The following is a 115,343-nucleotide window of genomic DNA, read 5'->3' as shown; positions in this document are numbered from 1 at the left end:
CGTGATCTACGACAATTTTGCCACCACGCATTTCAAGTTCACACCCGACCTCGTCGGCCGCATCGCACGTATTCCCGGAGTCGTCGCCGTCAAGGGCACCTCCCCCGAAGCCAGCCTCGCCGCAGATCACCTGAAGCAGATGCGTGCCGCCGTACCATCAGGTTTCTCGGTCGGCTATGCCGGTGACTGGAATTCGATGGAGACACTGCTGGCCGGCGGCGATGCCTGGTATTGCGTGGCGGCGGGCCTGTTTCCAAAGAGCTGTCTGGCCATCACCCGCGCAGCGCAGGCCGGAAATGCCGACGAAGCGCGCCGCCTCAACAACGCGATGCAGCCGCTGTGGGATCTGTTCAAGCAATTTTCCAGCCTGCGCGTGATGTATGCGGCTGCGGAGCAGATGGGGCTGACGGATGCGAAACCACCGCGCCCGGTGCTGCCGCTGACGGATGCGGCGCAAGAGAAGGTGGCAAAGGTGCTGAAGGAATTGAAGCTGAGTTAAACTAGCCCGCCGTAGCTGTCGTCCCCGCGAAGGCGGGGACCCATAGCCACGGTCGAACTAATCAAAACGGCAAAGTCGCGACGACAACGTACGAACGGCCTCTTCGGCGTGTATGGATCCCTGCCTTCGCGGGGATGACAGCCAGAAAATATCACGTTTTCTTCGCCGCTTTCTTCTTGGCCACCTTCTTCTTCGCGACCTTCTTCACCACAGGCTTGCCTTCCCGCGGCGGCCCTTCCTTCTCCAGCGCCTCGCGGATCAGCGTAAAGTCCTTCTTCGCCTCGCCGTCCACGGTCGGAAAGTGCAGGTCCAGCTTCTCCAGCGCGTTGACGATGGCCGAGCCGATCACCACGCGCGAGAACCATTTGCGATCCGCCGGCACCACATGCCACGGCGCCTCCTCGCAGGACGTATGCTTGATCAGGTCCTCATAGGCCTCCTGATACTTGTCCCATAGCGCGCGCTCGGCGATATCGGCCGATGAGAACTTCCAGTTCTTGGCCGGCTGCTCGAGACGATCGAGGAAGCGCTCGCGCTGCTCTTCCTTGGAGACGTTGAGAAAGAATTTCAGTACCACGGTGCCATTGCGGGCGAGATATTTCTCGAAGGCGGTGATATCCTCGAAGCGCTCGCGCCAGATATCCTTCGTCACCAGCTCCGCCGGAATTTTCTGCTTGGCGAGAATCTCCGGATGCACACGGACGACAAGACATTCCTCGTAATAGGAGCGATTGAAGATGCCGATACGTCCGCGCTGCGGCAGCGCGATGGTATGGCGCCACATGAAATCGTGATCGAGTTCGTTCGACGACGGCGTCTTGAACGAATGCACCTCGCAGCCCTGCGGATTGATGCCGTCGAACACGCTCTCGATGGCGCTGTCCTTGCCGGCGGCGTCCATGCCCTGGAAGATCAGCAGCAGTGACCAGCGATCCTGCGCATAGAGCTTTTCCTGCAGCTCCTGCAGCCGGCGGCGGTTGGCCTCGATGATCTTCTTCCCGGTTTCCTTGTGCAGCCCGCCGCTGCCATTGGTGTCATGCGCCTTGAGATGAAAAGCCTTCGACCCATCAATCCGATACGGCTCGATATAGGACTTCAACGCGGACACAACTGGCTTGGCAGACATGAGATCGGCAACTCCGGGACACGGGGATTGCAAGCGTAGCGTGCCGATCCCGGCAATACCAGCAGATCACGTCGCTGGCGTCAGCTGCGCTGTCATAAACGCTGTCACAAACAGCGGCATCGTCGGGGTGAAGTCGGCTTCGCTGCGCACCAGATGAATTCCGCTCAGCTCAGGCGATGCCTGACCGGCAAGATTGGCCTCGATGATGCTGCGCAGCGTCTCGCCCGGCTGATCCGCATCGAGAAGACGCATCATCGCTACCGAGAAGTCCGTCACGACGCATGACCAGCCAGCGTCGGCGCGGTAATCGGCTTCCGTCAGACCGAGTTCTTCCTCGACTTCGCGGGTGACACTGCTGGCAATATCGACCACATCGCCGCGCAGGTCGTCCAGGTCAGGCGTGCCCGCCGCAAAATAAATGCGTCCGGCATTGGATGTATGCTGCCCCATCTCGCCGAGCACAAAGGCGCCGTCACTGGCACGCAGCGCGCCCATGCCAAAGCCGTTGAACACATCCGGATCTGGACAACGCCAATCCCGCCACGCCAAGAAGCTCGCAAAATCGGTCTCGAAATATTCCGCGCGAAACTGATCGCCGGTGAAATGCGCATTGCGCGCCAGCAATACGCGCCCATTGAACAGTTGCGGCTTCTCGGCGCGCTTCAGGGCAAAGTGAGCGTCGATCTCGTCCCGCCGCTCACGCGCGAATGGCCACTGCCAATCGCTGCGTGTGAGGTCGAGTTGCGTGACGCGGTGAATGACCGGCGTCATCATGCGCAGACCCTACTTCGCATTCGTCCCCATCGTCTTGCCGAACTGCTCGACATATTTATTCGTATAGGTCTTGCTGACATCGATATTGGCCTTGGCCACCTCAGGCGAGCCTTCGCTGAACACGGCGAGCACGGCGGCGGCGCCCTTCGGATCCATCAGCCCCGTCTCCGAATACATCGGGAGCGTGTTCTTCAGCGCCGCGAGATAGAGCTCCTTGTCCTTGCCGACAATGCCTTCGGGCATCTTCGCCATGATCTCTTCCGGCGTATGGCTGTGGATCCACTTCAGCGTATTCATGATCGCGTTGGTCAGCCCCTGCACTTCTTTCTCATGAGCCTTGACCCAGGCCGTCGTCGAATACAGCGCGCCACCTGGATATTCGCCGGAGAACACCGCCAGCGTGTCCTTCTGCGTGCGGGTATCGCTGAGAATCGTGAGGTCTTTGTGGCTGCCCTGCAGCACGGTGACGGCAGGATCGAGCATCACGGCGGCTTCGATCTGCCCCTGCTCCATCGCCGCCACCGCGGTCGCGCCGAGGCCGACGCCGATCACAGCAGTACCGGCCGGATCGAGACCGTTTTTCTTGAGCTGATACTTCAGGAAGAAGTCTGTCGACGAGCCCGGCGCGCTGACGCCGACTTTCTTGCCTGCGAGATCCTTGATCGACGTAATCTTGCTGGTGTGCTTCGGCGACACCACCAGCACCAGACCGGGATAGCGGTCATAGACCACGAAGCTCTGCAGCTCCTGCTTCTTGGCGGCGAGATTGACGCAATGATCGAAATAGCCGGAGACCACATCGGCGCTGCCGCCGAGCACCGCTTTCAACGCATCGGAGCCGCCCTTGAGATCGACCAGCTCGACGGCGAGACCCGCTTTCTCGTATTCGCCAAGCTGCTTGGCCAGCACGGTCGGCAGATAGCACAGGCACGCCCCGCCGCCGATGGCGATGGTCACTTTGGTTTGCGCTGCAGCGGGATGAACGAGAAACAGCGACAAAAGGCTCGCAAGGAAAAGACGTGCAAGGAATAAACGGTTCAAGCCGGTTTTTATGTTTGTTGTCATTATTTCCTCCGCTGCTATCAGGCGCGGAGGATAGAGGAGCCTCTGCCGGTTGGAAAGCCGGCACTGGTCAACGCACATTCCGCGACATAGCATCCGCGCGGCAAATCATTGTCATCCAGGGGGGACGTTCATGAAGCGCATCACTGCGACACTCTCGATCACCGCAGCCTTCGCCGCGGGTTGTCTCATCACGCATCTCGTGCCCGAGGGCATCACGCCGGCACAGGCTGCGGAAAACATCACCGCCCAGGTCATCCACGTCCCCGAACTCGTCGGCGACGCACTCGGCCCGGCCTCGCCCACCGGCTTCCGCTCCAAGATGTTCATGCAGGCCGACGGCGCGACGATCTCGGTGCAGGACGGCAATGTGGTGAAGCACATGCATCCCAACACCAACGAGATCCAGTACATCCTGGAAGGCACCGGCACTGTGTGGCTCGGCGACAAGGAAGTTCAGGTCAAGGCCGGTGACCTCATCATCATCCCGAAGGGCACGCCCCATGGCGGCACCAAGCCCGACGGCAAGCCGTTCCGCGCCATCGCCATCAAGACCCCGCCGCAGGCGCCGGACGACACCAAGCCGCTGCCGTAAGCCACGGGCTCTGCTTAACCTCGCCCCGCTTGCGGGGAGAGGTCGGATCACAAGCGACAGCGCGTGATCCGGGTGAGGGGGAGCCAGTGTTTCACTCGCTAGCTCCCCCTCACCCGTCTCGAATGACCTTCGGTCATTCGATCCACCCTCTCCCCGCAAGCGGGGCGAGGGAATCGTCTCAGCTCCGCCCTTCGCTCGCCACCGGCTTCCACACCAGCAACCGCTTCTCGACCATCGTCACCAGAATATCGATGGCAATGACAAAGGCCGACAGCACGAACATCCCCGCAAACACGCCGGCGACATCGAACGTGCCTTCCGCCTGCTGGATCACGTAACCCAGCCCCGCCGCGGAGCCGAGATATTCACCGACCACGGCGCCGACGACGGCAAAGCCCACTGCGGTATGCAGCGATGAGAACATCCATGACAGCGCCGACGGCCAGAACACATGGCGCATCAGCTGCCGCTCGCTCATGCCCAGCATGCGACCATTGGCGAGCACCGTCGGCGAGACTTCCTTGACGCCCTGATAGACGTTGAAGAAGACGATGAAGAATACCAGCGTGACGCCGAGCGCCACTTTCGACCAGATGCCGAGCCCGAGCCACAGCGCGAAGATCGGCGCCAGCACCACGCGCGGCAGCGCATTGGCCATCTTCACATAGGGATCGAAGATCGCTGCAAGCCGCGGCTGGCGCGCAAACCAGAAGCCGATCAGCACGCCCAGCGTCGAGCCGATGACAAAGGCCAATACCGACTCAAGTAGCGTGATGCCAAGATGCTTCCAGATAATGCCTGACGCGAACCAGCTAACAATCTGGCTGCCGACATCCCAGGGGTTGGAGAAGAAGAACGGCGGCAGCAGGATGCGGCCGAACACCGGCACGGTGGTGAACAGGTGCCACAGCCCGATGACGACCACGGCGACGAGCACCTGACACAGCAGCAGCACGGGACGCGTCATGACGCGGCTCCCATACCAGCCGACTGCGCATAGCCCTTCATCACTTCGTCCTTCAGCACACTCCAGATCTCGCGATGAAGCGCATGGAAGTCCTTGTCGAGCCGCACTTCGAAAATATCGCGCGGCCGCGGCAACGGCACTTTCCAGTCGCCGATGATGCGCGAGCCCGGCCCTGCCGACATGATGACGACGCGGTCGGCCAGCGCGATCGCCTCTTCGAGATCGTGGGTGACGAACAGCACTGCCTTGCGATCCCTGCTCCACAGATCCAGCAGCAGGTTGCCCATCACCTGCCGGGTCTGTGCGTCAAGCGGCCCGAACGGCTCATCCATCAGCAGGATTTTCGGATTGCGGATCAGCACCTGCGCAAGACCGACGCGCTTGCGCTGGCCGCCCGACAGCATATGCGGATAGCGCCCGGCGAAGGCGCCGAGACCCACCGAGGTCAACCACTCCTGTGCCCGCGCCAGCGCCTCGTCGCGCGCTATCCCCGCGATCTCCAGCCCAATGGCAACATTGTCGAGCGCGGTCTTCCAGGGAAACAGCGCGTCGGCCTGAAACAGGTAGCCCGCCTGCGCGTTCAGTCCGCCCAGCGGCTGACCGAAGATCCGGACAGCACCGGAGGCTGGCGCCAGCAGACCGGCTGCGACATTGAGCAGTGTAGATTTGCCGCAGCCGGTCGGCCCGACAATGGCGACGAACTCGCCATCCGCGACCCGGAGTGTCGCCTTCTCCACCGCCGTATAGATGCGATTGTCGGCAATACCGAACGCCACTGTCGCGTCATCAAGCGCCACCGCCATCGATGCCGCGGCCCCACCTGCCTGCACGCGCGTCCCCCAGAGTGTTTTTGTTCCGGGACTGGCTTAGCGCTGCAGGGTTGATAATTCAACGGTGGGGCCGGGTTGGTGGGCCAGATGCTGCATGATAGCTTTGCAGCGATGATTTCAGAACTCGGTACATCGATGGCGCCCCATCTTCACCCTCCCCTGGAGGGGGAGGGTCGGGCGACGCGAACGATGCGCAGCAGCGGTCGCGTTGTCCGGGGTGGGGTGACATGTTCATCCATGGAGCTTCCCATTCACCCCACCCCGCCACGTGCTTCGCACGTGGCGACCCTCCCCCTCCAGGGGAGGGTAAGCGACGACGCACCGCGTAAGATATCCGGCGCATGAGTCCCCTCATCCGCTTCTCTCGCATCAGCAAGAGCTTCGACGGCGGGGCCATCAAAGCCGTCGATGACGTTTCGCTCGACGTGGCCGAAGGCGAGTTCCTCGCGGTGGTCGGCGGCTCCGGCTCAGGCAAGACCACGCTGATGCGGCTGGCCAACCGGCTGATCGCGCCGGACGCGGGACACATCACCATCGTCGGCGAGGACGTCGCGCAGGTCGATCCCATCGAACTGCGCCGGCGCATCGGCTATGTGTTCCAGAGCGGCGGGTTGTTTCCGCATATGAGCATCGCCGACAATATCGGCATCACGCCGAAACTGCTCGGTACGCCGCCCAAAGAGATCGCCGCGCGCGTCGATGAACTGCTCGATCTCGTGCGCCTCGACCGCAAGCAGCACCGCGATCGCTTTCCGCACGAACTCTCCGGCGGCCAGCGCCAGCGCGTCGGCGTCGCGCGTGCCCTCGCCGCGAAGCCGCGCATCGTGCTGATGGATGAACCGTTCGGCGCGCTCGATCCGCTGACCCGCGATGCGCTTGGCGATGACTACCGCGCGCTGCATCACAAGCTCGGCCTCACCACCATCATGATCACCCATGACATGACGGAGGCGATCCTGCTCGCGGACCGGATCGCGGTGATGCACTCCGGCAAACTGCTCGCGGAGGGCACGCCCACTGAGTTGTCCGAAAGCACCGATCCCTATGTCGGCGAGTTGCTGGGCACACCGCGCCGGCAAGCGGAACGACTTCAGATGCTGCTGCCGAAGGATGGTGCGGCGCCGCAGGACGGTGCGGCATGAGCCTGTTCACCGATCCGCGCTGGAGCGACGCGCTCGGGCATCTGCCGGACTATCTTGGTAGCCACGTGCGCGTCAGTCTCGCCGCGCTGGCGCTCGGCCTCATCATCAGCCTGCCGCTAGCCATCATGGCACGTCAACGGCCGGTGCTGCGCAGCGCGCTGCTCGGCGTCGCCAGCATCGTGCAGACCATTCCGGGTCTGGCATTGCTGGCCTTGTTCTATCCGCTGCTGCTGGCGCTCGCGGCATTGTCGGCGCAGTGGCTCGGCTTCAACTTCTCGGCCTTCGGCTTCCTGCCCGCGGTGCTGGCGCTGGCGCTGTATTCGATGCTGCCGGTGCTGCGCAACACCATCACGGGATTGAACGGCGTCGATCCCGCGCTCACCGAAGCCGCGCAAGGCGTCGGCATGACACCGCGGCAATCGCTGACCATGGTCGAATTGCCGCTGGCATTGCCAGTCATCATGGCCGGCATCCGCACCTCGGCGGTGTGGGTCATCGGCACCGCGACGCTGTCCACGCCGATCGGCCAGACCAGTCTCGGCAACTACATTTTTGCAGGATTGCAGACGCAGAACTGGGTGCTGGTGATCTTCGGCTGCGTCGCCGCTGCAATCCTCGCGCTGGCCGTCGATCAATTGCTGGCGCTGATCGAGACCGGCATCCTCCGGCGCAGCCGCATCCGCACCGCCATCGGCGTGCTCGGTATCGCGGCGCTGGTGCTCGTCACACTCGCGCCGTCATTCGCCCGCTCCGGCACACGCATCGTGGTCGGCGCCAAGACTTTCACCGAACAATATGTGCTGGCCGCGCTGATGTCGCAGCGTCTGCAGGCGGCCAGCCTGCCCGCCACGACGCGGCAGGGTCTCGGCTCCAGCGTGATCTACGATGCGCTGGCCTCCGGCGATATCGATGTCTACATCGATTATTCCGGCACGCTGTGGGCCAACCAGTTTCACCGCAGCGAGATCCTGCCGCGCGAACAACTGCTCACCGAGCTGAAGACGACGCTGGCGAAACAAGGCATCACGCTGTTCGGCGAGCTCGGTTTCGCCAATGCCTATGCGCTGGTGATGCCGCGTACGAAGGCGGAGATGCTGGGGATCAAGACCGCAGCCGATCTCGCGGCGCTGAGCAGTAATATGACCATCGCCGGCGACTACGAATTCTTCTCGCGGCCGGAATGGTCGGGGCTGAAGGCAGCCTATGGCCTGTCGTTCAAGGCCCAGCGCACCATGCAGCCCGATTTCATGTATGCCGCCGTCGCCTCCGGCGAGGTCGATGTCATCGCCGGCTACACCAGCGACGGGCTGATCGCAAGATACGATCTCGTGGTGCTGGACGATCCCAAACACGCCATCCCGCCCTATGACGCGATCATGCTGCTGGCGCCGAAGCGCGCGGGTGACGAGAAGCTGCGCAGCGCATTGGAGCCACTGCTCGGCAAGATCGATCTGCCGCTGATGCGCGAAGCCAATCTCCGCGCCGCAGGGAATGATGCGACGAGTTCGCCGGAAAGTGTGGCCCGGTGGATGTGGGACAGGATAAAAAAGTAGGATGGGTAGAGCGTCTTCGCGAAACCCATCAATGGCGAGCCACGAAAGCGATGGGTTTCGCTGCGCTCTACCCATCCTACGAACTCCGGCGTTACAAATTCTTGATCATCCCCGCATCGATCAGCAGGCGATTGAATCGTCGCGCTTCCGCGCCGTCCTTGCAGGCGTAAAACAGTCCCTTGCAGCGAAGCATGATCTTCTTTTGCTCCTCGAAGGACGGGTCCAGCGGAATGCCCGCGGCCTCCTGAATGACCAGCGGCAGATACGGCCCGTCGATCGTGTCCATCACCGTCGCGCTCTTCACCGGTTCGAAATTGATCGCGTCGATGGCGTAGTAGGTCGCGTAGTAGCGCGGGTCGTAACTCTGCAGCTTCTTGCCGAGGCCCGCTTCATCCATGTTGGGATCGAGAATGCCCGGCGCGAATTCCGGCTGATGATCGCCATAGCGTACGATCAGGAACGGCTGCGCTGGAAACTGCTTCTTCAGCTTCGCGACGAACGCACTATAGTGATCGACGCTCATCGCTTGCCGGCGCAGATATTCATCAACCACCGGCACGTTGCCGGGCGGGCGCCAGCCGGGCGTCATGTCTGGGCGAAATTTGGTCTCCCACGGAAAGTGATTGGCGGCGAGATAGACGAACATGAACAGCGGATTGGTCGGCGGCTGCTCGGCCATCAGGCGCGCTGCTGAATCGTAGAAGAAGCTGTCGGGCTCCACGCCCTTGGCACCAAGATCCTTGGCGTCATAGAAGCGCTCGACGCCGGTGGTGGTCTGGAAGCTGCGCGCGCTCATGAAGGCGCCGAAGGCCGGATAGAGCGAGATAGTGCTGTAGCCACAGCGGCGCAGCGCCAGTGGCAATCCGCGCTCGACGCGGCCCGAAGCGATCCGCGTGACGAAATAGGAGAACGGCCCGAACGAGCGCGACGAGAGTCCGGCCAGTACGTTGTATTCGGTGAACCAGCTTGGCCCGCCATTGCTCTCGGCGAGAAATTTGCGTGCCTTGCCATCCCATGAATTGAAGTGGCTGCCATAGCCTTTCGGCGTCTTCACGCCGGCGGCCTGACGGATGTCGAAGGACGACTCGTCATGCACCATGATGATGTGCGGACGACGTCCCGCCGGATGGCAGGAATCCTCCAGCGGCAACCTCAGCCGCTCGGTGATGACCGCGTCGGACTCCATGAAACCGTAGCTGCTGAAGTCCGACACCGCGGTGACGCCGGAGCGCGCGAATTTCGACAGATAGCCGTCATCGTAATAGCCGCGCCAGGCTTCATCCGGCCACGCCAACGCATATCCCGTCAATGCGGCGAGGCAAGCCGTCAGCGCGGCGAGCGCCGGCAGCCGTCGAATGCGGAACGGATCGAGCCACCACAGCGCATACATCAGCGGCAGCACCACCACGGCAGCGCCGATGGCGGACCAGCGCAGGTTCGGAAAGATCGTGAACAGGAAGGCTGCGGTATCGCGGTCGATCACCATCAGGTCGACGAAGTTCGCGGTCATCTGCACCACGTCGTGCTTCAGCCGCGACAGCAGCACCAAGATGACGACCAGGGTCAGCGACAGCGCTCCCGAAAGCGCGGGACGGCGCAGCAGCGCAATCCAGAACAAGTTGAGAATGGCCCAGGCCAGCACGAAGCCCACCCGTCCCACCAGATCGGTCTCGGTCTGGAACATCACCAGCAGCGCGCCGAAATGCGGCGCTGCCACGGCCAGCAGCCGCCACACGCTGGTCGGTGCAGCGACAGCAGTGGTCGAGACGCTGGGTACTGGATTGAGCGGAGGCGCCATGGCGGCACGCAACACCACCGGCGAGGCCTCGGGCCTGGGCTGGCGACGGCCAGAGGGCGCATGTCGCAGCCGGAAACTGCGATATGTCATTAATTTGTAATGTAATCGTCATGAACGGGCAATGACCTTGGCCTGAACGGGATGGACAGACACCCTGCCCTCACTGCTGCAGCCGGCCGGGTCAGAGATCCTTGATCAGCCCCGCATCGATCAGCCAGCGATTGAACCGGCTCGCTTCGTCGCCGCCCTTGCAGCCATAGAACACGCCCTTGCAGCGAAGCATGATCTTCTTCTGCTCGACAAAGGACGGATCGAGCGGCACGCGTGCGGCCTCCTGCACCATGAGCGGCAGATAGGCTGCATCCAGCACCGGCAACGCCGATGCCAGTTCGGGCCGGTAGTTCAGCGCGTCGATGGCGTAATAGGTCGTATAGTATCTGACATCATGCGTCATGATCCGGTCGGCGCGCTTCGGCTGCGGCAGTTCGGGCTCCAGCAGTTTTTGCGCGATCGCGGGCTGATGGTCGCCGAACCGCACCAGCAGGAACGGCTCGGTCGGATGGTCCTTCTGGAGCTGCGCGACGAAGGCCTTGTAGTCCGCAGCCGTCATCGCCTGGCGGCGGATATACTCATCCACCTCCGCCGTATTGCCCGGCGCCTGCCAGCCGGCCGGCGTCAGGTCGTCGCGATAGGTCGTGGTCCACGGGAAGTGATTGGCGGTGAGATAGACCAGCACGAAGACCGGCTGGTCGGTCTTGCTCTCGCGCGCGATGAGATCCCTGGCCTGATCGAAATAGAACCTGTCGGGCTGCATGTCCTCGCTGACGCCCATCGCCGCCATGTCGATGAAGCCATCGATGCCGGCGCCCTCCTGGAAGCTGCGCGCGCTGAGGAAATTGCCGTAGGTCGGATACAGCGAGAAGGTCTTGTAGCCGCAGCGCTGCAGCGCCTGCGGCAGGCCGCGCGAGATCTTTCCGGCGGCGATACGCGTCACATAGAACTTCAGCGCGCCGAAGGAACGTGCCGACAGGCCGGTGAAGATGTTGAACTCGGTGTACCAGGTCGGCCCGCCGCTGGACTCGGTGATCAGCGCGCGCTGCTGGCCATCGGCAGACTTGAAGTAATCATGATAGCCGGCCGGCACCTTGATGCCGGGCGCCGCCGACACGTCGAATGACGACTCGTCGAGCACCATCACGATATTCGGCCGCTTCACGCCCGGCTCGCAGGTGGTCATCGGCGATGCCTGCGCCGAACTCACGAGGCTCTTGGAATCCGCCTCGATCCATCCGGTCGCCGTCAGATGCGACACCGAGACAACACCGGAGCGCGCCAGATTGGAAATGTGATTGACGCCCTGGAACGGCTCCCATGGCTTTTCGGGATTGGCTGCCGACAGACCGACGATCCCCGCCAGGCAGACGCCCGCGCAGGCCAGCGCACTGCGGCGGCGCAGGCGGAACGGATCGGCGCGCCAGATCAGCCACAGGATCGGCAGCGCGACGGCAGCGGCGATAAGGAGCCAGGTCCGCAGCTGCGGGAAGATCGAATGCAGGAACGAGATCGTGTCACGATCGATGATCAGGAAATCCAGGAAGGTCAGCGTGAGCTGCGTGATCCCGAATTTGAACTGCGACAGCACGATCAGCGTCGTGACCAGCAGCAGCGACAGCACCGCGCTGACCCCCGGCCGCTTGAACAACGCGAGGAACAGGAAGTTCAGCAAACCCCAGGTGAACAGCGCCAGCGTGTTGGCGAACGGGCCATATTCGACCGAGGCGAGAACATAGATCGCGAGCGTATGGATCGCAGCGATCAGCGCCGTGCGCAGCGGCCACTGCCGAACATATTGCCAAACGGCTGCCAATCGCTCCCTGAAGCGGCGGCCGGCTTGCGCCGGGGAGACTGAGATCGGCGACGGCAGCATGACTTGCCTGCGAACACCCGGCAAGAAAACTACCCTGTCTGGCAACGGCCAGCCGGCTCACACCGCGACCGGACCCTGCGGAATGTCACAAAATCGTAATACAGGCGTCATGAACGGACAATGAACCTTTCGACGCAGGCGGTGCCGGTCCGGGCGCCGCCTGCCGTCGTCATCCCTCGCCTACCGCACCGCGGTCGGCGTCTCGCCCTTGATGATCTCACCGAAGCGCTGCCAGCGTTCGCCCTTGAAGCTCATCATCTGGAACTGGTCGATGGGCGAGAAGTCGGTCGGGCTGGTGTTGACGGTCACGCCCGGCAGCAACCCGTCGAGCTGCACGTTCTTGAGGTTGGCGGCCTGCTTCATCAGGTTCTCATGGGTGAGATCGTCGCCGCACTGCTTCAGCGCCTCGACCATGGTCTGGGCGATGCTGTAGCCGGACAGCACGGTGCTCTCCATCGCCTTCCCTTCGGGAATGTATTTCTCGACATAGGCGTAGAATTTCTGCATGCCCGGATCGTCCTTCCATTGCGGGTCGGTTGGATCCTTGGCGAAGGTTGCGGACAAAACGTCCTGCGCATTCTCGAAGCCGGCCGGACGGATCACGCTGCCCACCGACGAACTCGCATTCGGCACGATGTGCAGCGGCTTCCAGCCGAGCTCGGCGACTTTCTTGATCGACTGTGCGGCGAATTTTCCGACAGCAAAGGAGAACAGCGTATCGACGCCGGCGGCCTTCAGCTTGACGATCTGCGAGTCGATGGTCGGCTCGGAAACCTCGTAGCTCGCTTCAGCCACGATCATTGACGCCGCCTTGTCGCCGAAACCTTCCTTCAGTCCCTTCAGATAGTCCTTGCCGAAATCGTCGTTCTGATAGAGCACGCCGATCTTGGCATCCGGCTTCTCCTTCAGAAGATACTTCGCATAGGCCGCAGCCTCGGCGTGATAGCTCGGCAGCCAGCCCATGGTCCATGGAAACTGCTTCGGATCGTTCCAGCGGGTGGCGCCGGTCGCCAGGAAGAGTTGCGGCGTCTTCTTGGCATTGACGTATTTCTGGATCGCGGCATTCGCGGCGGTGCCGACATTGCCGACGATCGCCATCACCTCGTCACTCTCGACCAGCTTGCGGGTCTGCTCCACGGTCTTCGGCGGCGAATAGGCGTCGTCATAGCTGATGAAGACGATCTTGCGGCCGTTGATGCCGCCCTCGTCATTGATCTTCTTGAAATAGGCGGCATAGGACTTGCCGAGAATGCCGTAAGCAGACGCCGGGCCGCTATAGGGCACGGTGTTCCCGATCTTGATTTCGGTATCGCTGGCGCCGGGGCCATATGTCTTCTGCGCCAGTGCCGGGCTCGCGGTCAGTGCAATCGCAGCTGCGAGCGCAGCCATGATGCTGGCGGCCGCTGGCGCGGCCCTGGAAGTCGTCGTGATACGCATTTTCTGTCCTTCTTTTTGCGTTTCCATAAGTGACGGCCGTTGCCGTATGCGATCCGAGCCTTCCCGTTTGTCGGGATTGTTGAACGGCCCGTCAGATGCGTGTGTTCGTCGTGATCAGTCCTTGACGTCGGAGTCTGTGGCGCCCTGCTCGGCCAATGCTCGAACGTCTTCGGCGGCGGTCTGCACGTGGCGATGCACCAGCATTGTGGCTGTCGCTTCGTCGCGCGCTGCGATCGCGGCGACAAAAGCGCGGTGATCAATGAGCGAGCGCTGGCGGATCTCGGCAGAGGCGAAATAGCGGCGCCGCCAGCCCGTGCTCATCAGCATCAGCGGCGTCAGCGTGCGCACCAGCACACGGTTCTGGCTCGCCGCGACAACCGCAAGATGGAATGCGACGTCTTCATCGGCGAGATTGCTGCCATTGGCGACGAGCGCCGCATAGGTGTCGAGCAGCTGATGCAGCTTCTTGAGATCGGCGTCGGTGCGGCGCTGACAGGCCAGCCGGAAAGCCTGCTCCTCACAAAGAATTCTGGCCTCAGTGACATCGCGCGTCACCTGCGCATCGAAGGGCAGGCCAAGGTCGGCCTGCAGCACCAGCGCATCGAGCCCGCTGTCTTCCAGCGCGTTGCGCAGATAGATGCCTGATTTGGGCTTCCGCTCGGTGATGCGCATGGCATCGAGCACCGCCAGCGCCTCGCGGACCGATCCGCGCGTCACCCCGAACCGCTCCGACAGATCCCGCTCCGACGGCAGCCGGTCGCCTTTCGCAAGCCGGTGGTGCCGGACGAATTCAAGCGTCTTCCGAACGGCGTCGGAGGTGTCGGTGCTGACCGCAGTGAGCATAAGCTGACCCTACCAATCTGGTAGGACCAGATCAAGGCAGTTAAATGCGGCTGATGGGCGCGGCAAGACAAGTTCGGCCGTCTTCCCAGTCTTGCGGATGCCATCTCCGCAATATAATACCTATGGTAGCAGCCAGCCAAACCGCCCTCATCGTCATCAGGATAACCTCGCCAATGTTCGTCCCGTCAGGACGCCATGATGCGGGCCTGCGCGATACGCGCACCCGCTCGATCGCTTCGGCCGTATCGCTCGTACTCGCCGCACTCGTCCTTGCCGCGTTCACGGCGCAGGCACAGGCGCGCAGCGCCCCTCCGCCACCTCATGAATGCGCGAGATCCGAAGAGCCGCATTGCGTCGCCATGCGGGCACGCGCGCGCGCCGCCGAACTCGCCCGCCTGCGAGCAAGCATCACCTATCGCATTCTCGGCTCCGTCCAGTATCCGCCGCAGGCAGCCATGGAAGGCGAAGGCGGCATGGCCCTGGTTCATTTTGTGCTCGCGCCGTCCGGCAAGCTGACGAACATCAGGATCATCAGGAGCTCGGGATCTGCAGCGCTCGACCGCGCCGCCCGGCAGGCCGTCCAGCTCGCCAGTCCCATCCCTCTCGGTCCAAACGGCCTTCCGGAAAAGAAACTCGACTTTACGTTGCCAATCGCGTTTCGAAGCAGATAGCGATCGCGACCGTCAGCTCTGGCTCAGTCGCGCGGCCAACGCGCGGACATAGGACAGGCTAACGGAATAATGGCACGCCCGGTGCCGAGTACTGCCGAAAGTCCAGCAGCATGGCTCGTCGTTACGCATCTCTCCTCACGACTCTCTCACTCATTCTCGTTACTTTGCTGCTTGGCCCTCCCGAAGCGAACGCACAGTCCGGACCGGCATCCGACCAGCGCAGCCCGGCCATGACGGAGTGGCGCCGGGGCGTCGATATCAAGATCAATCGCACGGCCCGCAATCTCGGCAGGCTGTCGGTGCGGGGACAGACCGTCGTCGGCTTTCGCGTCGACCGCAGCGGTCGCCTGATCGAGTCAAAGGTTCTCCGCAGCTCCGGGGATACCGAACTCGACGGCGCGTTCCTCGCCGTCGTTCGCGTGGCTGGCCCATTCCCTCCTCTTCCCTCCGGCTATCCGAGCCCGACACTGGCAACTGCGATCACGATGACGTCCGGGCCGCGCAAAGGTGATTTTCACGGCATGAGGCCGCTCAGGCCCTTCCCGGCCGAGTTCTAGAAACCAGCTCGCTTGCGCGACGCCAACCCAAGTTGGCGGCCGACAATGCGATCGAGCCAGCGTCGCGGCAGCAAACCGGCGACGAAGGTCTGGACCGGCTCCGGCGACGCCACCACGCGCAGTTTCGGGCGGGATACGGTCAACGCCTGATGAACCAGCTCGCCGATCCGCTCCGGCGGCAGCCCGTTCTTCGCCAGCTTCATCAGCGTCTCGCGCAGCTTCGTTAGCGCCGGCAGAAACGGCGACGCATCGAAGCGCGCCATATCGATCGCCTCGGCCTTGTCCCAGATCGGCGTGCGCACGGCCCCCGGCGCGATCACCAGCACGTCGATACCGAACAGCATGAATTCGCGCCGCAGGCTCTCGGCCAGCCCCTCCAGTGCGAATTTTGACGCGCTATAGGGCGACAGCAGTGGATTGCCGAACTGGCCGGACACCGAACTCATCATCACGATGCGCCCGGGCGCGCCCGTCATCGCCGGATCGGCGCCGAGCAGCGGCGCGAAGGCCTTGGTGACGATCACCGGCCCCATCACATTGATCTCGATCTGTTGGCGAAACTCATCCGCCGACAGATCGAGCAGCGCGCCAGGCACCGCAACGCCGGCATTGTTGACGAGCCCTGCAAGCGTCTCGCTGTTCAGCGCGGCGCGAACTTGGACAGCGGCGGCCAACACAGCAGCCTCGTCGGTGACATCGAACAGCAGCGGGATGAAGTTCGCGCCGAACTCGGCTTGCAACCGCTCTGTATCAACCTGCCTACGGACACTGCCGAATACGCGAAAACCGCGCGCGAGTAGAAGCTTCGCCGTGGCGTGGCCGATGCCCGTGGAGACGCCGGTGATGACGATGGATCGCATGAAAAGCACCTGAGATGTGATGGCCCGTAAATTCGGCCGGGACCGAGACCGCATCGCCGCGCTCACGGCGAGAGTTACGGATCGTGGCCTCATTGGTTTTTGACGATCGGCACGCTCTTGTCGATCTGCGACAGCAAGCCGCGCAGGCTTGATGCATATTCGAACGGAATCGCTGCTCAGACAGGCTTTGCGATCCCATCAACGAACAGCGTGATGATCGCCTCTGCCATCTGATCCGCCTCGGCATCCGCGACACCCCAGCGTGGAAAATGCCCGTCGATCTTCATGCGGGCAAACCCATAGACCAAGGCACGGCCGGCAATCTTTATCACGCGCAGATCGGAGGAGCGCAGTTGTCCCTGCGCCAGGGCATCCATTAGCAATTGCTCGGTCATGGCGATCAGCTCATCATTGTCCTCGCGTAACGCTTCCGACTGGTCGTGGGAAAAATACTTGCCGCTCGAGATCACTTCGAAATGCGCCGGGTTTGTCATCGCCCAGCGCATATAGGCCATGCCAAAGGCGCGAAACCGCGCCAGCGGATCGTCGGCGAACGTGCCAGCGATGGCCGCGGCGATCGAGACTCGGAAGCGGCGCTGTGCCTCTTCTGCCACCGCGCTCATCAGGTCATTGCGGCTGGGGAAGTGCCGGAACGGCGCTCCCGGCGATACGCCGGCGCGCCGCGCGGCCTCGCGCACGCTGACGGCATCCGCGCCACCTTCCTCGGCCAGTTCAAGCGCCGCCGCAATCAGCACACGGCGCAGATCGCCGTGATGATAGGTCTTCGGCGATGTTGCCGTTCGCCCCTTCGCGGCACGTGGCACGACCGACGGCCGGGCGGCTCGTTTGCGCACAGGCGACTTCGATGCCGATCTGGACGGCGGCGGCTTTGCGGACTTGGACATACGCCAGCATAGCATCACCGGATCGTGAATGTAATCACCGATTACACAATTGACTGGGGAGCCTGCACCGAATGTAACTGGTGATTACATATGGTAACACAGGGGAACGCCATGACACGGGATCGTCGCAACTGGTTCGAAGGCTGGCGGCTGCTCGCCGTACTGACGCTTGTACTGATCGCGCTCAGCGTCTGGATCGCCGGCATGCGCGGCTTCGAGGTCGATGGCATCAGGATGGTGATCCGCTTCACCGCGCGCAGCTCGCTACTATTCTTCTGCCTCGCCTTCGCGGCATCCGCTTTGGCTATGCTCTGGCCCACGTCCGGCATCCACTGGCTGCGGCGCAACCGCCGCTATCTTGGGCTCACTTTCGCGGCGTCTCACGCCATCCACGCTGTCGCTATCATCTGCTTTGCCGCGATGGCGCCGGCTGACTACGCAGCGGCGACGACACCCGCCTCCTACATCTTCGGCGGCATCGGCTATGCCTTCATCATCGCGATGGCTGCAACGTCGCTCGATCGAACGGCAGCGGCGGTCGGTCCGCGCGCATGGCGCATCCTGCACACGACCGGCATCTATTATCTCTGGTTCCAGTTCATGGTGAGCTTCGGCATGCGCATTCCGCAGATGCCGAACTATGTCTGGTTCCTGATGCCGTTGATTGTGGTGATGGCGCTCAGGATCGCTGCGGCGGTGCTGAAACGGCGCCAGGCGCGCATATCAGTGCCTGCAAACTAAAACGGGACCGCGTTGCCGCGGTCCCATCATAGCTGCGCCTAAGCGAGAACGCTTAGTTCTTGGTCTTGTCGACCAGCGCCTTTTCCTTGATCCACGGCATCATGTCGCGGAGCTTGGCGCCCACTTCCTCGATCGGATGCGCGTTGTTGCGCTGGCGGGTTGCCTTGAACGAGGCCTGGTTGACCTTGTTTTCCAGCATCCAGTCGCGGGCGAACTTGCCGGACTGGATGTCGGTCAGCACGCGCTTCATCTCGGCCTTGGTCTCCGAGGTGACGATGCGCGGGCCGGTGACGTATTCGCCGTATTCGGCGGTGTTGGAGATCGAGTAGTTCATGTTGGCGATGCCGCCTTCATAGATCAGGTCGACGATCAGCTTCAGTTCGTGCAGGCACTCGAAGTAGGCCATTTCCGGCGCGTAGCCGGCTTCCACCAGCGTCTCGAAGCCGGCGCGGATCAGCTCGACGGTGCCGCCGCAAAGAACGGCCTGCTCGCCGAACAGATCGGTTTCGCACTCTTCCTTGAACGAGGTCTCGATGATGCCGGCGCGGCCGCCGCCCACTGCCGAAGCGTAGGACAGGCCGAGGTCATGGGCGTTTCCTGAGATATCCTTGTGAACCGCGATCAGGCAGGGCACGCCGCCGCCGCGCTGATATTCCGAACGCACGGTGTGGCCCGGGCCCTTCGGCGCGATCATCAGCACGTCGAGATCTTCGCGCGGATCGAGCAGGTTGAAGTGCACGTTGAGGCCGTGCGCGAAGACGAGCGCAGCGCCCTTCTTCATGTTGTCATGCATGTGGTCGCGATAGATGTCGCCCTGCAATTCGTCGGGGGTGAGCATCATCATCAGGTCGGCCCACTTGGCGGCCTCGGCGACTTCCATCACCTTGAAGCCGGCGGCTTCCGCCTTCTTCGCGGTGGCCGAGCCCTTGCGGAGCGCGATCACGACGTCCTTGACGCCGCTGTCCTTGAGGTTCAGCGCATGGGCATGGCCCTGGCTGCCGTAGCCGACGATGCAGACCTTCTTGCCCTTGATCAGGTTCAGGTCGGCGTCGCGATCGTAATAAACTCGCATGGGTATTTCCTCTCTTCAGCAACTATATTTCAAAGCTGCCCGTTCGAACGGGTCACCACCGCGTGGTGGATGACCATGAATTGCCGCCGGTTTCTAGGGCGACGGGTGCCGCGAGACAAGCCCGCGACGGTGATTTTACGCTGCGCGTCGGGCTCATAGCTCGACCAGCACCGGATACAGCGAGGCCAGCAGCAGCAGCCCCATGACGATATTGAACGCCCTGACCGCGCCAGGCGATTTTACCAGCGATTGCAGCGAGGTGCCGCACAGCACCCAGGTGACGCAGGACACGAACCCGAGCAGCAGCGACAGGGCGACCTGCAGCAGGATGTTCCAGGGATAGTTCGCAATCGCCGCATAGGCGGTGATGGTGCCGATCACCATCACCCAGCCCTTGACGTTGACCCATTGAAACAGCGCTGCGCCGAAAAACGTCATCGGCCGGCGCCGTTCGGCGTCACCCGGGTTGGGTGGACCGGACATCCCGATCGCAAAAGCGAGATAAACGAGATACGCCGCGCCGGCATATTTCAGGATGGTGTGCAGCACCGGATAGGAGGTGAAGACCGCCCCCAATCCGAGGCCCGTGACGGCGACCATGAAGGCAAAGCCGACGGTGACGCCGAAGACATGCGGCAGCGTGCGACGAAAGCCGAAATTGAGCCCCGACGCGAGCAGCATGATGTTGTTCGGGCCGGGCGTGAAGAACATCACGATGGCGAACACGATAAAGGCGAACAAGAGTTGTTGCGACATGACCTCAAACCACCTCGACAAGCGTGGGTGGGCGCTTCGACAGCAGCATCACGGCAATGCCGCAGACGACGACGATCATACCGGCGAGCCGCAGTGATCCAAATTGTTCGCCGAACGTGACGCTCGACGCCGCCGCGCCGATGAACGGCACCAGCAGCGCGAACGGCACAACCTGCGCCGCGGAATAGTCGCGCAGCAGCCGGCCCCAGATCCAGTAACCCAGCGTGGTGCCGACCACCGCGAGAAACAACACACAGGCGAAGGCCTTCAGCGAGACATGCGTGAGCGACTGCCACGTCGTGCTCGCGCCATCGACACCGAACAGCACCACCAGCAGCGGCAGTAGCGCGACGAGACTGATCCACGCGAACAGGTCGAGCATCGGCACGCCCTGCGCGCGCCGCAACAGCAGATTGGAGAATGCAAAGCTCACCGGCGCAGTCATCAGCACCATGAAGGGGAATACGCTGAAGTCATAGCCGACCGTGAAGCAGATCATCAGCAGCCCGCCCATGGCGATGGCGATACCCGCGACCTGCTGCCGCGTCGGCAATTCCCGCAGGAACAGCGCTGCGGCGCCCACCGTGAACAGCGCCTGGCTCTGCACGATCACCGAGGTCAACCCCGCCGGCACGCCATGCGCCATGCCATAGGTCTGCGCCAGGAATTGCGCTACTAGGAGCCAGCTTGTGGCGACGATCAGCAGCCATGACAGCTTCGGCTTCGGCAGGAACAGGCACGGCAGCGCCGTGATGCCGAAGCGCAGCGTGGTGAGCAGCGTCGACGACATCTCGTCGACCGCCATCCGGGTCAGCACGAAGCCGACGCCCCAGATCACGGCCACTGCGACGGCCAGTGCGATGTCGAGAGGTTTCATGACTGCGATGCGCGGAGGCTACATCCCCTCCGGTCCGCGGCTGATGGCGGCGACGCCGGTGCGCGAGATCTCGACAAGGCCAAGCGGCCGCATCAGATCGATGAACTGGTTGATCTTGCCGGTATTGCCGGTGATCTCGAATACGAAGCTCTCGATGGTCGCGTCGATCACGCGGGCGCGGAATGCTTCGGCGAGGCGCAGCGCCTCGACGCGATGCTCGCCGGTGCCGCGCAGCTTGACCATGGCAAGCTCACGCTCGATGGAGCGGCCGGTCAGCGTCATGTCGACGACGCGATGCACCGGAATCATGCGATCGAGCTGATGCTTGATCTGCGTGATCACCATCGGCGTGCCGGTGGTGACAATGGTGATGCGCGAGACATGCTTGTGGCTCTCGGTCTCCGACACCGTGAGACTTTCGATATTGTAGCCGCGGCCGGAGAAAAGACCAATGACGCGCGCGAGCACGCCGGGCTCATTGGCGACGAGCACCGTCAGCGTATGCGTCTCGTTGGGATCGTGACGCTCTTCCATGAAATAGGCGGAGGCAGGCTGTTCCATTGTCGTTCCCTGTCGAAGTCTCGTTTGGCTTTCGCCACGATGTTACATCCCTCATGGTGAGGAGCGCGGCTTCGCGCGTCTCGAACCATGAGCTTGGACACTCATCCTTCGAGACGCCGCACAAGAGTGCGGCTCCTCAGGATGAGGGCTTGTGTTATCTGCATCACACCAGCGCCTTGCCGCCGGCGAAGGCCGCGGCGGTGGCTTCATCATTGGCTTCCAGCGGCAGCAGCATTTCGTTATGTGCCTTGCCGGACGGGATCATCGGGAAGCAGTTCTCCAGCGCGGCAACGCGGCAGTCGAACAGCACCGGCTTCTTCACCTTGATCATTTCCTGCAGTGCGCCGTCGAGATCACCGGGCTTGCTGCACTGGAATCCGACGCCGCCATAGGCCTCAGCCAGCTTGACGAAATCAGGCAGCGCTTCCGAGTACGAATGCGACAGCCGGTTGCCATGCAGCAGCTGCTGCCACTGGCGCACCATGCCCATATACTGGTTGTTCAGGATGAAGATCTTGATCGGCAATTCGTGCTGAACCGCCGCCGACATTTCCTGCATCGTCATCTGCACCGAGGCATCGCCGCCGATATCGATGACCAGCGAGTCCGGATGCGCAACCTGCACGCCCAGCGCCGCCGGCAGGCCGTAGCCCATGGTGCCCAAACCGCCGGACGTCATCCAGCGATGCGGCTCCTCAAAGCCGAAGAACTGCGCCGCCCACATCTGATGCTGGCCGACTTCCGTGGTGATGTAGGTGTCGTGGCCGCGCGTCGCCTCGAATAACCGCTGGATCGCGAATTGCGGCAGGATCACATCGTTATTCGTCTTATAGGCCAGCGAATTGCGCGCGCGCCAGGTGGCGATGGTCTTCCACCAGTCCTTGGTGTCGGGCTTCTTCGCCTCGGATTTGAACACCTGCAGGATATCGCCCAGCACATTGCCGCAATCGCCGATGATCGGCACGTCGACGCGGATGTTCTTGTTGATCGACGACGGATCGATGTCGATATGGATCTTCTTCGAGTTCGGCGAGAACGCATCGGTGCGGCCGGTGATGCGGTCGTCGAAGCGCGCGCCGACGCACAGCATGACGTCGCAGTCATGCATTGCCATGTTGGCTTCATAAGTGCCGTGCATGCCCAGCATGCCCAGCCAGTTCGGGCCGGATGCCGGATAGGCGCCGAGGCCCATCAGCGTCGAGGTGATCGGGAAACCGGTGACCTCGACCAGCTCGCGCAGCAGCTTGGATGCCGCGAGGCCGGAATTGATGACGCCGCCGCCGGAATAGATGATCGGCTTCTTGGCACCCGCCAGCATCGACACCGCCTTGCGGATCGCATTGGCATCACCCTTCACGCGCGGTGCGTAGGAGATGTGAACGTCCGACTTGCGCGGCGGATGATAGGTGCCGGTGGCGAACTGCACGTCCTTCGGAACGTCGACGACGACCGGGCCAGGACGGCCGGTGGTCGCAACATAGAAGGCTTCATGCAGCACCTTGGCGAGATCGTTGACGTCGCGGACCAGCCAGTTGTGCTTGGTGCAGGGCCGCGTGATGCCGACGGTGTCGCATTCCTGGAACGCGTCATTGCCGATCAGATGCGTAGGGACCTGGCCGGTGATGCAGACCAGCGGGATCGAATCCATCAGCGCGTCGGCCAGCGGCGTCACCATATTGGTGGCGCCCGGACCGGACGTCACCAGCACGACGCCCGGCAGGCCGGTCGAGCGCGCATAGCCCTCGGCGGCATGGCCCGCGCCCTGCTCGTGGCGGACCAGAATGTGCTCGACCTCGGACTGCTGAAAGATCTCGTCATAGATCGGCAGCACCGCACCGCCGGGATAGCCGAAGATGTGCTTGACGCCATGATCCGCAAGCGCACGCACGATCATCGCTGCGCCGGTCATCTGATTGGGATCGTGAGGCTTGCTGTCGCTCATGGTTCGCTCCGGATGCGCTCTGCGGCGCGGCTTGGTCTGGATGGTCGCTGGGTTCGGAAAGCTTGAAGTTCAGACAATAAAAAAGGGCCCGTTCAGGACCCTGTGCACACCGCTCGGTTCGTGGGTAGCCGTCAGCTACCCCCGGCGGTGCGCCAGGGTACCACGATAATAAGGAGATTTGTAACTTTGTTGCGCACAGGATCGGTCCGACTTTTCATAACTTGCGCGGAACATAGCCAGCAAACCGGGGATGTCAAGGGAAGTTGCTGTGATCGCGCTGTTTTCGGAGCCTAGCCGGGTCTTTGGCGTTCGGCGAGCGGAAAAAACGGGTGGGGAGCCATGCGAAGAAGGACAGAAGTCTGAAGCGCCGCAGACTCACGGTGTTAATGCCCTGCCCGAGATCATACAGGAATAGTGTTACCTCGAACGGGAGAGCTTGCGCCCAGACCACAGCATCCGAAAGCGAAATTGCTGCTCTCTCGTCGTAGTCATAAGCATCGGGACCCGGGTCGTCCGCCTGGTCAGCGTCTTTGAGAAGATTGTCGTGATAAGTGGGTTCGATAATTGCCGTGATGAGCTTCCATCGGTGCTGTGACTTACGCCGATCGATGATATTTGAGATCACTTGCCTGTCTTCCCTAAAAACCCATAGCGCGGATAAGCGAAGCGCTATCCGCGCTATACCGCAGTCACCAGCGGCGTCGCACGCTCGATCCGCTCCAGTTCTTGTGGGGAGTGCATCGCCTCCCAAAGATCACTGCGGCGCTGCACGTTCAGCCAGAAGTCCGGGCTATTGCCGAAGACGCGTGCGAGAATGAGCGCCGTCGCCGCGGTCACGTTACGGCGATCATTGCACAACTCGTTCACATGCTTGCGCTGAACGCCCATCGCCTTGGCGAGCGCCCCCTGCGTCAGGCCGAGCGGCTGCATGAATTCTTCAACCAGGATTTCTCCGACCGTGGCCGGCTTGCGTTTGGTCATCAGCATGAGTCACCTCACCGGTAGCTGTGATCGTCGAGATAAAGATCCGACGCTTCGCCGCGGCTGCTATCCCAGCGGAAGATCAGCCGCCATTGATTGTTGACGCGGATCGAGTGCAAGCCGCCAAGTTTGCCGCGCAGCTTTTCGAAATGATTGCTCGGCGGTATGCGCAGATCCTGATCGGTCGTCGCATCGTCGATCATCTGCAGCTTGCGAAACAGCCGGCTTTCAAGGTCTGCCGGAATGTTGCGAGAATGGACGTCATCCACGAAGAAGGCCCGTAACCAGTCATCGCGAAACCCGACGATCATTCCGATGCCTCCCAGATGAGTTATTGTACCACCCTATGGGTCAAATGACAAGAGCTCTGGCCAAGCTCACCCCCGCCTCCTCCACCGTCATCCACGCGAACTCCGGCAGTTGATGCCGAAACCACGTGAACTGCCGCTTGGCATAGTGCCGGGTATCGGCGCGGCCGATCTCCGCAGCTTCCTCGCGCGAGATTTCGCCGCGGATATGCCGGATCAGTGCGGGCACGCCATGGGCCTTCATCGCGGGCAACAGCGGATCGAGACCGCGCGCCGCGAGGGCAGCGACTTCGTCCAGCGCGCCCTCGTCCAGCATGCGCCCGAACCGCGCATCGATCCGCGCATAAAGCTCGTCGCGCTCGGGCGCCAGAAACAGCGCGGTCACGCCCTCCGGCGGCAGCAGCGGCGGCAGGCCCTCGCTATGCCAGTCGGTGAGCGAACGTCCGGTCGCTTCCACGACTTCCAGCGCACGGGCGATGCGCGTGCGGTCGCGCAGGTTGAGCCGCGCGGCGGAGACCGGATCGACCAAAGCGAGCTGCGCGTGCAGCGCCGCTGGCCCGTCCCGCTCCAACCGTGCGCGGACATCGTCGCGCACCTCGGCTGCAACAGGCGGCACCGCTGACAGCCCCCGCGTCAGCGCCTTGAAATACAATCCGGAACCGCCGATGAAGATCGGTAGTTTGCCTTGCGTCCGCACCTCGGCAAGCACCCGCGCCGCCTCCTCCACCCAGGCGCCGGCGGAGAAATTCACCGCGGCATCGACCGTGCCATAGAGCCGGTGCGGCGCCTGCGCTTCTTCCTCGACCGTCGGCCGCGCCGTCAGCACGCGCAGGTCGCGATAGACCTGCATGCTGTCGGTATTGATGACCACGCCGTTCTGCGCGCGCGCCACGGCCAGCGCCAGCGCCGACTTGCCGCTGGCGGTCGGCCCTGCGATAAGCAGCGCTCTGTTGTCCGGACTGGAACTCACGTCATGTCTCTCGTTGCGACCCTGATCTGCAACCCCGCCAATCCCGCTCTCGATAGCACGGTGGTCGACGGTCTGCGCGCACTTCTGCCGGGCGACACCGAGGCGCACTGGCTGAGCGACGGCGTCGCCGCCGATATCCTGTTCGCCAGCGACCACAACACGCTCGCACTCGGCGACCGCCTCCGTGCTGCCCGCGGCGACATGCCGATCGACGTTGTCGTGCAGCCTGTCAGCGACCGCCGCAAGAAGCTTTTTCTCGCCGACATGGATTCCACCATGATCGGCCAGGAATGTATCGACGAGCTCGCCGACTTCGCCGGCCTCAAGGCTCATGTGGCTGCGATTACCGAACGCGCCATGCGCGGCGAGATCGAATTCGAGCCGGCACTGCGCGAACGCGTGGCGCTGCTGAAAGACCTGAAAGTCGGCGTTGTCGATGAGGTGCTGGCCTCGCGCATCACGCTGACGCCGGGCGGCCGCGAGCTGGTGCAGACCATGCGCGCCAATGGCGCCTATACCTGCCTCGTCTCCGGCGGCTTCACGCTGTTCACAGCCAAGGTCGCCGAACTCGTCGGCTTCCAGGAAAACCGCGCCAACGTGTTGCATGTCGCGGATGGCAAGCTGACCGGCACGGTGGCCGAGCCGATCCTCGGCAAGGCCGCGAAACTCGCCACACTCGTGGAGCTGCGCGAGTCCTTCGATTTCGACAATCTCGACACCCTGGCTGTCGGCGACGGCGCCAACGATCTCGCCATGATCCAGGAGGCCGGTCTCGGCGTTGCCTACCACGCCAAGCCGGCAGTGGCAGCTGCCGCAGCAGCCCGGATCGATCACGGCGATCTCACGGCGTTGTTGTATGCGCAGGGCTACAAGCGCAGCGAGTTTGTGAGCTAGGCAAAGTCCTAGTTTGGTAACACCGTCTCTTCCTCGTCATTCCGGGGCGCTGAGGACCGCGAAGCGGGCCGGCGCGAACCCGGAATCTCGGTGTGTTTTGCGCTGAACATGCCGAGATTCCGGGGTCGCGTCCAGCAAGTGCCGGCCGCGCCCCGGAATGACGAGTGTGGGTCGGGCGCACAGAGGCACCAAACATTTTTTCCTATCTTCCGTTGACAACATCCCCATCAGGTTTATATTCCCCTCCGTCCTGCCCCACCGAGAGGGGCGATCGCGATCGTCACGTTCGCGGGGTGGGATGCGGTGGACGCCGGAGATGCGGCGTCACGCGGTTTGGGAGGGACGTCTGTCTTCGGGCAGGACGGATCTGCGCCAGCACTGCCACTGGCAAGGAGACGACCGGCCTTGGGATGGAAAGTTGCCCTGGACAGTGTGACGGACGACCAAGTCAAAACGCGTTCGGCTTACTCGCTTGAGGCTCCCTTCCCATCGCCTTGGGACTTTAATTCGCGATCGGAGCGTTCGTCGAGGCAAAGTGCAAGCAACCGAAAAAACACCGCAGGCGGAACGTCGGGCAATCGCTCGGCGCCTCCGAAAGTCCTGATGCACTCTCAATTGCGGAAGACCGCATTCGCATCAGGCCCAAGGGTGCAACGGGCACCCGGCGTTCCGCACGCCCTCTCACAAGAGGGCGGGAATGCAAGAGACGACGGCGCCCCCGCGCCGCAAACAATGGGGGTGATGACGCATGTCTGAAGCACAGTGGCTGTTTGACAATTGAATCTGAATAACGTGACGCGCGAACGCCCAAACCAAACGCCGTCATGCCCGGCGCATGCCGGGTATCCACGCCTTGGCGACATTCACCGCAAGGCGTGGATGGCCGGAACAAGTCCGGCCATGACGTTTGGAGAGAACAGGGCCCCCCTCTCCGCTCGCTACGGTCGGAGGAGGGAGAAGAAAGAGCCACCGTCACTCTTCAGCGTGCAACCCTACTGCACGCTCAGCGCCACAAAGCGCAGCTCGCCTTCGGCATTCGACACCAGCAGCAGCACCGACTTCTTGCCGTCCTTCTTCAAGGCATCGACGCGCTTCTTGACGTCGGCAGCATTGGTGACCGCTTCCTGCGCGACCTCGACGATGACGTCGCCGGCGGCCAGGCGCTTCTCGGCGGCGTCAGAGCCGGCATCGACGCCGGTCACGATGACGCCCTTCACGCTGTCCTTGATCTTGTACTTGGTGCGCAGATCCTTGCTGAGACCGGTAAGGTCGAGGCCCAGCGCCTTCTGCGTCGCCGGCTTCTCCGCTTCCGGCGTGGCCTTGATCGAGGCCTGCACCGGCTTGTCATCCTCGAGACGGCCGAGGGTGACCTGCTTGGTCTCTTCCTTGCCCTTGCGAATGATCAGCACATTGACGGCCTTGCCGACGGCGGTGCCGGCAACGATGCGCGACAGGTCCTTCGGCTCCTTGACATCACGGCCGTCGAACTTGATCACCACATCGCCGGGCTCGAGGCCGGCAGGCTTGGCCGGGCCCTTGTCGTCGACGCCGGCAATCAGCGCGCCGCGCGCCGGCTTGATGTTCAGGCTCTCGGCAATCTCGTCCGTCACCGGCTGGATGCGCACACCGAGCCAGCCGCGGCGGACTTCCTTGTATTCGCGCAGCTGTTCAATGACGCCAACCACGGTCTTCGACGGCACGGCGAAGCCGAGGCCGATGGAGCCGCCGGTGGGCGAGATGATCAGCGTGTTCACGCCGACCACTTCGCCCTCGAGGTTGAACAGCGGACCACCCGAATTGCCGCGATTGATCGAGGCGTCGGTCTGGATGTAGCTGTCATAGGGGCTGTTGTTGCTGATCTCGCGGTTACGCGCCGAGACGATGCCCGCAGTGACGCTGCCGCCGAGCGAGAAAGGATTGCCGATGGCGATCACCCACTCGCCAAGCCGCAGCTTTTCACTGTCGCCGAACTTCACGGCAACCACCGGCTTCACCGGGGTGAACTTCAGCACCGCCAGATCGGTCTTCTTGTCGACGCCGACCAGCTCCGCCTTGATCTTGGTGCCGTCATTCATAATGACGGTGATCTCGTCGGCACCATCGATGACATGGTTGTTCGTGACCACGACACCCGAGGTGTCGATGATGAAACCGGAGCCCAGCGAATTGGTCTTGCGCGGCTGCAGGCCGCCATTCTTGTCGCCGCCGGGGCGCCCGCCGCGGTTCTTGAAGAAGTCGTCGAAGAACTCCTCGAACGGCGAGCCTGGCGGCAGTTGCGGCATTGCCCCGCGGCCACCGCCCTCCCCCTTGTCGCTGTTCTTCGCCTCAACGGTCGAGGTGGTCGAGATATTGACCACGGAATCGATCACCTTCTCGGCAACGTCGGCAATCCCGTCCGGCCCGCGGGCCGAGGCCGGCGCGGAAAATGTGGCGACCGCGGCGCCAAAACAAAGCGCCGTCAGCAGCGGACGCAGGCCGCTATACGGTGCACGGCGCGAAACGGAGCTCAGAGAGGAATGAGCGATGGACATGTCGGAAACGTCTCCAAAAGAGAGTCGGCAAATTTGGCTGAGAGTGCGCCCGAACGGCAACATCGCGCAAGCCTTCGCGCGGGCCATCCGACTGGCCCATCTGGGACGTGGATTGCGGCGGAATGCGGACGTAAACGTGCACGATCGCGTTGATCGGGAAGAGCTTTTTCGGACGCCCGGAGAGATTATGAGCCGCCGCTAGCGCCGGATCGCCCAGATCAGGATCAGGCCGCCAACGGCCGAGACCAGACCGGCAATGCGCAGGATGTTGTCAGGGCTTTGCAGCGCGCTCTTCATCGCGCGGCGCATCCATCCGGGAAATGCCAGGAACAGGATGCCTTCGAATACGAACAGGATTCCGATGCCGATGAGGAAGTCGGCAAACGCTATGGACCTCATCCGACTTCAACTCCCGAACGTTCGCACCCTGGCCGCAGTTTCTTGGCAGTTTTCTTGGCGCTTTTCTGAAAACAAATGAGGCGCGCCACGATGGCGCGCCTCATCCTTTAGATCAGAGTGGCAGCGAACGCAAAACAGGTATCCGCGTAAGCTTAACCAGTGACGCCGTTACTGCGGCTTTGCTGCGGGGGGCTTGCCCGACGGATTGGCGAAGAAGCGGAAGAACTCCGAATCCGGCCGCAGCAGGAAGCGGGTGTCGTTGCTCTTCAATCCGTTCTCGTAAGCCGTCATCGAGCGGTAGAACGCGAAGAACTCCGGATCCTGGCCGTAGGATTCGGCAAACAGACGGTTGCGCTCGCCGTCGCCCGCACCGCGGGTTTGTTCAGCCGTCGAGTTCGCATCGGCGATGATGACCGTTGCTTCACGATCGGCCTTGGAGCGAATCTCCTGCGCCTTCTGGCCACCGCCGGCGCGGAATTCAGCAGCTTCCCGCTGACGCTCGGTCTGCATCCGCTGATACACAGCCTGGCTGTTCGCCTCCGGCAGATCGGCGCGGCGGATACGAACGTCCACGACGGAGATGCCGTAACCGTCGGCTTCCTTGTCAAGCTGCTCGCGGATCTTGTTCATCAGGTTCTCGCGCTCGTCGCGCACGATCTGGATGAAGGTGACCTCGCCGAGCACACGGCGCATGGCCGCGTTGAGCAGCGTGGTGAGCTGGATGTTCGCCGCCTGGATCGAGCCGATGCTCTGATAGAAGCGCAGGGCATTCTTGATCTTGTAGCGAGCGAAGGCATCGACCACCAGACGACGCTGGTCATTGGCGATGATTTCCTGAGCCGGGTTTTCCAGATCGAGGATACGCTTGTCGATCGAGATCACGCTGTCGATGAACGGGATCTTGAAGTTCAGACCGGGTTCGGTGACCACGCGAACGGGCTCGCCGAGTCGGACCACAAGGGCCTGTTCAGTCTGGCGCACCGTATAGATCGAGCCGAAGCCCACGATGACCAGCACCAGCACTACAATCAGTGCAACGATACCTGAGATGCCGGTTTTCATCGGGTGCTCCCGCTCTGCTGAGGCTGACCAGATGGCGCCGGAGGCTGACGCCGCGGCGTCAGTTCATTCAAGGGAAGGTAAGGCACGACGCCTTGCGAAGCACCGGCGCCCTGGCCGCCGTCATAGACCAGCTTCTCGGCACCGCCGAAGATCCGCTCCATGGTTTCGAGATAGATACGCTGACGGGTTACGTCCGGCGCCTTCTTGTACTCGTCATACACTTTGAGGAAGCGCGCGCTCTGGCCCTTGGCTTCGGCGATCGCCTGTTCGCGATAGCCTTCGGCGACCTGCAGGATCTGCGCGGCGCGACCGCGCGCATCTGGCACAACGCGGTTGGTATAGGTCTGGGCTTCGTTCTGCAGACGCTGGGCGTCGGCCTGTGCCGCCTGCACGTCACGGAACGCATCGATCACCTGTGCCGGCGGATCGACCTTCTGCAGCTGGACCTGCTGGATCAGGACGCCGGCGCTATAGCCGTCGAGCGTCTTCTGCATCAGTTCCTGCACCTGGGTTTCGGTGGTGGTGCGTGCGCCGGTGAGGATCGGCTGAATGTTGGCGCGGCCAACAACTTCACGCATCACGCTTTCGGCGACCGCTTTGACGGTGCCTTCGGGGTTCTGGATGTTGAACAGGAAGTTGCCGACACCGTCGGGCTTGATGCGCCACAACACGGTGAAGTCGACATCGACGATGTTCTCGTCGCCGGTCAGCATCAGGCTCTCTTCCGGCACATCGCGGATGGTGCGGCCGCGGCGACCGGTGTCTTCCAGGATCGACATGCCGACCGACAGCGTCGATACGCGCAGCGCCTTCGGCAACAGCACGGTCTCGATCGGATAAGGCAGATGATAGTTCAGGCCGGGCTGCACGGTGCGGACATGCTTGCCAAACCGGAGGACGACACCGAGCTCTTCGGACTGCACGCGGAAGAAACCGGACAGACCCCAGATCACGAGCGCCACGGCGAGCACGAGCGCAATGCCCATGCCGCTGACGAAGCCGCCGGGCAGCATCGACTGCAGACGGTCCTGCCCCTTGCGCAGCAGATCCTCAAGATCAGGCGGCCTCGGTCCGGACGATTGCGGACCAGAACCCCAGGGTCCCTTCGGACCAGAGCCCCATGGGCCTCCGCCTTGATTCTTCCACGGCATTCAACACTCTCCTCTGCGCGGCCGGACATACCGGTCTCGCCACGTCTGCATGGCTTTATAGGGGACGACCCCAGCTCTTACAACGCGGGGTTCTTGATCGCTGGAGCTATGCGCGAGGCTGCGAAAGTCAATGTTAACGGGCGGAAAACGCGGTTAACGGGGCGCTCTCCGGCAATATGTCACATAGGAGAAATCGACGCTGTCCTCGCCCGCCGCCGCATTCCTGACGCGTGCCACTTCTTCCCACACAGTGAGATCGACCGGCGGCATAAAGGTATCGCCGGTCGGCTGCGCGTGAACTTCGGTCACTTCGAGACGGTCGGCGATCCCCATCCATTGGGCATAGATCTCGGCGCCGCCGATCACGGCAATCTCAGTGACCAAACGCCGCAGCGCATCGCCAGTCGCCACCGCGCGCGCATCGGCAAGCGACGTGGTGACGACGGCTCCCGCGGCCTGATAGTCGGCATTGCGCGTGATGACGATATTGGTGCGACCCGGCAGCGGTCGCTTCGGAAACGACTCGAACGTCTTGCGCCCCATCACGATCGGCTTGCCCATCGTCAGCGCCTTGAGCCGCTGCATGTCCGACTTCAGCCGCCATGGCATGGCGTTGCCCTGCCCGATCACGCCGTTCTCGGCTACGGCGTAGATGAGGACGATCTGAGGAACGGGTGTCGTTGTGGTCAAACCGCAACCTCGGCCTTGATGTGCGGATGCGGATCGTAGCCTTCGAGGGTGAAGTCCTCATAGCGGAACGCGAAGATGTCCTTCACATCCGGATTGATCTTCATGACCGGCAGCGTACGTGTCGGCCGCGTCAGTTGCAGTCGCGCCTGATCCAGATGGTTCGAATAGAGATGCGCATCGCCCAGCGTATGGATGAAGTCGCCGGCCTTCAGGCCCGTGACCTGCGCGATCATCATCGTCAGCAGCGCATAGGACGCGATGTTGAAGGGCACACCAAGGAAGACATCTGCCGAGCGCTGATAGAGCTGGCAGGACAGCTTGCCGTTGGCGACGTAGAACTGGAACAGGCAGTGACACGGCGGCAGCGCCATCTTGTCGATCTCGGCGGGATTCCACGCCGTCACGATCAGCCGGCGCGAGTCCGGATTGCGCTTGATCATGTCGATGACATTGGCGATCTGATCGATCGTGCGTCCGTCCGCCGTAGGCCACGAGCGCCACTGCGATCCATAGACCGGACCGAGATCGCCATTGGCGTCCGCCCATTCATCCCAGATCGAGACGCCGTGGTCTTTGAGATATTTGATATTCGTATCGCCTGCCAAAAACCACAGCAGCTCGTGGATGATCGCCTTGAGCGACAGCTTCTTGGTGGTCAGGACGGGGAAGCCATCACTGAGCTTGAAGCGCATCTGATGGCCGAACACCGACAGCGTGCCTGTGCCGGTGCGGTCGTGCTTCTCGGCACCGTCGCTCAGGATTCGCTCTAGCAGGTCGTGATACTGGTTCATGGTCGATCTTGCGGGCTTGTGAGCGGGCGAACTTATCGCCTCGGCCGGTGGTCGGACACGCCGATTCCCGGATTATACCCGAAAAAGTGTGTCCCTGCCCCGCAAACGGCAAGGGCCGGATCCCTTGGGGATCCGGCCCTTGAAATCAACCGGCTAGCCGGTTCCCGATCACATTGCGGGCTTGAGCACCGCCGACCACTTCTCGACTTCGCTCTTCACCAGCGAACCGAGCGCCGCCTGGGTGCGGGCTTCCGGCTTCGGAATGTCCGACCCGAGATCGAGCAGACGCTTCTTGACGTTCTCGTCGTCCAGCGCCTTGGCGGCCGCGGCGTTCAGCTTGGCAGTGATCGCAGCAGGCGTGCCCTTGGGTGCGAAGATCGCGTTCCAGGCCGAGGCCTGATACTTCGGCAGACCGGCTTCGATGGTGGTCGGGACGTCTGGCAGCGACGGGTTACGATCGGGCGTCGCGATGGCATAGGCCTTGATGGTGCCGCCCTTGATCTGCGGAACCGCGTTGACGATCTGGTCGCACATATAATCGACCTGACCACCGACCAGCGCGTTCATCGCCGGACCGGTGCCATTGAACGGCACACCGGTCGGCTTGATATCCAGAACCGAGCTCAGCAATTCGCAGGACGAATACGACACAGAACCGACGCCGGCATGGGCCATGTTCAACTTGTCGCTGTTGGCCTTCACATAGGTGACGAATTCCTTGAGATCCTTCGGCGCGAAATCCTTCTTCGCCAGGATCAGAATTGGCGTGCCAGCCAGCAGCGCGACAGGCTCGAAATCCTTCTCGGGGTGATAAGCGAGCTTCGGATACAGCGGCACCGCCGCAGCATGGGTGCCCATGTGGCCGGTGATGATCGTGTAGCCGTCATTGGCCGCGCGCGCTGCACGCGTCGCGCCGGTCGTGCCACCAGCGCCGACGACGTTCTCGATGATGATCTGCTGGCCGAGCGTCTTCGACATGTCCGCGGCGACGATGCGCGCGATCACGTCGGTGGGGCCACCGGCCGCGAACGGCACGATCATGGTGATGTTGCGCGTCGGGTATTCCTGCGCCTGAACAGTGGTTGCCAGTGCGCCGAAGCCGGCGACGGCCGCCAGGCCACTGATCGCAACTCTGCGATTGAACAGCTTCATTTGGTTTCCTCCGAAAATGTTTTTGCCGCGAAAATAACGACAGTCGCGGGACTGAATACAAGCAAAGGCCCGAAGTCTATTCGACTTCGGGCCGTGGCGTAACGACGCAGATGCGTGGAGAGATTCGTCAGCTCTCGGATTCGACGAAGACTTCGTCGCGCTTCTTTCGCAGTGCGGGAAGCACAGCGAGGATCAGCAGGAACGCCGAGATTGCCATCAGGGTGGCCGACAACGGACGGGTGAAAAACACAGTCGCATCGCCGCGCGAGATCAGCAGTGCACGACGCAGGTTCTCTTCCATCAGCGGACCAAGCACCATGCCGAGCAGCAGCGGCGCCGGTTCGAAGTCATGCTTGATCAGCCAGTAGCCGAGCAAACCGAACACGCCTGCGAGCACCACATCCATCGGTGCGTTGTTCACCGAATAGATGCCGATGCTGCAGAACACCACGATTGACGGGAACATCAGGCGATACGGCACACGAAGCAGCCGAACCCAGATGCCGACCATCGGCAGGTTGATGACGAGCAGCATCAGGTTGCCGATCCACATCGAGGCGATCATGCCCCAGACGAGTTCCGGCTGCTTCTGCATCACCTGCGGGCCCGGCACGATGCCATGGATGGTCATCGCGCCGACCATCAGAGCCATCACCGCATTCGGCGGAATGCCGAGGGTGAGCAGCGGGATGAACGAGGTTTGCGCTGCAGCGTTGTTGGCGCTTTCCGGCGCCGCAACGCCTTCGATCGCTCCACGACCGAAACGCTTCGGATCCTTCGACAGCTTCTTCTCAAGCGTATAGGCCGCGAAGGATGCGATGACCGCGCCGCCGCCCGGCAGAATGCCGAGAATGGAGCCGAGCACCGTGCCGCGCAGAATCGCAGGCGCAGAGTCCTTCAAATCCTTCTTGGTCGGCATCAGGCCCGTGACCTTCTGCTGCACGAGCTGGCGATCTTCCTCGCCGCCCGCATCCAGGTTGCGGATGATTTCCGCAAAGCCGAACAGACCCATGGCGACCGTAGCAAAACCCAGGCCGTCAGCGAGTTCAGGGATGTTGAACGACATGCGCGACGCACCGGTCTCGATGTCCGAGCCAACCATGGACAGCAGCAGACCGAATACGATCATCGCGATCGCCTTCAGCACCGAGCCCTTGGCAAGCACCACGGCAAAGATCAGGCCGAGCACCATCAGCGAGAAGTATTCTGCAGGACCGAACGCAAGCGCGAGCTTGGTGAGCGGCGCGCCGAGCACAGCGATAAGGACCGTCGCAACGCAACCCGCAAAGAACGAGCCGATTGCTGCAATCGCGAGCGCCGGACCGGCACGGCCCTGCTTCGCCATCTGGAAGCCGTCGAGCGCAGTTACGACCGAACCTGCTTCACCCGGAATATTGACCAGGATCGACGTGGTCGAACCGCCATATTGCGCACCGTAATAGATGCCGGCGAGCATGATCAGCGCGCCGACCGGCGGCAGACCGAACGTGATCGGCAGCAACATCGCCACGGTGGCAATGGTACCGATGCCCGGCAGAACGCCGACCAGCGTACCGACCAGCGCACCGATCAGACAGAGAAGAATATTGATCGGAAGCGGGATCGACATTCCGCCGAGGAACGCCGGCGTCCACTGCACGAACTGGAAGACGGTGCTGAAGCCAAGACCGAGATTCGAAAAAAGATCACCCATGACGCCCTCGTTCTTAGCGGATCAGAAATGTCGGCCACATCTGCAACGGCAGACCAAGCGCATACGGGAACAGCAAGGCGCAGAAGCCCGTGAGGCAGGCGCCAACGATGATCGTTTCTTTCCAGCGCGTCTCGGGCGTGCCGAGCGCAGCAATCAGAAAACTCGACATCGCCGCGAAGATCATGCCCATCGGACGAATGCCGACCGCGAAAACCAGAATGGCCAGCGCCACAAAAAACGGACCGCGCCAGTGGAACTTGGAGAGCCCGGGGCCCTCTGTGAAAATGCCGACAACGGTTACGGCTGCACCAAGACCCAGCAGCAGAATGCCGAACATCCGCGGCGCGGTACCTGCTCCGAACGAAAAGCCATGCATGCCCTGCAGATCGCTGGATGCCCACAGAGCAAATGCAGCAATCGCCACCAAAGCAAGGCCGCCGATAAAGTCTTGAGGGCCTTTGACCCAGCTCGGTAAGATGGATTTCTCCGGCGCATGGCTCGGCGCATCACTCATTGGTACGTTCCCCTGTCACGAGCATTTAGCCCAAACAACATCGTTCGGAGACCGCCCAACGGCTCCGTGGTCAAGCTTGCTAGCGATTTTCGTCAGAGAACGCCAGCGAAACCAAGAAGGCCCCCGGCAACTAACAACCATAGCGGGTTAAGCCGCGTGGCAAACGCCAAAACGGCGGCGCTCCCCGTTACCAGAAACGCCGTCCAGGTGGTGTCAGAAGCGAACAGCAGAACCAACCCGCTCGCGCTCATGAGACCTATCGATAAGGGGACCAGCGCGGCCTGTACGATTCCCGGCCATTGCGCGTGGCCCGACCGCGCAAGCAATTGGCTGACAAAATAAGCAAACACGGCCGTCGGCCCGCACATGGCCAGTGTTGCAACCATCGCACCGAGGATGCCAGCGACCTGATAACCGATCAGCGTCACAATGAGAACATTCGGCCCCGGCGACAGCTGCGAGATCGCAAACACATCCGCGAACTGCTTGTCGGACATCCAGTGGTTGACATCGACCGCGAGCCGATGAATTTCGGGAATGGCCGAATTGGCGCCGCCCACGGCAAAAAGCGACATCAGCCCGAACGACCAGGCCAGCATGACAAGCGATCCGGGAGTGGCGTCGTTCATGCTGCCGCCCGCCGTCGCATCAACATGGTCAGGCCGATACTGACGGGAATCGACACCAGAAGAACGGTCGGCAATGGCCATCGCATCACGCCAACGGCGACGAAAACGGCGATCAGGAGCGCCAGGCTGACCGGCTCACGCTTCTTCAGAAGAGGCAGCATCATTCGGAAAATCACCGCGAACAGCAGTCCAACGGCAGCGCATGAGACGCCGGCCAGTGTGCGCCGCAGCGCTTCGATATCCCCAAAGCGTGCATACAGGATCGCCAGAATGGTCACGATGACCACGGGCGGCCCCAGCAATCCCGCAAAGGCTGCAATGGCGCCAGGCACACCGCGAAACCGCGCCCCGAACACCACCGACAGATTGACGATATTCGGCCCCGGCAAGAAATGGCAAAGTGCGAAAGTCTCATTGAATTCCTCGGGCGTCATCCAGCCGTGCTGCTCGACGATCGCCCGGCGCGCCCAAACCAGAACACCACCGAAACCGGCCAGGGACATCTTTGCAAAGGCAAGGAATAGCGTCAGCAGTCCCGGCGGCGATGCCGACGCGAGTTCCGCAATGGGGGCATCAGCCTGTGGTGAACTTGGACGCATGGTCCAGAACTAGGGCCATCCGCCCATCGGGCCAATCGATTTTTGCCTGTTTCCACGCCAATCGGCGGTTGAAATGACCGCCCGGCTGTATCGCGTCCAATTTGCGTCATATATAGAGGGCGCCAGCTTTTCCGGCTGCTGACCTCGGGTCAAGACCGGGATAGAATGGATAGAACAGTATGTGACGCGAGTCGGCCTCCGGCCTCGCCCTCACTCCATATATGGCCATGACCAAGACAAGCGACGGGACCGACCGATGGCAACCGATCATATTCGATACGATGTGCTGGCGCGCGACGCCCTTCGTGGCGTTCTGCGGCGCGTGCTGATCGACGCTGCCGAGCATGGCCTGCCGGGCGAGCACCACTTCTTCATCACCTTCGTTTCAACGGCCGACGGCGTCAAACTGTCGCCGCGCCTGCTGGCCCAGTATCCAGAGGAAATGACGGTGATCCTGCAGCATCAGTTCTGGGATCTCGTGGTCACCGAAGATCGCTTCGAGGTCGGCCTGTCCTTTAACGGCATCCCCGAGCGCCTAGTCGTGCCGTTCAACGCCATCAAGAGTTTCTACGATCCCTCGGTACAGTTCGGCCTGCAGTTCGAAACCGAAACCGCTGTAGAGACCCCGGCTGCCGGCGCGTCGTCCGCAGCCACTGCGGCATCTGCTCTCGCCGCCCCTCCGGCTCCGCCCGCGCCTGCTTCAGAGGAAGAACCGCCAAAATCGGGCGAAGGTGCAGAAGTCGTCCGTTTAGACCGCTTCCGGAAAAAATAATCGCAAGACGTTGTAAGGTGCCGGGGCCGCGTTCGCGCGGCCCCATTCTTATGCGCCGCACCCGCCAGAAGTCTCTGCGGGGAGCGCGGCATCGCAAGGACCGTACCCATGGCCAAATCCTCGAAGACCTCCGCCACCACCCGCACCGAAACCGACAGCTTCGGTCCGATCGAGGTCGCAGCGGATCGCTATTGGGGAGCGCAAACGGAACGGTCGCGACAGAATTTCAAGATCGGTCACGATCGCATGCCGATGCCGATCATTCGCGCGCTCGGCATCGTCAAGCTGGCAGCGGCCGAAACCAATCGCGAACTCAAACTTCTCGAGCCCAAGCTTGCAAAAGCCATTGTGAGCGCAGCGCGCGAAGTCATCGATGGGAAGCTGGATGATCACTTCCCACTAGTCGTCTGGCAAACCGGCTCCGGCACGCAGACCAACATGAATCTCAACGAGGTCATTGCCAATCGTGCGAACGAGCTTCTTGGCGGTGAACGCGGCGCGAAGAAGCCAGTGCATCCCAATGACCATGTCAACATGAGTCAATCGTCCAACGATTCGTTTCCGACTGCGATGCACATTGCGGCAACGCAGGGTATTGTTGAGTACCTCATCCCCGCACTAAGCGAACTACATGCTGCGTTGCGCAAGAAGGAAAAAGCCTTCGCAAAGATCGTGAAGATCGGACGTACGCATACACAAGACGCGACGCCGCTCACGCTCGGGCAGGAGTTTTCAGGCTATGCCGCACAGATCGAAAGCGGCATCAAACGCCTACGAAGCGTCGTGAAGGATCTCTACCCGCTCGCCCAAGGTGGAACTGCAGTCGGGACCGGCCTCAACTCCAAGCCTCGTTTTGCGAAGTTGTTCGCGAAGCACGCAGCAACAATTACCAAGCTGCCTTTCATCACTGCACCGAACAAATTCGAAGCACTCGCATCAAACGACGCCTATGTGTTTGCACACGGTGCGATCAACTCAGTTGCAACTAGTCTATTTAAGATTGCAAACGACATCCGATTGCTCGGATCTGGCCCGCGTTCCGGACTTGGCGAATTGATACTTCCGGAGAACGAGCCTGGCTCATCGATCATGCCTGGAAAGGTAAATCCGACACAATGTGAAGCAATGACAATGGTATGCTGTCAGGTATTCGGTAACCACACGGCAATTACGGTGGCCGGCAGTCAGGGTCACTTCGAGCTCAATGTCTACAAGCCGGTGATGGCCCATTGCATGATGCAGTCCATCCAATTGATGGCGGATGTTGCGCGATCCTTCACAGAGCACTGCATCGACGGCATTCGCGCCGATGAAAAACGAATTCATGAGCTGATGGAACGATCACTGATGCTCGTGACTGCACTCGCACCGAAAATCGGTTACGATAACGCGGCGAAAGTAGCTAAGGTTGCTCATGCAAACGGAACGACATTGAAGGAGGAAGCGCTGCGGCTCGGTTTTGTTAGTGCAGCAGAGTTCGATCTTCTTGTTCAGCCGGCCAAAATGATACATCCTGGGTAAGCAAGAATATTTGCTCACAGCTTGTTGAGAATAACTCCAGAAGGAAATAGTTATAATTCATATCTGCTAAATGGTTAGAATGGTCGCATATCAGACGCGTTTTTCCTTGTGATGCAGCAGAAGGTGATCTGGTTACGTTTCGTAGATGACTTCATTTTTCTGCGGAGCTTGTTTGGAACTACGGAGAATATTTTAGGATGGATACCGAAACCGCATTCACCCTCATCTCGTACAACTACTGGATGGTGAAGACGACGTTTCCCACCCCATCATTTTTTAAAGACAGGAGCGATCATGGGTGACCTGATCAATCTCAATCGCTTCAAGAAGCGCACTGCACGAGAGGAATCGGCAAAACAAGCCGATATAAACCGTGCGCGCTTCGGACGAACTAAGTCAGAACGAACATTGCAAGAGCAGCGCACAGTCCGTGCGAACAACGTGCTGGATCAGCATCACATCGATGGCGAGGACGCATCATGAAATCGCCCGTAGTTAAGAGATCGATCGTTGTTGCGGGTCACAAGACCAGCGTGAGTCTGGAAGAGGCGTTTTGGAACGGCATGAAGGAGATTTCGAATCTTCGCGACATGACGCTTTCTGAGCTGGTTGGTGAGATCGACACAAACCGTCAGCAGGGCAATTTGTCGTCCGCGATTCGGCTGTTCGTGCTCGATTACTTCCGTACACGTGCCGTTCCGCAACAGCGGATGCCGGAGCACAATCTCTCGGCGTAAACACAGCCGACCTTCAGCGAATCGCTTCGCCGCCGGTTGTGTTTGCTGAGTCATCGTCAGAACGTCGGCCGCGCTGAACTCGCGGTCGGCGGTGTCAGTACTAGCGGAGGCGCGGGCCTCGGCCTTGGTGCGCGTGCAGCACCGGGTGCCGGACGAACTTCAATGGGTGCTGGCAGCGGCGCAACCTGCTGACTTGCAACAGGCGGTGTCGCGGGACGAGGCGTAGCAGCCTTCGGTGCAAGACGGCGCGGATCGCGACCGGGAAGAAGCACATCGGAGGGCGCAGAGGCTGTTGGTGGATCGCTCGCAGGCGCCTGCGTGTCGACGGGCAGCGAGGCGGACGGCGGAGGAACGGCAACGGGCACAGCCGCCGGTGGCAACTCACCGCGTTCAAGCGAATCAAGCCGGCGCGTCTCGCGATCGATTGCGCGCACTGCGAGCCAGGATGATAACGCCGCCACATCTAGCGTGCGATCGAGCTTGTCTGGCGTTCCCACCGCGAAGATCTGAACTTCCGGTCGAACGCTCGACGTCCCCGCGCTCGTGCCGGTCAATGTCGCGCGCATATCCACCTGGTCGGCAACGATATCGTAACCTCCTGACACGATGGCACGCCCTCCTTCGCCATCGAGCGTCGTCGCACCAACGCGCAGGCGGCTATCCTTGATACTGAACGGGACCTGCACCGAAGTTACGGACAATGCACCGCCGGTGATCGCCGTATCGACGATCTGACGCAACTTGACGTCATTCGTGGCCTGCCCAGAATCGCTGGCGCGAATGGCAATGTCGAAGGCACGTGGATCGAGGCCATTGATGCGCGCCCCGTCGATCGTCAGCAATCCACTGCCGGACAATGCGCCTTCCAGAGCCGAGACACTGCGCCCCTGACTGGCCAGTGTCATCCGCAGCGATGTTTTGCCCGCGGGCATTGTCAGGGAACGATAGCGCAAATCAGCGCCATCGATTCCGGCGAATTGCACGCGGGCGCCGAGCGCATATCCGCTGATCGATGGCTTCAGATCGACATCGGCCGTGATCTCGCCGCCACCGACAGACCCTTTGATCGTATCGATCGTCAGGGCCTGGCCATCACTCTTCACAGTGCCACTGATGGGACGCAATTCAACACCGCCAGGCAATGTCCCGCGCAGCGCCTGAAAGGCCAACTGCCCGCGCCATCCCTGCAGCACACCATGCCCGAGCGGATCCGTGGCGTCGCGACCTCTCGTGCCCACAGCGAGACCAAAGGCCGGTCCAAGTTCGATCGCATCCATGCCGATCTGACCATCGATGGCTTTCTCGGCACCGAGCGTCAGCGCAATACGGCCGCGCACGCGTGAGCCAGCCAGTGTGCTGTCGATATCCTCCAACGTAACTTTGTCGCCGTTCAATGTGAGCCGCGATGACAGGCTGACATTCTGCGCGGCCGCATCCGACGGCTTGAGAGCGACCAGCGGCGCCAGATTGGCGCGACGTATCGCAAGCGCGAGCGATGCTTTCGGTGATCCCGCCCAAGGTTCTGCACTACCCTGAACATCGGCATCGACATCCGCGCCGGACAGTTTTGCCGTGACGCGCAGCGGCGCGCGCCATTGTCCTTTTGCCGATCCTTCGAAATTCACAACGGCGTCGCTTGCGGCGATCACGTTACTCAGGCCCAACAATGCGAGAAGTTGCCCGCCCTGCCCGACCAATTTAGACTCGAGTGTCACATCGCTGCGCGACAGCTCATTGAGGTCGACGCCACGCATCGCCGCTAGGGGAGCAGATGCGGTCAACGTCGTCGTCCCCTTCACCTGCGCCGCATCGATATCGAATACGGCGCGCGCATTTGTGCGATCGGCGCGTTGTTGATCCTTTGCCAGATCGAGCGACAGTTTGACTCGAACCGCGCCGGGCGTCGCGGTCATGGCGCTGAGCCTCGCCGCAACAGACGGCGCCAGCGGCGTGAGCAAGTTGCTGATCTGACTCATCGATGCGGACGTGGCGTTGAGTGTCAGTCCGCCCGTGGCTTCCATGCGATCGAACGACGCGCGGCCGTCGAGCATCAGGCCGGTGGCTTCACCGACTTTGAAGCGATCGACCGAGATCGTCTTTGGGCTGTAGGCCAGTTGCGCCACGAACGGGCGCATCTCCTGCCCGGCTGACACAGCACGGCCGATATCGAGTGACACCTGCCCTGCATCTGGCCACTCGGCCTGCGGCTCGCCAAGCGATCGGATCAAAGCCACCGCTGCGTCGAGATCGAGCCGGTCGGCCTTCAGGTCGGCATCGAAGCGCGAGCCGCCAGCAGCCGAGGAATACGAATATGCAGCACGACCTTCGATCGTACCCCCGTCGATCTCCGCCTTCAGTGCCTCGATGGCCAAGCGATTGGACACCGAAGTGATATTGCCACGAATGCGTAGCGGCTTCTGATTGCGCAAGCCGACGTCTGTTCGGCCCTTGAGCCATGCAGCAAGCGTATCCGGATCGGACGACTCGACCGCGATGGCCCCCTTGAAGCCACCTGATGCACCTGGCTGTGCTGCGCCGCCGCTCAACGTGACGCGGGTCGCGCCTGGCGCACGAAACTCAAGACGATCGATCGTCCATGTCGCTGGATCACCGCGCAGATCCGCACCGATATTCTGCACAGGCTTTCCGCCGAGCATGATCTGCTCTACGCCGATCTCGATCTGTGTCGCGAAAGGCGCAGACGGAATGCTCGCCAGCAGCCTGCGTAGCACCGGCAACGGTGTGGCGGCATCGTTGGTCGTTTGATCCCTGGAGAGCAGGCGATCGGCATCGAGCTGCTTGGCCGACAGCACCGCATGCAGCAGTGGCGATGTGCCAAAGCGCATGTCAGCAAGACCAGCGAACCTGAAAGCGGTCTCTTCCGCGCCATAGCTGGCTTCAAGCGCTTCCATATGTGCAGCCGCCGGGTCGGCCTTGACCTTGGCGAAGACGCGCCACGGCGTTGACAGTTGATCGCCCGCGCCATTCGCCTTCAGGCCGGCCGGTCTTGCGAGAGTCAGTGCGCCGTCGAAGCGTGGCGTGCGATTGTCGAAGTTGAGCACGCCATCGAGATCGACAGACAAGGGCTTCTCGCCGGGGTCCACAGTAAAACGAACGCGCGTGCCGTTGCCGTCGCCGGTCGGCCCGGAGGACAAACGGAACGGATAGCGCGCGCCCGACAACAGGAAATTGCCATCACCGCGCATGGCGCCGGCCGCCAATGAGCGAACATCGCCGCTGAAGGCGACGTCGTAGAGTTCGAGCGTGCTCTTGCTCGCCGCATCATGGAGCGCGACGCGACCGGTGATATTCAGCCTATCAATCGCCAGCGCGCCAAGATTGAATGGCCCGGTGGAAGCCGGAAGTTCGATACGCCCCTGCGCGTTGAGGCCGAGATCGACCGCAGCGCCGCCGATGGTGAGTTCTGTCGCGCGCCATTCGCCGCGCATCAACGAACTCAGGCTGAATTCCACATCGAGATTGTCTGCACGGATCCTGCCGAGATCGTTGGGACTGCCCACCGTGATCGACTGCAGCCGTAGCGACGGCGCCGGCAGCAGCCGCGCCTCCAGCCCGCCGCTGACGCGAACGGGCGCACCGACCACGCGCGTGGCTTCAGCCTCGAATTGCGGGCGGAACTGATTCCAGTCGACGAAATAGGGCCCGACCAGAGCAGCAACCAGCGCCAGGATAAATGCAATTGCCAGGCCGAGCAGTGTCGTCTGCACCGAATCTCCCCTCAAGCGCTCCGGCAGAATGTCCGCCTGCCTGCCAGGCAAAGTGCATTGCAGCACGTCACTGGGCAATACGCCTTACAGACGTTGCAGGGCCACGCAGAAATACGCGGGAACGCATCTATTTATAGAACCAACTGTGGCGAAGTCACAGCACGCAATACATGGCCAGATCAGCCATCCCTCGCCATCCGCTTGCGGCAAATCGCCCGGCTTCGATCAAGTCGAAGCACCCTGCTCCAGCGGTTTTGCGGCGCCATGGGCGCGGTGCAAACGTCCGGCCACCGCCCTTACCTTGCCCGGCGACGCCATCCAGACCGCGAAGGTCGCGAGGAAGCTGACTGCGATTCCAAGGGCAAATGCAGGCGTATAGGTACCAAAGTGGTCGTGCAGGACACCTGTCACCAAGGGGCCCGCGGCGCCGCCGGCCAGCGCGGCCAGCATGAGCGTGCCGAAAATGCTGCCAAAATGCTCGCCCTGGAAAATCTCGGAAACCACGGCGCCCATGATGGACGTCACGCCATAGCCCAGCAGGCCCTGCGAGATCACCATGACATAGACGAGCGCCAGACTCGGCACGGACTCCAGCGCAATCAGGGAGGCAAAGCAGATTGCGAAACCGACACCGCTGACGGTCCAGATCCATTCGCGGCCGATGCGATCGGACAGATGACCGAGAAATATCTGGCCGGGCACACCGAACAGACTGACCATACCGAGCGCCCAGGCGGCGACACCCGGCGTGAAGCCGATGTCGAGCAGATACTTGGTTTGATGGACCTGAACCGCGTACCAGGCATACAGCCCGCCGAACAGGCCGAGTGCGAGCCACCAGAACCGCGTCGTGCGCACGGCGCGCGCCAGCGTCCAGTCGATACTGGCCCAGACCGGATCGACCACATTGGATATATGCTTCGTCGACGACGTCGGTGCCGGATCGCCATCCGGCAGCAGCCCCATATCCTGCGGGCGTTTGCGCAGCAGCAGGTTGATCGGCACCAGTACAACCAGCACCAGGAGCCCCACGGCGGTGCAGGCGGTGCGCCAGCCGGTCTGCTCGATCATCACCTGCACCCAGGGCAGCACCGTTACGGAACCGATGCCGACGCCGGCGAATGCGAGGCCGACCGCGAGGCCGCGCTTGCGGCTGAACCAGTTCGGCAGAAACAGCGATTGTCCGGAATAGCCGAGGCAGACGCTGCCTGCGCCGACCAGAACGCCGATGGTCAGGTAGAGATGCCACGGCTGCGTCGTCAGCGGCGCCAGCAACAGGCCAGCAGCCATCAGCACGGTGCCAAGTTCCATGACGGCTCGCGGGCCGCCGCGATCCATCAGCCTGCCCATCAGCGGGCTCATGATCGCGGAAATCAGGAAGCCGAATGAAAAGGCACCGGCGGTGACGCCACGGTCCCAGCCGAATTCCTGGAGAATTGGCGGGAAGAACAGCGAGAACGATGTCCGCGCATTGACCCCGATGGCCATGGAAACGAACGTGACGGCGACGATGACCCAACCATAGAAAAACGGTAGCCGCATCGGATGATGCCTTTTTTATTGGACGCATTCTGCGTCAAAGCTTTTTGATTGCACCTTCCGTAACCGAAAAGCGCAATCCATGCTGGTATATAATTATATCTACAACTTTAAACTTTTTAAGAATAGTTAAGCATTGCCGCTGCTGCCTAATTTTCCCGTCCGCATTCGGCCTGACCGGATGCGGCGATCTGGCGTCACGCCTGCGGCAGGATTTTCCCGGGATTGAAGATATTGTCGGGATCGAGCGCCTTCTTGAGCGCCCGCATGGCGTCGAGCGCCTCATTGCCCAGTTCGGCCTGCATATACTTTTGCTTACCTTGCCCGATGCCATGTTCGCCCGTGCAGGTGCCCCCCATCGCCTGCGCCCGTTGAGCGAGGCGGTGCATGAAGTCCTCCGCGCGGGCGACCTCATTGGCATCGTTGCGATCGCAGACCATCGAGCAATGAAAGTTGCCATCGCCGACGTGACCGACGATGGGCGCCAACAGGCCGAGCCGCGCAAGATCCTCTTCCGTCGCAGCGACACATTCCGCGAGTTTGGAAATCGGCACACAGACGTCGGTGGCCGCGACGTCGGAACCCGGCCGCATGCTCTTCACCGACCAGTAGGCATCGTGACGGGCCTGCCAGAGCTTGGTGCGATCTTCCGGCTTCGTCGTCCACGAGAAATCGCCACCGCCGCATTCCAGTGCGATCTCGTGAAAATTTCGCGACTGCTCGGCCACTTCGGCCTCGCTGCCATGGAATTCCAGCAGCAGCAGCGGCGTTTCCGGCAGCGTCAGCTTGGAATAGGAATTACAGGCACGAACCTGCGCCTCGTTCAGCAGCTCGATCCGAGCAACGGGAATGCCGGTCTGAATCGCGAGAATCGTCGCCTGACAGGCACCTGCCACCGTGGCGAACGAACATGACGCGGCAGCCATGGTTTCAGGAATGCCACGCAGCTTGATGGTCAGCTCGCTGATGATGCCCAGCGTGCCCTCGGCGCCGACAAACAGATGCGTCAGGTCATAGCCGGCCGAAGATTTCTTCGCGCGGGTGCCCGTCTTGATGATCTCACCATCGGCGCGCACGACCTTGAGCGCGAGCACGTTGTCGCGCATCGTCCCGTAACGCACCGCGTTAGTGCCGGAGGCGCGCGTCGACGCCATGCCGCCAAGCGACGCATCGGCACCGGGATCGATCGGGAAGAACAGGCCTTGATCGCGCAGATTTTCGTTGAGCGCCTTGCGCGTAACGCCGGGCTGAATCACGCAGTCGAGGTCTTCGCTGTGCACTTCCAGAATCTGGTTCATGTCGCGCATGTCGATGCAAATGCCGCCTGCCGGCGCATTGACCTGACCTTCCAGCGACGTGCCGGTGCCGAATGCGATCACCGGAACTTTGTTCGCTGCACAAATCCGGACCACGTCCTGGATATCCGCGGTCTCCTGCGCGAACACGACGCCATCCGGCGGCTGGTTGGCAAGCCATGTCGTGGTATGGCCATGCTGCTCGCGAACCGCCTGCGACGTCACCAGTCGATTGCCAAAACGCGCCGTCAGCGCTTCAAGCGTCGTGGCCAAGGCCTTCGGCTCCGGTCGTTTCAAATTGTTCGCAATGCTAGCCACAGTAGTCCCTCCGACGCGGCGGGACCGTGGCAAAGGTTGTATAACGGGTCAAGAGACGTGAGAGCGGGACAGGAATTACCGATGACTGAGCCAACCGACGATCTGCTGCAACCCGTCCCTTTCCGGGCGCATGTCATGCAGATCGAACCGCAATGGATCGACTATAATGGCCATCTCAACATGGCCTATTACAACGTGCTGTTCGACCGGGCGATCGACGACCTTTGGCTCAAGATCGGGATCGGTCCCGAATATATGAGGGCGCGCAACAACTCGACCTTCACGGCCGAATGCCATGTTCGCTATGTCAGGGAAATCCATCTCGGTGATCCCGCGCAGGTGTCGATCCTGGTTGTCGCTGCGGACGACAAGCGCATTCACACCTTCAAGGAGTTGCGCCACGCCACCGAGGGATGGCTGTCGGCGACGTCGGAAAACATGACGCTCCACATGGACATGACGGCCCGGAAGGTTGCGCCGTTTCCGCCTGATATCAGCGCCCGCGTGCAGGCGCTGGCCAATGCGCACCGATCCGTAGATCGCCCCGAGGGCATCGGCCGATCGATCGGGATGCCCTCGAAGAAATAACCGTCAGACGCGCGTGCGGCCGCGGACGAGGCCCACAACGGCCGAAATCAGGAACAGGACGAGGGCGATGAAGAAGATCGCCTTGGCGATTTCGATGGAGGCGCCGGCGATACCGCCGAAGCCGAGAACGCCGGCAATAAGAGCGATAACGAGGAAGGTAACAACCCAGCTGAACATGGCACAAACCTCAGTTTTTGGCTTTTGACGCGGCATTCGCCGTCGCGCTTGATGCTGAAACAAGCCGGAGCGAAAACGAAAGTTCCCGACCCACGTACCAGCCAACATCACTGAAACGAGAGCGCTCCTGCGTGCCAACGGGCGTCAGATGAGCCGCATGCGGGGATAAGTCTGTCGCCAGAAGCCTCTCGCTCCTATATGCCCTCCTATCCTGCTAAGAAGGCTCCCCTTTAAGGCCCCACGGTGCCAACGTGGGCGGAATACGATTCGCATGAATGACGCACGCAAAATGCCCACCAACGATCTCCCTGCCTACCAACCTGTGGCGGGCGGCATTGGTGCGCGTGCGCGCGCTGCTGCGGCGCCAGCGGCACAGTATCTGAGCGGGCTCAATCCGGAGCAGCGCGACGCCGTCGAGACGCTCGACGGCCCTGTCCTCGTGCTCGCGGGTGCCGGCACCGGCAAGACCAAGGTTCTGACCTCGCGGATCGCCCACATCCTCAGCATGGGCCGTGCGCGGCCCGCCGAAATCCTGTCGGTGACCTTCACCAACAAGGCCGCGCGCGAGATGAAGCACCGGCTCGGCATCATGCTCGGCCAAGCGGTTGAAGGCATGCCGTGGCTCGGCACCTTCCACTCGATCGGTGGCCGCATCCTGCGCACCCATGCCGAACTGGTGCAGCTGAAATCCAACTTCACGGTGCTCGACACCGATGACCAGATCAGACTGCTGAAGCAGCTCCTGCAGGCTGACAATATCGACGACAAGCGCTGGCCGGCGCGGATGCTGGCCAACCTGATCGACGGCTGGAAGAACCGCGGACTGACGCCATCGCAGGTGCCGTCAGGCGAAGCCGCCGTGTTCGGCAATGGCAAGGGCGGCAAGCTCTACGCCGCCTATCAGGATCGGTTGAAGACACTCAACGCCGCGGATTTCGGCGATCTCCTGCTGGAATGTATCAGGCTGTTCCGCGAACATCCGGACGTGCTGAAGCAGTATCAGCAGCGCTTCAAATATATTCTCGTCGACGAATATCAGGACACCAACGTCGCGCAGTATCTGTGGCTGCGGCTGCTGTCGCAGGCGCCCGGTCAGCGCTTGCTGCCGGAAGCGGACGCGCCATCGGCAGACAGCAAACCGGCCGTGCCGCTCAAAAACATCTGTTGCGTCGGCGACGACGACCAGTCGATCTATGGCTGGCGCGGCGCCGAGGTCGACAACATCCTGCGCTTCGAACATGATTTTCCCGGCGCCAAGGTCGTGCGGCTGGAGCGCAACTATCGTTCGACCGGCCATATCCTTGCCGCGGCCTCGCATCTGATCGCGCACAACGAGGGACGTCTCGGCAAGACGCTGCGTACCGAAGATGTCGATGGCGAGAAGGTCACCGTCACCGGCTCGTGGGATTCCGAGGAAGAAGCCCGCGCCATCGGCGAAGAAATCGAGCAGTTGCAGCGCGAGGGTAACAAGCTCAACGACATCGCCATCCTCGTCCGCGCCTCGTTCCAGATGCGCGAGTTTGAAGACCGCTTCGTCACGCTCGGCCTGCCCTATCGCGTGATTGGCGGTCCACGCTTCTATGAGCGTGCCGAAATCCGCGACGCACTGGCCTATCTGCGCGTGATCAATTCGCCGGCCGACGATCTCGCCTTCGAGCGCATCGTCAATGTGCCCAAGCGCGGCCTCGGCGATGCCACGGTGCAGATGCTGCACGATCATGCCCGCCGGCGTCGCATTCCGCTGTCGGAGGCTGCACGTCAGGTTGTCGAGACTGACGAGATGAAGCCGAAGGCGCGCGGCAGCCTGCGCGACCTGATGATGAGCTTCGAACGCTGGCGCGAGCAAAGCGAAGTGATGCCGCATACCGAACTCGCCGAAGTCGTGCTCGACGAGAGTGGCTACACCGATATGTGGCAGAAGGATCGCTCCGCCGACGCCGCTGGCCGCCTTGAAAACCTCAAGGAACTCGTGCGCTCGATGGAGGAGTTCGAGAACCTGCAGGGTTTCCTCGAACACATCTCGCTGGTGATGGACCGCGAGGGCGGTGCAGACGAGGATGCCGTGTCGGTGATGACGCTGCATTCCGCCAAGGGCCTCGAATTCGACAACGTCTTTCTACCGGGCTGGGAAGAAGGCCTGTTCCCGCATCAGCGGGCACTCGACGATCAGGGCCGCGCCGGGCTCGAGGAAGAACGCCGCCTCGCCCATGTCGGCATCACCCGCGCGCGCCGCCGCGCCAAACTCTATTTCGCCACCAACCGGCGCATTCACGGCACCTGGAACACGACGATGCCGTCGCGTTTCCTCGATGAATTGCCGGCGGCCAATGTCGAGATCACGGAATCAAAGGGCGGTTCGGGCTGGGGCGGCGCAGGCGGCTACGGCGCATCACGCTTCGACAACGTGGAATCGTTCGGATCGAGCTATTCGACACCGGGCTGGCAGCGCGCGCAGGCCAACCGCTCGCGCGGCGGACAGGGCGGCAGCGGCTTCAGCGAAGGCCAGTCGCCTTTCGGCGGCTCTTCTTCATCGCGAAACAAGCGGCCGATGACTATCGAGGGCGAGTTGATCGCGAAGTCCACCGGCACGGAGTCCGACTTCACGCTGCAGGATCGCGTCTTCCACCAGAAGTTCGGCTACGGCAATGTGACCAAGATCGACGGCAACAAGCTCACCATCGTCTTCGAGAAGGCGGGGGAGAAGAAGGTCGTCGACAGTTTCGTGGAACGTGTCTGACAATGCCGGTCTATATTGCGCTCATTCAGAAGGATGCCAGCGGCACCTTCAACGTCTCCTTTCCCGATCTGCCCGGCATCGTGACCGCCGGCGACACCCTCGATGAAGCCATCGAGGAAGCCGAGGAAACGCTCGAATACGCGGCCGGAGACTGGCGCAATCCGGACGGCTCGAGCGGCCTTCCGACGCCGCGCACCATCGAGCAATTGACCAGCGACCCTGCATTTGCCGATGCGGCCGACGGTGGCACGATTGTCGAGATCGACTACGAAGCCGCAGAATAGCCCTAAAATCGCCTGTTCCGCGATTGCGCCGGCGCATCTTCATTCCTATGTACGCACCCCGCGCCCGACAAAGCCGTTTCGGCTGCGCCGTTCGTGCGTCCCGGTATGACCGCCCGGTCCTCTGCCTTCCCCTTTTCGAACGATCATATCGCCGATGTCACCCATCATTTCCGTCTCCAATCTGACCAAGAGCTATGCCTCGGGCTTTACGGCCCTGAAGGGTATCGACCTCGATATTAACCGCGGCGAGATCTTCGCGCTGCTGGGGCCGAACGGCGCTGGCAAGACGACGATGATCAGCATCATCTGTGGCATCGCCAATGCCACCTCCGGCAAGGTCATGGTCGATGGTCACGACATCGCCCGGGACTATCGCGCCGCGCGGTCGCTGATCGGGCTGGTGCCGCAGGAACTGCACACCGACGCCTTCGAATCGGTTTGGGCCACGGTCAGTTTCAGCCGCGGCCTGTTCGGCAAACCGAAGAACCCGGCGCTGATCGAGAAAATCCTGAAAGACCTCTCGCTGTGGGACAAGAAGGATAACAAGATCATCACGCTGTCCGGCGGCATGAAGCGCCGCGTGATGATCGCCAAGGCGCTGTCGCACGAGCCGCAAATCCTGTTCCTCGACGAGCCCACCGCCGGCGTCGATGTCGAATTGCGCAAGGGCATGTGGGAAGTCGTGCGAACACTGCGCGCCGCAGGCGTCACGGTGATCCTCACCACGCATTACATCGAAGAAGCCGAAGAGATGGCCGACCGCATCGGCGTCATCAACAAAGGCGAGATCATCCTGATCGAGGAAAAGACCAAGCTGATGGAGCAGCTCGGCAAGAAGCAGCTCAAGCTGTATCTGCAAGGCAAGGTCACGGAGATTCCAGCCAGCCTGGTTCACTACAACCTCGAACTGGCAGCGGACGGCCACCAGTTGATCTACAGCTATGACACCAAGAGCGAACGTACCGGGATCACCAGCCTGCTCGGCGATCTCCGCGAATCCGGCATCCGCTTCTCCGATCTCGACACCACGCAGAGCTCGCTCGAAGACATCTTCGTCAGCCTGGTGAGGAAGTAACATGAACTTCAGAGCTGTCCGCGCCATCTATCTGTTCGAAATGGCGCGCACCTGGCGCACCGTGCTGCAGAGCATCGTTTCGCCGGTGATTTCCACCTCGCTGTATTTCGTGGTGTTCGGCGCAGCGATCGGCTCGCGCATCACCTCCATCGAGGGCGTCAGCTACGGCACCTTCATCGTGCCCGGTCTGGTGATGCTGTCGGTACTCACGCAGAGCATTTCCAACGCCTCGTTCGGCATCTATTTCCCCAAATTCACCGGTACGATCTATGAATTGCTGTCGGCGCCGGTGTCCTATGTGGAAGTTGTGCTTGGCTATGTCGGCGCCGCCGCGACCAAGTCGATCCTGCTGGGCCTGATCATTCTGGCCACCGCCGGACTGTTCGTGCCGCTGCACATCCTGCATCCGTGGTGGATGCTGACCTTCCTGGTGCTGACGGCAGTGACGTTCAGCCTGTTCGGCTTCATCATCGGCATCTGGGCTGACGGTTTCGAGAAACTGCAGGCGATCCCGCTGCTGGTGGTGACGCCACTGACCTTCCTGGGCGGTAGCTTCTACTCCGTCAGCATGCTGCCGTCGGGTTGGCGGACCGTCACGCTGCTCAATCCGGTCGTGTATCTGATCAGCGGCTTCCGCTGGAGCTTCTACGAGATCTCCGACGTCAGCGTCGGCTGGAGCATCGGCGTCACCTGCATGTTCCTGGTGATTTGCATGTTGGTCGTCTGGTGGATTTTCAAGACCGGTTACAAACTGAAAAACTGAAATCGCTGATAACAAAAATGGCCCGGTTTGAACCGGGCCATTTTCATTTCAAATCAATATCCGCTTAGCGATAGCAGCGGAATTTGCCATGGCGGTTGTAATAGCCGCGGCACTGTGTCCGTCGACCCTCGGGAATACCGAGCACGCCCTTGACGCCGCCCACGGCCGCGCCGACGCCAAGGCCAACTGCGCCACCGACCACACCGCCGACCGGTCCCGCGGCGCGATTGCCGTCACGGTAACCTTGGTTGGCCCCCTGCTCACCACCCCGGAATACGCCCTGCGCCTGCGCAAAATGCGGCATGGCGACCAGAGCCAGCACGCCCGCGGCGAACGCCAGGCGGGTCTTCATCGATGAACTGATCGGCAACACAGCGGTCTTAACGGTCATCTGGAGCTTCCCTCTGAGCGACGAGAATTCGCCGCTTGCGATTGTGGGAGGGCAACGCGCGACCTAGGAACCGGTTCCATCTGCCTTCCTGAGAAGCTTCCTATCGCGCATCCTCGGGTCGGGCCGAGCCCTCTTTCGGCCCGGTCGCCGCCTTGGTGCCGCCTAGCCCAACATTAAGGATGCACGAAACTGTCACTGGCACCCGGGTCGCCCCATATGCATATTGGAGGCGGGACGGTAGGCGGTACAACAGGTTACGGCCCGGAGGCCAAGGTAAGATGCGTTCGTTTTATATGACCCTTGCGGGTCTCGCCGTTTTCGCCGCTACCAGCACTGCGCAGGCCAAGATCGCCATTACCGTCGACAAGGATGCCCAGCAGCTGACCGTCGTCCAAGACGGCGTCGAGAAATATCGCTGGCCGGTCTCGTCAGGCATTCCGTCCTACGAGACCCCGAATGGCAGCTTCCAGACATTCCGCATGGAGGAGGATCACTTCTCCAAGGAATTCGACGATGCGCCAATGCCCCATGCCATCTTCTTCACCAAGAAGGGCCACGCCATCCACGGCACCGATTCCGTGAACCGCCTGGGCACGCCGGCCTCTCACGGCTGCGTCCGGCTGTCGCGCGAGAATGCCGCGACCTTGTTCGCCATGGTCAAGGCCGACGGGGTGCTCAACACCACCGTCACGCTGACGGGCTCCTCGCAGGTCGCCCTCGCCCGCAACCCGCGCCCGGCGAAGCCGTCTGCCGTCGCCCGCCGCGATATCGCTCCTGCTTCACCGTCGTATGACGCCGCCGGCAATCCCATGGATCTCACGCCGCAGGCCGTGGCACCGAACCGCCGCGTCGCACGTCAGGTACAGCCGGCGGATGACGATCGTTACATCTATCCGGCCGATGGCAATGACGGTCAGCGTTATCCGGCCCCTCCCGGCTATCGCCGCATGACGGAAGCCGAGACCCAGCAGTATTACGCCAATCGCGGCTATTACAGCCGGCAATACCCGCCGCAGGCCTACGCACCGCGGCCGTATCAGCCGCGCGGCTTCTTCGGGGACAACTGAGCGAAGATGTGTGACGCGTTTTCCTGACGTGAACCGGCATCCACTTCGCTTGAAAACGCTTCAGTTATCCCCGTCCCGTAGCCGGCGCCACACGGCGCCGAGCACGTTGGAATAGTCGTCGGTCCAGACTCGCTGATCGTCGTTCGCCTCGGTCAGGGCCCATTGCGATGACGTCGCGATGGAGCCGACATCGGCGGCGTCATGGGCCGAGATGACCACGTTGGTCGAGAAGATATATTCGTTGTCGCGGCCGGAATCCTCCGAATACACCCAGCTCTTCATGTCATTGGCATCGGCGATGCCGACCACGACGCTGGCGAGTTCAAGATGCCGATTCGACACATGCATGACGACGGCGCCTTGCGGGGCGAGCTTCTCCTTGTAAATCTCCATCGCCTCCTCGGTCGCCAGATGGATCGGGATCGCGTCCGACGAATAGGCATCAACGATGATGAGGTCGTAGACGCCGTCAGGCTCCTTCGCGAAGGTCAGTCGCGCATCGCCGATCACCGGCTTGACGTCCGGCTCGCACTTCTGGATGTAGCTGAAATATTTCGGATCCCTGGCGGTATCGACCATCGACTGGTCGATCTCGAAAAACTTCCAATCCTCGCCGGGCGCCGACGCGCAGGTCAGCGACCCCGAACCTAGCCCGATCACCGCCACGCGCAGTGGCGCACCCTTGCGCGCACGCACCGCAGTGATCGCCTGCCCGATGCCGCCGTCCTTGTAATAATAGGAGATCGGCTCCGGTCGTCCGGTCACCGGCGTGCCATCGTCATTGAGATATTTCTCGGCACCATGGATCGTCGTGCCATGCATCAGCACGTGATACTGGTTGTTCGGCGTCACCACGATCTTGTGCACGCCGAAGAAACTACGCACGGTTTCGACCCGACCATCGTCCGCCGGGTAGAAACGGATCAGCGCCAGAGCGAGGACAGTGATCGCCAGGAGCTTGAGCCGATCGGCCCTTAGCAGGATCGCAACGATCATGCCGACGACAGCGACGGTGCTGACGACATAGACGCGCTGGGCTTCGATCCATGTAAACAGCTTGCCAGTCGTATAGCTCGGTGCAATCAACACCACGGCGGCGATGACCAGTGCGATCCAGTACCAGCGCGCCCAGCCGGAATACCGCTCCGGCAAAGACGGCCTGCACAGCACGGCAAATGCGATCAGGATCGGGTATTCCGCGATCCATGAAAATGTGAATGGCGCGATCAGGCCAGCAAACAGACCACCCACCATGCCGCCGAATGAGAGTGCGACGTAGTAGCCCGTGAGATACCGAGCAGCCGGACGCTGCCGGGCCAATTCACCATGGCACGCCATGGCAATAATGAAGAAGCACAACAGATGACCACCGAGGGTCAGCAGCAGATTCTGTTCGCCGCCAACTGCGAGCAGGACAACCACGCCGGCAATCGCGAGAGGCTGCAACATCAGGACCCATGAGTGCGGCAGCAGCGGACGCGACTGGAACACCAGCACCCAGGTCAGCAGATAGAGCGACAGCGGCAGCACCCAGAGCAGCGGCGCCGCAGCGACGTCCGTCGAGATATGCGCGGTGACCGCGATCAACAGGCCGGATGGGACAGCCGCGAGGAAGATCCAGCGTGCACGCAGCGCCCAGCTCGGCGCCGGCGCGTCGATGGCATCAGCCCCCGGTGCAGCGACGGCAACCGGCGGCGACTTCAGCAGCAACACGCCGCAGCCGGCGATCAGCAGGATCAGTAGGCCATAGCCGGACGTCCAGATCAGGTTCTGCGTGCGCAGCGAAAACATCGGCTCCAGCAGCACCGGATAGGTCAGCAGCGCGAGAAAGCTCCCGATATTCGACGACGCATAGAGAAAATACGGATCGTGGCCATTGGGATGGCCCGTGCGCACGAACCAGGCCTGCAGCAGCGGATTGTTCGCAGCGAGCGCGAAGAACGGCAGACCGATGGACACCCCGAACAGGCCGAGCAGCCAGAACGCATAGCCACTCTCCGGCGGCGTGCCCCAGTCCGATGCGATGGACAGCGGTAGCGTCAGCAGCGCAACGATCAGCAGTACGAGATGAACGACGATCGGCACCAGCCGGCTTCGCAATTGCATCAGGTAATGGGCATAGGCGTAGCCGCCGAGCAGCAGCGACTGGAAGAACACCATCGCCACCGACCACACCGCCGGCGACCCGCCGAGCCGCGGAAGCACCATCTTGGTGAACAGGGGCTGCACCGAGAACAACAGCAGCGCGCTGGTGAAGATCGCCGCGGTGTAAACCACCAGAAGGAGCCGATTGCGGGAGGCCGAGTTTGGGGCGGCGACGGGCTGCGACGAACTCATGAAGGCTCCAGCATATTGCGCGGCAGAAAAGCGAGAATCCGGCAGGGGACCGGTGGGCGGGAATGGAGCATATGGCACCGTTTCGGGCAATGTGCGCTAACTATGGAACCACAATCGTGACGGGCGGCCTTGTGCCGCGCGCGCGCCTCTTCGATAAAGAGGGCCCTATTTTCGTTTGACGCGTTTTCTTAATGCGAACCGGTCGCCACTTCGCAAGAAAACGCTCTAGCAGGCTTTGTTGAAGCGGACATGTCAAACACCGACGTTTTGATCATCGGCGCCGGCCATAACGGCCTCACTTGCGCGGCCTATCTCGCCATGAGCGGGTTGCGCGTGAAGGTGGTCGAACGACGTTCCGTGGTTGGCGGCGCCGCGGTGACGCAGGAGTTTCACCCCGGCTTCCGCAATTCGGTCGCGGCCTACACTGTCAGCCTGCTCAACCCGCAGATCGCCTCTGATCTGAAGCTCGCCGAACACGGCCTGCGGATCGTCGAGCGCAAGGCGCAGAATTTCATTCCCGCCCCGGACGGCAGCTATCTCCTGACAGGTGAAGGCCGCACGCAACAGTCGGTTGCCAAGCTCAACGCGCGCGATGCCGAGCGGATCGGCGCGTTCTCGCATGAGCTCGAAGTCATCGCCGACGTGCTCAGGGACTTTGTGCTGCGTTCACCGCCGAACGTCGTGCAAGGTTTCGGTCTCGGCGCGATCAGCGAAGCCATCAATGCGCTCAGCACCGCGAAGATTCTCAACGCACTGACCATCGAGCAGCAGCGCGTGTTGCTCGATCTGTTCACCTGCTCCGCCGGCGAGATGCTTGACGACGTTTTCGAACATGATCTGGTCAAGGCATTGTTCGGCTTCGATGCCGTGGTCGGCAACTATGCGAGCCCCTATGCCGCCGGTTCGGCCTATGTGATGCTGCACCATGCCTTCGGCGAGGTGAACGGCAAGAAAGGCGTCTGGGGTCACGCCATCGGCGGCATGGGCGCGATCACGCAGGCCATGGCCGCCGCGGCACGCTCGCACGGCGTGCAGATCGAACTCGACAACGGCGTGCGCGAAGTCCTCGTGGAGAACGACAGGGTCGTCGGCGTCATCCTCGACAATGGCGAGAGTATCCGCGCGAAATATGTCGCCTCCAACGTCAATCCGAAGCTGCTCTATACACGGCTGATGCCGGCGGATGCGCTGCCCAAGCCGTTCCTCGATCGCATCCGCCGCTGGCGCAATGGCTCCGGCACGTTCCGCATGAATGTTGCGCTGAGCACTCTGCCCTCATTCACCGCACTGCCTGGCGACGGCGACCATCTCTCGGCGGGCATCATCATAGCGCCGAGTCTCGACTACATGGATCGCGCCTGGCTCGATGCGAAGCAGCACGGCTGGAGCCGCCAGCCGATTGTCGAAGTACTGATCCCCTCCACTCTTGATGACAGCCTCAGCCCACCGGGCCAGCACGTCGCCAGTCTCTTTTGCCAGCATGTTGCACCGACACTCCCCAACGGCGCATCATGGGATGACCATCGGAACGAGGTCGCGGACCTGATGATCAAGACGGTGGACGACTACGCACCCGGCTTTGCCGCCAGCGTCATCGGCCGGCAGGCGCTGTCACCGCTCGATCTGGAGCGCGACTTCGGCCTGCTCGGCGGCGACATCTTCCATGGCGCGCTCTCGCTGAACCAGCTGTTCTCGGCCCGCCCGATGCTCGGCCATGCGGATTACCGCGGACCACTGAAGGGCCTTTATCACTGCGGCTCGGGTGCACATCCCGGCGGCGGCGTGACGGGCGCGCCTGGCCACAATGCGGCCAAGGCGATCCTCAGGGACCACCGGGCGCTGTTCGGCTGAGGACATCCTGTGGATAAGCCTGTGCATAGACAGTGGATGGGTCCTGAACAAGCCTGTGCGGAAGCTCGGGAGTACAGCGGTATAATCAGCTTATAACCCTGTGCATCGCCACTGTATCGCCCCTGTATCCCCGCCGGTATAAACCCTGTACCAAGCGCGCCTAAGCTGTGCAGACCCTGTTCACGACGCCACCCGGACCCGCGATGACCACGCCCCAAGGAACCAGCCGCGCCACCTTCGCCGTCGGCGACGAATTCAGCGCCAAGCGCATCGTCGATCTCCTCACCGAGAGTTTCGAGGAAGGCCAGGCCGCGATCGCTGCATTTGAGAGCCCCGAGGGCCGCTGGGACGTCACTGTCCATTTCGCCGACCCGCCGGACGAGGCCTCGATCCGCGACCTCGTCAGCCTCGCCTCGGACGACACCGTGGCGGCGAGCATCGTGTTCGACAGCATCGAAGCGAAGGACTGGGTCAAGGAGAGCCTCGAAGGCCTCGTCCCGGTCCGCGCCGGCCGCTTCATCGTTCATGGCCAGCACGACCGCGACAAGGTGCGCCCCAATCAGCTGGGCATCGAGATCGAGGCCGCGCTGGCTTTCGGCACCGGCCATCACGGCACCACGCGTGGCTGCCTCGTCTATCTGGATTATGTGCTGCGCGCGAAGGCCCCGCAACGGATGCTCGATCTGGGCACCGGCACAGGCGTGCTGGCCATCGCTGCAGCGAAGGCCACGAAACGGCGCGTGCTGGCGACCGATATCGACCCGATGTCTGTGAGGGTGGCGCGCGAGAATATGCGGCTGAACGGCGTCGGCAATCTCGTCGATACTGTTTGCGCAACTGGCTTTTCCTCGCCGGCTTTCGGCGATCGCGCGCCGTTCGATCTGATCCTCGCGAACATCCTCGCCAATCCACTGCGCGCGATGTCGACCGACATGGCACGACACCTCACGCGCAATGGAATGGTGATCTTGTCCGGGCTGTTGCCGCATCAGGCGATGAGCGTGATCGCCGCGTATCGCGCCCGCGGGCTTGTGCTCCGCAAGCATCAGATCATCGAAGGCTGGAGCAGCCTGTTGATGCAACGCGCAGGCTGACACGCCTTTCGCCATTTTCCGAACTCCGGAATAACGACGGGCGATCTGGCTAAAGCTGCCGGCTGATTTTGCTACTTCGGGGGCGGTACGTCGCGGCGACGAAGCGTTGCATTTTCCAGCCGCTCGACGCGCGTCACGCGGGCTTCGACGAAACGGCCCAGAATCTGGATGATACCGCTGCGTTGATTTGGCTGACTGGGCGGAGTTTGGGTGGACTGCACCTGGGTAGGCTGGGAATGGCCAAGCGTGGCGGGTGGCGAAATTTTCTCGAACGTAAAAGCAGGCATTGTGTATCCCCTCTTCGTTGAGTTGAGACACTCTGAATGGCCAAGCATCGCACCGACAACACAAGCCGGGGGACGTTGTTCCATCCGGTTGAACACAACCACCAGATTTTCAAGCATAACTTGTGCCAAATCTGCGCAACCCTGCCCCTCGATTGCAGGCCTGACAGCGCACCCATAGGATGATCCCGCGATGTTCGAAGCCCATTTCCAGACGTTCGAAGAGCCCGAAAGCGGCGTGGCGCTGACTGCGCGGCTGGCCGCATTTCGCGAGGAATTGCTGCGGCGGAAACTGACAGGCTTCGTGATTCCCCGCGCCGATCAGCAGCAGAACGAATATGTGCCGCACTCCGACGAGCGGCTGGCCTGGCTCACAGGCTTCACCGGATCGGCCGGCATGGCGATCGTGCTGCTGCAGGAAGCCGCCGTCTTCGTCGACGGCCGCTATACGCTGCAGGCCGCCAAACAAGTCGATGTGAATGCGTGGAGCATCCAGTCGCTGGTCGAGCCGCCGCCGGAGACCTGGCTCGCCGATCACCTGAAGCCCGAAGATCGCCTCGGATTTGATCCGTGGCTGCACACTTCTGCGGCAGCCGAACGGCTGGCTACCGCCTGCGCCAAAGCCGGCGCCGAACTCGTCGCGGTCGACAGCAATCCGCTCGATTCGGTGTGGGCCGAGCGCCCGGCGCCGCCGCTCGGCGCGGTATCGATTCACCCGCTCAACTATGCCGGCGTTTCCGAAGCCGACAAGCTCGCCCAGATCCGCGGCGAGATGGAGCGCCTGCGCGTCGATGCGCTGGTGCTGTCGGATTCCCATGCGGTGGCCTGGACCTTCAACATCCGCGGCGCGGATGTCTCGCATACGCCGCTGCCGCTGTCCTATGCGCTGGTGCCGAAACACGGCCGCCCGCAGGTGTTTATCGATCACCGCAAGCTCTCCAACAGTACGCGCAACCATCTGGAAGTCTCGGCCGATGTGCAGGAGCCGGATGCGCTGACGTCGGCGCTCGCAAACCTCGCCGCCTCGGGTGCTTCGATTGCGCTCGACAATGCCACCGCCGCCGATGCGCTGAGCCGCTTGATCACAGGCGCGGGCGGCAAGCCCGTGCGGGGCGCCGATCCCGTTGCGCTGCTGAAGGCCGTGAAGAATCCCGTCGAGATCAAGGGCACACAGACCGCGCATCGCCGCGATGCTGTGGCACTGGCGCGCTTTCTCGCCTGGATCGACCGCGAGGCACCGAAAGGCAAGCTCACCGAAATCGACACCGTGGAAGCGCTGGAGACATTCCGCCGCCAGACCGGCGCGCTAAAGGATGTGTCGTTTCCGACCATCGCCGGTACCGGGCCGAACGGCGCCATCGTTCATTACCGCGTCACCCGCAAGACCAACCGCCGCATCGCGCTGGGCGATCTCCTGCTGATCGATTCTGGCGCGCAATATGAAGATGGCACCACCGACGTCACCCGCACCATTGCGATTGGCGAGCCGACCGACGAAATGCGCGACCGCTTCACCCGCGTGCTGCGCGGCCATATCGCCATTGCGCGCGCCGCGTTTCCCGATGGCACGACGGGCGCGCAGCTCGATACGCTGGCGCGGCAGTTTCTCTGGCATGCCGGCCTCGATTTCGCCCACGGCACCGGCCACGGCGTCGGCAGCTATCTGTCGGTACATGAAGGCCCGGCGCGGATCTCCAAGCTCGGCACCACGCCGCTCAAGCGTGGCATGATCCTCTCCAACGAGCCCGGCTACTACAAGACCGACGCTTTCGGCATTCGCATCGAGAATCTCGAACTGGTTGTCGAAGCCCATATCGAGGGCGCCGAGCAGCCGATGAATGAATTCGAGACGCTGACACTGGCGCCGATCGACCGCCGGCTGATCAATACGCATCGCATCAGCAAGCGCGAGCTGAAATGGATCGACGACTATCACGCCCGCGTTCGCCGCGAGGTGATGCCGCTGCTCGACGATGAAGCGACGCGCGTCTGGCTCGAAGCGGCGACCGAGCCGCTTACGCAGCCGCAATAGCGAGAGAACAGCCACCACGTGAATTACAGCCCGCCTTTTCCAAAAGTCGACGCCGTCGACCTCTCCAAATCGCGGGTGATGCTGCTGTTGCTGGTGGTGATGACCGGCATCGCGCCGATCTCGCTCTATATGCTGGTGCCGGCGCTGCCCGAACTCGCCCGCACCTTCGATGCCGACATCTCGATCGCGCAGATGACCGTGTCGCTCTACATGGTCGGCCTCGCCTTCTCGCAGCTCATCATGGGACCGCTGTCCGACAAGTTCGGCCGAAGGCCAGTGCTGCTTGCCGGTCTCGGCCTGATGGTGATCGCCGGCATCGGCAGCAGCTTTGCGCTGACGCTGCCGCAACTCATCGCCGCGCGTTTCTTTCAGGCGCTCGGCGGCGCGACGGGGATGGTGATGAGCCGCGCGATCATCAGGGATCTCTATCCGCGCGAGCGCGTCGGCGCGATGATCAGCCTCGTCATCGCCGTGATGATGATCGCGCAGATGCTGAGCCCGCTGGCCGGCGGTCTCTTGGAAACCGGCTTCGGCTGGCGCGCGATCTTCTATGTGGTCACCGCGTCTTCGCTGGTCGTGACGCTCGCGATCGCATTTTTCCTGCCCGAAACGAGACGGCGTGCTGCTAGTGACGTGAGCGGCGGCGGCTTTATCGCCGACTCCCGGGTGCTGCTGCGCAGCCGGACCTTCATCGGCTATCTCCTCTGTTATGTCGTCGCCTCCTGGATCATCTTCACCTTTGCCGGCGGCGGTCCCTATGTGGTGGTCACGCAGATGGGCCGCACATCGGCCGAATATGGCGCATGGTTCGCGACCTCCGGCCTCGCTTACCTCGTCGGCAATCTCTGTTGCGTGCGCTTCGCGCCGCGCCGGACCATCGAACAACTGATCTGGTTCGGCCTCGCGCTGCAATTCGGCGGCGCCATGCTCAACGTGGTCTGGGGGCTGACCGGGCTGAACCAGAATCCGGCCTGGCTGTTCCTCACCCATATGATCGTGATGTTCGGCAATGCCTTCGTGATGTCGAACGGCGCTGCCGGCGCCCTCAGCATTCGGCCGCAGGCCGCGGGCACGGCATCCGGCATGATGGGCTTCCTGCAGATGGGATTGGGTTCGCTGTGCTCGCAATTCGGCGCCTGGCTCGGCGGCCATTTCGCAACGCCGGTGCCGCTCAACATTGCACTCGTCGTGCTGTCCTGCGGCTGCGCCGCCGCGATGATCTTTCTGGTCCCCCGCCGCAAGGTGGTGGTGACGGAAGAGATGATCGAGAAGGCCGAGGGCGAAGAGACGGGATTGTTGTAGGCGCTTCCTTTTCCCTCCCCCTTGCGGGGAGGGTGGCCAGCCGCTTGGCCGGTCGGGTGGGGGTGCCACAAGTGGCGCTCTCACGTGGGGCACCCCACCCCGGCCTCCACTTCGTCGATGCTTCGCATCACCTCGCTCGGCCGACCCTCCCCACTGCGCAGCTTCGCTGCTTGAGGGAGGGATTCCTCTGACGCCCGTGCGTCGTTGCAGATTCCACTGTCAAACAGCCACGGCCCTTCAGACATGCGTCATCGCCCCCATTGTTTACGGCGCGGGGGCGCCGTCGTGTTTTGCATTCCCACCCTCTTGCGAGAGGGCGTGCGGAACGCCGGGTGCCCGTTGCACCCTTGGGCCTGATGCGATGCGGTCTTCCGCAGGGTTAGAGTGCATCAGGACTTTCGGAGGCGCCGAGCGATTGCCCGACGTTCCGCATGCGGTGTTTTTTCGGTTGCTTGCACTTTGCCTCAACGAACGCTCCGATCGCGAATTAAAGTCCCAAGGCGATGGGAAGGGAGCCTCAAGCGACTGGGCCGAACGCGTTTCGAGTTGGTCGTCCGTCACACTGTCCAAGAGGTCTTTCCATCCGAAGGCCGGCCGTCTCCTTGCCAGTGGCAGTGCTGGCGCAGATCCGTCCTGCCCGAAGACAGACGTCACCCCCAAACCGCGTGACGCCGCATCTCCGGCGTCCACCGCATCCCACCCCGCGAACGTGACGATCGCGATCGCCCCTCTCGGTGGGGCAGGACGAAGGGGAATATAGTCCATGAAGGGATATTGTCAACATTAGATAGGAAAAAATGTTTAGCGCGTCCCCGGCCACACTCGTCATTCCGGGGCGCGAGGAGACGCCGAAGGCGGCGTATCGCGAACCCGGAATCCCGACATGTTTTGCGCTGAACACTCCAAGATTCCGGGCTCAGTCCGGCCCGCTCCGCGGTCCGTCCTGCCCCGGAATGACGAGCTTGGATTGAGATGAGCGAGGCGCGCCGGGAAATGCCAGAGCCCGACCGCCCCTACCCCCCGATCAGCGCCAGCCACTCGTCTTCCGTGAGCACCGCCACGCCGAGGTCGCGCGCCTTGGTCAGCTTCGAGCCTGCATCCTCGCCGGCCACCACATAGTCCGTCTTCTTCGACACCGAGCCTGCGACCTTGGCGCCGAGACGCTCGGCACCGGCTTTGGCTTCATCACGCGTGAACTTGGTCAGCGAGCCCGTGAACACCACCGTCTTGCCCGCGACCGGCGTATCGGTCTTGGCCTGTGCGACATCGAGCACCTCGATCTCGCCGAGCAATTCGTCGAGCGCCTTGACGTTACGTTTCTCGGCGAAGAACTCGACCACCGCGTCCGCGACGATTTCACCGACGCCGTCGATGGCGTTGAGATCGGCATAGGCTTCAGACGTATTCTCCTCGCCGCCCTGCCCCGCAGCGGCCGCCAGCATCGCATCGCGGAACGCGGTGAATGAGCCGTAATGTCGCGCCAGCAGCTTGGCATTGCCTTCGCCGATGTGGCGGATGCCGAGCGCAAAGATCAGGCGATTGAGCTCGATCTTGCGGCGATCGTCGATCGCCGCAAACAGATTGCGCACCGAGGTCTCGCCATAGCCTTCGCGGTCACGCAGTTTCTTGGTGTTGCGCTCGTCGCGTTTGGCCAGCGTGAAGATATCGACGGGGTGCATGATGATGCCCTCGTCGTAGAATTCCTGGATCTGCTTGTCGCCGAGCCCGTCGATGTCGAAGGCGAGGCGCGAGACGAAATGCTTGAGCTTCTCGACCGCCTGCGCCGGACATACCAGCGCGCCGGTGCAACGCGTGACGACTTCGTCATTCTCGCGGATGGCATGGCTGCCGCAGACCGGACACTTGGTGGGAAATTCATATGGCTTTGCGCTCTTCGGGCGCTTGTCGAGGACGACATTGACGACCTGCGGAATGACGTCGCCGGCGCGTTGCACGATGACAGTGTCGCCTTCGCGGATATCGACGCCGTCGCGCAGCGGCTGGCCGTCATTGCCGATGCCCGCGATATAGTCGGCATTATGCAGCGTGGCATTCGACACTACGACGCCGCCGACCGTAATCGGCGTCAGCCGCGCCACCGGCGTCAGCGCGCCGGTGCGGCCGACCTGGATGTCGATCTTCTCCAGCACCGTGGTCGCCTGCTCGGCCGCGAATTTATGCGCGATCGCCCAGCGCGGCGCGCGGCCGGCAAAACCCAATCGCGCCTGCCAGTCGATGCGGTCGACCTTGTAGACGACGCCGTCGATGTCATAACCGAGCTTGGCCCTGATCTCGCCGATCCGGCGATAGAAGGCGAGCGCGTCATCAACGCTCTTGCACGAGGTGATCTCAGGATTGACGGTGAAGCCGACCTTGCCCAGCCAGTCGATCATCGCATGCTGGGTCGGCTGATCCATCGGATAGTCCGACATCTCGCCCCAGGCATAGGCGAAGAATTTCAGCGGACGTGACGCCGTGATCGCCACGTCCTTCTGGCGCAGCGAACCGGCCGCGGAATTTCTGGGATTGGCGAAGACGGTGTCGCCGGCCTCTTCCTGCTTCTTGTTGAGCGCGAGAAAGTCACTCTTCAGCATATAGACCTCACCGCGCAGCTCGCAGGCGGCAGGGACGTGCTTGCCTTTCAGCTTCTCGGGAATGTCCTTGATGGTGCGAACATTGGCGGTGACGTCCTCGCCCGTAAAACCGTCGCCCCGCGTGGCGGCGCGGATCAACTCACCGTTCTCGTAGCGCAGCGACAGCGACAGACCGTCGATCTTCGGCTCGGCGACGATGGCCGGGATTTCATCGAGCTTGAGGAAGCGCTGGATGCGCTCGACGAATTCCGTCACTTCCTCATCGCTGAACGCATTGCCCAGCGACAGCATCGGCACCACATGCTGCACCTTGGCGAAGCCGCGCGCGGGCGCTGCGCCGACCGTCTGTGTCGGCGACGCGCCGGTGACGAGATCGGGAAACTTCGCCTCGATCGCCTCGACCCGGCGACGCAGCGCGTCGTAGTCCGCATCCGACACCGTCGGTGCGTCGTCCTGATAGTAGCGCTTGTTGTGCGCTTCCATCTCCAGCGACAGCCGCATCAGCTCGATCTTCGCTTTGGGCTTCGTGAGCGTGGAGATGTCGGGGGAAGTGATTTTTGATGTCTTCGCCATGGCCCAGAATAACGTGTTGCACAGGCTCCAACAACGGCCTGCCCCATGCCGTCATTCCGGGGCGCTCGCCACTTGGCGGGCGAACCCGGAATCCCGTCGTGTTCTGCTCTTACACGATCGAATCGTACAGATCATGCCATTCGGGATTGCTCACCTCGATCAGTGCGACCTTCCAGGCGCGTCGCCATTTCTTGAGTTCCTTTTCTCGGCTGATCGCATTCAAGGGATCGTCGTACACTTCGAACCAGACGAGCAAGGAAACATTGTAGCGCGAGGTGAAGCTTTTCACCGGGCTCGTTTTGTGTTCGTAGACGCGCCGGACGAGATCGTTGGTGATGCCGATATACAGCACGCCGTTCTTCTTCGAAGCGAGCATGTAGACGTAATAGGGCATGACCGGCGCCGTCGTTTGGCGAAGTGGTGCAGAACATGACGGGATTCCGGGTTCGCTCGCCAACAGGCGAGCGCCCCGGAATGACAGCTTGAGGCACGACAACGCGCGCTTACGGCTTACGCCGCGCCCTTGAGCAGCCGCTCCGCCGCGGCCCTCGCCTCGGCGGTAATCTCCGCGCCCGCCAGCATGCGCGCGATTTCCTCGCGGCGGTGATCCTCCGCCAGCGTGTTGACGCGCGTCGCGACGCGCTTGCCCTTGTCGAGGGCGTCCTTGGAGATCAGCAGATGCTGGTCGGCCCTCGCCGCCACCTGCGGGGCGTGGGTGACGGCCATCACCTGCACCTTGCCGGCGAGCCGCGCCAGGCGCGCGCCGATGGCGTCGGCCACCGCGCCGCCGACACCGGTGTCGATTTCGTCGAACACCAAAGTCGGTGCCGAGCCCTTGTCGGACAGCACGACTTTCAGCGCCAGCAGGAAGCGCGAGAGTTCGCCGCCGGAGGCGACCTTCATCATTGGGCCCGGGCGGGTGCCGGGATTGGTCTGAACCCAGAATTCGACACGGTCGATGCCGTGTGGACCCGGCGTCGCCGCATCGCTGTCGACCTGGGTGATGAATTTCGCACGTTCGAGCTTGAGCGGGCCGAGCTCGGCGATGACGGCTTTGTTGAGCTTCTCGGCGGACTTGATGCGCGCAGCCGAAAGCTTGGTCGCCGCAGCGCTATACTTCTTGTCGGCCTCGGAGGCCGCCGTTTCCAGCCCCTTCAGCTGGCCGGCGCCAGCATCGATGGTGGCGACATCGGCAAAGTATTTCGCGGCCAGCGCGGCGAGCCCATCGACCGGCGTCGAATATTTCCGCGCGGCGCCGCGCAGCGCGAACAGCCGTTCCTCGATGCGCTCGAGTTCCGCAGGATCGAAATCGGCGGCGATGAGTGCGGCGCTGAGATGCTGGTCGGCCTCTTCCAGCGCATTGATGGCGACGTCGATCGCCTTCACCGCGGGCTCGACCAGCGACGGCGATGAACCGGCGCGGCGCTCCAGCCGGCGCACGGCGGCAGCCAGCGACGAGATCGGCGAATGATGACCGGACACGGCCTCCTGGGCCTCGCGCAGATCCGCCGCGATCTTCTCGCCGTGCATCATGCCGGTGCGGCGCTCCGCAAGCTTGCTCTCCTCGCCGTCCTTCGGGTTGAGCTTCTTCAGCTCGTCCGCAGCGTGGCGCAGATAATCGGCATCGCGGGCGGCACGCTCCATATTGGCGCGATGGCTTTCAAGGGCCGCATAAGCGGACTTGCGGGCCTCCCAGAGCGTCTCCAGCGCGGTGACGTCCTTCTCCAGCCCGGCGAAGGCGTCGAGCAGCCGGCGATGGGTGGCGGCGTCCACAAGGGCGCGCTCGTCGTGCTGGCCGTGGATCTCGACCAAAGCGGCGCCGACCGCCTTCATGGTCTGCACGGAGATCGCCTGATCGTTGATGAAGGCACGGGTGCGGCCGTCGGCGAGCTGCACGCGGCGCAGAATCATCTCGCCGGAATCGTCGTCGAAGCCATTGTCCTTGAGAATCGCCAGCGCCGGATGGCCCTTGGCGAGATCGAACACGGCCGTGACCTGGCCCCGCTCGACGCCGTGGCGCACGAGCCCGGCATCGCCGCGGCCGCCGAGCGCCAGCGCAAACGCATCGAGAAGAATGGATTTGCCGGCGCCGGTTTCACCGGTCAGCACTGCAAGACCGCGGGAAAACTCGATATCGAGCCGTTCGATCAGGACGATGTCACGGATCGACAGACGGGCCAGCATGGGAGGTCAGTTCCTAACCGAGGCCAAATCTCTTGAAGGCCTTGCTCAGGTAAGACCCCTTGTTCTCGCTCGGCTCGAGACCGCCGGACTTTACAAGATTGTAGGCGTCTTTGTACCACTTGCTGTCAGGAAAGTTGTGGCCAAGCACGGCGGCGGCGGTCTGTGCCTCGCCGACCACGCCGATTGCCATATAGGCCTCGGTCAGGCGCATCAGGGCTTCCTCGACGTGACGCGTGGTCTGATACTGCGTCACCACGGTCTTGAAGCGGTTGATGGCGCCGGTGTAGTTGCGCTTGTCGAGATTGTAGCGGCCGATTTCCATTTCCTTGCCGGCGATCTGGTCGCGTGCGCCTTCCAGCTTCTTCTTGGCCGAGGTCGCATATTCCGAGGTCGGATATTTGCGGACCACTTCCTCGAGCGCAGCCATTGCCTTTTCGGTGCGGCCCTGGTCGCGCGAGATGTCCGGGATCTGGTCGTAATGCGAGGCGGCGATCAGATACTGCGCATAGGCCGCATCCGGGCTGCCGGGATGCAGGGTGACGTAGCGCGTGGCCGAGCCGATGCAGGTGTCGTAGTCGGCGGATTCGTAGGCCGCATAGGCCGACATCAGCAGCGACTTGCGCGCCCATTCCGAATACGGATGCTGACGATCGACTTCCTCGAATTTCTTCGCGGCGGCCTTCGGGTCCTTGTTCTGGTTCATGAGGTACAAGCCCTCATTGTAGAGCTTGTCGGCGGGCTCCTCGACGAAGGTGTCGTCCTTGGTGCCGAACTTGTCCCAGATCGCGCCGGTGCCGCAGCCGCTCAGCGGCACGGCCAGCACGATGAGACCCGCGGCGAACCGCGCCTGGCGGCCGAAACGGGTGAGCAGTGAATCGCTGGATTCGAGCGTAATGCGCTGTGCCGACATATATCTGAGACCTGACGCCTTCATGCGGTGTCTGCGCGGTACGCGCACAATCACGGACCAACCGGATACGCGCCCGCAGCTTCGCTTGACCGCGTGCTCTATCTACCCGAATGACATCCGTTAACCAACCGGATACGGAGCCATTTCGCCCGGATTAAGGCGAAGGATGTGGAGATACAGGCGGTTATGGTTACCGGGGATGTCCCGATGCACGCAAAGGTCCGCGGGCCCGCAAAAGCGCAATGCAAAATACCGGCAGCGGGTGAAAGAGGCCCGAAAAGCCCGATCTTTAGGAAACGTCCGGGCCGAAGGCCGGGGCGATCATGCCGCCAAGCATGCCCGAGGTGACATCGGCGCTGGCGCGGCCGCGGCGGACAGGGACGGCATCGGCTTCGACGATCTTCCAGGCCGAACGATCGGCCATCAGGGCGCAGAGAACGGCATTGTTGAGCTTGTGGCCGCCGCGCACCGAGCGGTAGGCGCCGAGGATCGGCAGACCGGCCAGCGCGAGGTCGCCGACGGCGTCCAGCACCTTGTGGCGGGCGCATTCATCGCTATAGCGCAGGCCTTCGGTGTTGAGCAGCTTGTCATCGTCGAACACGACGGAATTCTCGAAGGACGCGCCGAGCGCGAAACCGGCGCTCCAGAGGCGGGCCACGTCGTTCATGCAACCGAAGGTGCGTGCACGGGCGATATCGCGGCGGAAGGATTCGGGATTGAGATCGAGCACGTAGCTCTGGCGGCCAATCACCGGATTGGCGAAGCTGATTTCGACTTCAGCGCGGAAGCCCGCAGCGTGAGGGCGGATTTCGCCGAACGAGTCACCGATGGCAACCTGCACCGGTTTGAGAACCTGAATGAAGCGGCGGCGGGCGCCCTGCTCCACAACGCCCGCCTGATCGATGGCGGCGACGAAGGCGGCTGCAGAGCCGTCCATGATCGGCACTTCCGGTCCATCGACTTCGATGGTGGCGTTGTCGATGCCCATGCCGCGCAGCGCAGCAAGAACATGTTCGGCGGTGGAAACGATTGGGCCTTCACGATCGCCGAGCACGGTGGCAAACTCGGTGGCGATAACGGATTTGGCGTCGGCCTGGATTTCGCGATCGGCACCTTCAAGACCGGTGCGAACAAAAATATAACCTGCATCGACGGGCGCAGGTCCAAGCGTGAGACTGACAGGCTTTCCGGAATGGACGCCGACACCGGTAACGGTGGCTTGCGATCCAAGCGTTGTCTGTCGGCTGAAAGTCATAAGGTACCCACCCAAGTAGCCTCTCGTCATGAGAGGGACTCTCTCAGTCGAACCTTGCGGCCTCCTGAGTCCCCGAGTCGCAGTCACATTAACCCCTGCCACAAAGTGCGCCAACTCACGCTTTTTTACCGATTGTTACCCCACCTTTGCCGCAATCAGGCCAGGGGTTAACCAAAATTTCTGCCGGTTCCACGTCCGTTTCGAATCTTGGCAGAGCGCGCCGGTAAAGATTAATGACTTACTATCAATAGGTTAAGAAATCGCACCCATTTTGGCGGGTGTCACAAACGAAAGCCCCAGCTGATCCAGCCGGGGCTTCGGTCGTCGACACGATTGTAACAAATGTCAGCTTGTCTGGCGGCGCAGGAAGGCCGGGATATCCAGATGATCGTCGCCCTGTGGCGCCGGCGCAACAGGTGCCGGGCGGCCATGAGAATCAAGACCCTGCGGTACCGGACGGCGGGCGTATTCGGACACCGGCGGCTCGTTGCCCATCTGCTGGGCGACGCTGCGCTGTGGCTTACGCTCGGGCAGCGGCGGCATCGGAGCCATCGGCGGGGCCGACGGACGACCGGAGACCGGCGCTTCCGTTTCCTCGTCGCGGCGGCCGAGACCGACATTGGCCAGACGCTGCAGCAGCGACAGGCGAGCCTTCTGCGGTTCCTCTTCCGATTCGCCGCGCGCCTGACGGATCTCGTTCTGGGCCGGCATCGGCAGTTCTTCGAATTTCGGCATCCGCGGAGCGCGCAGCGGAGCACGTTCGGCCGATGGCGGAATGAACTGTTCGGGGATCGGCGCTTCGACAGGGGCTTCCTGGCGCGGCGCTTCCGGGAACAGCGAGGGCTTCTGCGCGATCGGACGTACCATCACGTCGCCATACTGCTGCGGTGCAGCGGCTTCCGGAGCCACGGCAGCGGCGATGGCGGCGAGCGCGGCACGCTCATGGCTGGTGGCCGGGGCGCGGGGTGCGGCAGCGGGCGCCGGAGCGCCGGCAGACTTGGCGGCCGCTGCGGCAGCGAGACGCTGGTTGTCCGCGCGGAGACGCGCGGTCAGATCGGCCAGGCGGGCATCCGGAGCACCGTTGCCAGCAGGAGCAGCAACGGCCGAGGTCACGGTGGTGACCGGAGCCGAGGAATTGCGGGCCAGCATGGCCTGCTCGATGCCGGTGGCGACGACCGACACGCGGATCACGCCGTCGAGGCTCTCGTCGAAGGTGGCGCCAACAATGATGTTGGCGTCGGCATCGACTTCTTCGCGAATACGGGTCGCAGCTTCGTCGACTTCGAACAGGGTCAGGTCCTTGCCGCCGGTGATCGAGATCAGCAGGCCGCGGGCGCCCTTCATCGAGCTATCGTCGATCAGCGGGTTGGCGATCGCAGCTTCCGCTGCGGTCAGCGCGCGCTTCTCACCGGTGGCTTCGCCGGTGCCCATCATCGCCTTGCCCATCTCCTTCATGACTGCGCGCACGTCGGCGAAGTCGAGGTTGATGAGGCCTTCCTTGACCATCAGGTCGGTGATGCAGGCAACGCCCGAGTAGAGCACCTGGTCGGCCATCGCGAAGGCGTCGGCGAAGGTGGTCTTCTCGTTGGCGACCCGGAACAGATTCTGGTTCGGGATGATCAGCAGCGTGTCGACCACCTTGTGCAGCTCGGCAATGCCGGCTTCGGCGGTGCGCATGCGGCGCTGGCCTTCGAAGTGGAACGGCTTGGTGATCACGCCGACGGTGAGAATGCCCATGTCGCGTGCGGTCTTGGCGATGACGGGCGCTGCACCGGTGCCGGTGCCGCCGCCCATGCCGGCGGTGACGAACACCATATTGGCGCCGGTCAGGTGATCACGGATTTCGTCGATGACTTCCTGCGCGGCGGCAGCGCCAACGTCGGGCTGCGAACCAGCGCCGAGGCCCTGGGTGACCTGCGTGCCCATCTGCACGATGCGCTGGGCCTTCGACATGGTCAGCGCCTGTGCATCCGTGTTGGCGACGACGAAATCGACGCCCTGCAGACCGGCGGTGATCATGTTGTTGACGGCGTTGCCGCCAGCGCCACCGACACCGAACACGGTAATGCGGGGCTTCAGCTCGCTGATATCAGGAACGTTGAGATTGATGGTCATGAGGTTGCCTCTCGATTACGCGCGCGTTGTGTGGTCATGCCATTGGCCGGTGGCCGATGGCGTCGGAGATGGAAAAAACACTGGCCGGAAAAATTTCATCAGAAGCCCTCTCGAAGCCATCGTCCGACCTTTCCGAAATAACCGTCACTGGTCCCTGTCTTGAGCTGCCGCGTATGCCGCGGTTCGACATGTTCAAGATGAGCGAATTGCGGATAGACCAGGAGGCCCGACGGCACCGCGAACGAAGCGCTCTTGGCTTCGTTGGGCAGCCGGCCGAAGCCGAGTGGTCGTGCAATGCGAACGGACCGTCCGAGAATCTGGCTGCCGAGTTCGGCGAGGCCCGTGAGCTGCGACGCGCCGCCTGACAGCACCACGCGTGCGCGCGGTTCTGCAGCGAAGGGCGAATCCGCCAACCGGTCCCTGACCATTTCAAAAATCTCCTCGGCACGCTGACGCACGATGTTCGCGATCGTGGCGCGGGATACGACCTGCGGAAAATCGCGATCGTTATCACCAGCCGTCGGCACGTTCATGAGTTCGCGCGCATCGGAGCCACCCGTCAGCACCGTGCCATATAACGTCTTGATTCGCTCGGCATCCGCGATGCAAGCACCGAGTCCGCGCGCGAGATCCATGGTGATGTGTTGCCCGCCGACCGCAAATCCCGACGCGTGCACGAAGCGTCCGCCGGAATAGGTCGCGATCGTTGTCGTACCTGCGCCCATCTCGACGACGGCAGCGCCGAGATCGGTCTCGTCATCGGTGAGAACAGAGAGACCTGCGACATAGGGCGCCGCAGCCATGGCTTCGACATTGAGATGGCAGCGCTCGACGACCAGCATCAGGTTACGCGCGACCGTCGCGTCCGCAGTGACGACATTCATATCGACGCCGAATTGCGAGGCGACCATGCCCTTGGGATCGCGAATGCCCTTCACGCCATCGAGTGAATAGCCGACCGGCAATGCATGGAGCACCGTGCGGCCCGGCGGCGTCGCGTGGCGCATGCCGGTCGAGGTGACACGTGCGATATCGGACGCCGTGACGGCGCCGCCCTTGATATCGGCTGACGCTTCAATCAGTTGGCCCTGCAGGCGACCGGCCGAGACGGATAGCAGCACGGATTCGACGCGAACCTTGGCCATACGTTCGGCCAGCGCCACCGCCTGACGGACGGCCTGCTCGGCCTCGCCCATATCGACGATCGCGCCGGACTTGACGCCGCGCGACTGGATCTGGCTGTAGCCGATCAGTTCAACCGCATGGCTGCGGCCGCGCAGGGCTTCGTTCGGCGCGGATGGCCGCAGACGCGCGATCATGCACGCGATCTTGCTGGTGCCGACGTCCAGCGACGCCACCAGCGCGGTGCGGTTGGCCGCCATCTGACGCGTTTTCGGCGCTTGGTTGCGATCGAGACCGGTCATGCCGCGCCAGCCTTCTTCTTGGACTTGTCTTGTGCCTTGAACAGATCTTCGCGCGCCTTCGCTGCGTCTTCCGACAGCCGCACGGTCAGCCGATCCGACAGCCGCATGTCGATGGCGACGATGTCGCGCGAGAACAGGCGATCTTCCTTGTCGAGCTTGCTGAGCATGGCCAGCGCGTTGCCGACGTCGATTTCCGGGAGGCGAATGTCGAGGCCATCCTTCAGGCGGAGATTCCAGCGGCGCTCACCGACGAAGATCGCGGCCTTGGTGACCGAGCGGACCTGTGGGTAGCGATCCAGCAGCGCGAGGAAATCCCTAGCGTTGCTGTCGGCGCCCTTGCCCACCACCAGCGGCAGCGACATGAAGCGGCGCGACACGTAGTTTTCGAGAACGGCACCGTCATCGGCGATCACCGAGAGACGACCGTCCTCCTGCCACAGCGCAAAGGCCGTGCGCTCGGTGACATCGATCTGCAGACGGTTCGGATACAGCTTCAGCACATTGGCGTCGGCGATCCACGGATTGGCCTTGAGCTTGTCGCGGACAGCCGCGGCATCGAGGAAGAACAGCGAGGAGCGACCATTGACGCCGCCGATGGCCAGGATCTCGTCCTGGGTCAGCTGCTTGCGGCCGTTGAGAATGACGGAGGCAATGCGGAAGCCGGCGGCATTGGCCGCAGCGTTGCGCGCATCGCTAAAAGCTTCGACCATTTCGTCGACGTGATTGCCCTTGACCACGCCAAGCGCGAGGCTGCCCGTCAGCATCAACACGGTGGCCGCAATTCCGACGCGGCGCGGCGCGTAACGCTCAAGCGTCGCGATGAAGCGATTGGAACTCTGTTCGCGGACGGCAGGCTTGGCGGCACGAAAACGGGCCCAGAAGCGGGCGAGCGGGTTCAGCTGCTCGCGCAGCAGAATGCCTGCCCCAAGGGCAGCCATTTTAAGATCAGCTTGGGGCCTCAAGGGTCGCACCGACCGAGAGAGGCGTCCTCCACCATCCATACCACGAGCTCGTCACAGGTTACGTCCGCATTGGCGCGGGACTTGAGGCGCGAGTGACGTCTCGGTCCTGCCGGGATGGATTCAAGCCTTTGAAAAAGGCCGGTTTTCCATCGATACGCGTCGTCACGGAGTCCCCGCAAAGCTCACGCCTCGGCAGCCAAGCGCACACGCGCCGCCAGCGTTAACCTTCGGCCTTCCTGGTAAACAAAGTGTAAAGGGGATGGGCGCAGAGCGCGATTTGATGCGGCTGTGGAAGACTTTAGCCGAGGTGTGGCTGACGTGCCCGAGGGAACTGCGGCGGCTTCGTGGCCGGCATCGCCGGGTTGCCGGAATTAACGCGGGGGATCGGGTTGCGGCGGTGAATCGCTGGTGCGCTCCCTCGCCCCGCTCTTGCGGGGAGAGGGCTGGGGTGAGGGGCGCTTCGATCTGCAAACGCCAGCGATGAGGAGAGCACGGTGCGCTGCCCCTCACCCGCCGCGAAGACGCGGCGACCTCTCCCCGCACAGAGCGGGGAGAGGTTAAAAGCCGCCTGCCCGCTTCACCGCGAGCTCGATCTGCCCATTTAGGAAATCCACGAAACTGATCCCCTGGGCATTCAGCGCTTTGGGATAGAGCGACGCTTTGGTCAGACCCGGGAGCGTGTTGGTCTCCAGATAGACTGGGCCTTTGGCCGACACGATGAAGTCCGACCGCGAATAGCCGCGGCACGACATCGCGCGGTGCGCCTTCACCGCGAAATCCATGATCGCCGCTGAAACCTCCGGCGTGAAACGCCCGGGGCAGATCTCCTGCGTCGATTTGGCGAGATACTTCGCCTCGTAATCGAAACCGCCATCGGCCGGAATGATCTCGATCGGCGGCAATGCGATCAGCGAGCCATCGGCCTGCTCCAGCACGGCGCAGGTCGCCTCAACGCCGGCGACGAACGGCTCAATCACATAGTCCTCGGCCCTGGCCGCATTGCGCACAGCGACGAGATCCTGCTTGGCATTGACGAATATCAGGCCGTAGCTCGATCCGTCGCGTGCGGGCTTGGCGATCAGCTTGCCGTATTCGGCGAGCGCGGCTTCCATGTCGTTCAATGCGACACCCGCCGCGATGGGCACGCCTGCGATGGCTGCGAAGCGCTTTGCGCCGACCTTGTCGAAAGACAGATTGGATGACGCTGAACCGGAACCCGTGAACGGGATGCCGCGCATTTCGCACATCACCTGCAGTTCACCATTCTCCGCAGCGCCGCCATGCATGCCGAGCACCAGCGCACGGTTCTCGGCTTGGGCCTTGTCGAGCGCCTGCGTCAGCACGCCGATGCTGCTGCCACCGGGCTTGAACGGATCCTCGAACGGACGATCATGGGAGAGCAGCGCCGTGCCCGACGTCTCGTAGACGCGGTCATCGGCATCCCAGAACCAGAGATCCGCATCGGGCAACGCGCTGTGCAGAGCCTGTGCGGAGGCCACCGACACCAGACGCTCCTTGTTCAGGCCACCAAACATGATGGTGATCCGCTGAGGTCTCGCCTGCTCCGTCATTGTGTCGTCTCCGAACCCATCCGCGAATCGCGCCTTTGCCGACAAGGCAATAGCATCACGCTAGCCGAGTCATATAATGCCTTGTCGGAGGCGGTTTTGCGAGCCCGCCCCGCGGTGACATGGAAGCGACCTGATGATCAGAGCCTGGCTCGAACTCTCTACCTTCGGCATCTTCGCGACGCTGGGCACCATCTATTACGGAGTCGCGCTGATCCTCGTGGGGCTGACATCCAGCCGGCTGCTGTCGATGCGGCTGAAGTCCCTCCACGGCATCGTCGCGCCCTTCTTTTCCTCGGTCGCCATCCTGTTCGGCCTGCTCACGGGCTTCCTTGCCAGCGACGTCGGCGATCGCAACCGCCAGGCCGTCCGCGCCGTTCAGATCGAGGCCGGCGAGTTGCGCAACATCCATACGCTGAGCGTGGCATCGGTCACCGACATGTCCAACATACGCGCCGCGCTGAAGGCCTATGTGACATCGGAAGTGACGGAGGAATGGCCGGCAATGCTGCTCGGCCTGAAGTCGCCGCGCACCGATGTGGCCTATGACAGCCTGCTGCGCGAAATCAGCGATCCCGCCATCACGCGCGATGCCAGCAACACGGTGCATGGGGCGCTGATGGGCGCCTCGATCCGCGCGGGGACCGCGCGCAATGACCGGCTCAGCCTGTCGACCGACCACACCAACGATCTGAAATGGACGTCGGTGCTGCTGCTCGGGCTGATCACGCAACTGGCGCTGGCGCTGGTGCATCTGGAACGTCCGCGGGCCATGCTCGCGGCGCTCACGGTGTTCGCCAGCGGCGCCATCGTCGCTCTCGGTATTATCGCGCTGCAGGAGCATCCGTTCGACGGCGCCTTCCGCGTCGCCCCTGCGCCACTGGAGAATCTGCTGAGCATCAGCGAGGCCGGACCGGCGTCGGCACTACCGCCACCGCCGAAATAGCAGCCAAAACGTTTCCGAGCGAAGTGGTGCCGGTTCGCGTCAAGGAAACGTATCAGACAAATAGTATTACGGCGCGACGCCGATCCGCTTGATTTCCCAGTGCAGGTCGATGCCCGACTGCGCCAGCACGCGTGCACGCACGGTCTCGCCGAGCGTTTCGATATCGCTCGCCGTGGCATCGCCGGTGTTGATCAGGAAATTGCAGTGCATCTCCGACACCTGAGCGCCGCCGACGCGCAGTCCGCGACATCCCGCAGCATCGACCAGCTTCCACGCGCTGTGGCCGGGCGGATTCTTGAAGGTGGAGCCACCGGTCTTTTCGCGGATCGGCTGCGCGGTCTCGCGATGCGCCTGCACTTCTTCCATCCGCGCGCGGATCGCGGCGGGCTCCGTCACAGCTCCGCGGAATTTCGCTGACGTGAAAATGATCGACGGATCGACGCCGGAATTGCGATAGACGAACGCCATGCCGGCATTGTCGAAAACATGTTTCGTGCCATCGCGGCCGATGCCGGTGGCCTCGATCAGTACATCCTTGGTCTCGTCGCCATTGGCGCCCGCGTTCATGCGCAGCGCGCCGCCGATGGAGCCGGGAATACCGAAATAGAATTCGAGACCGCCGATATTCGCCGCTGCCGCCGTTTCCGCCACGCGCTTGTCGAGCGCGGCCGTGCCCGCGCTGACGATATCGCCTTCGGTTGATACTGCGCCGAAGCCGCGCGGGCTCAGGCGAATGACGACGCCGTTGAGCCCGCCATCGCGCACGATGAGATTGGAGCCGACGCCGACGACGGTGACGGGAATGTCGCCGGGCAGCTTCGACAGGAAGTAAGCGAGATCGTCCTCATCGGCCGGCGTGAACAGCACCTGCGCGGGACCTCCGACGCGAAACCATGTCAGCGGCGCAAGGGACTCGTTCGCGAGCAGACGCCCGCGCAGATCGGGCATCGCAGATGTGAGATCGGGGGTGATGTCGGGGAAGGTCATAGCGTGTTTTGCACGGTGCGAAGTGTGCACCCTCCCCCCTTGCGGGGGAGGGTGGCGCGTAGCGCCGGGAGGGGGGTAAGCCGCAGGCGCCGTCGCTCGGGGTTACCCCCCTCCCCGACCCTCCCCCGCAAGGGGGGAGGGAGCGCAGCGGCGTGTGTTGCGATGCCGATATCAAACATCAACAATCCCTACCCCAGCGCCTTCAATTCGCCGGGCAATGCGTAAGCCCATTGCGTGATATTGCCTGCACCCAAACACACCACCGTATCGCCGCTCTTTGCAACGCCCGCGACAAGACCCGCAAGCGCCGCGGATTCCTGCAGCGGGATCACCTCGCGATGGCCATGGGCGCGCAGGCCGAGCACGAAGTTGTCGCGATCGATGCCTTCGATCGGCGCCTCGCCGGCGGGATAGACATCGGCGACGATCACCGTGTCGGCGTCGTTGAAGCAGGTGCAGAATTCCTCGAACAGCGACTGCAGGCGCGTGTAGCGATGCGGCTGCACCACGGCGATCACCTTGCCCGCGGTGCTTTCACGCGCGGCGCGCAGCACGGCGGAAATCTCCACGGGGTGATGGCCGTAATCGTCGATGATGGTGACGCCGTTCCACTCGCCGGTCTTGGTGAAGCGGCGCTTGACGCCGCCGAAGCCGGCGATGGCCTTGCGGATCGCCTCATCGGACATGCCGAGTTCATGCGCGACGGCGATCGCTGCCGTGGCATTCAGTGCGTTGTGACGGCCTGGCATCGGCAGCAGCAGATTGTCAATCTCATGCGCGGTGCCGGCCTTGCGGTCGCGGAACGCGACCTTGAAGGACGAGCCGCCATTGGCAGGCTTCAGATCGACCAGCCGCGCATCGGCCTGCGGGTTCTGTCCGTAAGTGATGATGCGGCGATCCTCGATCTTGCCGACGATGCTCTGCACCACGGGGTGATCGATGCACATGACTGCGAAGCCGTAGAACGGCACGTTCTCGACGAAGTGGCGGAACGCGTCCTGCACGGCATCGAAGGTCTTGAAGTGATCGAGATGTTCGGGATCCACATTGGTCACGATCGCAACATCCGCGGGCAACTTCAGGAAGGTGCCGTCGCTCTCGTCGGCTTCCACCACCATCCACTCGCCGGCGCCGAGGCGGGCATTGGTGCCATAGGCATTGATGATGCCGCCATTGATGACGGTGGGATCGAGTTCGCCGGCATCGAGCAATGCGGCGACCATCGACGTCGTTGTGGTCTTGCCATGGGTGCCGGCGATGGCGACGCAGCTCTTGAGGCGCATCAATTCGGCGAGCATCTCGGCGCGGCGCACCACGGGAATGCGCTGGGCGCGCGCAGCCATCAATTCCGGATTGTCGCGCTTGATCGCCGTGGAGACGACGAGCACGTCGGCGCCCGACACGTTATCGGCCTTGTGGCCGACATGGATGGTGATGCCCTTTTCTCTGAGACGATTGACGTTCGCGCTCTCGGAGGCGTCCGAGCCCTGCACGGTGTAACCGAGATTGCACAGCACCTCGGCGATGCCGCTCATGCCGATGCCGCCGATACCGACAAAGTGAATGGGTCCGATTTCGCGCGGCAGTCTCATGGGGCGTCTCTATGTTCCATCATGTCCGGGCAGCGCGAAGCGAGCTTCGCTGGACGTCCGGGCATCCAAGCTCGTTCGAGCAGATGACTCCTTCAAACAGACGTGGATGGCCGGGACAAGCCCGGCCATGACGAAAAAGACGGAAATTTGGCTTGCGGATCAGGCGAATCCGCCTTGAGCACCCTATTCCGCCGGTGCTGGAACCACTGCCGGTGCGCGATCCGCGCGATTGGCAATGAGCGCCACGGCAACCCCGGCCAGCGGAGCGAGCGCCGCAACCCATGGCACCGCGTTTAGACCGCCATGCGCGATCACCGCGCCGCCAAGCCAGGCACCGATGGCATTGCCAAGATTGAACGCGGCGATATTGAAGCTCGATGCGAGACTCTGGCCGGCGCCCTGGGCCTGACGCAGCACCGCCATCTGCAAGGGCGACGCGGTGGCGAAGGCTGTGGCACCAAGCAGCGCGATAGCGATGATGACGGCGACCTGATTATGCGCGGCGAAGGTGATCAGCACGAGCGTCACGGCCAAGGCTAGTAGGCTGCCGAACACGCTACCCGCCGGCCAGCGATCGGCAAGATGTCCCCCGGCGAGATTGCCGACGATGGCGCCGGCGCCGAACACCAGCAGGATCGGCGATACGGCGGCATCGGAAAAGCCGGAAATCTTCGTCAGGATTGGCGCAACATAGGTGAACAGCGCGAAGATGCCGATCCAGCCCAAAATTGTTGTGAGCAGGCCGAGCAGCACCTGAGGCCGCGCCAGCACTGCGAGATCGTCGGACAGCTTGCTGTGTTCTTCCGGCGCCTTGACCGGTGGCACCAGCAGCGCCACTGCGGCCATCGCAACCATTCCCACCAGCGTCACCGCGTAGAAGGTCGCGCGCCAGCCATAGCCCTGCCCGAGCCACGTCCCGAACGGCACGCCGAGAATGGTCGCCACCGTCAGGCCGGCGAACATGATGGAGATCGCCGACGCCTTCTTGTTCTCGGGCACGAGGCTCGTCGCCACCACCGAGCCGACGCCGAAGAACGTGCCATGCGCGAAAGCCGTCAGCACGCGTGCCGCCATCAGGCTCCAGTAGTCCGGCGCCAGGGCGCAAGCGAGATTGCCCAGCGTGAAGATGCCCATCAGCACCAGCAGCACGGTTTTGCGCGGCCAGCGACTGGTGGCGATGGTCATGATCGGGGCGCCGAGCACGACACCCAGCGCATAGCCCGAGATCAGCAGACCCGCGGCCGGGATCGACACGCCGAGGTCGCCGCCGACCTCGATGAGAAGACCCATGATGACGAATTCGGTGACGCCAATTCCGAAGGCGCCGGCGGTGAGCGCGTAAAGTGCGAGAGGCATGATCGTGTCCATGACTGGCCGGGCCGAATGCCCGACGACGGGAGATGTGGACCTCCTGACATTGATGAGATAGACGTGGCATAGGCACAATATTTGTGAATTGAATTCACTCAATAGATTGAAGCCAGATGTCACGACTGGACGTCAACCGCTCCGGCGAGATGGAAGTGTTCACCCGCGTGGTCGAGCTCGGCGGTTTTTCGACCGCGGCGCGGGCCTTCCGGATGACCCCCTCTGCCGTCAGCAAACTGGTGGCGCGGCTGGAGGCACGGCTCGGCGTGCGGCTCATCAACCGCTCGACGCGCAAGCTTCAGCTCACGCCGGAAGGCAGTGCGTTCTACGAGCGCGCCTTACGCATTCTCGACGAGATCAGCGCGGCCGAGCGCGAAGCTGCCATCGGCGCAACACCGAGCGGGTTGCTGCGCGTCAATACCAGCGTGCCCTTCGGCCTGCGTCTCCTGCTGCCGCTGCTCCCTGATTTTGCGAAGCGCTATCCGGACATCAAGGTCGAGGTCGTTCTGACGGATCTCGTGGTGGATCTCCTGGAAGAGCGCGCCGATGTCGCCATTCGCGTTGGCTTGATGCGCGAGTCACGATTGCTGGCACGCAAACTCGGCGAGAGCCGGATGGTCGTGGTCGCTTCGCCCGGCTATCTCAAAGAGCGCGGCACACCAAAGACGCCGGACGATCTCGCTGACCATAATCTGCTGCGGTTCGGCTTCGCCAAGTGGGAGAACGGCTGGCCGTTCAAGATCGACGGCGAGACAATCGCCGTGATGCCGTCAGGCAATGCCCTCGTCAGCGACGGCGAAGCGATGCAGCACCTCGCCGTCGCCGGGATGGGCCTCGCGCGGCTCGCACGCTTTCACGTCGAGGCCGATATCAAGGCCGGCCGGCTGGTGCCGGTGCTCGAAGCTTTCAATCCAGGCGACATCGAACCGATCCACGCGGTGTTCGTCGGCCATGGCGGACAGTTGCCGGCGCGCGTACGGGCGTTTCTCGATTATCTGGTGGAGACCGTGAGGCTGTAGCGTTTCAGCATCTCGTCGTCATGCCTCCGCTGTGCCCATCACTTGAAAGGGACTGATCGGCGGAGGCAGCCCCGGCGGTTTCTCGCCCGTGAAAAATGCAGCGAGATACATCTTTCCAAGCAGATGCCTGGTCTCCAACGCATCGGGCGCCAGCCGCCGCGTCGCGCAAGGCCTGCTGGAATTCCGCAAGTGTAGGAGCCGAGAGATCCGTGTCCGGCACCGAGCGCGACGCGGTCGCTACGGCGCTGAATTGGACGCCCGCATAAAACAGACGAGTGAGCGCGCGCATCAGTTCGAGTCGATCGCGCAGGCTGCGATCAGGCGGGTGACCAAGCCATGCCTGCAAAAGCACCTCTTCGAGTTCAGGTGACGGCGCAAAATTATCGAGCATGGTCGCCATGTCCACGACGGGATCGTTGGAATAGGCCGACTCCCAATCGACCAGCCACAGACGCTCGCCATCGAACAGAAGGTTGCGCGGCAGGATATCGTTGTGGCTGGAAACCGCCTCGTCGCTATTCCACGTATAGGCGCTACGGAGGTCTGCCAGACGCTGCGTGTGGGCATCGAGCACGCCAGGCGCAAACAGGTTTGTGCGGCAGACATGAGCCCACAGCCGGGCTGTGATATCCGGATAATCGACGAAGCGCCCGAACCTCGGCGTTGCCTGCAGGCGCCGCAGCATTCCTCCCAGCGCCTGCGCCAAAGCGTGAGGGCCGCCGGGATAGGACTGCAGAGGCTGTTCGACGATGAAATCCATCACCGCCACGCGGGCGACCTCGTCCACATGGTGCAGCCGTGGCGCGATCCCTGCCTGTGCAGCGATGCGCATCGACGTATATTGGTGCGGATTCCGCAGCGGACTTGCGGCCCCCTCCATGCGCAAGACGTAGCGGCGATCGCCGGCGGCTACTCGATAGACAAAAGCGCCCGAGACGCCACCCGGAATCGGCCGGATGGAATCGATGGTTGCAGAACCGACGGTCGCCCTGAGCGCAGCCTGCGCGATCTCGCGGTGCGTCATCGGAATATTGGAAAGATGCTCTCCGCTCATTGTCCCCCCGGGCGAACCGCGTGGGGACGACGTGTAGCAGAACCGATGACCTAAATCTTTGCGACCTTGGCGACGAGGTCCGCCAGCCGCTCTGCGGCATCGAGCTTGCCGACCTTGCGCGCGCCTGAGGCCATCGCGGTCAACCGCGACGGCTCGCCGGCCAGCGCCGAAATTTCAGCCGCCACACGATCCGGCGTGAAATCACTCTGCGCGATGCGAAGTGCGCCCCCGGCATCGGCAAGCACACCGGCATTGGCGAACTGATCCTGATCGAGCGCACCGGGCAGCGGCACCAGAATGGACGGCCGCCCGATGGCCCCGAGTTCGGCGACGGTGCCTGCACCGGAACGCGAGATGACGAGTTGGGCTGACGCGAGACGCGCGGGGAGATCGCTGAAGAACGGCGCGAGTTCGGCCTTGATCTTGAGCTTGTCATAGACCGCACGTACGCGGCTCATGTCTTCGTCGCGTACCTGTTGTGTGAGCACGAGGCGATTCCACAGCGCCGGCTCGAGACGCTCGATCGCCGGCGGCACGATATCAGCCATGATACGCGCGCCCTGGCTGCCGCCGACCACGAGCAAGCGGAATGGCCCGGTGAGATCCGGCGCCGCATAAGGCACGGCGGCAGCGGCGAGGATCGCCGGGCGCATAGGCGTGCCTGTCGTGGTGGTCTTCTTCGACAATTCGGGATCGCGGTCGAGCACGCCGGGCAACGACGTCGCGATGGCGCTGACCTTGCCGGACAGCATGCGGTTGGCGCGGCCCATCACGGCGTTGGAATCGTGAATGAGGGTGGGAATGCCGAACAGACGCGCAGCAAACAGTGGCGGCACAGTCGGATAGCCACCGAAGCCGATCACCGCCGCTGGCTTCAGGCTGCGCATCAGATTCAGCGCCATCGCGGTGCCAGCAGCGAGCATGATCGCGGTGCGGGCCAGCGAGATGGGATTGCGGGAGCGCACCGTCTCGCTCGGCACCACATCGATCATCTCGCGCGAAAACAGCCCGCTATATTTCAGCGCACGCGCATCTGTCACGAGCCGGACGCGCAGCCCGCGCTTCATCAGCGCAACGCCGAGGGCTTCCGCCGGAAACAGATGTCCGCCGGTGCCGCCCGCCGCCAGCAATATGAGGGGCGCGGTGCTCATCACGCGTAAGTGCGCGCGACGTGGGCGTCGATCGCCTCGACTTCGGTGCGCGGGCGCATCCGCGTCAAAGCGAGCAGCATGCCGACGCTGTAAGCCAGCGAGATCATCGACGAGCCGCCATAGGAGATGAAGGGCAGCGTCATGCCCTTGGCGGGGATGAGATGCAGGTTGACCGCCATGTTGATCGCCGCCTGCACGCCAAACAGGATCGCGAGACCCGAGGCAGCGAAGCGCGAGAACAGATCTTCGGTGGCGTAGGCGCGCGACATCGCGCGGATCACGATGAAGGCGAACAGGCTGAGCACCGCGAGACACAACAGGATGCCGAACTCCTCGGCGCCGACGGCGAAGACGAAGTCGGTGTGGCTGTCCGGCAGGCTGCGCTTGGCAATGCCCTCGCCCGGCCCGAGGCCAAACCAGCCGCCATTCGAAAAGGCTTCCATCGCGGTATCGACCTGGAACGTGTCGCCCGAGGCGGGATCCATAAAGCGTTTGATACGGCCGGCGACGTGCGGCACCAGGAAATAAGCCATCAAGAGTCCACCTGCCGCGGTGGCGCCGAGGCCGAATACCCAGACCATGCGCATGCCGGCGATGAAGAACAGCGAACCCCAGGCCATCAGGATCAGCATGGTCTGGCCGAAGTCAGGCTGCATCACCAGCAGCGACACCAGCATCATCAGCAGGACGATGGCCATGGAGGTCGCCGGCATTTCCGGCTTGCGCGCGGATTCCGAGAACAGCCAGGCGGCGATGACCACGAATGCCGGCTTGGCGGATTCCGACGCCTGGATGTTGATGCCAAGAATGGTGATCCAGCGCTTGGCGCCTTTCACTTCCGGCCCGATCAGCAAGGTCGCCAGGATCAGGACGATGGAGATCGCAAACACCACCAGCGCCGAACGCCGGATCTGCCGCGGCGTCATGAAGGACACGCCGATCAGTACGATAATCGACGGCACCAGAAACAGGATATGCCGGTTGAAGAAGTGGAACGGATCGAGCCCGATGCGCGTCGCCACCGGCGGCGAGGCCGCCAGCGACAGGATCACCCCCGCCAGCATCAGCGCGATGATCGCCGCCAGCAGCAGGCGGTCCACGGTCCACCACCATTCGCTGAGCGGTGTGCGTTGTTCGCGAGAGATCATAAGCGCGTCCTGCGGGTCGATGAACTCCTATCGATGGGCCATCGTGGTTGCCAGACGGTTAATGGATTGTGAAAATTTGGCCCCATTCAGGGCGGCCAGCGGCGGGCTGTGACTGCAGGGTGCGTGAAATCGGAATAGTCGATGACGAGATTCGCGCGGTTTTGCGGGTCGTTCTCTTGCAGATACAGGCGCTGGCCTTCGATATAACGCCGGTTGGACGCGGCATCCACATCAGCCGATCCGTATCCGGGACCGCGACCGGCGCCGCGCGGGATGGTGATGGCGAATGGCGCATCCAGAAAAATCGACAGGCCCCAGACATCCCTGAGTTCCGGGCGGTGCAGAAAAATGCCGTCGAAGACGAGGACAGCATCGGGATCGGCAATCGACCAGCAAGCGGCGACCGGGGCGTTCACGGTGTGATCGAAGATGGCAGGGCAATAGACGCGTGAGCCGCCAGGTCCGAGAGGATCGAGCAGTACTTTCCGCAACTCAACATAATTGTAGGAGTCCGCGTGAAAGCCACGTGGAGAGGTTTTCCCCTGCCGGTATCGGATCTCGCGCGTGTTATGAAAGCTGTCCACGGAGGCGCGGATAACGGGCCGTCCGAGCGTGCCGATTACACGCGCGAGCGTGTCCGCGAACACCGTCTTTCCTACACCGTCCACGCCATCGATCCCGACGCGGAGGATCGAGCCCGTCGCATGATGCCGAATAAATTCGGCGATCTCTGCGATCAGCGGCGACGTGTCCTTGCGATCATCCGACGGCTCAATCATCAACGCCCCCTGCACGGTGCGATCAAATGACCTCGACTGTTGGCTCCTAACAGCCGCGTGATATTCCCTCGACTGAGCCAGAACACGTCGGCTGATACTGGATCGTGAAGATCGCGCCTTAAACCGCCCTCACCCCATCCAGCGCCAGCACCAGTTCCCGGAACCGGTCGCCGCGGATTTCAAAGTTCCGGAACTGGTCGAACGACGCACAAGCCGGCGACAGCAGCACGACCGGCTCCGCCAGCCCCGCTTCCGCGGCATCGCGCGCGGCATTGGCCACGGCGACGTCGAGACTGACGCTGATCTCGTAGGGCACCTTGCCGTCCAGCGTCTGCGCGAAGTCGCTCGCCGCCTCGCCGATCAGATAAGCGCCACGGATGCGCGGGAAGAATTCGGCGAGCGAGGTGATGCCGCCCTCCTTCTGCTTGCCGCCGGCGATCCAGAAGATGTCGTTGAAGGACGACAGCGCCTTGGCAGCGGCGTCGGCATTGGTGCCCTTGGAGTCGTTGACGAACAGCGTCGTGCCCTGGCGCCCCACCTGCTCCATGCGATGCGCGAGGCCGGGAAAGCTGCACAGGCCTTTTTGCAGTTCGGCAGGACTGACGCCCAGCGCCAGCGCTGCCGCCGAGGCGCAGGCTGCATTCTGCGCGTTGTGCAGGCCGCGCAACGAGCCGATACCCGCGATATCGACGACATCGCTCTGCGCGCCGCCGGCATTACGCACAATGGTGCTGCCGCGGATGGTAAGCCCGTCGGCCAGCGGATGCTCGACAGAAACGCGGATCACGCGCTTGCCGGACTGCTCGATGCGATCAGCGGCCTTGCTGCACCAGTCGTCGTCGACACCGATGATTGCCGTGCCACCCGCCTGCACGCCGGCAACGAGACGCTCCTTCACCGCAGCGTAATGCGCCAGCGTGCCGTGACGATCGATATGATCGGGCGTGACATTGAGCAGGATGCCGACCGACGGATCGAGCGAGGGCGTGAGATCGATCTGATAGGACGACATCTCGATCACATGGACGCGGCCGGCGCGCGGCGGCTCCAGCGACAGGATCGCGGTGCCGATATTGCCGCCCATCTGCGTATCGAAACCGGCCTCGCGCATCAGATGCGCAACGAGCGCCGTCGTCGTCGATTTGCCATTGGTGCCGGTGATGGCAACGAAAGGCGCATCGGGTGCGTGCAGCTTGCGTTCGCGGCAGAACAGTTCGATGTCGCCGATGACCTCTACGCCGGCCGCTTGCGCGGCAACCACCGTCCAGTGCGGCGCCGGATGCGTCAGCGGCACGCCAGGCGTCAGGATCAGTGCGGCAAAGGCACCCCATGCCACCGTGCGCAGATCGGCGGTAATGAAACCGGCCTGCGTGGCCTGGACCATTCTGTCGATGCTGTCGTCACAGGCGATGACTTCGGCGCCGCCCGCCTGCAGCGCGTGGCAGGACGCAAGGCCGGAGCCGCCGAGGCCGAAGACGGCGACTGTCTTGCCGGCGAAGGAGGTGACCGGGATCACGCTCTCACCGCAGCTTCAGCGTGGAGAGGCCGACCAGCGCCAGCATCACCGAGATGATCCAGAAGCGAATGACGATCTGCGGTTCGGTCCAGCCCTTCTGCTCGAAGTGGTGATGGATCGGCGCCATGCGGAACACGCGCTTGCCGGTAAGCTTGAACGACGTGACCTGCACGATCACCGACACGGCCTCCAGCACGAACAGGCCGCCGATCACCGCGAGCACGATCTCGTGCTTCACGGCGACCGCGATCGACCCGAGCATGCCGCCCAGCGCCAGCGAACCGGTATCACCCATGAAAATCGAGGCCGGCGGCGCGTTGAACCAGAGAAAGCCGAGGCCGGCGCCCAGCACCGCGCCGCAGAGCACGGCGAGTTCGCCGGTGCCGGCGACATAGTTGATCTGCAGATAGTCAGAGAACACCGCATTGCCGGCGAGATAGGCGATCATGCCGAACGAGGCAGACGCGATCATCACCGGCACGATGGCCAGACCATCGAGGCCGTCGGTGAGGTTCACGGCATTGCCAGCGCCAACGACGATGAAGGCGCCGAACAGCACAAAGAACCAGCCGAAATTTACGATCACGTCCTTGAGGAACGGGATCACCAGCGAGGACGACAGCGGATCGCGGCCGAGCTTGACGAAGGCGAAACAGGCGGCGCCCGCGATAATGAATTCGATCATAAGGCGTGTGCGGCCGGCAAAGCCCTTGTGGCTCTGCTTGGTCACTTTCAGATAGTCGTCGTAGAAACCGACGAAGCCGAAGCCGAGCGTCACGGCCAGCACGATCCAGACATAGGGATTGCGCGGATTGGCCCAGAGCAGCGTGGAGACCACGAGGCCGGACAGGATCATCAGCCCGCCCATGGTCGGCGTGCCCACCTTGACCAGATGCGACTGCGGCCCGTCGGTGCGGATCGGCTGACCCTTGCCCTGGCGCAGGCGCAGATTGTCGATGATCCAGGGTCCGAACAGGAACACGAACAGTGCGCCGGTGACCACTGCGCCGCCGGTGCGGAAGGTGATGTAGCGGAACACGTTGAACACCGGCACGGTGCCCGCGAAATCAATTAGCCAGTAGAACATTCAGTCCGCCCTATACCGCGGCGTCGTCGAGCGCGGCGTTGCCGGGAAAGCGCTTTTCGAGCGCAGAGACAATCGGTTTCATCTTCGAGCCGAGCGAGCCCTTGACCATGATGGCGTCACCGGCGCGGATCACGGCCAGCACCTGCGATTCGAGCGCCGCCGCATCTCCGGCATAGCCGCCCCGCTTGCCCGTGGAAAGGGCGTCCCAAAGATTGCGCATCAGGGGACCACAGCAAAATACCAGATCGATGCCATTGGACTGCACCGCGTCCAGCAACCCGGCATGAAGTTTCGCGCCATCGGCGCCGAGTTCGAGCATGTCGCCCAGCACCACAATGCGGCGCCCCTTCGGCCCGACAGCCGCAGCGCCCAGCACGTTGATGGCGGCCGCCATCGAAGCCGGATTGGCATTGTAGCTCTCATCAATCAGCGTCGCCTCGCCGCCTGGCACTTCGAGCACATGGCGAGCGCCGCGGCCCACAGCGGGCACGACCTGCGACAGCGTCAGCGCGGCATGAACGAGATCGGCGCCCATCAATTCGGCTGCCGCCAGCACTGCCAGCGAATTCATCGCCATATGGCGGCCGGGCATGCCGAGCTTATAGGTGACGTCATGGCCGAGGATATTGGCGTGCACCGCCGAGCAGGTCGGGTGCAATGAGACGTCGAGCAGCCGTGCCTCAGCCTTCTGGTCGGCACCGAACGAGATGATGCGCGAGACACCGGCTTTCTTGGCGCTCTTCTGCAACCGCGCGAATTGCGCATTGTCGCGATTGAGGATCGCGACGCCATCGGGCTCAAGCCCCAAAAAGATTTCGGCCTTGGCGTCGGCAATGGCTTCGACGCCAGCGAAGAATTCCAGATGCACCGGCTCGACGGTGGTGATGACGGCGAAATGCGGTCGCACCATCTTCACCAGCGTCTCGATTTCGCCGGCGTGGTTCATGCCGATTTCGAAGATCGCAAAGCGCACGTCCGCCGGGCAGCGCGCCAGCGTCAGCGGCACGCCCCAGTGATTGTTGAACGACGCGACCGAGGCATGGGTCTTGCCCTGCGCTTCCAGCACACGGCGTAGCGCTTCCTTGGTCGAGGTCTTGCCGACCGAACCGGTGATTGCGATGATCGGCGCTTTCAGACGTGCACGCGAGGCCAGACCGAGTTCGACGAGACCTGCGAGCACGTCGTCGACCACCAGCAGGCGCGCATCTGCCGAAAACTTGTCGCGCTGCGCCGCTTCGACGACGGCGAGACCAGCGCCGGCTTTCAACGCAGCCTCGACGAAAGCGTGGCCGTCATGCACGTCGCCCTTGATCGCGAAATATGCCTCGCCCGGCTTGATGGTGCGGGTATCGATAGAGATGCCGGTAATGCCTTCCGGCAGCGCGCCCTGCACCGTGGCGCGCATCGCCTCGACCAGCGCGGCCGATGTCCAAAGAAACTCGCTCATGCAGTCCTCTTGGCAAGCGCCGCTGCGGCGGCCTCGTGATCGCTGAAAGGCAGCGTGCGGGTACCAACGATCTGTCCGGTCTCGTGGCCCTTGCCGGCGATCAGCAGGGCATCGCCGGGCTGCAGACCCTCGACGGCCACGCGAATGGCTTCGGCGCGGTCGCCGATTTCGGTGGCGCCCTTCGCAGCCGCCATGATTGCCGCGCGGATGCTTGCGGGATTCTCGCTGCGCGGATTGTCGTCGGTAACGATTACACTATCGGCATTCTCGGCGGCGATCTCGCCCATCAGCGGCCGCTTGCCGGCATCGCGGTCGCCGCCGGCGCCGAACACCACGACGAGCTTGCGCTTTGCGTAAGGGCGCAGTGCCTGCAGCGCCTTCGCGAGAGCATCGGGCTTGTGGGCGTAGTCGACGAACACCGGCGCGCCGTTGTGCGCACCGACCTGCTCAAGACGCCCCTTGGCGCCTTGGAGATGTTCGAGCGCGGCGAAGGTCTGATCGACATCACCGCCGGTACCGATCACCAGACCGGCCGCAACAAGCGCGTTCTCGATCTGGAATTCACCGACCAGTGGCAGCTTGATCTGATGGCTCTTGCCGCGATGCTCAAGTGTGAGTTTCTGCGCGAAGCCTTCGACCGTGGCCTCGACAAGGCGAATGCCCTCGCCTGCGCCGTCGCCCTTGCGGCCGACCTTCATCAGACCCAAGTGGCGCGACTGTGCGGCATGGATGACTTGCGGCGAATGCTCATGATCGGCGGCGATCACGGCGACGCCGCCGTCCACGACCAGATTGAGGAACAGCCGCAGCTTGGCACTGAGATAATGCGCGACGTCCGGATGGTAGTCCATGTGATCGCGCGACAGATTGGTGAAGCCGGCGGCAGAGACCCGCACGCCATCGAGCCTGAACTGATCGAGGCCATGCGACGACGCTTCGAGCGCGAGATGGGTGACGCCCTCGCCGGTGATCTCGTCGATCTGCCTGTGCAGCGAGATCGGATCCGGCGTGGTCAGCGAGCCATAGACGGTGCGCTTTGGCGAGACGAGACCGATGGTGCCGATACTTGCGGAGACGTGTCCAAGGCGCTCCCAGATCTCGCGCGCAAAGGATGCGACCGAGGTCTTGCCCGATGTCCCCGTGACGGCGGCAATGACCGCTGGCTGACGCGGATAGAATTTCGACGCCGCCAGAGCCAGCGCAAGGCGCGGATTGGGCGTGCGCACAAAAGGCACGGACAGACTGTCGGGCTTGTGGGCACCGGCGACGGCGACGGCACCCGACGCCAGTGCCTGTGCGATGAAACGCGAACCGTCGGTCTTCGCACCGGCGAGTGCGAAGAACAGATCGCCCGGCTTCACTGCGCGGCTGTCCACAGCCAGTCCGGTGACGGTGACGTCCCTTGCGGACTGCTCCATCACGGCATCAAGGTTGAACAAATCGCGTAGTTTCATGCTGCTCCGGGCAGGCCAGATCGAGTGACACATCGGGTTCCGCAACGCCACGCAAACCGCATTTTGCACCGGCTGTAAAGCGCAGATGCGGCGTTACTGAGTCACCTTGGATGTCGCAAGAATAAGGCGGTCGGACGGCGCCAGATCGAAGCGCGGCTCGAGCCCCAAAAGCGGCGCGATACGGGCGATCACGTTGCCGCCCGTCGGTACCGCATTCCAGCCCGAGGTGATGAAACCATGGGTTTCCGGCAGCGCCTTCGGCTCGTCCAGCATCACCAGGACCTGGAATTGCGGGTTGTCCATCGGCAGCACGGCGGTAAAGGAATTCAGCACCTGCTTCTTGGAATAGCGGCCGTTGACGACCTTCTCGGCCGTACCGGTCTTGCCACCGAGATAGTAACCCTTGGCCCTGGCTTCGGCCTGCCGCGCCGAACCGGTCTCGGCATTCAGGCGCATCATGTAACGCACCTTGTCGCTGGTCTCTTTCTTGATGACGCGCTTGCCGATCTCCCGCGCTTCCTCTTCGGTGCGCTTCAGGAAGGTCGGCGGAATCAGCAGCCCACCATTGATCATCGCGTTGACGCCCATCACCGCCTGCAGCGGCGCCACGGCCATGCCGTGACCGAATGCGATGGTGATGGTGTTGAGTTCACCCCAGCGTTTCGGCACGATCGGCATCGCGCTTTCCGGCAGTTCGGTGCGCAGGCGATCGAGCTGACCGACTTTCTTCAAGAAGGCCTTGTGCGCTTCGACGCCCTGCCCGAGCGCGATCTTCGCAGCACCGACGTTTGACGAAAAAGTGAAGACTTCGGTGAGCGAGATCGGACGTGGCACCGGATGGGTGTCGTGGATTTTGAACTTGCCGTAGCTGAGCGGGTAGCGCGCATCATACATCGTATTGAGATTGGCCTTGCCGCTGTCCAGCGCCATCGCCAGCGTCAGCGTCTTGAAGGTCGAGCCCATTTCATAGACGCCGGTGGTCAGGCGATTGATGCGGTCCGGATCGTGCGCTTCCTTCGGATTGTTCGGATCGAAGTCAGGCAGCGAGACCATGGCGACGATCTCGCCGGTCTTCACGTTCGACACCAGACCCGACGCCGCCTTGGCGCTGTACTTCGCCTTGGCCTTGAGCAGTTCGTCGCGCAGCGCATGTTCAACGCGCAGGTCGACGGCGAGCTCGACCGGCTTTTGCAGACGATCCGAAGCAAAGCCCGCGCGATGCAGGTCCGCGAGGCCATTGCTGTCGAGCCATTTCTCGATGCCGGCAATGCCCTGATTGTCGATATTGGTCAGGCCGATCAGATGCGAGACCGCCGCACCGCTCGGATAGACGCGCTTGTTCTCGCGCAGGAAGCCGATGCCGGGAATGCCGAGGCGATGAATGTCGCGCTGCTGCTGCGGCGTGATCTCGCGCTTCAGCCAGGCAAAACCCTTCTTGCTCATGATCCGCTCGCGCACTTCGGCGCCGTCGAGATCGGGCAATGCGCCAGTGAGCAATTCGACCGCTTCGTCCTTGTCGATGATGCGGCGAGGCTCCGAGAACAGCGACGGTGACTTGACGTCGGTCGCCAGGATCGCGCCATTACGATCGACGATATCGGGACGGGCGGTCGCGATAGCGTCACGCGTGGAGCGGCGCTCCGCATGGGTGTCGCCGTTGACGGCGAACATGATCAGACGCACGGCAATGATGCCGTACACACCGCCGAACGCGATCATCGCAAGACCGACGCGCGCGCGCGCCTTCGCTGCACGATCGACGTTGCGTCCGTAGAGCAGACTGCGGATCAGACGCTGGCGCCAGGGCTCTGGCGGCCGGGTGATCGGTTTGTTCGGGTCGAGTTGCGGACCTGTCACTGCGGATCCTCCGGCGCCGGCAGCGAACCGGTCACGATATCCGGATCGATGGTATGGATCATCGCGCCGATCGGATCGGGCTCACCGGGCTTGGCAAAGTTCGGCGGCCGATCCGGCAGATTCTTCATCGTGTCGAATTGCTGCGCCGTCACCGGCTGCAGCTTGAGATGACGTTCAGCCAGACCCTGCAGCCGCATCGGCGCATCCAGCTTGGCCCATTCGGCACGCAACGACGCGATCGCATCGCGCTGTTCGCGAATATCGGCATGCAGGCGCAGCACCTTCTCGGTGCGCACCGTGGATTCCATCTTGATGCGATAGACATAGGCGGCGGCGAAGACGAGAACGGCAATGACGAGAAGGTGGATGATCCGCATGGTCAGCCTCCCCTCATCACAGAGGCAAGCGTCGGCCAGCCCGGCAACGGGCCGGCATCCTGTGCCGGCGCATCGGTGCGCTCGGCGCCGCGCAGCTTCGCAGAGCGCGCGCGCGGATTGGCCTTGAGTTCTTCGGCGCCCGCAGTGATCGGGCGCTTGTTGACGAGCGAGAAGCGCGGCTTCGATTGTGCGACCTCGGGCAGATGCCGCGATCCACCGCCGGTCTTGCTGCGCTCGGTCATGAAATTCTTGACGATGCGGTCTTCCAGCGAATGGAACGAGACCACCGACAGCCGGCCGCCCGGCTTCAGCACGCGCTCGGCGGCGGCGAGCGCGGTGTGCAATTCATCGAGCTCCGCATTGACGAAGATGCGTAGCGCCTGGAATGTCCGCGTCGCCGGATGGATTTCGCCGGGCTTGGCCCACACGACCTTCTGCACGATATCGACGAGCTGTTTCGTCGTTTCGATCGGCGCTTCCTTGCGCGCCGCGACGATCGCGCGCGCAACCGCGCGGGAGTGACGCTCCTCGCCGAAGATATAGATGATATTGGCGAGATCGGCCTCGGAGGCCTTCGCCACCACATCGGCCGCGGTCGGCCCGTGCTGGCTCATGCGCATGTCGAGCGGGCCGTCGAAACGGAACGAGAAGCCGCGTTCGGCCTGATCGATCTGCATCGACGACACGCCGACATCCATCACGACGCCATCGACGAGCGGCTCGCCCTGGGCGGTGCACACATCGGCGAGATTGGAGAAGCGATCCTCGACCAGCGTGAGACGGCCGTCCGACGCGTCGACGAGATCGAAACCACCGGCAATGGCAGTCCGGTCGCGATCAATGGCGATGACGCGGGTTCCCTCGGTCGCGAGAATGGCGCGGGAATAGCCGCCCGCGCCGAATGTGGCATCGACATAGATGCCACCGGCGCGCGGGCTCAACATGTCGACGGCTTCAACGCCGAGAACGGAGATATGTCTTGTATCGGGCGTGCTCATGCGCGCGCCGGCCGGAGGCGTGCAGACAGCGCGTTCCGTTCCTTCGCATCGAGGCGCAAAATCAAACTGGACACGAACAGGCCCATGTCGCCTCAACTGTCGGCGCGCCGCCTGGCTTTTCCTCCTGAAAAGCCCGGTCGCCGCGCGATTGCGGGTTCCATTCGACGCGCCACCCGCGTTTGGCGCGGGAAAGGCCGGACGTCCGCATGGATTTGTCGGGATTGCCATGGGATTTGAACGTCAAAATGGAACTTTGGCCGCCCTTTTCAGGTTGGCTCTTCACCACTCAGTAACGGCACTTAGCGTTAAGAAAGCGTTGATGGGTTGGAGAGCAATCGATCAATTGCAAGTGCCGGTTTCATCGTAGTGCTGATGCTTTAAGCCCACAGTGGATAAAAATGGGGCAAAACTGTCATGCAGTCGTTGCATAGCAAGGTGCCGGTCGAGGATAGTACGCACCTGCGGCACAACCGATATGTGTCGCTGTTCTCGTGACTGATTTGAGTTTTCTGATGGCTTCACCTACGTCCGCACCCGCTGGATCCGACTCCAAGCGTCAACGCGCCCTCCCGATTCCCAAGGGCGCCGCGGACATGCCGACCTTTACCCCGGATTCATCCGTCGTTTCCGACGTGATCCCGTCGCCGAATTTCGGTGAGCGTAACAAGGGCCTCGTGCCCGACATGATCGTGCTGCACTATACCGGCATGCCCGATCCGGAAGGCGCGATCGCGCGCCTGTGCAGCGCGGGCACCGATGTCTCTGCGCATTACATCGTGCTCGAGGACGGCCGCATCGTGCAGACGGTGCCGGAAGCCAAGCGAGCCTGGCACGCCGGCGTCGGTTTCTGGGCCGGCGAAGAGGACATCAATTCCTGCTCGATCGGCATCGAGATCATCAATCGCGGTCATGACTGGGGCTATCCGGATTTTCCGAGCCGGCAGATCGCCGCCGTCACCGCGCTATGCCGCGGCATCATGCTGCGTCATGACCTGCAGCCGCATCGCGTGCTCGGTCATTCCGACGTCTCGCCTTCGCGCAAGAAGGATCCCGGCGAAAAATTCCCGTGGCACTCGCTGGCCAATTCGGGCGTCGGACACTGGGTGATGCCGGCGCCGATCGTGCGCGGCGAAACCATGAAACTCGGCACTGCAGGCGACGACGTACTGGCGCTGCAGCATGCATTGGCGCGCTATGGCTACGGCATCGAGACCGATGGTCAGTACAATGCTCCGACCATGGAAGTGGTCACCGCCTTCCAGCGCCATTTCCGTCCCGAGCGCGTCGACGGTCTCGTGGATCACTCGACGCTGACCACGCTGCAGGCCCTGCTCGCCAGCCTGCCCAGCGAAGCGACAGCCTAGATCTCCGGATCGGTCATCTCGTCCAGCTCAGCCAATCGCCGCGCGTAAAGCCGACGCAATGGCTCAAGTTGTGTGGCCGCGCTGGCCCGATGATACGCATCGCGGGCGGCATCGCGCCGGCCGAGACGGCGCAACAGGTCGGCGCGCACGGCCGGCAGCAGATCGTAGCCGTCGAGTCCGCCCCTTGCCTGCAATGCGTCGACCAGATTCAAGGCACGCAGCGGACCATCGACCATCGCCACCGCGGCGGCATGGTTGAGCTCGATCACCGGCGATGGCCTGATCCGCAGCAGGACTTCGTAGAGCCCGGCGATCTGCGGCCAGTCGGTGGCTTGATAGCTTTGCGCCTGCGCATGCAGCGCCGCGATCGCGGCCTGCACTACGTAGTCATCGGGTCGGCCCGGAGCGTGCAACGCGTCCTCGACCAGCCGCAATCCCTCGACAATCTGTTGGTGATCCCACAGCGACCGATCCTGCGCTTCCAGCAGCACGATATCGCCATCTGCCGTCGCACGACCGGAGCGGCGCGCGTCGTGCAGCAGCATCAGCGCCAGCAGGCCTTTGATCTCGCGGCGCTGCGGCATCAGCGCATCAAGCAAACGAGCCAGCCGGATTGCTTCCCGCGCCAGGTCCGGCCGCATCAGATCGTCACCTGATGTGGCAACGTAGCCTTCGGTGAAAACCAGATAGATCACGGCCAACACGCCGCGCAGGCGTTGCTCGAGCGCATCCAGCACAGGCACTTCATAGGGAATTCCGGCGATGCGGATCTTCTGTTTGGCACGCACCAGACGCTGCGCCATGGCGTCTTCGCCGATCAGAAACGCCCGTGCCACCTGAGCGGTGCTCAATCCACAGACGGTCCGCAGCGTCAGCATCACCTGCACCTCCACGGCGAAAGCCGGATGGCAACAGATGAAAATCAGCCGCAGCATGTCGTCGTCGAGAACGGCGTCGTCACAGCGATCGTCATTTGCGCACGCATTCAGCAACAGCTCGTGCGTCACCTGTTCCTGCTTGTCGCGAAACGAGACCAGACGCCTGACACGGTCGATCGCCTTGTTGCGCCCGACATTGACAAGCCACGCACGCGGATTTGCCGGCGGCTCGGCGGCGGGCCATTTTTCAAGCGCAACCGCGAAGGCATCCTGCAACGCATCTTCAGCCAAATCGAAATCGCCGACGAGGCGGATCAGCGTCGCCAGCGCGCGACCCGCCTCGTTGCGAAAGATCCTGTCGATTTCGGCCAGCGTCATGGTGTCAGTTATAGACCCAGATCGGCCGCACCTCGATCGAACCGACCCGCGCACTGGGAATCCGCGCCGCAATCGCCAGTGCGGCATCGAGATCCTTCGCGTCAACCAGATAGTAACCAGCGAGCTGTTCGCGCGTCTCGGCGAACGGACCATCGGTGGTGAGCATCTTGCCGTCGCGCACCTGCACCGTGGTCGCTGTGGTCGTCGGTTGCAGCCGGTCACCGGCCTTGAAATTGCCGCTCTGGACGATGGACTGGGTGAACGCGCCATATTCCTCAAGCATCTTCTTGCCTGTGGCGGCGTCCATTTTCGCGTACTCGGCTTCGTTCTGGTAGATCATCAGCAGATACTGCATTGCGTTCTCTCCTCTTGAGCGGCGCCATTCGCCGTGACATGGGCATGATCGGGTCCGAAAACTGGTTTCCATTTTCCGGGATCATGCGGTCAGTCGAACGAACCGGCAGCAGAACGACATCTTCAGGATAATTTATTTTGGCAAAGACTGCGCGCGTTCCTGGCTTGACGTCACGGCCCTGAGCCTCCATGCCTGTGCCGTCAGTCGGCTGGACGGCCGCTCCCGCTATGGTCGAAAGGCTGCGGGAGAGGAAAGTCCGGGCTCCATCGACATACGGTGCCGGATAACGTCCGGCGGGGGTGACCCCAGGGAAAGTGCCACAGAGAACGAACCGCCCTCCTACGTCCCTTCGGGACTTCGGCGCGACAGGCCTTCGGGCTCGCCACGCCGTAGCAGCGCAAGCTGCGAAGGCGGGTAAGGGTGAAAAGGTGCGGTAAGAGCGCACCGCGTATCCGGCAACGGAAACGGCATGGCAAACCACACCGGGAGCAAAACCGAATAGGGACGGCAAAGCAGTCAGTTCGCTCACCTTGAGCGATAACACTGCGGGGCAATGTCTTGCTCGCTGTCCGGGTAGGTTGCTTGAGGCCATGGGCAACTATGGTCCCAGAGGAATGGCCGTCACGTATCGCCGGTGCAAATCGGCGATGCCCTACAGAACCCGGCTTACAGGCCGGCTGATAACTTTCTGAACAACGAAGGGCCCGGCGCAAAACGCCGGGCCCTTCGCCAGTTTTGGCGCCGATGACCGCACCGAAATCTGCTTCAGTCCCGTCCTGCCTGAATGATCGCCTCTGCGAGGCGTGCAGGATTGCTGAAGAACATTTCATGGCTGCCCGGACATTCGACCAGCCGAAACAGACCAAGACGTTCGGATAGTCGGGGATGCCATGGCAGGCTGTGTGGCAGCGCAATGTCCTGCTGACAATTCACGTAGGATTTCCCGACCGCAAGTTCGGCGAGAGGCTTGCTCAGCGAGATCTTGTCGGTGAATGTCTTGTAGGGATGCGGATTGAGTTGCTCATAGGCTGACTTCGCCAGTCCGAAATCGGCATCGTTGATGAAAGCGTCGCGCCAGATTTCGAACGGCAGCATTACCGCGTTGTTGTTGGCGGCAGCGATGGAATCGAACAGGCCAAGGTAATGCGGCGGCACCATGTCGTTGAGCGACTGTCCGTCCAGCGGGACGAAGGCGTTGACATAGACCAGCCGCTTGATGCGTTCTGCCATACGGTCCGCGACGCCCGAAATCACCATGCCGCCATAGCTGTGTCCGACAAGGCGTATGTCCCGCAGATTTTCTTTCTCGATATAATCAGCGATCGAAGCGATAGCCTGCGCAAGCCCAACTGTGCTGCGGTCGTCATTCGCGTTGTTGCCAGCGACCGTCGGGCAATGAACGACATGCCCGCTCGCCCGCAGATGACCGGCGACCGCGTCCATCTCCTGTCCCGTGTGCCAGGCGCCGTGAACCAGGACGTATAGATCTGCCATGCAATCCTCCCAATGTTTCCCGGACATTCATAATCACCGACATGCCGGGCAGATGGCCGGATTGTGCCAGCCCAATCGACGATTTGCGTCACAGGCTATCGTCGGCGCCTGAACTCGCCGGGTGTCACCCCCAGATATTTGCGGCACTGGCGGATAAAATGTGATGGATCTGTCAGGCCGACCTTCTGCCCGATGCCACCGATACTCACACGATCGAAGCGCGGCTCGGCCAACATCTTGCGGGCCATCGACATGCGGCAATCGGCGAGCAGCCCGCTAAAGGTCACGGACGCGCTGGCGAGACCGCGATGTAGCGTGCGCTCCGAGATTTGCAGTTGCGTGGCAATCGACGCTGCAGTGAGGCCGGGCTCGGCATAGCGTTCGCGCAGAGCGCGACGAATCCGATCAATCAGCGCGGCCGTGCCGGACGTCTCCGCCGGCGACTGCGTCACATCGCCTTCCAGTGTCAGAGCCAGCAGGGCTCCCAATTGATCGACGAGGAGAGGCGCCGGCAGCGGACTGCGAACGGCCAGTTCCGGTGACCATTGCCGGACGAAGCCGCTCAGTGCCAGTCCCCAGCCAGACTGTCCATCAATCACCCGGCCAAGATGCTGCTCGGGCGCGGTAAGCCAGCGCTCGACCCATCCCATCGGCAGCTCCAGCGAAATCGTGTCCGACGTCACCGGAAAATGAAATTCATAGGGGCGCCGCGAATCCACCAGAAGAAGATCATGGGGGCCCAACATCGCGGTTCTCTCGCATTGCGTGGCCGACCAGTTCCGGTCGGTCTTGCAAAGCAGATAGTAAAAATTGGACTGGCCGCGCGCGATGGCGCGTCTGGTGCGATAGACATGCTGGGGATCGCCTCGAACTTGATTGACCCCAATCACATCGAGCTGCCCGCGCTGTAGTTCAGACGCAAAGCTCGCGGGCGCGAGGCTGGCGATATCCATCTCCAGAAAGCCTTCGCAGACAGCGGAAATCCAGTAATCCAGCCGTCGTTCCGGCTCGACGAGAGCAGTCGACCATGTCTGAATGTCCGGCGAGCAATCCATCGTCGAGCCCCAATACGGTCTATACTGGTCGCAGGATCGACAGAGTGTTGCGCAAAGCAGGAACTGTCAACGACATCCGATTTTGCGACGACGGGCGTCACCGTGCGGGTGTCGCCACGATCGGCTCGCCCACGGGGGACGAACGCATTCACGACATGCGCCAAAATGCGAACGAGGGCCAACGGCGGCCCCCGTTCCTTCCTGATATCATTCCGCGGCGGCGGTGCGATCGAGATCGAGCACCTGACGCTCGAACAGACCGCGATAGATGCCACCCGGTCGCGCTGTGAGCGTGGCATGGGTGCCCTCTTCCGCGATGTGCCCGTGATCGAACACCAGAATGCGATCGAGGCTGCGCACGGTCGACAGGCGATGCGCGATCACGATCGAGGTGCGGCCTTTCATCAGCCGCTCCATCGCCTCCTGGATCAACGCCTCCGACTCTGAATCGAGGCTCGATGTCGCCTCGTCCAGAATCAGCACCGGTGCATCCGCCAGGAATGCGCGCGCCAGCGCGACACGCTGCCGCTCGCCGCCCGACAGTTTCACACCGCGCTCACCAACCAGCGTGCCGTAACCTTTCGGCAGCCGGGTGATGAAGTCATGCGCATTCGCCAGCCGCGCCGCCTGTTCAATCGCCGCCATGCTGGCGCCGGGCCGGCCATAGGCGATGTTGTCGGCCAGCGAACGGTGAAACAGGATCGGATCCTGCTGCACAATCGCAATCCGGCTGCGCAGCGACTCCTGCGTGACCTCAGCGATGTTCTGGCCGTCGATCATGATCTGGCCACCCGAGACATCGTAGAGTCGCTGGATCAGCTTCACGAAGGTCGTCTTGCCCGAACCGGAGCGCCCGACCAGTCCGACGCGTTCGCCGGCGCGGATGTCCACCGACAGCCCGTCATAGAGCGGCGTGGCATGACCGCCGTAATGGAACGTCACGTCGTCGAACAGGATGCGCCCGCCGGTGATCGCAATCGGCTGCGCATCCGGCGCGTCGGCGATGCCGAGCGCAACATCATGAATCGCAACAAGCTCCTCCATGTCGTTCACCGAACGCTGCAGGTTGTTGATGTGCATGCCGACATCGCGCAGATAGCCGTGGATCACGACATAGCTCGTCAGCACATAGGTGACATCGCCCGCCGTGGCCTGCCCGTTCAGCCACAGCCATAGCGCGCCGCCGATCACCGCCGTGCGCACGCAGAGCAGCACTGCGAGCTGCACCGTGCTCGTGGTGTTGTAGCGATACCATGTGCGCGCCACGCGCACGCGCCAGCGGCCGACGACCTGCCCCAGCCGACCGTCCTCACGGCTTTCCGCGCCGAAGGATTTCACCACGGCGTTACAAGTCAGGGCATCCGCCAACGTACCGCCGACCTTGGTGTCCCATGCATTCGACACGCGCGCGGCCGGCGCGATGTAACGCGTGGAGAACCACACGGTCATGGCGATATAGGCCACCGTACCGACAGCGATCACACCGCCCAGCGCCGGCCAGTGCCAGCCGAGCAGCAGCATCGAGCCAAGCAACACCACCAGCGACGGCAGCAGCGCCATCAACAGCGTGTCGTTGAGCAGATCGACCGCCCACATGCCGCGCGTGACCTTGCGCACCGTGGAGCCCGCGAAGCTGTTGGCGTGCCAGTCGGTCGAGAAACGCTGCACGCGCGCGAAGGCCTCGCGCGACAGATCCGACATGATGCGCAGCGTGAACGGGACGATGGCGTGGATGCCGAGCAGCCGCAGCAACATCGACGTCGCGCCAAGCGCCACGATGGCGCCGAAGGCCACATATGCCGCCTGCCGGGCCGCCGGATCGGCGCCACCTTTGGTGACGGCATCGACCAGCTGGCCGGAGAACAGCGGCATGAACAGATCGGCCACCGTCGCGCCGAGCAGACCGACAGCAACTGTCGCCGCGCGTCCGGGCTGCCGGAACCAATGCCGGATCACGAAAGGGATCACCACGCGGATGGCGGCGGCGCGGTCCTTCGATTTCAGAGTCATGACTTCATCCGGCAGCGCCCGTGCGCAGACCGGCTCCATGGTTTGACGCGCAACGGCCAGACCGAGCGCGAGCATCCTAAAAGTACAGAAACGGGAAAGATCAGGATGATCGGGACATCAGGCCCGACCGGCAGAGGCGGAACCGGGGCTCAACGAGCCCGCATAAACCCGCATGCGTGCACCGAACCGAGAATTCCGGAGAGCAGATCAATCGACTTCATGCAGACTCTCCCTCGGGTTCGAGCAATGGAAGGTAGTTTTATAGATGTGCCGTCGACTTTTGGCAACATGATGGCCGGCTTCAATCGCTGATTGGCGATAGAACCGCTCCAGCCGCTTTAGCTTTTTGTTTTGACGCGTTTTCTTGACGCGAACCGGCATCCACTTCGCTCGAAAACGCTCTAGTGTCCGCCGCCTGCAGCCGCGGGATTGCTGGGCTTGTTCAGCAGCATCACCATGAGGCTGAGACCGACATAGAACACCGACAGCGCGAAGAACGCGTCGCCAAAGCTCATCACGACGGCCTGACGATGCACGATCTGCGACAGCTGCTTCATGGCCATCCGCGAGGCGTCGCCCATGCCCTGGAACTTCTGGGTGAACATGTTGAGCATCTCGACCGCCTGCGCATTGCCCCAGGTGACCTTGTCGTGCAGCCGCGTGATGTGGAAATCGGTGCGGTGATCGAGCACGGTATTGATCAGCGCAAGGCCGAGCGCGCCGCCGAGGTTACGCGTCAGGTTGAACAGGCCGGAGGCGTTCTTCAGCATCTGCGGCGCCAGCGTGCCGAGCGCAATGTTGTTGATCGGCACCATGGCCATCATCATGCCGATGCCGCGCAGGATTTGCGGCAGCAGCAATTCGTAGAAATCGAAATCGCGCGTCACCCATGTCATCTGCCATGTGCCGGCAGCGAACAGCACCAATCCCGCCATGATGAGATAGCGCATGTCGATCTTCTGCATCAGACGCGCCACCAGCGGCGCCGTCAGGAACATCGCAACGCCCGAGACGAACATCGTCTCGCCGATCATCAGCGCGCTGTAGCCGCGGATCTCCGCGAGATAACGCGGATAGAGATAGGTCAGGCCGTAGAGCCCGATGCCGACGCAGAACGAGAACAGACAGCCCAGCGCGAAATTACGATCAGTGAAAGCGCGGATGTCGACGATCGGTTCTTTCGCCGTCAACACGCGCCAGAAAAACGCCACGCAGCTCACAACGCAGACAACGGCAAAGATCGCGATCGAGGTGTCGCCGAACCAGTCGTTACGCGGCCCCTCTTCCAGCACATATTCCAGCGAACCGAGGAAACCGGCCATGAAGCCGAGGCCCCACCAGTCGAAATGATCGAGCAGTTCGAAATGCGGCTCGTCGAAATCCACCAGCGCGAGCACGCCGATGGTGATGCCGATGCCGGGCACCACATTGATGAAGAACAGCCAGTGCCAGGACAGCGCATCGGTGATGTAGCCGCCCACCGTGGGTCCGATGGTCGGTGCCAGCGTCGCGACAAGGCCGATGATCGGGCCGACGATGTGGAATTTGGAGCGCGGAAACACCGTATAGGCCGAGGCGAACACCGTCGGGATCATGCCGGCGCCAAGGAAGCCCTGGATCGCGCGCCACAGGATCATCTGCTCGATCGACGAGGTGAAACCGCACATCAGGCTGGCGAAAGTGAATCCGGCGGCCGAGATCGCAAACAACAGCCGCGTGCCGAGTGCGCGCGACAAAAAGCCGGACAGCGGAATCGCGATCACTTCCGCGATCAGATAGGCGGTTTGCACCCAGGACACTTCGCTGGACGACGCGGACAATCCGGCCTGGATTTCAGACAGCGATGCCGAGACGATCTGGATGTCCAGAATCGACATGAACATGCCGAACACCATGATCAGAAACGCGATCAGGCGTTTCGGCGCGACATAGTCCGCAGCCGGAGCGGCCGGCGGTGCGCCTGACACGGTGGTGGTCGTGGACATCTGCTTGTCCTGACTTAGCGCGCGGGTTCTGCACCCGGCTTGGTGTTGACGCGGACATAGACCGACATGCCGGCGCGCAGCAGGTTTTCCTTGGCAACGTCAGCCGGCACCCTGAGACGCACAGGCACACGCTGCACGATCTTGGTGAAGTTGCCGGTGGCGTTATCCGGCGGCAGCAGCGTGAACACCGAGCCTGCGGCTGGCGCGAGGCTTTCCACAGTGCCTTCGATGGCGCGACTGCTATCGGCGTCGAGCTCGATCGAGACCGGCTGGCCCGGCTTCAGGCGGCGCAACTGCGTCTCCTTGAAATTGGCATCGATATAGACGTCGTTGAGCGGCACGACATTGCCGAGACGCTGGCCGGCGCTGATGAAATCGCCAGTCGAAACGAGGCGGTTCGAAAAGATGCCATCCACCGGCGACTTCACCGTGGTGAAGTCGAGATCACGCACGGCCTTGTCCAGCGCGCTCTGCAATTCGGCGAGCTGCGCGCGCGCTTCGTTCTGCTGCGCCTTCGTCACTTCGACGCTGCTCTTGGCTGCATCGACGGATGCCTTCGCGGCCTTGACGGCAGCCGAGGTCTGGTCGCGGTTCGACTGCGAGGTCTCGTAGACCGAGCGCGAAGCGAAGCCCTGCTTGCTCAGCGTTTCCTGGCGATCGAATTCAAGCACGGCGCGATTGGCAGCGGCATCGGCCGATGCAAGCTGGGCCTGCGCCTGCTCGACGGCGCTTTCCTGCGCGCCGACCTGACGACCGATCCGTTCGATGGTGGCCTTCTGGGTGTCGATCTTGCGCTTGGCGGCATCGACGGCGATGCGATAGTCGCCGTCATCGATCCTGAAGATCACCTCGCCGGCCTTCACCGCGACGTTGTCGCCCGGCAGGATCTGCGCGATGTGGCCCGATACGCGCGCACCCAGCGTGGTGTTGCTGGCGCGGACATAGGCGTCGTCGGTCGACACGATGAAGCGGCCGACCAGATAATAGTTCACGCCATAATAGACGCCTGCGACGGCGAGCAGCGCGCCGACACCGAGCAGCACTTTTTTCTTCTTGCCGGATTTTGGCGCAGCGGTCTGCGCGGTCGCGGCCGGTGCTGCTGTGGCGGGCTGTTCAGGTGCGGGCGCATCCGCAGGACCGCGGGCTGCGGGTTCATCCGCTGCGGGCGACACGACGCGTACCGGCGCGCTGTCAGTCTCGCCTTCGGGGCGAATGATACGGGCAGCCTGGTCGCGTGGTCCGGCCATTCCGGCCTCCTCAAACGTGAGAATGCGGACACCATCGGACATGCCGGGTCCCCGCTTGCTGCGGCAATATGTAAATTGACCGAACGGTTCGGTCAAGATACAGTTTGATCAGTTCATCACGATTTCGCGTTATTCCGGTTTCATCGCGGGCGATATCCCGCTGATTCATCGAACAGGCTGAACGAATGGTTGCCTCCCACCCTGCCCCCCTCTCGCCTGTCGGCGAAGAAGACAGCGCCAAGCGCCGCCAAATTCTCGACGGCGCGCGCAAGGTTTTCCTGGATCTGGGCTTCGACGGCGCCAGCATGGGCGAGATCGCGCGTGCCGCCGGCGTCTCCAAGGGCACGCTCTACGTCTATTTCGCCGACAAGAGCGCGCTGTTTGAGTCGATCGTCGAGCAGGAGAAGCTCGAGCAGGGCAAAGCTGTCTTCAATCTCGATCCGGAACGCGATGCAGTGACCACGCTCGGCGAGTTCGGCCGCGCCTATATCCAGTTGCTGTGTCGGCCCGGCGGCGGCTCGGCGATCCGTACCGTGATGGCCATCGCGGAGCGCATGCCCGATGTCGGCAAACGCTTTTATGAAGCGGTGCTGGCGCACGCGATCCGGCAGGTCGCGGCCTATCTCGATGCCCGCGTCGCTGCGAAGGAATTGGCGATCACTGATACCGAGCTATCCGCCGCGCAATTCATGATGTCCTGCCAGGCGACGCTGTTTCAGCCCTTCATCTTCCAGGCCAAGCCGACACCCACGGCCGCGGAGATCGACAAGGTCGTCGACAGCGCCGTGCGGATGTTCCTCGCGGCCTACCGCATCTGACAAGCCGGCCTATTCGTTCTCGTAGAAGTCCTCGTCATCAGGCGATTTGCGCGTCGACTTCTTGGCCGTGCGGCCGATCGAGCCGGTCACGCCGCCGTAGTCATTGTTGTTGCGCCCGGCATAGGGATTGCGACTTTGCGCGCGCGCGGCAATCTCCTCGCCCGACACGGCCGCCGGCTGGCAGATCACCGGGCGCTTGGGCCGGCGCATCAGATCCACGTGAATGTGATCGTAGTGATAGACGTTGGAGCCCGGCGCCAGCACGGTGTTGAAGACCTGGCACGCGCCGCCCTGGATGTCGCGCAGGAAGCCCTGCTCTTCCGGCATCCCCTTCCAGCCTGCCTTCACCGAGACACTGCGACCATCGGCGAGGACGAAGGCAGAGATATCGAGCGCGTTGCCGAATGCATGTTCGGAGATATGTGCGCGTGAATTGCCATTCATGCCACGGCACGAATAAGCGGAGATCTGCTTGATCTCGGCGACGCGGACGCCGAACCAGCGCATCGCCGCCGGCTGCACGGACTCCGCGAGCCACTTGTCAAGGGCCGAGACGATCGGACAGGCCAGCGTCGCCGTCGGTTTCACGACGACGGGGCCAACCGAGCCCGTGACATTGCCCTGTCCCGGTCCAAGACGCTGCGGAGCATAATCCTGCGGCGGCTGGCTCTGCTGCACACCTGAACTATAGCGGCCGTAAGGCGCGCGCGGCTGCTCTTGCTGCGGCGCGCGCATCGTCTGCGGCGAACCTTCCGGCGGCAATTCGATTTCGTCTTCATTGTCCGGCGGCACGCCCGGCGCGTTCAGCGAGATCGGGCCGCTGTTGCTGGCAGCGCCGCCATAGGACGAACCGCCATAGGACGGCTGCTGCGGCGCGGCAGCTTGCGGATAGGAATTCGGATAGCTGCTGGCGGGACGCGCCATGGTCTGTGGCTGCTGCTGCACCGGCCAACGTGGCTGGCTTGCACCGCTGATGCCGCCAGGCGGCCGCAAGGTTTCATCGGCAAAACCATAGCTGCTGCTGGCCTCGCCAAGAGCTGCGACCTTCAAGGGAAATTCTGCGCCGCAGACGCCGGGCCCGGAAATCGGGTTGATCCGAACGAGATCAGCCCCCTCTTTCACCGTGCCGGATTTGAGACATGCGACTTCTGCCTCGGCACGCCATGGTTCGCGTTCCTGGGTCTGAAACAGACCGCGTCCGCAACCCGCAAGCGATACAAGGACGACGGAGCCGACGAGATACAAACGAACTCTGCGCGTCATTCGCGCAAGGTGGTCGAAATGTTTTAAAGACTCTTCAACGCATTGAATTCACGTTTGATTTACCATGTTGCCGACGCTCGTACCGCTACGGCCGCAGTTGGTCGACTTCCTTCTCTTTTCTGCGGGAACGGACCGCCAGCTTTCGCGTTACTCCGCGCGACAACGTCAAAGGGAGGGTTCCCATGACTATGTTCGGCCAACTGAGCGTTGTGGCCGCCTATGCGGCAATCGCCTTCGTCGGCGCTATCGTATTTGGCGTGCTGTAGAGCCCTAATCCCATAAAGCTTTCTCACCTATGGCGTCCGCTCTCCCGAGCGGGCGCTTTTTGCTGCCGTAACCTGCCAATAGCCGATTGACAGTTTGACGCAGGCCGGGGCCTGATACCCCCGTTGCGAGCGCTTGCGCATCAGCCGGGACGATCGCCCGCGCAGTAGACCAGCGCCGAATTCAGAAGTCAGGAAACGCCTATGCGCAAATTCTTTGCCGCAACCATTGCGGCTGTATCACTCGCTGCTGCACTTGCAGCCCCCGCTGCGGCGCAAACCCCGATCAAGATCATGGTTGGCGGTATCGACAAGCAGATCTATCTGCCGGCGAAACTGGCAGCCCAGCTCGGCTTCTTCAAGGAACAGGGGCTCGACGTCGAGCTGTTCAACTCCACCTCCGGCTCGCAGGCAGCCACCGCTTTGCTCGCCCGCGAAGTCCAGGGCGTGGTCGGCTTCTACGATCACACCATCGACCTGCAATCCAAGGGCAAATTCATCACCTCAGTGGTGCAATTCGCGATCGCGCCTGGCGAAGTCGTGCTGGTGAAGGCCGCCGATGCGGACAAGCTGAAGGATCCCGCCAACTGGAAGGGGCAGGCGCTCGGCGTCACCGGCCTCGGCTCTGCCACCGACTTCCTGACCCGCGCGCTCGCCGCCAAAGCGGGGCTGAAGATGCAGGACTACACGCTGGTGCCAGTCGGCGCTGGCGATACGTTCCTGGCTTCCATGCAGCAGGGCAAGATCGTCTCCGGCATGACGACGGAGCCGACGGTGGCGCGCGCTGTGAAAAACGGCACGGCCAAAGTCGGCATCGATCTGCGCACACCGGAAAGCACCCGCGCTGCACTCGGCGGCGATTATCCGGCCGCGTGTCTCTATATGGACCGCGCCTGGATGGAGGCGAACAAGGAGACGGCACAGAAGGTCGTCAATGCGTTTGTGAAGACGCTGAAGTGGATGAATACCCACTCGCCCGAAGAGATCGCAGCTCAAATGCCGAAGGACTATTATGCCGGCGAACTCGATCTCTATGTGCAAGGTCTGCGCGAAGGCAAGCCGCAATACTCCGTGGACGGCATGATGCCGGCGGGTGCGCCGGAATCGGTGCTGAGCGTGCTGAACAGCTTCTCGCCCAACCTCAAGGGCAAGACCATCGACCTCGCCAAAACCTACACCACGGATTTCGTGGTCAAAGCCAACGCGACGAACTGAGGCCCTTCTCCCCTCCCCCTTGCGGGGAGGGGCCGGGGGTGGGGGTAGCCACAAGGGACGTCACTTGTGGACCCCCCTCCCCCGACCCTCCCCCGCAAGGGGGGAGGGAGCAGAACGAACGCGCTTTACCCGCCGACTTCAACAACGACTCTGATGATAAAGCGAATGCAATCATGAATGCCCCCGCACCCTCCGCCGTCGCGCTGAAGAACGTCGCGCGCCGCTTCGTCACGCCTTCGGGTGACGTTCTCTCCGCGCTGGAGGATTTCGACCTCAGCATTGCACCCGGCGAATTCATGGCCGTGGTCGGCCCCACCGGCTGCGGCAAGTCGACGACGCTCGGGCTGATCGCCGGCCTCGCCCGCCCGCAAGGCGGCGAAGTCACATTGTTCGATGCGCCGGTGACCGGTGTTGATCGGCGCGTCGGCTTCGTGTTCCAGCAGGACGCCGTATTTCCGTGGCGCGACGTGCTCGGCAATGTCATGGCCGGGCCGCTGTTTCGCGGCGTGGCGAAAGACAAGGCAGAGGCCACCGCGCGCGACTGGATCATTCGTGTCGGCCTGAAGGGCTTCGAACATCATCATCCGCATCAGCTCTCCGGCGGCATGCGCAAGCGCGTGGCGCTGGCGCAGACCTTCATCAACAATCCGCAGGTCCTTTTGATGGACGAGCCGTTCTCCGCGCTCGACGTGCAGACCCGCGAATTGATGCAGGAGGAATTGCTGCAACTGTGGGCCCAGGCGAAATCGGCGGTGCTGTTCGTCACCCACGATCTCGACGAAGCGATCCTGCTCGCCGACCGCGTCGCCGTGCTGACCACGCGACCGGCGCGCGTGAAGTCCGTCCACACCATCGACCTGCCGCGTCCACGCGATGTCGCGACGCTGCGCTACGACGAACGTTTCATCGCCATTGCGCGAAAGATCTCTGACGACCTGCGCGAGGAAGTGTTGCGCGCCCGGGCAGGACACTGACATGACCGAGACAACAGTGACCGCCCCCCTCGCCGCCGACGGCCGCATCGAGACCGCCGTGCAGCGCCTGCGCCGCCATCAGCGCCTGGTGCTGGCGCTGCGGCTTGCCGTTCTCGTATTCCTGATCGGCGGCTGGGAATTCGGCGTCCGCCTCGGCGTGATCGATCCGTTCTTCTTCGGCCAGCCCACGGGCATCGTCACCAAGCTGATCGACTGGACCGAGAACGGCACCTCCATCGGCCCGCTGTGGAAGCAGATCTGGGTGACAATCTACGAGGCCGGCGCCGGCTTCCTGATCGGCTCCGCCATGGGCATCCTGTGCGGCATCGCGCTGGGCCGTAACCAACTCCTGTCAGACGTGTTCTCGATCTACATCAAGGTCGCGAATTCGATCCCGCGCGTCGTGCTCGGCTCGATCTTCATCGTGGCCCTCGGCCTCGGTGCGGCATCGAAGATCGCACTCGCCGTCGTGATGGTGTTCTTCGTGGTGTTCGCCAACGCCTTCCAGGGCGTGCGCGAGGCCGACAAGAACCTGATCGCCAATGCGCGCATCCTCGGCGCCAGTAACTGGCAGATGACCCGCGCCGTGGTGCTGCCCTCGGCGCTGTCCTGGATTCTCGCCAGCCTGCATGTCTCGTTCGGCTTCGCGCTGGTCGGTGCCATCGTCGGAGAGTTTTTGGGCGCCCGCGAAGGCATGGGCCTGCTGATCGCGACCGCACAGGGCTCGTTCGATTCCAACGGCGTGTTCGCCGCGATGATCGTTATCGCGATCGTGGCGCTGCTGGCCGAATGGATCCTGACCATGATCGAGAACCGGCTGCTGACCTGGCGCCCGGATACCACCGTTAACGAGTGACCACCGAAACCCGGCGCGCTTGATTCAAATCGGCGCGCCGGCGGTCATTCCTTCTGCAACAATGTTGCTCCTATCCCCTGCGACGACACATTTCCCCGCCGCGACGAAACCGTTTTGCAGAATTGACGCAAATCTCCTGAAACGGCCGCTGGGTACATCTCCTGCCAACGAGGCGCCGAACGGGCGCTCATTCACAGGCGCTCAAACGGAGATTCCCATGATCACCCTCGCTTCTTTCGAACGAAAAATTCGCCGTGCTGCCGTTGCAATCGGCGCGCTCCTTGCCGGCGCATTCTCCTTTGCCCATCCGGCAGCCGCAGCGCCGCTGCCGCTGTTTCCGTTCTTCATGGCGCCGCCGGTCCAGAGCGAGCCTGCGCCCTATGTGCAGTCGCCGCAGATGGATGACGAGCGCTCTGCCATCGAACAGCCCGCGCGCTTCAGGCGGCAGATCGTCAACTATCCGACCCGCGAGGCCGCCGGCACGATCATCGTCGATACGCCGAACACCTATCTGTATTACGTGCTCGGCAACGGTCAGGCGCTCCGCTACGGCATCGGCGTCGGCCGCGATGGTTTCACATGGTCCGGTGTACAAACCGTGACTCGCAAGGCCGAATGGCCGGCATGGACCCCGCCGGCTGAAATGATCGCACGCCAGCCCTATCTGCCGCGCCACATGGCCGGCGGCCCCGGTAACCCGCTCGGCGCCCGCGCCATGTATCTCGGCGGCACCATCTATCGCATCCACGGCACCAATATGCCGGAGACCATTGGCACGCAGGTCTCGTCGGGCTGCATCCGCCTCACCAATCAGGACGTGTCGGATCTGTATTCCCGCGTTACAGTCGGCACCAAGGTGATTGTGCTGCCGATGGATCGCCGTGCAGACAGCGCAAGCGGCAAGCGTGGCTAATCTGAGGCGCGGCTCCTAACTGGCGCGCGTCACCACAGCATTGTAATGTCCCCGCGTTTTCGAGCGGGGACATCATGCGTCTGAAACCAATTCTCATCGGCGCGGTGCTGGTCGCCGTCTTTTTCGTGGTCGCACTCAAGGTGATGGACTATGTGGCTCCGCGCGGCGCTGGCTCGGCGCCAGTGCTGGTCGCATTGCCGCCGCTGCCACCCTCACCCGCACGCAGTTCAAGCATCATCGCACCGGTCGCCATTGCACTCACCGCGATCCGCGATGCCGCCGATCGCGGCGCACCGCGCAGCTTCAACGGCACGGCTGACAATCCTGTACAACAACTGCTGCAAGATGCCGATATCAGGTGGACGGCCGCACGCGGTCCGATCGGGGCGACCGGCGCGCAGGACACGCTGACCATGTCCGCCCCACTGACCGGCACGCTCAATGTCACCGGCGCCATCTCGACGAATGTGCGCGATGCGCTGGGCGGCGCGCTCGGCAACCTGCTCGGCGGCAATGTTGCCAAGCAGCTTGGCAACATCAACATCAAGAACGTCAATGCCAATGCGGAAATCCGCGGCAATGTGGTGGTCTCGGCACAGCCGCGGCTGACGCCGAATTGGCGGATCGACCCGAACCTGACCGCTCAGGTGACACTCGGCGATACCAACGTCGCGGTCGCCGGTGCCCGCATCAATGTGCCCGCGCAGGTCAAGCCGATGATCGACAATGCGGTCAACGAGCAGATCATCGCCCTGCAGCAGCGCCTGCGCAACGATCCCGCTTTCGAACAGAATGCCCGGCGCGAATGGGCCAAACTCTGCCGGTCGATCCCGCTGCAAGGTGCGAGCGCATTGCAGAACCTGTTCATCGAACTGAAGCCGACGCGTGCCGTCGCCGCCCAGCCGCGCATCGATGCCAGCAATTTGACGCTGACACTCGGCGTCGAGGCCGAAACACGCGTGACCTCAACACAGACGCAGCCAAATTGTCCGTTCCCCGCCACACTCGCCATCGTGCCGCCCGGCCCCGGCAAACTCAGCATCGGTGTGCCCGTGGACATGCCTTTCACTGAACTGAATAAGATCATCGAGGCGCAACTCGTCGGCAAGACATTCCCGGAAGACAATTCCGGCGCGGTCGCAGTGACGGTGAAGAAAGCAACTGTCTCGGCATCCGGCGACCGCCTGCTCATCTCGTTGCTGGTGAATGCCAAGGAGAAGCAGAGCTGGTTCGGTCTTGGCGGCGAAGCAACTGTCCATGTCTGGGGCAAGCCTGCGCTCGATCAAGCGGCACAGACGCTGCGCTTTACCGATCTGGAACTTGCCGTTGAATCAGAAGCGGCCTTTGGCCTGCTCGGCGCGGCAGCTCGTGCAGCCATGCCATTGCTACAGAAGACGCTGGCTGAACGTGCGACCATCGATCTGAAGCCCTTTGCCTCGAATGCGCAAAAGAAGATCGCCGCCGTCATCGCGGATTTCCAGAAGAACGAAAACGGCATCCGCGTCGGCGCCGAGATCAGCAGCCTCCGCCTTGGCGGGATCGCCTTCGACTCCAAAACGCTGCGGGTGATCGCGGAGGCCGATGGCGCCATCAATGTGAATGTGACGGCGTTGCCGGGGCTGTAGATTTAACGCGATGACGCGGATAAGAGCGCACCCGCAAAACGGGCGCGCTCTTATCGTCAGCCTACTGGTTCTTGGCTCGCGTTGTCACAACGTGACGAAAAAGTCCTTACATCGCATACTTGAACTCAGGCATCGCCTTCAATTGATCCTTGCTGGCACCGCTTAGCACGGCATGGTCGGGGTACCAGGGATTCGCCTTGGCCGGCGCGGCGGCTGCGGGAGCTGCACCCGTGGTGGCTGCACCCGTGGTCATGCCGCTAGGGGGCGAGGTCGACTTCATGCCCGACGAACCGCCAGTTGAAGACGCCATTGTTGCCACCGGCTCGTTCACGAATTTGATCTTGTCATAAGGCACGGCGATCAGGCGTTCGCCGACACCGAGGAAACCACCGACGCCGATCACCACGGCCTTGATGTTCCCCTGCTTGTCGGTCAAGAGATCGTTGATCGAACCGAGGCTCTCATTGGCTTCGTTATATACGCTCAGACCGACCACCTTCGATGTACGCCAGTTGCCATTGAACGTCGTATCAG

101 protein-coding genes and 1 other RNA gene (2 of these 102 only partly in view) are annotated in these 115,343 nt (G+C 62.6%); 32 read left to right on the top strand and 70 right to left on the bottom strand.

The window, feature by feature from the left end; translation table 11 throughout:
* A protein-coding gene (locus AB7783_RS03095) for a dihydrodipicolinate synthase family protein (protein ID WP_441276789.1) crosses the window boundary here: on the top strand, positions 1-499 show its 3' portion. 395 nt of this gene lie to the left of the window's left edge; 499 of the gene's 894 nt are visible here — the last part of the coding sequence; the start codon falls outside the window, past its left edge; the stop codon is at positions 497-499.
* A 151-nt stretch (positions 500-650) separates the two neighbouring features.
* Here AB7783_RS03095 and AB7783_RS03090 read toward each other — a convergent pair whose 3' ends face one another.
* The 3 genes from AB7783_RS03090 to AB7783_RS03080 form a co-directional block, all read right to left on the bottom strand.
* Complete coding sequence (locus AB7783_RS03090) at positions 651-1,625, bottom strand: polyphosphate kinase 2 family protein (protein WP_120290428.1); 975 nt, start codon at positions 1,623-1,625, stop codon at positions 651-653.
* Between the two features lie 66 nt (positions 1,626-1,691).
* A complete protein-coding gene (locus AB7783_RS03085) occupies positions 1,692-2,399 on the bottom strand; it encodes an NUDIX hydrolase (RefSeq protein ID WP_441276788.1) in 708 nt (235 codons plus the stop codon).
* Positions 2,400-2,408: 9 nt separating this feature from the next.
* Complete coding sequence (locus AB7783_RS03080; RefSeq protein ID WP_441276787.1) at positions 2,409-3,464, bottom strand: ABC transporter substrate-binding protein; 1,056 nt, start codon at positions 3,462-3,464, stop codon at positions 2,409-2,411.
* Positions 3,465-3,594: 130 nt separating this feature from the next.
* Here AB7783_RS03080 and AB7783_RS03075 point away from each other — a divergent pair, with 130 nt between their 5' ends.
* Positions 3,595-4,056, top strand: a complete 462-nt coding sequence (locus AB7783_RS03075; protein ID WP_068738428.1) for a cupin domain-containing protein — start codon at positions 3,595-3,597, stop codon at positions 4,054-4,056.
* Between the two features lie 178 nt (positions 4,057-4,234).
* Here the strand turns inward: AB7783_RS03075 and AB7783_RS03070 are convergent, their stop codons facing one another.
* Both AB7783_RS03070 and AB7783_RS03065 read right to left on the bottom strand, forming a co-directional pair.
* Complete coding sequence (locus AB7783_RS03070; RefSeq protein WP_441276786.1) at positions 4,235-5,023, bottom strand: ABC transporter permease; 789 nt, start codon at positions 5,021-5,023, stop codon at positions 4,235-4,237.
* On the bottom strand, positions 5,020-5,826 hold the full coding sequence (locus AB7783_RS03065) for an ABC transporter ATP-binding protein (RefSeq protein ID WP_441279632.1): 807 nt from the start codon (positions 5,824-5,826) through the stop codon (positions 5,020-5,022). The genes AB7783_RS03070 and AB7783_RS03065 overlap by 4 nt, the downstream gene beginning before the upstream one ends.
* A 368-nt stretch (positions 5,827-6,194) precedes the next feature.
* Here AB7783_RS03065 and AB7783_RS03060 point away from each other — a divergent pair, with 368 nt between their 5' ends.
* Together AB7783_RS03060 and AB7783_RS03055 are read left to right on the top strand one after the other, a co-directional pair.
* A complete protein-coding gene (locus AB7783_RS03060; RefSeq protein ID WP_441276785.1) occupies positions 6,195-6,995 on the top strand; it encodes an ATP-binding cassette domain-containing protein in 801 nt (266 codons plus the stop codon).
* A complete protein-coding gene (locus AB7783_RS03055; protein ID WP_441276784.1) occupies positions 6,992-8,548 on the top strand; it encodes an ABC transporter permease/substrate-binding protein in 1,557 nt (518 codons plus the stop codon). Before AB7783_RS03060 ends, AB7783_RS03055 begins: the two co-directional genes overlap by 4 nt.
* 91 nt (positions 8,549-8,639) lie before the next feature.
* Here the strand turns inward: AB7783_RS03055 and AB7783_RS03050 are convergent, their stop codons facing one another.
* The 4 genes from AB7783_RS03050 to AB7783_RS03035 all read right to left on the bottom strand — a co-directional run bounded on the left by AB7783_RS03050 (position 8,640) and on the right by AB7783_RS03035 (position 14,553).
* Complete coding sequence (locus AB7783_RS03050; RefSeq protein ID WP_441279631.1) at positions 8,640-10,346, bottom strand: sulfatase-like hydrolase/transferase; 1,707 nt, start codon at positions 10,344-10,346, stop codon at positions 8,640-8,642.
* Positions 10,347-10,527: 181 nt separating this feature from the next.
* On the bottom strand, positions 10,528-12,273 hold the full coding sequence (locus AB7783_RS03045; protein WP_441276783.1) for a sulfatase-like hydrolase/transferase: 1,746 nt from the start codon (positions 12,271-12,273) through the stop codon (positions 10,528-10,530).
* Between the two features lie 180 nt (positions 12,274-12,453).
* Positions 12,454-13,710, bottom strand: coding sequence for an ABC transporter substrate-binding protein (locus tag AB7783_RS03040; RefSeq protein WP_441276782.1), 1,257 nt, complete (start codon positions 13,708-13,710; stop codon positions 12,454-12,456).
* A gap of 114 nt (positions 13,711-13,824) precedes the next feature.
* Entirely contained in the window at positions 13,825-14,553 is a 729-nt protein-coding gene (locus AB7783_RS03035; protein WP_441276781.1) for a FadR/GntR family transcriptional regulator, read from the bottom strand.
* A 173-nt stretch (positions 14,554-14,726) separates the two neighbouring features.
* Between AB7783_RS03035 and AB7783_RS03030 the strand changes: the two genes are divergently transcribed.
* Positions 14,727-15,224 carry an energy transducer TonB gene (locus AB7783_RS03030; protein ID WP_441276780.1) on the top strand — a complete coding sequence of 166 codons (498 nt, stop codon included), beginning with the start codon at positions 14,727-14,729 and terminating at the stop codon, positions 15,222-15,224.
* Positions 15,225-15,334: 110 nt separating this feature from the next.
* Positions 15,335-15,781, top strand: a complete 447-nt coding sequence (locus tag AB7783_RS03025; RefSeq protein ID WP_441276779.1) for an energy transducer TonB family protein — start codon at positions 15,335-15,337, stop codon at positions 15,779-15,781.
* Here AB7783_RS03025 and AB7783_RS03020 read toward each other — a convergent pair.
* Positions 15,778-16,641 (bottom strand): SDR family NAD(P)-dependent oxidoreductase, encoded by an 864-nt coding sequence (locus tag AB7783_RS03020; protein ID WP_441276778.1) that lies wholly within the window; start codon positions 16,639-16,641, stop codon positions 15,778-15,780. The two genes, AB7783_RS03025 and AB7783_RS03020, sit on opposite strands and share 4 nt — an antisense overlap.
* 176 nt (positions 16,642-16,817) lie before the next feature.
* Positions 16,818-17,495, bottom strand: coding sequence for a TetR/AcrR family transcriptional regulator (locus tag AB7783_RS03015; protein WP_441276777.1), 678 nt, complete (start codon positions 17,493-17,495; stop codon positions 16,818-16,820).
* Positions 17,496-17,657: 162 nt separating this feature from the next.
* On the opposite strand from AB7783_RS03015, the gene AB7783_RS03010 reads away from it, so the two are divergent.
* A complete protein-coding gene (locus tag AB7783_RS03010; protein WP_441276776.1) occupies positions 17,658-18,287 on the top strand; it encodes a hypothetical protein in 630 nt (209 codons plus the stop codon).
* A 52-nt stretch (positions 18,288-18,339) separates the two neighbouring features.
* Here AB7783_RS03010 and ilvC read toward each other — a convergent pair whose 3' ends face one another.
* The 9 genes from ilvC to miaA form a co-directional block, all read right to left on the bottom strand.
* Positions 18,340-19,359, bottom strand: a complete 1,020-nt coding sequence (gene ilvC, locus AB7783_RS03005; RefSeq protein ID WP_441276775.1) for a ketol-acid reductoisomerase — start codon at positions 19,357-19,359, stop codon at positions 18,340-18,342.
* Between the two features lie 153 nt (positions 19,360-19,512).
* Complete coding sequence (locus AB7783_RS03000; RefSeq protein ID WP_068738457.1) at positions 19,513-20,115, bottom strand: LysE family translocator; 603 nt, start codon at positions 20,113-20,115, stop codon at positions 19,513-19,515.
* A 4-nt stretch (positions 20,116-20,119) separates the two neighbouring features.
* Positions 20,120-20,992 carry an EamA family transporter gene (locus tag AB7783_RS02995; protein WP_441276774.1) on the bottom strand — a complete coding sequence of 291 codons (873 nt, stop codon included), beginning with the start codon at positions 20,990-20,992 and terminating at the stop codon, positions 20,120-20,122.
* 18 nt (positions 20,993-21,010) lie between these two features.
* Entirely contained in the window at positions 21,011-21,553 is a 543-nt protein-coding gene (ilvN, locus tag AB7783_RS02990) for an acetolactate synthase small subunit (RefSeq protein ID WP_068738461.1), read from the bottom strand.
* A 163-nt stretch (positions 21,554-21,716) separates the two neighbouring features.
* A complete protein-coding gene (locus AB7783_RS02985; protein WP_441276773.1) occupies positions 21,717-23,495 on the bottom strand; it encodes an acetolactate synthase 3 large subunit in 1,779 nt (592 codons plus the stop codon).
* A gap of 253 nt (positions 23,496-23,748) precedes the next feature.
* Entirely contained in the window at positions 23,749-24,120 is a 372-nt protein-coding gene (locus tag AB7783_RS02980) for a hypothetical protein (protein ID WP_441276772.1), read from the bottom strand.
* 53 nt (positions 24,121-24,173) lie between these two features.
* A complete protein-coding gene (locus AB7783_RS02975) occupies positions 24,174-24,482 on the bottom strand; it encodes a HigA family addiction module antitoxin (protein WP_441276771.1) in 309 nt (102 codons plus the stop codon).
* An 8-nt stretch (positions 24,483-24,490) separates the two neighbouring features.
* Positions 24,491-24,787, bottom strand: a complete 297-nt coding sequence (locus AB7783_RS02970) for a type II toxin-antitoxin system RelE/ParE family toxin (protein ID WP_441276770.1) — start codon at positions 24,785-24,787, stop codon at positions 24,491-24,493.
* A 40-nt stretch (positions 24,788-24,827) separates the two neighbouring features.
* The gene (miaA, locus tag AB7783_RS02965) at positions 24,828-25,754 is read right to left on the bottom strand and encodes a tRNA (adenosine(37)-N6)-dimethylallyltransferase MiaA (protein WP_441276769.1); all 927 of its coding nucleotides are present in this window, start codon (positions 25,752-25,754) and stop codon (positions 24,828-24,830) included.
* A gap of 3 nt (positions 25,755-25,757) precedes the next feature.
* Between miaA and serB the strand changes: the two genes are divergently transcribed.
* Entirely contained in the window at positions 25,758-26,648 is an 891-nt protein-coding gene (gene serB, locus AB7783_RS02960; RefSeq protein WP_441276768.1) for a phosphoserine phosphatase SerB, read from the top strand.
* 992 nt (positions 26,649-27,640) lie between these two features.
* On the opposite strand, the gene AB7783_RS02955 is transcribed toward serB, so the two are convergent.
* From AB7783_RS02955 to AB7783_RS02905, 11 genes are all read right to left on the bottom strand, one after another.
* Positions 27,641-29,179: a Do family serine endopeptidase gene (locus tag AB7783_RS02955; RefSeq protein WP_175369111.1), complete on the bottom strand. Its 1,539-nt coding sequence runs from the start codon at positions 29,177-29,179 to the stop codon at positions 27,641-27,643.
* 198 nt (positions 29,180-29,377) lie between these two features.
* Positions 29,378-29,578, bottom strand: coding sequence for a DUF2065 domain-containing protein (locus AB7783_RS02950; protein WP_068734021.1), 201 nt, complete (start codon positions 29,576-29,578; stop codon positions 29,378-29,380).
* A 168-nt stretch (positions 29,579-29,746) separates the two neighbouring features.
* A complete protein-coding gene (gene hflC, locus AB7783_RS02945; RefSeq protein ID WP_089268264.1) occupies positions 29,747-30,640 on the bottom strand; it encodes a protease modulator HflC in 894 nt (297 codons plus the stop codon).
* On the bottom strand, positions 30,637-31,791 hold the full coding sequence (gene hflK / locus AB7783_RS02940) for an FtsH protease activity modulator HflK (RefSeq protein ID WP_089268263.1): 1,155 nt from the start codon (positions 31,789-31,791) through the stop codon (positions 30,637-30,639). Before hflK ends, hflC begins: the two co-directional genes overlap by 4 nt.
* Before the next feature lie 153 nt (positions 31,792-31,944).
* Positions 31,945-32,481, bottom strand: coding sequence for a dihydrofolate reductase (locus tag AB7783_RS02935; protein ID WP_441276767.1), 537 nt, complete (start codon positions 32,479-32,481; stop codon positions 31,945-31,947).
* Entirely contained in the window at positions 32,478-33,272 is a 795-nt protein-coding gene (locus AB7783_RS02930) for a thymidylate synthase (RefSeq protein ID WP_441276766.1), read from the bottom strand. Before AB7783_RS02930 ends, AB7783_RS02935 begins: the two co-directional genes overlap by 4 nt.
* A gap of 168 nt (positions 33,273-33,440) precedes the next feature.
* On the bottom strand, positions 33,441-34,424 hold the full coding sequence (locus tag AB7783_RS02925; RefSeq protein WP_089268260.1) for a tripartite tricarboxylate transporter substrate-binding protein: 984 nt from the start codon (positions 34,422-34,424) through the stop codon (positions 33,441-33,443).
* Positions 34,425-34,551: 127 nt separating this feature from the next.
* Positions 34,552-36,117, bottom strand: coding sequence for a tripartite tricarboxylate transporter permease (locus tag AB7783_RS02920; protein ID WP_170849787.1), 1,566 nt, complete (start codon positions 36,115-36,117; stop codon positions 34,552-34,554).
* Between the two features lie 13 nt (positions 36,118-36,130).
* A complete protein-coding gene (locus AB7783_RS02915; RefSeq protein WP_089268259.1) occupies positions 36,131-36,631 on the bottom strand; it encodes a tripartite tricarboxylate transporter TctB family protein in 501 nt (166 codons plus the stop codon).
* A 92-nt stretch (positions 36,632-36,723) separates the two neighbouring features.
* Positions 36,724-37,260, bottom strand: coding sequence for a chromate transporter (locus tag AB7783_RS02910; RefSeq protein ID WP_441279630.1), 537 nt, complete (start codon positions 37,258-37,260; stop codon positions 36,724-36,726).
* Positions 37,257-37,859 (bottom strand): chromate transporter, encoded by a 603-nt coding sequence (locus AB7783_RS02905; RefSeq protein WP_089268257.1) that lies wholly within the window; start codon positions 37,857-37,859, stop codon positions 37,257-37,259. Before AB7783_RS02905 ends, AB7783_RS02910 begins: the two co-directional genes overlap by 4 nt.
* 256 nt (positions 37,860-38,115) lie before the next feature.
* On the opposite strand from AB7783_RS02905, the gene AB7783_RS02900 reads away from it, so the two are divergent.
* The 4 genes from AB7783_RS02900 to AB7783_RS02885 all read left to right on the top strand — a co-directional run bounded on the left by AB7783_RS02900 (position 38,116) and on the right by AB7783_RS02885 (position 40,889).
* The gene (locus tag AB7783_RS02900) at positions 38,116-38,631 is read left to right on the top strand and encodes an SspB family protein (protein ID WP_089268256.1); all 516 of its coding nucleotides are present in this window, start codon (positions 38,116-38,118) and stop codon (positions 38,629-38,631) included.
* A gap of 108 nt (positions 38,632-38,739) precedes the next feature.
* Positions 38,740-40,152, top strand: a complete 1,413-nt coding sequence (gene fumC / locus AB7783_RS02895) for a class II fumarate hydratase (protein WP_093760469.1) — start codon at positions 38,740-38,742, stop codon at positions 40,150-40,152.
* 294 nt (positions 40,153-40,446) lie between these two features.
* Positions 40,447-40,635, top strand: coding sequence for a DUF4169 family protein (locus AB7783_RS02890; protein ID WP_068734044.1), 189 nt, complete (start codon positions 40,447-40,449; stop codon positions 40,633-40,635).
* Positions 40,632-40,889, top strand: coding sequence for a ribbon-helix-helix domain-containing protein (locus AB7783_RS02885; protein WP_068734045.1), 258 nt, complete (start codon positions 40,632-40,634; stop codon positions 40,887-40,889). Before AB7783_RS02890 ends, AB7783_RS02885 begins: the two co-directional genes overlap by 4 nt.
* Positions 40,890-40,945: 56 nt before the next feature.
* Here the strand turns inward: AB7783_RS02885 and AB7783_RS02880 are convergent, their stop codons facing one another.
* The 3 genes from AB7783_RS02880 to AB7783_RS02870 form a co-directional block, all read right to left on the bottom strand.
* Positions 40,946-44,617, bottom strand: coding sequence for an AsmA family protein (locus AB7783_RS02880; protein ID WP_441276765.1), 3,672 nt, complete (start codon positions 44,615-44,617; stop codon positions 40,946-40,948).
* A 225-nt stretch (positions 44,618-44,842) separates the two neighbouring features.
* On the bottom strand, positions 44,843-46,159 hold the full coding sequence (locus tag AB7783_RS02875) for an MFS transporter (RefSeq protein ID WP_439057702.1): 1,317 nt from the start codon (positions 46,157-46,159) through the stop codon (positions 44,843-44,845).
* Positions 46,160-46,353: 194 nt separating this feature from the next.
* Positions 46,354-47,769 (bottom strand): FAD-binding oxidoreductase, encoded by a 1,416-nt coding sequence (locus AB7783_RS02870; protein WP_441276764.1) that lies wholly within the window; start codon positions 47,767-47,769, stop codon positions 46,354-46,356.
* Positions 47,770-47,850: 81 nt separating this feature from the next.
* Between AB7783_RS02870 and AB7783_RS02865 the strand changes: the two genes are divergently transcribed.
* Positions 47,851-48,357 (top strand): thioesterase family protein, encoded by a 507-nt coding sequence (locus AB7783_RS02865; protein ID WP_092151116.1) that lies wholly within the window; start codon positions 47,851-47,853, stop codon positions 48,355-48,357.
* Positions 48,358-48,360: 3 nt separating this feature from the next.
* Here the strand turns inward: AB7783_RS02865 and AB7783_RS02860 are convergent, their stop codons facing one another.
* Positions 48,361-48,534 carry a DUF1328 domain-containing protein gene (locus AB7783_RS02860; RefSeq protein ID WP_092151113.1) on the bottom strand — a complete coding sequence of 58 codons (174 nt, stop codon included), beginning with the start codon at positions 48,532-48,534 and terminating at the stop codon, positions 48,361-48,363.
* Between the two features lie 271 nt (positions 48,535-48,805).
* Between AB7783_RS02860 and AB7783_RS02855 the strand changes: the two genes are divergently transcribed.
* The 4 genes from AB7783_RS02855 to AB7783_RS02840 all read left to right on the top strand — a co-directional run bounded on the left by AB7783_RS02855 (position 48,806) and on the right by AB7783_RS02840 (position 53,393).
* Positions 48,806-51,271, top strand: coding sequence for an ATP-dependent helicase (locus AB7783_RS02855; RefSeq protein ID WP_441276763.1), 2,466 nt, complete (start codon positions 48,806-48,808; stop codon positions 51,269-51,271).
* Between the two features lie 2 nt (positions 51,272-51,273).
* Complete coding sequence (locus tag AB7783_RS02850) at positions 51,274-51,555, top strand: type II toxin-antitoxin system HicB family antitoxin (protein ID WP_089268248.1); 282 nt, start codon at positions 51,274-51,276, stop codon at positions 51,553-51,555.
* A gap of 154 nt (positions 51,556-51,709) precedes the next feature.
* The gene (locus AB7783_RS02845; RefSeq protein WP_441276762.1) at positions 51,710-52,630 is read left to right on the top strand and encodes an ABC transporter ATP-binding protein; all 921 of its coding nucleotides are present in this window, start codon (positions 51,710-51,712) and stop codon (positions 52,628-52,630) included.
* Between the two features lies 1 nt (position 52,631).
* Positions 52,632-53,393 (top strand): ABC transporter permease, encoded by a 762-nt coding sequence (locus AB7783_RS02840; protein ID WP_093760486.1) that lies wholly within the window; start codon positions 52,632-52,634, stop codon positions 53,391-53,393.
* A 64-nt stretch (positions 53,394-53,457) separates the two neighbouring features.
* On the opposite strand, the gene AB7783_RS02835 is transcribed toward AB7783_RS02840, so the two are convergent.
* Positions 53,458-53,784, bottom strand: coding sequence for a hypothetical protein (locus AB7783_RS02835; RefSeq protein ID WP_089268246.1), 327 nt, complete (start codon positions 53,782-53,784; stop codon positions 53,458-53,460).
* A gap of 278 nt (positions 53,785-54,062) precedes the next feature.
* Between AB7783_RS02835 and AB7783_RS02830 the strand changes: the two genes are divergently transcribed.
* Positions 54,063-54,851, top strand: a complete 789-nt coding sequence (locus AB7783_RS02830) for a L,D-transpeptidase (RefSeq protein WP_441276761.1) — start codon at positions 54,063-54,065, stop codon at positions 54,849-54,851.
* A gap of 60 nt (positions 54,852-54,911) precedes the next feature.
* On the opposite strand, the gene AB7783_RS02825 is transcribed toward AB7783_RS02830, so the two are convergent.
* Complete coding sequence (locus AB7783_RS02825; RefSeq protein ID WP_441276760.1) at positions 54,912-57,188, bottom strand: fused MFS/spermidine synthase; 2,277 nt, start codon at positions 57,186-57,188, stop codon at positions 54,912-54,914.
* Positions 57,189-57,437: 249 nt separating this feature from the next.
* Between AB7783_RS02825 and AB7783_RS02820 the strand changes: the two genes are divergently transcribed.
* Both AB7783_RS02820 and AB7783_RS02815 read left to right on the top strand, forming a co-directional pair.
* Positions 57,438-59,039, top strand: a complete 1,602-nt coding sequence (locus tag AB7783_RS02820) for a phytoene desaturase family protein (protein WP_441276759.1) — start codon at positions 57,438-57,440, stop codon at positions 59,037-59,039.
* 203 nt (positions 59,040-59,242) lie between these two features.
* Positions 59,243-60,133, top strand: a complete 891-nt coding sequence (locus tag AB7783_RS02815) for a 50S ribosomal protein L11 methyltransferase (protein ID WP_441276758.1) — start codon at positions 59,243-59,245, stop codon at positions 60,131-60,133.
* A gap of 71 nt (positions 60,134-60,204) precedes the next feature.
* On the opposite strand, the gene AB7783_RS02810 is transcribed toward AB7783_RS02815, so the two are convergent.
* A complete protein-coding gene (locus AB7783_RS02810; protein WP_441276757.1) occupies positions 60,205-60,537 on the bottom strand; it encodes a hypothetical protein in 333 nt (110 codons plus the stop codon).
* 73 nt (positions 60,538-60,610) lie between these two features.
* Between AB7783_RS02810 and AB7783_RS02805 the strand changes: the two genes are divergently transcribed.
* Positions 60,611-62,449, top strand: coding sequence for an aminopeptidase P family protein (locus AB7783_RS02805; protein ID WP_441276756.1), 1,839 nt, complete (start codon positions 60,611-60,613; stop codon positions 62,447-62,449).
* Between the two features lie 78 nt (positions 62,450-62,527).
* Positions 62,528-63,751 carry a multidrug effflux MFS transporter gene (locus tag AB7783_RS02800; RefSeq protein ID WP_081421912.1) on the top strand — a complete coding sequence of 408 codons (1,224 nt, stop codon included), beginning with the start codon at positions 62,528-62,530 and terminating at the stop codon, positions 63,749-63,751.
* 1,013 nt (positions 63,752-64,764) lie between these two features.
* On the opposite strand, the gene ligA is transcribed toward AB7783_RS02800, so the two are convergent.
* The 9 genes from ligA to AB7783_RS02755 all read right to left on the bottom strand — a co-directional run bounded on the left by ligA (position 64,765) and on the right by AB7783_RS02755 (position 77,339).
* A complete protein-coding gene (gene ligA, locus AB7783_RS02795; protein WP_441276755.1) occupies positions 64,765-66,918 on the bottom strand; it encodes an NAD-dependent DNA ligase LigA in 2,154 nt (717 codons plus the stop codon).
* Positions 66,919-67,027: 109 nt separating this feature from the next.
* The gene (locus AB7783_RS02790) at positions 67,028-67,312 is read right to left on the bottom strand and encodes a GIY-YIG nuclease family protein (RefSeq protein WP_441276754.1); all 285 of its coding nucleotides are present in this window, start codon (positions 67,310-67,312) and stop codon (positions 67,028-67,030) included.
* Between the two features lie 116 nt (positions 67,313-67,428).
* Positions 67,429-69,102 (bottom strand): DNA repair protein RecN, encoded by a 1,674-nt coding sequence (gene recN, locus AB7783_RS02785; protein ID WP_441276753.1) that lies wholly within the window; start codon positions 69,100-69,102, stop codon positions 67,429-67,431.
* Between the two features lie 13 nt (positions 69,103-69,115).
* Positions 69,116-70,012 (bottom strand): outer membrane protein assembly factor BamD, encoded by an 897-nt coding sequence (gene bamD, locus AB7783_RS02780; RefSeq protein WP_439072982.1) that lies wholly within the window; start codon positions 70,010-70,012, stop codon positions 69,116-69,118.
* A 289-nt stretch (positions 70,013-70,301) separates the two neighbouring features.
* A complete protein-coding gene (lpxC, locus tag AB7783_RS02775; protein WP_089267338.1) occupies positions 70,302-71,267 on the bottom strand; it encodes a UDP-3-O-acyl-N-acetylglucosamine deacetylase in 966 nt (321 codons plus the stop codon).
* A gap of 345 nt (positions 71,268-71,612) precedes the next feature.
* Positions 71,613-73,382 carry a cell division protein FtsZ gene (ftsZ, locus tag AB7783_RS02770; protein ID WP_441276752.1) on the bottom strand — a complete coding sequence of 590 codons (1,770 nt, stop codon included), beginning with the start codon at positions 73,380-73,382 and terminating at the stop codon, positions 71,613-71,615.
* A gap of 98 nt (positions 73,383-73,480) precedes the next feature.
* Positions 73,481-74,806, bottom strand: coding sequence for a cell division protein FtsA (gene ftsA, locus AB7783_RS02765; RefSeq protein ID WP_068734085.1), 1,326 nt, complete (start codon positions 74,804-74,806; stop codon positions 73,481-73,483).
* Positions 74,803-75,807 (bottom strand): cell division protein FtsQ/DivIB, encoded by a 1,005-nt coding sequence (locus AB7783_RS02760; RefSeq protein ID WP_439076436.1) that lies wholly within the window; start codon positions 75,805-75,807, stop codon positions 74,803-74,805. Before AB7783_RS02760 ends, ftsA begins: the two co-directional genes overlap by 4 nt.
* 518 nt (positions 75,808-76,325) lie before the next feature.
* Positions 76,326-77,339 (bottom strand): D-alanine--D-alanine ligase family protein, encoded by a 1,014-nt coding sequence (locus AB7783_RS02755; RefSeq protein WP_441276751.1) that lies wholly within the window; start codon positions 77,337-77,339, stop codon positions 76,326-76,328.
* A 133-nt stretch (positions 77,340-77,472) separates the two neighbouring features.
* On the opposite strand from AB7783_RS02755, the gene AB7783_RS02750 reads away from it, so the two are divergent.
* Complete coding sequence (locus AB7783_RS02750; protein WP_093760512.1) at positions 77,473-78,282, top strand: bestrophin-like domain; 810 nt, start codon at positions 77,473-77,475, stop codon at positions 78,280-78,282.
* Between the two features lie 66 nt (positions 78,283-78,348).
* Here AB7783_RS02750 and murB read toward each other — a convergent pair whose 3' ends face one another.
* The 3 genes from murB to AB7783_RS02735 all read right to left on the bottom strand — a co-directional run bounded on the left by murB (position 78,349) and on the right by AB7783_RS02735 (position 82,217).
* Positions 78,349-79,269 carry a UDP-N-acetylmuramate dehydrogenase gene (gene murB, locus AB7783_RS02745; RefSeq protein ID WP_441276750.1) on the bottom strand — a complete coding sequence of 307 codons (921 nt, stop codon included), beginning with the start codon at positions 79,267-79,269 and terminating at the stop codon, positions 78,349-78,351.
* Positions 79,270-79,457: 188 nt separating this feature from the next.
* Positions 79,458-80,861, bottom strand: coding sequence for a UDP-N-acetylmuramate--L-alanine ligase (murC, locus tag AB7783_RS02740; protein ID WP_068734093.1), 1,404 nt, complete (start codon positions 80,859-80,861; stop codon positions 79,458-79,460).
* 183 nt (positions 80,862-81,044) lie between these two features.
* Complete coding sequence (locus AB7783_RS02735; protein WP_441276749.1) at positions 81,045-82,217, bottom strand: MFS transporter; 1,173 nt, start codon at positions 82,215-82,217, stop codon at positions 81,045-81,047.
* A gap of 128 nt (positions 82,218-82,345) precedes the next feature.
* On the opposite strand from AB7783_RS02735, the gene AB7783_RS02730 reads away from it, so the two are divergent.
* Positions 82,346-83,248 carry a LysR family transcriptional regulator gene (locus tag AB7783_RS02730; protein ID WP_441276748.1) on the top strand — a complete coding sequence of 301 codons (903 nt, stop codon included), beginning with the start codon at positions 82,346-82,348 and terminating at the stop codon, positions 83,246-83,248.
* Positions 83,249-83,252: 4 nt separating this feature from the next.
* On the opposite strand, the gene AB7783_RS02725 is transcribed toward AB7783_RS02730, so the two are convergent.
* The 11 genes from AB7783_RS02725 to rsmH form a co-directional block, all read right to left on the bottom strand.
* Positions 83,253-84,302 carry a phosphotransferase gene (locus tag AB7783_RS02725; protein WP_441276747.1) on the bottom strand — a complete coding sequence of 350 codons (1,050 nt, stop codon included), beginning with the start codon at positions 84,300-84,302 and terminating at the stop codon, positions 83,253-83,255.
* Between the two features lie 50 nt (positions 84,303-84,352).
* Positions 84,353-85,456 (bottom strand): undecaprenyldiphospho-muramoylpentapeptide beta-N-acetylglucosaminyltransferase, encoded by a 1,104-nt coding sequence (gene murG, locus AB7783_RS02720; RefSeq protein ID WP_441276746.1) that lies wholly within the window; start codon positions 85,454-85,456, stop codon positions 84,353-84,355.
* A complete protein-coding gene (ftsW, locus tag AB7783_RS02715) occupies positions 85,453-86,601 on the bottom strand; it encodes a putative lipid II flippase FtsW (protein WP_089267347.1) in 1,149 nt (382 codons plus the stop codon). The genes murG and ftsW overlap by 4 nt, the downstream gene beginning before the upstream one ends.
* 86 nt (positions 86,602-86,687) lie before the next feature.
* Complete coding sequence (locus tag AB7783_RS02710) at positions 86,688-87,380, bottom strand: uridine kinase (RefSeq protein ID WP_441276745.1); 693 nt, start codon at positions 87,378-87,380, stop codon at positions 86,688-86,690.
* Positions 87,381-87,498: 118 nt separating this feature from the next.
* Positions 87,499-88,896 carry a UDP-N-acetylmuramoyl-L-alanine--D-glutamate ligase gene (gene murD, locus AB7783_RS02705; RefSeq protein ID WP_441276744.1) on the bottom strand — a complete coding sequence of 466 codons (1,398 nt, stop codon included), beginning with the start codon at positions 88,894-88,896 and terminating at the stop codon, positions 87,499-87,501.
* A 4-nt stretch (positions 88,897-88,900) separates the two neighbouring features.
* Complete coding sequence (mraY, locus tag AB7783_RS02700) at positions 88,901-89,983, bottom strand: phospho-N-acetylmuramoyl-pentapeptide-transferase (RefSeq protein ID WP_093760528.1); 1,083 nt, start codon at positions 89,981-89,983, stop codon at positions 88,901-88,903.
* Positions 89,984-89,993: 10 nt separating this feature from the next.
* The gene (locus tag AB7783_RS02695; RefSeq protein ID WP_441276743.1) at positions 89,994-91,430 is read right to left on the bottom strand and encodes a UDP-N-acetylmuramoylalanyl-D-glutamyl-2,6-diaminopimelate--D-alanyl-D-alanine ligase; all 1,437 of its coding nucleotides are present in this window, start codon (positions 91,428-91,430) and stop codon (positions 89,994-89,996) included.
* Positions 91,427-92,884 (bottom strand): UDP-N-acetylmuramoyl-L-alanyl-D-glutamate--2,6-diaminopimelate ligase, encoded by a 1,458-nt coding sequence (locus AB7783_RS02690; RefSeq protein ID WP_441276742.1) that lies wholly within the window; start codon positions 92,882-92,884, stop codon positions 91,427-91,429. Before AB7783_RS02690 ends, AB7783_RS02695 begins: the two co-directional genes overlap by 4 nt.
* 93 nt (positions 92,885-92,977) lie before the next feature.
* Entirely contained in the window at positions 92,978-94,741 is a 1,764-nt protein-coding gene (locus tag AB7783_RS02685) for a peptidoglycan D,D-transpeptidase FtsI family protein (RefSeq protein WP_231077580.1), read from the bottom strand.
* Positions 94,738-95,118 carry a cell division protein FtsL gene (gene ftsL / locus AB7783_RS02680; protein WP_089267351.1) on the bottom strand — a complete coding sequence of 127 codons (381 nt, stop codon included), beginning with the start codon at positions 95,116-95,118 and terminating at the stop codon, positions 94,738-94,740. Before ftsL ends, AB7783_RS02685 begins: the two co-directional genes overlap by 4 nt.
* Before the next feature lie 2 nt (positions 95,119-95,120).
* Positions 95,121-96,116, bottom strand: a complete 996-nt coding sequence (rsmH, locus tag AB7783_RS02675; RefSeq protein ID WP_441276741.1) for a 16S rRNA (cytosine(1402)-N(4))-methyltransferase RsmH — start codon at positions 96,114-96,116, stop codon at positions 95,121-95,123.
* A 512-nt stretch (positions 96,117-96,628) separates the two neighbouring features.
* Between rsmH and AB7783_RS02670 the strand changes: the two genes are divergently transcribed.
* Entirely contained in the window at positions 96,629-97,480 is an 852-nt protein-coding gene (locus AB7783_RS02670; RefSeq protein ID WP_175367187.1) for an N-acetylmuramoyl-L-alanine amidase, read from the top strand.
* Here the strand turns inward: AB7783_RS02670 and AB7783_RS02665 are convergent.
* Complete coding sequence (locus AB7783_RS02665) at positions 97,477-98,736, bottom strand: RNA polymerase sigma factor (protein WP_441276740.1); 1,260 nt, start codon at positions 98,734-98,736, stop codon at positions 97,477-97,479. The genes AB7783_RS02670 and AB7783_RS02665 overlap by 4 nt on opposite strands.
* Before the next feature lie 4 nt (positions 98,737-98,740).
* Complete coding sequence (locus AB7783_RS02660) at positions 98,741-99,091, bottom strand: YciI family protein (protein ID WP_068732310.1); 351 nt, start codon at positions 99,089-99,091, stop codon at positions 98,741-98,743.
* 200 nt (positions 99,092-99,291) lie between these two features.
* Here AB7783_RS02660 and rnpB point away from each other — a divergent pair.
* An RNA gene (rnpB, locus tag AB7783_RS02655) (RNase P RNA component class A) lies at positions 99,292-99,776 on the top strand.
* An 80-nt stretch (positions 99,777-99,856) separates the two neighbouring features.
* Here rnpB and AB7783_RS02650 read toward each other — a convergent pair.
* The 5 genes from AB7783_RS02650 to AB7783_RS02630 form a co-directional block, all read right to left on the bottom strand.
* A complete protein-coding gene (locus AB7783_RS02650) occupies positions 99,857-100,585 on the bottom strand; it encodes an alpha/beta hydrolase (protein ID WP_068732308.1) in 729 nt (242 codons plus the stop codon).
* Between the two features lie 95 nt (positions 100,586-100,680).
* Positions 100,681-101,640 carry a helix-turn-helix domain-containing protein gene (locus AB7783_RS02645; protein ID WP_441276739.1) on the bottom strand — a complete coding sequence of 320 codons (960 nt, stop codon included), beginning with the start codon at positions 101,638-101,640 and terminating at the stop codon, positions 100,681-100,683.
* A 207-nt stretch (positions 101,641-101,847) separates the two neighbouring features.
* Positions 101,848-103,650: an ABC transporter ATP-binding protein gene (locus tag AB7783_RS02640; protein WP_441276738.1), complete on the bottom strand. Its 1,803-nt coding sequence runs from the start codon at positions 103,648-103,650 to the stop codon at positions 101,848-101,850.
* 401 nt (positions 103,651-104,051) lie between these two features.
* Positions 104,052-105,635 (bottom strand): DHA2 family efflux MFS transporter permease subunit, encoded by a 1,584-nt coding sequence (locus AB7783_RS02635; protein ID WP_441276737.1) that lies wholly within the window; start codon positions 105,633-105,635, stop codon positions 104,052-104,054.
* A 14-nt stretch (positions 105,636-105,649) separates the two neighbouring features.
* Complete coding sequence (locus tag AB7783_RS02630; protein WP_441276736.1) at positions 105,650-106,882, bottom strand: HlyD family secretion protein; 1,233 nt, start codon at positions 106,880-106,882, stop codon at positions 105,650-105,652.
* A gap of 185 nt (positions 106,883-107,067) precedes the next feature.
* Between AB7783_RS02630 and AB7783_RS02625 the strand changes: the two genes are divergently transcribed.
* Positions 107,068-107,700: a TetR/AcrR family transcriptional regulator gene (locus AB7783_RS02625; RefSeq protein WP_441276735.1), complete on the top strand. Its 633-nt coding sequence runs from the start codon at positions 107,068-107,070 to the stop codon at positions 107,698-107,700.
* Positions 107,701-107,709: 9 nt separating this feature from the next.
* On the opposite strand, the gene AB7783_RS02620 is transcribed toward AB7783_RS02625, so the two are convergent.
* Positions 107,710-108,963, bottom strand: a complete 1,254-nt coding sequence (locus AB7783_RS02620; RefSeq protein WP_441276734.1) for an extensin family protein — start codon at positions 108,961-108,963, stop codon at positions 107,710-107,712.
* A 467-nt stretch (positions 108,964-109,430) separates the two neighbouring features.
* Between AB7783_RS02620 and AB7783_RS02615 the strand changes: the two genes are divergently transcribed.
* The 5 genes from AB7783_RS02615 to AB7783_RS02595 all read left to right on the top strand — a co-directional run bounded on the left by AB7783_RS02615 (position 109,431) and on the right by AB7783_RS02595 (position 114,809).
* Positions 109,431-110,441 (top strand): ABC transporter substrate-binding protein, encoded by a 1,011-nt coding sequence (locus tag AB7783_RS02615; RefSeq protein ID WP_089267360.1) that lies wholly within the window; start codon positions 109,431-109,433, stop codon positions 110,439-110,441.
* 173 nt (positions 110,442-110,614) lie between these two features.
* Positions 110,615-111,415 carry an ABC transporter ATP-binding protein gene (locus AB7783_RS02610; protein WP_441276733.1) on the top strand — a complete coding sequence of 267 codons (801 nt, stop codon included), beginning with the start codon at positions 110,615-110,617 and terminating at the stop codon, positions 111,413-111,415.
* Position 111,416: 1 nt separating this feature from the next.
* Complete coding sequence (locus AB7783_RS02605; protein WP_441276732.1) at positions 111,417-112,271, top strand: ABC transporter permease; 855 nt, start codon at positions 111,417-111,419, stop codon at positions 112,269-112,271.
* Between the two features lie 217 nt (positions 112,272-112,488).
* Complete coding sequence (locus AB7783_RS02600; RefSeq protein ID WP_441276731.1) at positions 112,489-113,184, top strand: L,D-transpeptidase; 696 nt, start codon at positions 112,489-112,491, stop codon at positions 113,182-113,184.
* A gap of 74 nt (positions 113,185-113,258) precedes the next feature.
* On the top strand, positions 113,259-114,809 hold the full coding sequence (locus AB7783_RS02595; protein ID WP_441276730.1) for a DUF4403 family protein: 1,551 nt from the start codon (positions 113,259-113,261) through the stop codon (positions 114,807-114,809).
* Positions 114,810-114,915: 106 nt separating this feature from the next.
* Here AB7783_RS02595 and AB7783_RS02590 read toward each other — a convergent pair whose 3' ends face one another.
* On the bottom strand, positions 114,916-115,343 hold the 3' portion of the coding sequence (locus AB7783_RS02590; RefSeq protein WP_441276729.1) for a PRC-barrel domain-containing protein. It continues 124 nt past the right edge of the window; the window shows 428 of its 552 coding nt (coding positions 125-552); its start codon lies beyond the right edge, outside the window; the stop codon is at positions 114,916-114,918.

Source organism: Tardiphaga sp. 172_B4_N1_3 (assembly GCF_052076035.1).
Lineage (GTDB): Bacteria > Pseudomonadota > Alphaproteobacteria > Rhizobiales > Xanthobacteraceae > Tardiphaga > Tardiphaga robiniae.
Note: the sequence above shows the minus strand (reverse complement) of the source record. Positions and strands in the feature narration are given on the sequence as shown.

Coding starts and splice junctions, on each gene's coding strand:
- AB7783_RS02805 (WP_441276756.1), top strand. CDS start 60,611: ATGTTCGAAGCCCATTTCCAGACGTTCGAAGAGCCCGAAAGCGGCGTG.
- AB7783_RS02855 (WP_441276763.1), top strand. CDS start 48,806: ATGAATGACGCACGCAAAATGCCCACCAACGATCTCCCTGCCTACCAA.
- murC (WP_068734093.1), bottom strand. CDS start 80,861: ATGAGACTGCCGCGCGAAATCGGACCCATTCACTTTGTCGGTATCGGC.
- serB (WP_441276768.1), top strand. CDS start 25,758: ATGTCTCTCGTTGCGACCCTGATCTGCAACCCCGCCAATCCCGCTCTC.
- AB7783_RS02710 (WP_441276745.1), bottom strand. CDS start 87,380: ATGATTGAGCCGTCGGATGATCGCAAGGACACGTCGCCGCTGATCGCA.
- AB7783_RS02900 (WP_089268256.1), top strand. CDS start 38,116: ATGGCAACCGATCATATTCGATACGATGTGCTGGCGCGCGACGCCCTT.
- hflC (WP_089268264.1), bottom strand. CDS start 30,640: ATGAAAACCGGCATCTCAGGTATCGTTGCACTGATTGTAGTGCTGGTG.
- ftsL (WP_089267351.1), bottom strand. CDS start 95,118: ATGCGGATCATCCACCTTCTCGTCATTGCCGTTCTCGTCTTCGCCGCC.
- AB7783_RS03090 (WP_120290428.1), bottom strand. CDS start 1,625: ATGTCTGCCAAGCCAGTTGTGTCCGCGTTGAAGTCCTATATCGAGCCG.
- AB7783_RS02875 (WP_439057702.1), bottom strand. CDS start 46,159: ATGCGGCTACCGTTTTTCTATGGTTGGGTCATCGTCGCCGTCACGTTC.
- AB7783_RS02920 (WP_170849787.1), bottom strand. CDS start 36,117: ATGGGTGATCTTTTTTCGAATCTCGGTCTTGGCTTCAGCACCGTCTTC.
- AB7783_RS02625 (WP_441276735.1), top strand. CDS start 107,068: ATGGTTGCCTCCCACCCTGCCCCCCTCTCGCCTGTCGGCGAAGAAGAC.
- mraY (WP_093760528.1), bottom strand. CDS start 89,983: ATGTTCTACTGGCTAATTGATTTCGCGGGCACCGTGCCGGTGTTCAAC.
- AB7783_RS02815 (WP_441276758.1), top strand. CDS start 59,243: ATGACCACGCCCCAAGGAACCAGCCGCGCCACCTTCGCCGTCGGCGAC.
- AB7783_RS02660 (WP_068732310.1), bottom strand. CDS start 99,091: ATGCAGTATCTGCTGATGATCTACCAGAACGAAGCCGAGTACGCGAAA.
- AB7783_RS02690 (WP_441276742.1), bottom strand. CDS start 92,884: ATGAAACTACGCGATTTGTTCAACCTTGATGCCGTGATGGAGCAGTCC.
- recN (WP_441276753.1), bottom strand. CDS start 69,102: ATGCTGGCCCGTCTGTCGATCCGTGACATCGTCCTGATCGAACGGCTC.
- AB7783_RS03055 (WP_441276784.1), top strand. CDS start 6,992: ATGAGCCTGTTCACCGATCCGCGCTGGAGCGACGCGCTCGGGCATCTG.
- AB7783_RS02845 (WP_441276762.1), top strand. CDS start 51,710: ATGTCACCCATCATTTCCGTCTCCAATCTGACCAAGAGCTATGCCTCG.
- bamD (WP_439072982.1), bottom strand. CDS start 70,012: ATGTCGGCACAGCGCATTACGCTCGAATCCAGCGATTCACTGCTCACC.
- AB7783_RS02890 (WP_068734044.1), top strand. CDS start 40,447: ATGGGTGACCTGATCAATCTCAATCGCTTCAAGAAGCGCACTGCACGA.
- AB7783_RS03070 (WP_441276786.1), bottom strand. CDS start 5,023: ATGACGCGTCCCGTGCTGCTGCTGTGTCAGGTGCTCGTCGCCGTGGTC.
- AB7783_RS02600 (WP_441276731.1), top strand. CDS start 112,489: ATGATCACCCTCGCTTCTTTCGAACGAAAAATTCGCCGTGCTGCCGTT.
- AB7783_RS03040 (WP_441276782.1), bottom strand. CDS start 13,710: ATGCGTATCACGACGACTTCCAGGGCCGCGCCAGCGGCCGCCAGCATC.
- AB7783_RS03060 (WP_441276785.1), top strand. CDS start 6,195: ATGAGTCCCCTCATCCGCTTCTCTCGCATCAGCAAGAGCTTCGACGGC.
- lpxC (WP_089267338.1), bottom strand. CDS start 71,267: ATGACTTTCAGCCGACAGACAACGCTTGGATCGCAAGCCACCGTTACC.
- AB7783_RS02635 (WP_441276737.1), bottom strand. CDS start 105,635: ATGTCCACGACCACCACCGTGTCAGGCGCACCGCCGGCCGCTCCGGCT.
- AB7783_RS03030 (WP_441276780.1), top strand. CDS start 14,727: ATGTTCGTCCCGTCAGGACGCCATGATGCGGGCCTGCGCGATACGCGC.
- AB7783_RS02630 (WP_441276736.1), bottom strand. CDS start 106,882: ATGGCCGGACCACGCGACCAGGCTGCCCGTATCATTCGCCCCGAAGGC.
- AB7783_RS03045 (WP_441276783.1), bottom strand. CDS start 12,273: ATGCTGCCGTCGCCGATCTCAGTCTCCCCGGCGCAAGCCGGCCGCCGC.
- AB7783_RS02735 (WP_441276749.1), bottom strand. CDS start 82,217: ATGCCTCTCGCACTTTACGCGCTCACCGCCGGCGCCTTCGGAATTGGC.
- AB7783_RS02605 (WP_441276732.1), top strand. CDS start 111,417: ATGACCGAGACAACAGTGACCGCCCCCCTCGCCGCCGACGGCCGCATC.
- AB7783_RS02820 (WP_441276759.1), top strand. CDS start 57,438: ATGTCAAACACCGACGTTTTGATCATCGGCGCCGGCCATAACGGCCTC.
- AB7783_RS02595 (WP_441276730.1), top strand. CDS start 113,259: ATGCGTCTGAAACCAATTCTCATCGGCGCGGTGCTGGTCGCCGTCTTT.
- AB7783_RS02610 (WP_441276733.1), top strand. CDS start 110,615: ATGAATGCCCCCGCACCCTCCGCCGTCGCGCTGAAGAACGTCGCGCGC.
- murB (WP_441276750.1), bottom strand. CDS start 79,269: ATGACCTTCCCCGACATCACCCCCGATCTCACATCTGCGATGCCCGAT.
- AB7783_RS03035 (WP_441276781.1), bottom strand. CDS start 14,553: ATGCTCACTGCGGTCAGCACCGACACCTCCGACGCCGTTCGGAAGACG.
- AB7783_RS03025 (WP_441276779.1), top strand. CDS start 15,335: ATGGCTCGTCGTTACGCATCTCTCCTCACGACTCTCTCACTCATTCTC.
- AB7783_RS02905 (WP_089268257.1), bottom strand. CDS start 37,859: ATGCGTCCAAGTTCACCACAGGCTGATGCCCCCATTGCGGAACTCGCG.
- AB7783_RS02670 (WP_175367187.1), top strand. CDS start 96,629: ATGGCTTCACCTACGTCCGCACCCGCTGGATCCGACTCCAAGCGTCAA.
- rsmH (WP_441276741.1), bottom strand. CDS start 96,116: ATGAGCACGCCCGATACAAGACATATCTCCGTTCTCGGCGTTGAAGCC.
- AB7783_RS02665 (WP_441276740.1), bottom strand. CDS start 98,736: ATGACGCTGGCCGAAATCGACAGGATCTTTCGCAACGAGGCGGGTCGC.
- AB7783_RS02885 (WP_068734045.1), top strand. CDS start 40,632: ATGAAATCGCCCGTAGTTAAGAGATCGATCGTTGTTGCGGGTCACAAG.
- AB7783_RS02975 (WP_441276771.1), bottom strand. CDS start 24,482: ATGCTGATGACCAAACGCAAGCCGGCCACGGTCGGAGAAATCCTGGTT.
- AB7783_RS02970 (WP_441276770.1), bottom strand. CDS start 24,787: ATGATCGTCGGGTTTCGCGATGACTGGTTACGGGCCTTCTTCGTGGAT.
- AB7783_RS02830 (WP_441276761.1), top strand. CDS start 54,063: ATGCGTTCGTTTTATATGACCCTTGCGGGTCTCGCCGTTTTCGCCGCT.
- AB7783_RS02950 (WP_068734021.1), bottom strand. CDS start 29,578: ATGAGGTCCATAGCGTTTGCCGACTTCCTCATCGGCATCGGAATCCTG.
- AB7783_RS03075 (WP_068738428.1), top strand. CDS start 3,595: ATGAAGCGCATCACTGCGACACTCTCGATCACCGCAGCCTTCGCCGCG.
- AB7783_RS02955 (WP_175369111.1), bottom strand. CDS start 29,179: ATGTCCATCGCTCATTCCTCTCTGAGCTCCGTTTCGCGCCGTGCACCG.
- AB7783_RS02930 (WP_441276766.1), bottom strand. CDS start 33,272: ATGAACCAGTATCACGACCTGCTAGAGCGAATCCTGAGCGACGGTGCC.
- hflK (WP_089268263.1), bottom strand. CDS start 31,791: ATGCCGTGGAAGAATCAAGGCGGAGGCCCATGGGGCTCTGGTCCGAAG.
- ilvN (WP_068738461.1), bottom strand. CDS start 21,553: ATGGAACAGCCTGCCTCCGCCTATTTCATGGAAGAGCGTCACGATCCC.
- AB7783_RS02840 (WP_093760486.1), top strand. CDS start 52,632: ATGAACTTCAGAGCTGTCCGCGCCATCTATCTGTTCGAAATGGCGCGC.
- AB7783_RS02825 (WP_441276760.1), bottom strand. CDS start 57,188: ATGAGTTCGTCGCAGCCCGTCGCCGCCCCAAACTCGGCCTCCCGCAAT.
- AB7783_RS03085 (WP_441276788.1), bottom strand. CDS start 2,399: ATGATGACGCCGGTCATTCACCGCGTCACGCAACTCGACCTCACACGC.
- AB7783_RS02615 (WP_089267360.1), top strand. CDS start 109,431: ATGCGCAAATTCTTTGCCGCAACCATTGCGGCTGTATCACTCGCTGCT.
- AB7783_RS02755 (WP_441276751.1), bottom strand. CDS start 77,339: ATGACGGAGCAGGCGAGACCTCAGCGGATCACCATCATGTTTGGTGGC.
- AB7783_RS02790 (WP_441276754.1), bottom strand. CDS start 67,312: ATGCCCTATTACGTCTACATGCTCGCTTCGAAGAAGAACGGCGTGCTG.
- ftsW (WP_089267347.1), bottom strand. CDS start 86,601: ATGATCTCTCGCGAACAACGCACACCGCTCAGCGAATGGTGGTGGACC.
- AB7783_RS02995 (WP_441276774.1), bottom strand. CDS start 20,992: ATGAAACCTCTCGACATCGCACTGGCCGTCGCAGTGGCCGTGATCTGG.
- AB7783_RS02810 (WP_441276757.1), bottom strand. CDS start 60,537: ATGCTTGAAAATCTGGTGGTTGTGTTCAACCGGATGGAACAACGTCCC.
- AB7783_RS02915 (WP_089268259.1), bottom strand. CDS start 36,631: ATGAGTGATGCGCCGAGCCATGCGCCGGAGAAATCCATCTTACCGAGC.
- AB7783_RS02925 (WP_089268260.1), bottom strand. CDS start 34,424: ATGAAGCTGTTCAATCGCAGAGTTGCGATCAGTGGCCTGGCGGCCGTC.
- AB7783_RS03065 (WP_441279632.1), bottom strand. CDS start 5,826: ATGGCGGTGGCGCTTGATGACGCGACAGTGGCGTTCGGTATTGCCGAC.
- AB7783_RS02860 (WP_092151113.1), bottom strand. CDS start 48,534: ATGTTCAGCTGGGTTGTTACCTTCCTCGTTATCGCTCTTATTGCCGGC.
- AB7783_RS02910 (WP_441279630.1), bottom strand. CDS start 37,260: ATGAACGACGCCACTCCCGGATCGCTTGTCATGCTGGCCTGGTCGTTC.
- AB7783_RS02730 (WP_441276748.1), top strand. CDS start 82,346: ATGTCACGACTGGACGTCAACCGCTCCGGCGAGATGGAAGTGTTCACC.
- ilvC (WP_441276775.1), bottom strand. CDS start 19,359: ATGCGAGTTTATTACGATCGCGACGCCGACCTGAACCTGATCAAGGGC.
- fumC (WP_093760469.1), top strand. CDS start 38,740: ATGGCCAAATCCTCGAAGACCTCCGCCACCACCCGCACCGAAACCGAC.
- AB7783_RS02985 (WP_441276773.1), bottom strand. CDS start 23,495: ATGAGCGACAGCAAGCCTCACGATCCCAATCAGATGACCGGCGCAGCG.
- AB7783_RS02850 (WP_089268248.1), top strand. CDS start 51,274: ATGCCGGTCTATATTGCGCTCATTCAGAAGGATGCCAGCGGCACCTTC.
- ligA (WP_441276755.1), bottom strand. CDS start 66,918: ATGGCGAAGACATCAAAAATCACTTCCCCCGACATCTCCACGCTCACG.
- AB7783_RS02695 (WP_441276743.1), bottom strand. CDS start 91,430: ATGAGCGAGTTTCTTTGGACATCGGCCGCGCTGGTCGAGGCGATGCGC.
- AB7783_RS02835 (WP_089268246.1), bottom strand. CDS start 53,784: ATGACCGTTAAGACCGCTGTGTTGCCGATCAGTTCATCGATGAAGACC.
- ftsZ (WP_441276752.1), bottom strand. CDS start 73,382: ATGACCATCAATCTCAACGTTCCTGATATCAGCGAGCTGAAGCCCCGC.
- AB7783_RS02640 (WP_441276738.1), bottom strand. CDS start 103,650: ATGACTCTGAAATCGAAGGACCGCGCCGCCGCCATCCGCGTGGTGATC.
- AB7783_RS02800 (WP_081421912.1), top strand. CDS start 62,528: ATGCTGCTGTTGCTGGTGGTGATGACCGGCATCGCGCCGATCTCGCTC.
- AB7783_RS03000 (WP_068738457.1), bottom strand. CDS start 20,115: ATGTCGCAACAACTCTTGTTCGCCTTTATCGTGTTCGCCATCGTGATG.
- AB7783_RS03010 (WP_441276776.1), top strand. CDS start 17,658: ATGACACGGGATCGTCGCAACTGGTTCGAAGGCTGGCGGCTGCTCGCC.
- AB7783_RS03020 (WP_441276778.1), bottom strand. CDS start 16,641: ATGCGATCCATCGTCATCACCGGCGTCTCCACGGGCATCGGCCACGCC.
- AB7783_RS02620 (WP_441276734.1), bottom strand. CDS start 108,963: ATGACGCGCAGAGTTCGTTTGTATCTCGTCGGCTCCGTCGTCCTTGTA.
- AB7783_RS02750 (WP_093760512.1), top strand. CDS start 77,473: ATGATCAGAGCCTGGCTCGAACTCTCTACCTTCGGCATCTTCGCGACG.
- AB7783_RS02650 (WP_068732308.1), bottom strand. CDS start 100,585: ATGGCAGATCTATACGTCCTGGTTCACGGCGCCTGGCACACGGGACAG.
- AB7783_RS02645 (WP_441276739.1), bottom strand. CDS start 101,640: ATGGATTGCTCGCCGGACATTCAGACATGGTCGACTGCTCTCGTCGAG.
- AB7783_RS02865 (WP_092151116.1), top strand. CDS start 47,851: ATGACTGAGCCAACCGACGATCTGCTGCAACCCGTCCCTTTCCGGGCG.
- AB7783_RS03080 (WP_441276787.1), bottom strand. CDS start 3,464: ATGACAACAAACATAAAAACCGGCTTGAACCGTTTATTCCTTGCACGT.
- AB7783_RS03050 (WP_441279631.1), bottom strand. CDS start 10,346: ATGGCGCCTCCGCTCAATCCAGTACCCAGCGTCTCGACCACTGCTGTC.
- ftsA (WP_068734085.1), bottom strand. CDS start 74,806: ATGACCGGTCTCGATCGCAACCAAGCGCCGAAAACGCGTCAGATGGCG.
- AB7783_RS02725 (WP_441276747.1), bottom strand. CDS start 84,302: ATGAGCGGAGAGCATCTTTCCAATATTCCGATGACGCACCGCGAGATC.
- AB7783_RS02760 (WP_439076436.1), bottom strand. CDS start 75,807: ATGGATGGTGGAGGACGCCTCTCTCGGTCGGTGCGACCCTTGAGGCCC.